The organism is Marinobacter pelagius (genome assembly GCF_003315345.1).
Classification (GTDB): Bacteria; Pseudomonadota; Gammaproteobacteria; order Pseudomonadales; family Oleiphilaceae; genus Marinobacter; species Marinobacter pelagius_A.
The window spans coordinates 1-114,953 of the sequence record NZ_QNRO01000003.1 but is presented as its reverse complement, the minus strand read 5'-3'; the positions used below and the strand labels follow the sequence as shown (position 1 = coordinate 114,953).

The 114,953-nt window shown below is 60.7% G+C and carries 104 protein-coding genes (1 of these 104 running past the window's edge); 38 read left to right on the top strand and 66 right to left on the bottom strand.

Annotated features, from left to right (window positions below; translation table 11 throughout):
• Nucleotides 1–825, bottom strand: partial view of a 4-aminobutyrate--2-oxoglutarate transaminase gene (gabT, locus tag DET50_RS04480; protein WP_113861677.1) — the 5' portion only. The gene continues 447 nt to the left of window position 1, outside the view; 825 of the gene's 1,272 nt are visible here — the first part of the coding sequence; the start codon lies at nt 823–825; the stop codon falls past the left edge of the window.
• A 69-nt stretch (nt 826–894) separates the two neighbouring features.
• Nucleotides 895–2,361 (bottom strand): NAD-dependent succinate-semialdehyde dehydrogenase, encoded by a 1,467-nt coding sequence (locus DET50_RS04475; RefSeq protein ID WP_113861676.1) that lies wholly within the window; start codon nt 2,359–2,361, stop codon nt 895–897.
• Between the two features lie 127 nt (nt 2,362–2,488).
• On the opposite strand from DET50_RS04475, the gene DET50_RS04470 reads away from it, so the two are divergent.
• Nucleotides 2,489–3,922, top strand: coding sequence for an aminotransferase-like domain-containing protein (locus tag DET50_RS04470; RefSeq protein ID WP_113861675.1), 1,434 nt, complete (start codon nt 2,489–2,491; stop codon nt 3,920–3,922).
• 135 nt (nt 3,923–4,057) lie between these two features.
• Nucleotides 4,058–5,584 carry a flavin-containing monooxygenase gene (locus DET50_RS04465; RefSeq protein WP_113861674.1) on the top strand — a complete coding sequence of 509 codons (1,527 nt, stop codon included), beginning with the start codon at nt 4,058–4,060 and terminating at the stop codon, nt 5,582–5,584.
• On the opposite strand, the gene mltF is transcribed toward DET50_RS04465, so the two are convergent.
• The gene (gene mltF, locus DET50_RS04460; RefSeq protein ID WP_220150125.1) at nt 5,585–6,976 is read right to left on the bottom strand and encodes a membrane-bound lytic murein transglycosylase MltF; all 1,392 of its coding nucleotides are present in this window, start codon (nt 6,974–6,976) and stop codon (nt 5,585–5,587) included. It lies immediately after the preceding gene.
• Nucleotides 6,977–7,131: 155 nt separating this feature from the next.
• On the opposite strand from mltF, the gene DET50_RS04455 reads away from it, so the two are divergent.
• Together DET50_RS04455 and DET50_RS04450 are read left to right on the top strand one after the other, a co-directional pair.
• Nucleotides 7,132–7,587 (top strand): DUF302 domain-containing protein, encoded by a 456-nt coding sequence (locus DET50_RS04455; protein WP_113861672.1) that lies wholly within the window; start codon nt 7,132–7,134, stop codon nt 7,585–7,587.
• A gap of 90 nt (nt 7,588–7,677) precedes the next feature.
• Entirely contained in the window at nt 7,678–8,988 is a 1,311-nt protein-coding gene (locus DET50_RS04450; protein ID WP_404932714.1) for a hypothetical protein, read from the top strand.
• Between the two features lie 13 nt (nt 8,989–9,001).
• Here the strand turns inward: DET50_RS04450 and dsbG are convergent, their stop codons facing one another.
• Nucleotides 9,002–9,778 carry a thiol:disulfide interchange protein DsbG gene (dsbG, locus tag DET50_RS04445; RefSeq protein WP_113861670.1) on the bottom strand — a complete coding sequence of 259 codons (777 nt, stop codon included), beginning with the start codon at nt 9,776–9,778 and terminating at the stop codon, nt 9,002–9,004.
• Nucleotides 9,775–10,626: a TlpA disulfide reductase family protein gene (locus DET50_RS04440; RefSeq protein WP_113861669.1), complete on the bottom strand. Its 852-nt coding sequence runs from the start codon at nt 10,624–10,626 to the stop codon at nt 9,775–9,777. Before DET50_RS04440 ends, dsbG begins: the two co-directional genes overlap by 4 nt.
• A gap of 345 nt (nt 10,627–10,971) precedes the next feature.
• Here DET50_RS04440 and DET50_RS04435 point away from each other — a divergent pair, with 345 nt between their 5' ends.
• Both DET50_RS04435 and mrtJ read left to right on the top strand, forming a co-directional pair.
• Nucleotides 10,972–12,285 (top strand): DEAD/DEAH box helicase, encoded by a 1,314-nt coding sequence (locus DET50_RS04435; protein WP_113861794.1) that lies wholly within the window; start codon nt 10,972–10,974, stop codon nt 12,283–12,285.
• Nucleotides 12,286–12,414: 129 nt separating this feature from the next.
• Entirely contained in the window at nt 12,415–12,900 is a 486-nt protein-coding gene (gene mrtJ, locus DET50_RS04430; RefSeq protein ID WP_113861668.1) for a JDVT-CTERM system glutamic-type intramembrane protease MrtJ, read from the top strand.
• Between the two features lie 53 nt (nt 12,901–12,953).
• Here the strand turns inward: mrtJ and DET50_RS04425 are convergent, their stop codons facing one another.
• A complete protein-coding gene (locus tag DET50_RS04425) occupies nt 12,954–15,224 on the bottom strand; it encodes a choice-of-anchor O protein (RefSeq protein ID WP_147252193.1) in 2,271 nt (756 codons plus the stop codon).
• Between the two features lie 449 nt (nt 15,225–15,673).
• Here DET50_RS04425 and DET50_RS04420 point away from each other — a divergent pair, with 449 nt between their 5' ends.
• The gene (locus tag DET50_RS04420; RefSeq protein ID WP_147252192.1) at nt 15,674–17,302 is read left to right on the top strand and encodes a hypothetical protein; all 1,629 of its coding nucleotides are present in this window, start codon (nt 15,674–15,676) and stop codon (nt 17,300–17,302) included.
• A gap of 137 nt (nt 17,303–17,439) precedes the next feature.
• Here the strand turns inward: DET50_RS04420 and DET50_RS04415 are convergent, their stop codons facing one another.
• Together DET50_RS04415 and DET50_RS04410 are read right to left on the bottom strand one after the other, a co-directional pair.
• The gene (locus DET50_RS04415; protein ID WP_113861665.1) at nt 17,440–18,198 is read right to left on the bottom strand and encodes an OmpW/AlkL family protein; all 759 of its coding nucleotides are present in this window, start codon (nt 18,196–18,198) and stop codon (nt 17,440–17,442) included.
• Between the two features lie 157 nt (nt 18,199–18,355).
• Nucleotides 18,356–18,826, bottom strand: a complete 471-nt coding sequence (locus DET50_RS04410; RefSeq protein WP_113861664.1) for a winged helix-turn-helix transcriptional regulator — start codon at nt 18,824–18,826, stop codon at nt 18,356–18,358.
• Nucleotides 18,827–18,916: 90 nt separating this feature from the next.
• Here DET50_RS04410 and DET50_RS04405 point away from each other — a divergent pair, with 90 nt between their 5' ends.
• Both DET50_RS04405 and bamE read left to right on the top strand, forming a co-directional pair.
• The gene (locus DET50_RS04405) at nt 18,917–20,029 is read left to right on the top strand and encodes an NADH:flavin oxidoreductase (protein ID WP_113861663.1); all 1,113 of its coding nucleotides are present in this window, start codon (nt 18,917–18,919) and stop codon (nt 20,027–20,029) included.
• 141 nt (nt 20,030–20,170) lie between these two features.
• Nucleotides 20,171–20,482 (top strand): outer membrane protein assembly factor BamE domain-containing protein, encoded by a 312-nt coding sequence (gene bamE / locus DET50_RS04400; protein WP_113861662.1) that lies wholly within the window; start codon nt 20,171–20,173, stop codon nt 20,480–20,482.
• Nucleotides 20,483–20,512: 30 nt separating this feature from the next.
• Here bamE and pntB read toward each other — a convergent pair whose 3' ends face one another.
• The 3 genes from pntB to DET50_RS04385 all read right to left on the bottom strand — a co-directional run bounded on the left by pntB (nt 20,513) and on the right by DET50_RS04385 (nt 24,229).
• A complete protein-coding gene (pntB, locus tag DET50_RS04395) occupies nt 20,513–21,904 on the bottom strand; it encodes a Re/Si-specific NAD(P)(+) transhydrogenase subunit beta (protein ID WP_113861661.1) in 1,392 nt (463 codons plus the stop codon).
• 12 nt (nt 21,905–21,916) lie between these two features.
• Entirely contained in the window at nt 21,917–23,494 is a 1,578-nt protein-coding gene (locus tag DET50_RS04390; protein WP_113861660.1) for a Re/Si-specific NAD(P)(+) transhydrogenase subunit alpha, read from the bottom strand.
• Between the two features lie 102 nt (nt 23,495–23,596).
• Nucleotides 23,597–24,229, bottom strand: coding sequence for a TetR family transcriptional regulator (locus DET50_RS04385; RefSeq protein ID WP_113861659.1), 633 nt, complete (start codon nt 24,227–24,229; stop codon nt 23,597–23,599).
• A 462-nt stretch (nt 24,230–24,691) separates the two neighbouring features.
• Here DET50_RS04385 and DET50_RS04380 point away from each other — a divergent pair, with 462 nt between their 5' ends.
• The 3 genes from DET50_RS04380 to DET50_RS04370 all read left to right on the top strand — a co-directional run bounded on the left by DET50_RS04380 (nt 24,692) and on the right by DET50_RS04370 (nt 29,103).
• Nucleotides 24,692–26,275, top strand: a complete 1,584-nt coding sequence (locus DET50_RS04380; protein ID WP_113861658.1) for a flavin-containing monooxygenase — start codon at nt 24,692–24,694, stop codon at nt 26,273–26,275.
• A gap of 203 nt (nt 26,276–26,478) precedes the next feature.
• Nucleotides 26,479–28,500 (top strand): T6SS phospholipase effector Tle1-like catalytic domain-containing protein, encoded by a 2,022-nt coding sequence (locus tag DET50_RS04375; protein ID WP_113861657.1) that lies wholly within the window; start codon nt 26,479–26,481, stop codon nt 28,498–28,500.
• A 3-nt stretch (nt 28,501–28,503) separates the two neighbouring features.
• Nucleotides 28,504–29,103, top strand: a complete 600-nt coding sequence (locus tag DET50_RS04370; protein ID WP_113861656.1) for a DUF2931 family protein — start codon at nt 28,504–28,506, stop codon at nt 29,101–29,103.
• Between the two features lie 19 nt (nt 29,104–29,122).
• On the opposite strand, the gene DET50_RS04365 is transcribed toward DET50_RS04370, so the two are convergent.
• The 3 genes from DET50_RS04365 to DET50_RS04355 form a co-directional block, all read right to left on the bottom strand.
• Nucleotides 29,123–29,545: a hypothetical protein gene (locus DET50_RS04365; RefSeq protein WP_113861655.1), complete on the bottom strand. Its 423-nt coding sequence runs from the start codon at nt 29,543–29,545 to the stop codon at nt 29,123–29,125.
• Nucleotides 29,493–30,146: a nucleotidyltransferase domain-containing protein gene (locus DET50_RS04360; RefSeq protein ID WP_113861654.1), complete on the bottom strand. Its 654-nt coding sequence runs from the start codon at nt 30,144–30,146 to the stop codon at nt 29,493–29,495. The genes DET50_RS04365 and DET50_RS04360 overlap by 53 nt, the downstream gene beginning before the upstream one ends.
• 81 nt (nt 30,147–30,227) lie before the next feature.
• A complete protein-coding gene (locus DET50_RS04355) occupies nt 30,228–31,736 on the bottom strand; it encodes an acetyl-CoA hydrolase/transferase family protein (RefSeq protein WP_404932715.1) in 1,509 nt (502 codons plus the stop codon).
• A gap of 180 nt (nt 31,737–31,916) precedes the next feature.
• Between DET50_RS04355 and DET50_RS04350 the strand changes: the two genes are divergently transcribed.
• The 3 genes from DET50_RS04350 (at nt 31,917) to DET50_RS04340 (ending at nt 33,750) form a co-directional block, all read left to right on the top strand.
• Entirely contained in the window at nt 31,917–32,549 is a 633-nt protein-coding gene (locus DET50_RS04350; protein ID WP_113861792.1) for a MarC family protein, read from the top strand.
• Between the two features lie 35 nt (nt 32,550–32,584).
• Complete coding sequence (locus DET50_RS04345) at nt 32,585–33,160, top strand: gamma-glutamylcyclotransferase (protein WP_113861653.1); 576 nt, start codon at nt 32,585–32,587, stop codon at nt 33,158–33,160.
• Nucleotides 33,161–33,312: 152 nt separating this feature from the next.
• Entirely contained in the window at nt 33,313–33,750 is a 438-nt protein-coding gene (locus DET50_RS04340; protein WP_113861652.1) for a hypothetical protein, read from the top strand.
• Here the strand turns inward: DET50_RS04340 and DET50_RS04335 are convergent.
• A complete protein-coding gene (locus DET50_RS04335; protein WP_113861651.1) occupies nt 33,707–34,657 on the bottom strand; it encodes a DMT family transporter in 951 nt (316 codons plus the stop codon). The two genes, DET50_RS04340 and DET50_RS04335, sit on opposite strands and share 44 nt — an antisense overlap.
• Nucleotides 34,658–34,886: 229 nt before the next feature.
• On the opposite strand from DET50_RS04335, the gene DET50_RS04330 reads away from it, so the two are divergent.
• Nucleotides 34,887–35,837 carry a LysR family transcriptional regulator gene (locus DET50_RS04330; RefSeq protein ID WP_113861650.1) on the top strand — a complete coding sequence of 317 codons (951 nt, stop codon included), beginning with the start codon at nt 34,887–34,889 and terminating at the stop codon, nt 35,835–35,837.
• On the opposite strand, the gene lhpI is transcribed toward DET50_RS04330, so the two are convergent.
• The 10 genes from lhpI to DET50_RS04280 all read right to left on the bottom strand — a co-directional run bounded on the left by lhpI (nt 35,834) and on the right by DET50_RS04280 (nt 46,581).
• On the bottom strand, nt 35,834–36,772 hold the full coding sequence (lhpI, locus tag DET50_RS04325) for a bifunctional Delta(1)-pyrroline-2-carboxylate/Delta(1)-piperideine-2-carboxylate reductase (RefSeq protein WP_113861649.1): 939 nt from the start codon (nt 36,770–36,772) through the stop codon (nt 35,834–35,836). The two genes, DET50_RS04330 and lhpI, sit on opposite strands and share 4 nt — an antisense overlap.
• Nucleotides 36,773–36,777: 5 nt before the next feature.
• Complete coding sequence (locus DET50_RS04320) at nt 36,778–37,698, bottom strand: branched-chain amino acid ABC transporter permease (protein ID WP_113861648.1); 921 nt, start codon at nt 37,696–37,698, stop codon at nt 36,778–36,780.
• 5 nt (nt 37,699–37,703) lie between these two features.
• Nucleotides 37,704–38,582, bottom strand: a complete 879-nt coding sequence (locus tag DET50_RS04315; RefSeq protein WP_258546044.1) for a branched-chain amino acid ABC transporter permease — start codon at nt 38,580–38,582, stop codon at nt 37,704–37,706.
• A 56-nt stretch (nt 38,583–38,638) separates the two neighbouring features.
• Complete coding sequence (locus tag DET50_RS04310) at nt 38,639–39,856, bottom strand: ABC transporter substrate-binding protein (RefSeq protein ID WP_113861646.1); 1,218 nt, start codon at nt 39,854–39,856, stop codon at nt 38,639–38,641.
• Nucleotides 39,857–39,920: 64 nt separating this feature from the next.
• Nucleotides 39,921–40,640 (bottom strand): ABC transporter ATP-binding protein, encoded by a 720-nt coding sequence (locus DET50_RS04305; RefSeq protein ID WP_113861645.1) that lies wholly within the window; start codon nt 40,638–40,640, stop codon nt 39,921–39,923.
• Nucleotides 40,630–41,418 carry an ABC transporter ATP-binding protein gene (locus tag DET50_RS04300; RefSeq protein WP_258546043.1) on the bottom strand — a complete coding sequence of 263 codons (789 nt, stop codon included), beginning with the start codon at nt 41,416–41,418 and terminating at the stop codon, nt 40,630–40,632. The genes DET50_RS04305 and DET50_RS04300 overlap by 11 nt, the downstream gene beginning before the upstream one ends.
• 243 nt (nt 41,419–41,661) lie before the next feature.
• A complete protein-coding gene (tsaA, locus tag DET50_RS04295; protein ID WP_113861644.1) occupies nt 41,662–42,153 on the bottom strand; it encodes a tRNA (N6-threonylcarbamoyladenosine(37)-N6)-methyltransferase TrmO in 492 nt (163 codons plus the stop codon).
• Nucleotides 42,154–42,168: 15 nt separating this feature from the next.
• Nucleotides 42,169–44,676 (bottom strand): acyl-CoA dehydrogenase, encoded by a 2,508-nt coding sequence (locus DET50_RS04290; RefSeq protein WP_113861643.1) that lies wholly within the window; start codon nt 44,674–44,676, stop codon nt 42,169–42,171.
• 114 nt (nt 44,677–44,790) lie between these two features.
• Entirely contained in the window at nt 44,791–45,681 is an 891-nt protein-coding gene (locus tag DET50_RS04285; RefSeq protein WP_113861642.1) for a prenyltransferase, read from the bottom strand.
• Between the two features lie 12 nt (nt 45,682–45,693).
• Complete coding sequence (locus tag DET50_RS04280) at nt 45,694–46,581, bottom strand: AEC family transporter (protein WP_113861641.1); 888 nt, start codon at nt 46,579–46,581, stop codon at nt 45,694–45,696.
• A 180-nt stretch (nt 46,582–46,761) separates the two neighbouring features.
• Between DET50_RS04280 and DET50_RS04275 the strand changes: the two genes are divergently transcribed.
• Nucleotides 46,762–47,955, top strand: a complete 1,194-nt coding sequence (locus DET50_RS04275; protein ID WP_113861640.1) for a MalY/PatB family protein — start codon at nt 46,762–46,764, stop codon at nt 47,953–47,955.
• Here DET50_RS04275 and DET50_RS04270 read toward each other — a convergent pair.
• Both DET50_RS04270 and DET50_RS04265 read right to left on the bottom strand, forming a co-directional pair.
• Complete coding sequence (locus DET50_RS04270) at nt 47,952–48,887, bottom strand: DMT family transporter (protein WP_113861639.1); 936 nt, start codon at nt 48,885–48,887, stop codon at nt 47,952–47,954. The two genes, DET50_RS04275 and DET50_RS04270, sit on opposite strands and share 4 nt — an antisense overlap.
• 51 nt (nt 48,888–48,938) lie before the next feature.
• Complete coding sequence (locus DET50_RS04265; RefSeq protein ID WP_113861638.1) at nt 48,939–50,339, bottom strand: succinylglutamate desuccinylase/aspartoacylase domain-containing protein; 1,401 nt, start codon at nt 50,337–50,339, stop codon at nt 48,939–48,941.
• A 191-nt stretch (nt 50,340–50,530) separates the two neighbouring features.
• Here DET50_RS04265 and DET50_RS04260 point away from each other — a divergent pair, with 191 nt between their 5' ends.
• On the top strand, nt 50,531–50,689 hold the full coding sequence (locus tag DET50_RS04260; RefSeq protein WP_091998138.1) for a YqaE/Pmp3 family membrane protein: 159 nt from the start codon (nt 50,531–50,533) through the stop codon (nt 50,687–50,689).
• Between the two features lie 93 nt (nt 50,690–50,782).
• Here the strand turns inward: DET50_RS04260 and DET50_RS04255 are convergent, their stop codons facing one another.
• Nucleotides 50,783–52,420, bottom strand: a complete 1,638-nt coding sequence (locus DET50_RS04255; RefSeq protein ID WP_113861637.1) for an MBL fold metallo-hydrolase — start codon at nt 52,418–52,420, stop codon at nt 50,783–50,785.
• Nucleotides 52,421–52,702: 282 nt separating this feature from the next.
• Between DET50_RS04255 and DET50_RS04250 the strand changes: the two genes are divergently transcribed.
• Nucleotides 52,703–53,149, top strand: coding sequence for a thioesterase family protein (locus tag DET50_RS04250; protein WP_113861636.1), 447 nt, complete (start codon nt 52,703–52,705; stop codon nt 53,147–53,149).
• Nucleotides 53,150–53,171: 22 nt separating this feature from the next.
• Here the strand turns inward: DET50_RS04250 and DET50_RS04245 are convergent, their stop codons facing one another.
• The 4 genes from DET50_RS04245 to DET50_RS04230 all read right to left on the bottom strand — a co-directional run bounded on the left by DET50_RS04245 (nt 53,172) and on the right by DET50_RS04230 (nt 57,735).
• Entirely contained in the window at nt 53,172–54,455 is a 1,284-nt protein-coding gene (locus tag DET50_RS04245; protein ID WP_113861790.1) for an MATE family efflux transporter, read from the bottom strand.
• Nucleotides 54,456–54,602: 147 nt separating this feature from the next.
• Entirely contained in the window at nt 54,603–55,100 is a 498-nt protein-coding gene (tpx, locus tag DET50_RS04240; protein WP_113861635.1) for a thiol peroxidase, read from the bottom strand.
• A 266-nt stretch (nt 55,101–55,366) separates the two neighbouring features.
• Nucleotides 55,367–56,587, bottom strand: a complete 1,221-nt coding sequence (locus DET50_RS04235) for a Bcr/CflA family multidrug efflux MFS transporter (protein ID WP_113861634.1) — start codon at nt 56,585–56,587, stop codon at nt 55,367–55,369.
• A 236-nt stretch (nt 56,588–56,823) separates the two neighbouring features.
• The gene (locus tag DET50_RS04230) at nt 56,824–57,735 is read right to left on the bottom strand and encodes a LysR family transcriptional regulator (protein WP_113861633.1); all 912 of its coding nucleotides are present in this window, start codon (nt 57,733–57,735) and stop codon (nt 56,824–56,826) included.
• Between the two features lie 131 nt (nt 57,736–57,866).
• Between DET50_RS04230 and DET50_RS04225 the strand changes: the two genes are divergently transcribed.
• The gene (locus DET50_RS04225; RefSeq protein WP_113861632.1) at nt 57,867–58,544 is read left to right on the top strand and encodes a haloacid dehalogenase type II; all 678 of its coding nucleotides are present in this window, start codon (nt 57,867–57,869) and stop codon (nt 58,542–58,544) included.
• A gap of 156 nt (nt 58,545–58,700) precedes the next feature.
• On the opposite strand, the gene DET50_RS04220 is transcribed toward DET50_RS04225, so the two are convergent.
• Complete coding sequence (locus DET50_RS04220) at nt 58,701–59,852, bottom strand: alpha/beta fold hydrolase (RefSeq protein WP_113861631.1); 1,152 nt, start codon at nt 59,850–59,852, stop codon at nt 58,701–58,703.
• A 196-nt stretch (nt 59,853–60,048) separates the two neighbouring features.
• On the opposite strand from DET50_RS04220, the gene DET50_RS04215 reads away from it, so the two are divergent.
• Nucleotides 60,049–60,945, top strand: coding sequence for an acyltransferase (locus DET50_RS04215; protein WP_113861630.1), 897 nt, complete (start codon nt 60,049–60,051; stop codon nt 60,943–60,945).
• Between the two features lie 15 nt (nt 60,946–60,960).
• Here the strand turns inward: DET50_RS04215 and DET50_RS04210 are convergent, their stop codons facing one another.
• From DET50_RS04210 to DET50_RS04200, 3 genes are all read right to left on the bottom strand, one after another.
• Entirely contained in the window at nt 60,961–61,164 is a 204-nt protein-coding gene (locus DET50_RS04210; RefSeq protein ID WP_113861629.1) for a hypothetical protein, read from the bottom strand.
• A 61-nt stretch (nt 61,165–61,225) separates the two neighbouring features.
• On the bottom strand, nt 61,226–63,211 hold the full coding sequence (locus DET50_RS04205) for a ribonuclease R family protein (protein ID WP_113861628.1): 1,986 nt from the start codon (nt 63,209–63,211) through the stop codon (nt 61,226–61,228).
• Nucleotides 63,212–63,306: 95 nt separating this feature from the next.
• Nucleotides 63,307–63,981, bottom strand: coding sequence for a Fe2+-dependent dioxygenase (locus tag DET50_RS04200; protein ID WP_113861627.1), 675 nt, complete (start codon nt 63,979–63,981; stop codon nt 63,307–63,309).
• Nucleotides 63,982–64,112: 131 nt separating this feature from the next.
• On the opposite strand from DET50_RS04200, the gene DET50_RS04195 reads away from it, so the two are divergent.
• Nucleotides 64,113–65,126: a hypothetical protein gene (locus DET50_RS04195; RefSeq protein ID WP_113861626.1), complete on the top strand. Its 1,014-nt coding sequence runs from the start codon at nt 64,113–64,115 to the stop codon at nt 65,124–65,126.
• Between the two features lie 29 nt (nt 65,127–65,155).
• Here DET50_RS04195 and DET50_RS04190 read toward each other — a convergent pair whose 3' ends face one another.
• The 9 genes from DET50_RS04190 to folE form a co-directional block, all read right to left on the bottom strand.
• Nucleotides 65,156–66,877: a sensor domain-containing diguanylate cyclase gene (locus DET50_RS04190; RefSeq protein WP_113861625.1), complete on the bottom strand. Its 1,722-nt coding sequence runs from the start codon at nt 66,875–66,877 to the stop codon at nt 65,156–65,158.
• A 123-nt stretch (nt 66,878–67,000) separates the two neighbouring features.
• Complete coding sequence (locus DET50_RS04185) at nt 67,001–67,450, bottom strand: DUF411 domain-containing protein (protein ID WP_113861624.1); 450 nt, start codon at nt 67,448–67,450, stop codon at nt 67,001–67,003.
• 123 nt (nt 67,451–67,573) lie between these two features.
• The gene (locus DET50_RS04180) at nt 67,574–70,180 is read right to left on the bottom strand and encodes a heavy metal translocating P-type ATPase (protein WP_113861623.1); all 2,607 of its coding nucleotides are present in this window, start codon (nt 70,178–70,180) and stop codon (nt 67,574–67,576) included.
• Nucleotides 70,173–70,616 (bottom strand): MerR family transcriptional regulator, encoded by a 444-nt coding sequence (locus tag DET50_RS04175; RefSeq protein WP_113861789.1) that lies wholly within the window; start codon nt 70,614–70,616, stop codon nt 70,173–70,175. Before DET50_RS04175 ends, DET50_RS04180 begins: the two co-directional genes overlap by 8 nt.
• Nucleotides 70,617–70,841: 225 nt before the next feature.
• Nucleotides 70,842–71,156, bottom strand: coding sequence for a hypothetical protein (locus DET50_RS04170; protein ID WP_091998111.1), 315 nt, complete (start codon nt 71,154–71,156; stop codon nt 70,842–70,844).
• Nucleotides 71,157–71,214: 58 nt separating this feature from the next.
• Nucleotides 71,215–73,467 (bottom strand): putative bifunctional diguanylate cyclase/phosphodiesterase, encoded by a 2,253-nt coding sequence (locus DET50_RS04165; RefSeq protein ID WP_113861622.1) that lies wholly within the window; start codon nt 73,465–73,467, stop codon nt 71,215–71,217.
• Nucleotides 73,468–73,476: 9 nt separating this feature from the next.
• Nucleotides 73,477–73,905 carry a CoA-binding protein gene (locus DET50_RS04160; RefSeq protein WP_113861621.1) on the bottom strand — a complete coding sequence of 143 codons (429 nt, stop codon included), beginning with the start codon at nt 73,903–73,905 and terminating at the stop codon, nt 73,477–73,479.
• A gap of 20 nt (nt 73,906–73,925) precedes the next feature.
• On the bottom strand, nt 73,926–74,300 hold the full coding sequence (gene folX, locus DET50_RS04155; protein ID WP_113861620.1) for a dihydroneopterin triphosphate 2'-epimerase: 375 nt from the start codon (nt 74,298–74,300) through the stop codon (nt 73,926–73,928).
• Nucleotides 74,301–74,325: 25 nt separating this feature from the next.
• Nucleotides 74,326–74,895, bottom strand: a complete 570-nt coding sequence (folE, locus tag DET50_RS04150) for a GTP cyclohydrolase I FolE (RefSeq protein WP_113861619.1) — start codon at nt 74,893–74,895, stop codon at nt 74,326–74,328.
• A 196-nt stretch (nt 74,896–75,091) separates the two neighbouring features.
• On the opposite strand from folE, the gene DET50_RS04145 reads away from it, so the two are divergent.
• Nucleotides 75,092–76,012 (top strand): alpha/beta fold hydrolase, encoded by a 921-nt coding sequence (locus DET50_RS04145; protein ID WP_113861618.1) that lies wholly within the window; start codon nt 75,092–75,094, stop codon nt 76,010–76,012.
• Here the strand turns inward: DET50_RS04145 and DET50_RS04140 are convergent.
• A complete protein-coding gene (locus tag DET50_RS04140; RefSeq protein WP_113861617.1) occupies nt 76,009–77,079 on the bottom strand; it encodes a GGDEF domain-containing protein in 1,071 nt (356 codons plus the stop codon). The two genes, DET50_RS04145 and DET50_RS04140, sit on opposite strands and share 4 nt — an antisense overlap.
• A 177-nt stretch (nt 77,080–77,256) precedes the next feature.
• Between DET50_RS04140 and DET50_RS04135 the strand changes: the two genes are divergently transcribed.
• Both DET50_RS04135 and DET50_RS04130 read left to right on the top strand, forming a co-directional pair.
• On the top strand, nt 77,257–78,342 hold the full coding sequence (locus DET50_RS04135; protein ID WP_113861616.1) for a patatin-like phospholipase family protein: 1,086 nt from the start codon (nt 77,257–77,259) through the stop codon (nt 78,340–78,342).
• Between the two features lie 45 nt (nt 78,343–78,387).
• A complete protein-coding gene (locus DET50_RS04130; protein WP_113861615.1) occupies nt 78,388–78,636 on the top strand; it encodes a CDGSH iron-sulfur domain-containing protein in 249 nt (82 codons plus the stop codon).
• Here DET50_RS04130 and DET50_RS04125 read toward each other — a convergent pair.
• From DET50_RS04125 to pilG, 12 genes are all read right to left on the bottom strand, one after another.
• Complete coding sequence (locus DET50_RS04125; RefSeq protein WP_113861614.1) at nt 78,633–79,625, bottom strand: PAS domain-containing protein; 993 nt, start codon at nt 79,623–79,625, stop codon at nt 78,633–78,635. The genes DET50_RS04130 and DET50_RS04125 overlap by 4 nt on opposite strands.
• A gap of 91 nt (nt 79,626–79,716) precedes the next feature.
• Nucleotides 79,717–80,529, bottom strand: a complete 813-nt coding sequence (locus DET50_RS04120) for a metal ABC transporter permease (RefSeq protein WP_113861613.1) — start codon at nt 80,527–80,529, stop codon at nt 79,717–79,719.
• Nucleotides 80,516–81,301 carry a zinc ABC transporter ATP-binding protein ZnuC gene (znuC, locus tag DET50_RS04115; RefSeq protein WP_113861612.1) on the bottom strand — a complete coding sequence of 262 codons (786 nt, stop codon included), beginning with the start codon at nt 81,299–81,301 and terminating at the stop codon, nt 80,516–80,518. The genes DET50_RS04120 and znuC overlap by 14 nt, the downstream gene beginning before the upstream one ends.
• Nucleotides 81,294–81,785, bottom strand: a complete 492-nt coding sequence (locus tag DET50_RS04110; RefSeq protein ID WP_113861611.1) for a Fur family transcriptional regulator — start codon at nt 81,783–81,785, stop codon at nt 81,294–81,296. Before DET50_RS04110 ends, znuC begins: the two co-directional genes overlap by 8 nt.
• Before the next feature lie 73 nt (nt 81,786–81,858).
• Nucleotides 81,859–82,320, bottom strand: coding sequence for a chemotaxis protein CheW (locus DET50_RS04105; protein WP_113861610.1), 462 nt, complete (start codon nt 82,318–82,320; stop codon nt 81,859–81,861).
• A gap of 11 nt (nt 82,321–82,331) precedes the next feature.
• Nucleotides 82,332–83,384, bottom strand: coding sequence for a chemotaxis protein CheB (locus DET50_RS04100; RefSeq protein ID WP_113861609.1), 1,053 nt, complete (start codon nt 83,382–83,384; stop codon nt 82,332–82,334).
• Nucleotides 83,384–90,895, bottom strand: coding sequence for a hybrid sensor histidine kinase/response regulator (locus tag DET50_RS04095; RefSeq protein ID WP_113861608.1), 7,512 nt, complete (start codon nt 90,893–90,895; stop codon nt 83,384–83,386). The genes DET50_RS04100 and DET50_RS04095 overlap by 1 nt, the downstream gene beginning before the upstream one ends.
• A gap of 11 nt (nt 90,896–90,906) precedes the next feature.
• Nucleotides 90,907–91,806, bottom strand: a complete 900-nt coding sequence (locus tag DET50_RS04090) for a CheR family methyltransferase (protein WP_113861607.1) — start codon at nt 91,804–91,806, stop codon at nt 90,907–90,909.
• A gap of 27 nt (nt 91,807–91,833) precedes the next feature.
• Nucleotides 91,834–93,909, bottom strand: a complete 2,076-nt coding sequence (locus DET50_RS04085; protein WP_181799926.1) for a methyl-accepting chemotaxis protein — start codon at nt 93,907–93,909, stop codon at nt 91,834–91,836.
• Nucleotides 93,910–94,001: 92 nt separating this feature from the next.
• Nucleotides 94,002–94,547 carry a chemotaxis protein CheW gene (locus DET50_RS04080; RefSeq protein ID WP_113861605.1) on the bottom strand — a complete coding sequence of 182 codons (546 nt, stop codon included), beginning with the start codon at nt 94,545–94,547 and terminating at the stop codon, nt 94,002–94,004.
• A 22-nt stretch (nt 94,548–94,569) separates the two neighbouring features.
• Entirely contained in the window at nt 94,570–94,932 is a 363-nt protein-coding gene (pilH, locus tag DET50_RS04075; protein WP_011787171.1) for a twitching motility response regulator PilH, read from the bottom strand.
• 32 nt (nt 94,933–94,964) lie between these two features.
• Nucleotides 94,965–95,357 carry a twitching motility response regulator PilG gene (gene pilG, locus DET50_RS04070; RefSeq protein WP_008175635.1) on the bottom strand — a complete coding sequence of 131 codons (393 nt, stop codon included), beginning with the start codon at nt 95,355–95,357 and terminating at the stop codon, nt 94,965–94,967.
• A 296-nt stretch (nt 95,358–95,653) separates the two neighbouring features.
• On the opposite strand from pilG, the gene gshB reads away from it, so the two are divergent.
• From gshB to DET50_RS04030, 8 genes are all read left to right on the top strand, one after another.
• Nucleotides 95,654–96,607 (top strand): glutathione synthase, encoded by a 954-nt coding sequence (gene gshB / locus DET50_RS04065; RefSeq protein ID WP_091998078.1) that lies wholly within the window; start codon nt 95,654–95,656, stop codon nt 96,605–96,607.
• A gap of 52 nt (nt 96,608–96,659) precedes the next feature.
• Complete coding sequence (locus DET50_RS04060; RefSeq protein WP_113861604.1) at nt 96,660–97,520, top strand: energy transducer TonB; 861 nt, start codon at nt 96,660–96,662, stop codon at nt 97,518–97,520.
• Entirely contained in the window at nt 97,517–98,083 is a 567-nt protein-coding gene (locus tag DET50_RS04055) for a YqgE/AlgH family protein (protein ID WP_181799925.1), read from the top strand. Before DET50_RS04060 ends, DET50_RS04055 begins: the two co-directional genes overlap by 4 nt.
• Nucleotides 98,076–98,516: a Holliday junction resolvase RuvX gene (ruvX, locus tag DET50_RS04050; protein WP_113861603.1), complete on the top strand. Its 441-nt coding sequence runs from the start codon at nt 98,076–98,078 to the stop codon at nt 98,514–98,516. Before DET50_RS04055 ends, ruvX begins: the two co-directional genes overlap by 8 nt.
• A 35-nt stretch (nt 98,517–98,551) precedes the next feature.
• Entirely contained in the window at nt 98,552–99,061 is a 510-nt protein-coding gene (gene pyrR, locus DET50_RS04045) for a bifunctional pyr operon transcriptional regulator/uracil phosphoribosyltransferase PyrR (protein ID WP_113861602.1), read from the top strand.
• 39 nt (nt 99,062–99,100) lie between these two features.
• The gene (locus DET50_RS04040; RefSeq protein WP_091998069.1) at nt 99,101–100,111 is read left to right on the top strand and encodes an aspartate carbamoyltransferase catalytic subunit; all 1,011 of its coding nucleotides are present in this window, start codon (nt 99,101–99,103) and stop codon (nt 100,109–100,111) included.
• The gene (locus tag DET50_RS04035; RefSeq protein WP_113861601.1) at nt 100,108–101,415 is read left to right on the top strand and encodes a dihydroorotase; all 1,308 of its coding nucleotides are present in this window, start codon (nt 100,108–100,110) and stop codon (nt 101,413–101,415) included. Before DET50_RS04040 ends, DET50_RS04035 begins: the two co-directional genes overlap by 4 nt.
• 200 nt (nt 101,416–101,615) lie before the next feature.
• Complete coding sequence (locus tag DET50_RS04030; RefSeq protein ID WP_113861600.1) at nt 101,616–102,647, top strand: putative solute-binding protein; 1,032 nt, start codon at nt 101,616–101,618, stop codon at nt 102,645–102,647.
• A 33-nt stretch (nt 102,648–102,680) separates the two neighbouring features.
• On the opposite strand, the gene DET50_RS04025 is transcribed toward DET50_RS04030, so the two are convergent.
• Complete coding sequence (locus DET50_RS04025) at nt 102,681–102,953, bottom strand: HU family DNA-binding protein (protein ID WP_113861599.1); 273 nt, start codon at nt 102,951–102,953, stop codon at nt 102,681–102,683.
• A gap of 234 nt (nt 102,954–103,187) precedes the next feature.
• Between DET50_RS04025 and DET50_RS04020 the strand changes: the two genes are divergently transcribed.
• Nucleotides 103,188–104,252, top strand: a complete 1,065-nt coding sequence (locus DET50_RS04020) for a hypothetical protein (protein WP_113861598.1) — start codon at nt 103,188–103,190, stop codon at nt 104,250–104,252.
• A 27-nt stretch (nt 104,253–104,279) separates the two neighbouring features.
• Entirely contained in the window at nt 104,280–106,343 is a 2,064-nt protein-coding gene (locus tag DET50_RS04015) for a TRAP transporter large permease subunit (RefSeq protein WP_113861597.1), read from the top strand.
• Here the strand turns inward: DET50_RS04015 and DET50_RS04010 are convergent.
• Nucleotides 106,334–107,047 carry a winged helix-turn-helix transcriptional regulator gene (locus DET50_RS04010; RefSeq protein ID WP_113861596.1) on the bottom strand — a complete coding sequence of 238 codons (714 nt, stop codon included), beginning with the start codon at nt 107,045–107,047 and terminating at the stop codon, nt 106,334–106,336. The two genes, DET50_RS04015 and DET50_RS04010, sit on opposite strands and share 10 nt — an antisense overlap.
• 123 nt (nt 107,048–107,170) lie before the next feature.
• On the opposite strand from DET50_RS04010, the gene DET50_RS04005 reads away from it, so the two are divergent.
• Nucleotides 107,171–107,533 carry a group I truncated hemoglobin gene (locus DET50_RS04005; RefSeq protein ID WP_113861595.1) on the top strand — a complete coding sequence of 121 codons (363 nt, stop codon included), beginning with the start codon at nt 107,171–107,173 and terminating at the stop codon, nt 107,531–107,533.
• Between the two features lie 128 nt (nt 107,534–107,661).
• Here DET50_RS04005 and DET50_RS04000 read toward each other — a convergent pair whose 3' ends face one another.
• The 6 genes from DET50_RS04000 to mutM form a co-directional block, all read right to left on the bottom strand.
• Complete coding sequence (locus DET50_RS04000) at nt 107,662–109,197, bottom strand: phosphoenolpyruvate carboxykinase (protein ID WP_113861594.1); 1,536 nt, start codon at nt 109,195–109,197, stop codon at nt 107,662–107,664.
• A gap of 174 nt (nt 109,198–109,371) precedes the next feature.
• Nucleotides 109,372–110,226 carry an Hsp33 family molecular chaperone HslO gene (gene hslO, locus DET50_RS03995; RefSeq protein WP_113861593.1) on the bottom strand — a complete coding sequence of 285 codons (855 nt, stop codon included), beginning with the start codon at nt 110,224–110,226 and terminating at the stop codon, nt 109,372–109,374.
• Nucleotides 110,227–110,294: 68 nt separating this feature from the next.
• Complete coding sequence (gene hslR, locus DET50_RS03990) at nt 110,295–110,702, bottom strand: ribosome-associated heat shock protein Hsp15 (protein ID WP_091998052.1); 408 nt, start codon at nt 110,700–110,702, stop codon at nt 110,295–110,297.
• 41 nt (nt 110,703–110,743) lie between these two features.
• Nucleotides 110,744–111,433, bottom strand: coding sequence for a GMP/IMP nucleotidase (yrfG, locus tag DET50_RS03985; RefSeq protein WP_113861592.1), 690 nt, complete (start codon nt 111,431–111,433; stop codon nt 110,744–110,746).
• 84 nt (nt 111,434–111,517) lie between these two features.
• Entirely contained in the window at nt 111,518–111,850 is a 333-nt protein-coding gene (locus DET50_RS03980) for a hypothetical protein (protein ID WP_113861591.1), read from the bottom strand.
• Between the two features lie 181 nt (nt 111,851–112,031).
• A complete protein-coding gene (gene mutM, locus DET50_RS03975) occupies nt 112,032–112,844 on the bottom strand; it encodes a bifunctional DNA-formamidopyrimidine glycosylase/DNA-(apurinic or apyrimidinic site) lyase (protein WP_113861590.1) in 813 nt (270 codons plus the stop codon).
• Between the two features lie 218 nt (nt 112,845–113,062).
• Between mutM and DET50_RS03970 the strand changes: the two genes are divergently transcribed.
• Both DET50_RS03970 and DET50_RS03965 read left to right on the top strand, forming a co-directional pair.
• Complete coding sequence (locus tag DET50_RS03970) at nt 113,063–114,241, top strand: DesA family fatty acid desaturase (protein WP_113861589.1); 1,179 nt, start codon at nt 113,063–113,065, stop codon at nt 114,239–114,241.
• 125 nt (nt 114,242–114,366) lie between these two features.
• The coding region (locus DET50_RS03965) for a transposase (RefSeq protein WP_147252191.1) at nt 114,367–114,953 on the top strand (587 nt) is incomplete at its 3' end.

The window sequence follows — 114,953 nt, the reverse complement described above, 5'->3', positions numbered from 1 at the left end:
CGGCATACCGTTGGCCAGGCTCTTGGCGGTGGTGAGCAGATCTGCCTCGATACCGCTGTGTTCCAGGGCGAAGAGTTTGCCGGTGCGGGCAAAGCCGGACTGTACTTCATCCACGATCAGCAGGATGCCGTGCTCATCGCACAGTGCTCGCAAAGCCTTCAGATAGGCCGGTGAAGCGATGTAGAAGCCGCCTTCGCCCTGAACCGGTTCGATCACGATGGCCGCGGTGCGGTGGGGTGCGATATCGGTCTTGAACAGGGTTCGCAGGGCTTTCAGCGATGCCTCTTCGCTTATGCCATGCATCGGGTTGGGGTAGGGTGCCCGGAACACATCGCCCGGCATCGGACCGAAATCGTTCTTGTAGGGCAGAACCTTGCCGGTCATGGCCAGGGTCATCATGGTGCGGCCATGGAAGGCGCCATCAAAGGTGACGATGCCAGTGCGCCCGGTGGCAGCCCGGGCAATCTTGACGGCGTTCTCCAGCGCCTCGGCGCCGGTGTTGACCAACATGGCCTTGCGTTTGGGGCCACGCACCGGCGTCAGCTGGCAAAGCTTCTGGCAGAGCTGGACGTAAGGAGCGTAGGAGATAACCGCAGCACTGGTGTGCATGACCTTGTCCAGCTGCGCCCGGACGGCGGCGACAATTTTCGGGTGCCGGTGGCCCAGGTTGAGCACGCCAATGCCGCCGGCGAAGTCGATCCAGCGTTGGCCGTCGGCATCCCAGAGTTCGGCATTCTCGGCCCGATCGGCAAATTCAGTAGTGGGAGTCGCCGCGCCGAACGCGACGTACTCTTCTTTCAGGGCGTTGAGTTCTGCGTTGTTCATGGTGTTATCTCTCGTGAGTGTTGCGTTATGTCATGCAATGCAATGCACAGGAGCCTCCCCGGGCAGCCATTAAAGGCCGCCCAGGCAGACGTACTTGAGCTCGGTGAACTCGTCCAGGCCGTGGTGGGAGCCCTCGCGCCCGAGGCCGGATTCCTTTACCCCGCCAAATGGCGCCAGCTCGGTGGAGATCAGGCCCTCATTGACCCCCACCATGCCGTACTCCAGGCCTTCGAGGGTGTGCCAGATCCGCCGGTAGTCGGTGGCATACAGGTAGGCGGCCAGGCCTGAAGGCGTGTCGTTGGCCATGGCAGTGGCCTCCTCGGCGGTGTGGAACCGGAATACCGGTGCCAGCGGGCCAAACGTCTCTTCGGTGGCGACCGCCATGTCGGGGGTGACATCGGCCAGCACGGTCGGAGTGAAGAAGTTGGGGCCCCGGTCGTGGGGCTGGCCCCCGCCGGCTACCCGGGCGCCCTTGCCGACGGCGTCGTCCACATGGCGCTGGACCTTGTCGATGGCGGACTGGTTGATCAGCGGGCCGATAGCGATGCCGTCTTCCAGACCATTGCCGACTTTCAGTTCGGCAACCCGGGCTGTCAGCTTCTCCACAAAGGCATCGTAGACACCGTCCTGCACCAGAAAGCGGTTGGTGCAGACACAGGTCTGGCCGGCATTGCGGAATTTGGAGGCGATTGCGCCGTCTACGGCGGCGTCGAGATCGGCATCATCGAACACGATAAAGGGGGCGTTGCCACCCAGTTCCATGGCGGTTTTCTTGACCGTTGAGGCACATTGGGCCAACAGTTTTTTGCCCACGGCCGTGGAGCCGGTGAAGGACAGCTTGCGCACCCGCGGATCGGTACTCAGTACTTCGCCCACGGCCACCGGGGCCGACGCCGTGACGACGCTGATCACGCCCTTCGGTACGCCGGCCTCCAGGGCCAGTCGGGCCAGAGCCAGCGCCGTCAGCGGTGTGGCTTCGGCCGGCTTTATGACCACGGTGCAGCCTGCGGCAATGGCGGGCGCGCACTTTCGGGTGATCATGGCCATGGGAAAGTTCCAGGGGGTAATAGCAGCAACCACACCCACCGGCTCGCGCATCACCAGTATGCGCTTGTCCGGGCCCTGCCCGGGCAGGGTTTCCCCGGCCATCCGCTTGGCCTCCTCACCGAAGAACTCGATGAACGATGCACCGTAGCTGACCTCGCCGCGGGCTTCTGCCAGCGGTTTGCCCTGCTCCAGGGTCATCAGGCGGGCCAGCTCATCGGCATGTTCGGTCACGAGTTCGAACCACCGGCGCAGAACGCCGGCACGCTGCTTGGCTGGTACGCGCTTCCAGGCTTGGCCAGCCAGGTCTGCGGCCGCAACCGCAGCGCGGGTATCGTCGGCACTGCATTCGGCGACGCGGGCGAGAAGCTCGCCGGTTGCGGGATTGGTGACCTCAAAGCGTTCATCGCGCTGGCACCATTGCTCGCCGATCAGGGCGGGGACCTCGTCATTGAGCACGCTGGTCAACAGGGGAGTATCTACAGGGGACATGAGCCGATTCCTCTCTAAAATGACTGGAATGCCGAGCACCCTAGCAGGTAGGCTAAGGGCTGCACATGAACCACTTTCGAGTTCAACTGGACCACTTTGAAGTGGCCTATCCTGATACGGGCCCGCCATGACCGAAGACCTAACACCAACCAATCCGCTCGCGAGCCTGACTCGCCGGTACCAGCAACAGCCGAAGAGCCTCAGCAAACAGGTCCGGGTACAGCAGGCGCTGCGCCATCTGATTGAGCAGGACTGGCCGTCGGGCATGAAGCTGCCTTCCCATCGCCGTATCTGCAGTGCGCTGGGCCTCGCCCGTAATACCCTCGCCGGGGCTATTAACACGCTGGCGGAGGAAGGGCTGTTGGTGACCGGTCATGGCCAGGGCACCTGGACCCATCGGCCATCATCCGGATCCGCTCTGCCGGCCCGACCAGCCCTGGACGGCTTGTCGGATCGAGCCCGTGAACTGCTTAGCCAGCCCGGGGCAGCGGAAGTCCAGAGCGGCGCCTTCGTGCCAGGGATACCGGATATAGGGCAGTTCCCGATGCGTAAATGGCGCCAGCTGTATGCCAGTGTCACGGTGCCGCAAAACGCTTTGCTGTTGTCCTACTCAACCGGAGGCTATGGCCCGCTGAAACGGGCAATACGGGATTTTCTCCGGCGCTGGCGGCATTTTGACTGTGATACCGAACAGATCATCATTACCGAGGGTACCCACAATGGTCTGGAACTCTGTGCACTCGCGCTGGCAGATAACGGTGACCGGGTAGTGACGGAGTCGCCCTGTTACTGGGGGGCGCGAAATGTATTCACAGCCTGTGGGCTCAGGCTCGAGATGCTGCCCTGGTATCCCGGTGAGGGGCACCGAGGTGAGGCGCAGCCGTCGCCGAAATTGCTGTATCTCACCGGTTCCCAGCATTACCCGCTCAGTGTGCCGACCTCAAGGGCGGACAAGGAGGCTCTGGCGCAGCGGCTGTCACCGGATTACATCATCGAGGATGACTATGAATTCAACGGCCAGCGCGATACCCGGCTGGTATTCGATCCGCGTTCGCAGAAGCATATCCTCGCAGGCTCGTTCTCCAAGCTCCTGTTTCCCGGCTTACGTCTGGGTTACCTGGTGGTTCCACACCACCTCGCGGCCACGATCAGCCGGCTGCGCAGCGAGGTTTTCCGGGAAGGACGGATGCTGGATCAGGCGGTGCTTGCGACCTTCATCGCCAATGGCGATCTGGACCTGTGGTACCAGCGCATCCAGAAGGAGTATCTGGCCAGGCAACAGGTCATGCACGATCAGCTCCGCCAGGTGCCGGCCATCAAGCAGATGTCAGCCCCCAGCCACGCCATCAGCCTTTGCGCCCGGTTCGCGGACTCGGTAGACGACGTCCTGATCACCAGACAGCTGTTCCGGGAACACTTTATTGTCAAACCACTCAGTGCCGTCTGTGCCGAGGGAGACCGGCGCAGTGGATTGATCATGGGGGTGGGTATGCTGAACCGGGATTCGTTGAGAAAAGAGGCCATCCGGTTCAAGGAAGTGCTCAGGCGACTGACCGTTTGAACATGCACCTCGTGTGGCGTGGGCCAATTTGCGACACAGTGGAACTCGTTACTGTTGAAGCATAACGATCCGGCTCGTGTCTAAACTTCTACAGGAAGCCGGCAAAGCGTCCGCATTACCAGCGAGGCAAGCACAATGAGCCAACATCATTTCGACGTACTGATCATCGGCGCCGGCGTTTCCGGCATTGGCATGGCGTGTCACCTGAAGCGCGAGTGCCCGGGCAAGTCCTTCGCCATCCTGGAACGTCGGCAGTCTCTTGGCGGGACCTGGGATCTGTTCCGCTATCCCGGTATCCGTTCCGATTCCGACATGTTCACCTTCGGCTACAACTTCCGCCCCTGGACCGGTGGCAAGGTGTTGGCGGATGGCGCCTCGATCAAGAATTACGTTCGTGAGACTGCCCGGGAGAATGATGTCGAGCGGCACATCCGCTACGGTCTGGCGGTGAAAACAGCGGACTGGTCGGGTGTGGACAAGTGCTGGAAATTGACCGCCCAGAATGAGGCCACCGGCGAAACCGAACACTACACCGCCAGTTTCCTGGTGGGCTGTACCGGTTACTACAACTATGACCGGGGCTACAAACCGGACTTTCCGGGCGAGAGTGATTTCAAAGGCCAGGTCGTGCATCCGCAGCACTGGCCCGAGAACCTGGACTATGCCGGCAAGAAGGTGGTGGTGATTGGCAGTGGCGCCACCGCCATTACCCTGGTGCCCACCATGGCGGAGAAGGCGGCGCATGTGACCATGCTGCAGCGCTCGCCCACCTATCTGATGCCCCTGCCATCAACCGACAAGATCACCCTGGGTCTGCAGAAGGTGCTGCCGGAGAAAGTGGCTTACCGGCTGACGCGCGCCCGGAATATCTCCATCTCAAGGCTGCTTTACCAACGTTCCCGAAAGAGCCCGAAGGCGATGCGCCGGCTTTTCCTGTCGGTGATCAAGCGGCAGGTCGATGGCCAGGCCGATATGCGCCACTTTACGCCGGACTACAATCCGTGGGATCAGCGCCTGTGTGTGGTCAAGGATGGCGACCTGTTCAAGGCGCTCAAGGCCGGCAAGGCTTCCATTGCCACCGATCACATCGAGCGGTTCACCGAGACCGGCATCCGGCTGAAGTCCGGAGAGGAGCTTGAGGCGGACATCATCATCCCGGCCACCGGCCTGGATATCCAGATGCTGGGCGGGATCAAGCCGAGCGTCGATGGCCGGGAAGTGGTGCTCAAGGACAAGGTGATCTACAAGAACGTGATGGTGGAAGGGGTGCCCAATGCCGCCATGATTTTCGGCTACACCAACATCTCATGGACCCTGAAGGTGGATATCGCTGCGGAGTACCTGTGCCGTCTGATCAACCTGATGGACAAGCGCGGTTATCGCACCGTGGTGGCCCGCGATACCGAGAACAGCCGGGGCGAGGAGACCATCCTGGGTTCCCTGAACTCCGGTTACATCAAGCGCGCCGCGGATCGTCTGCCCCGTCAGGGCACCCAAGGTCCCTGGAAGTCCTCGCAGAACTATCTGGAAGATGTGAGGATCCTGCGCTTTGATCCGATCGAGGACGGCTACCTGGAATTCGATGGCAAACGCTCCCGCGCCGGCGAAGGCCAGGCCCGGGGCTTTCTCCGGCCCCTGCGCTCGGCGCTGTTCGGTTCCTGATCACTCGAACGCCGGGCGAATCACATCCCGGTAGTTCCGGATCCGCTGCACGTAGTGCACGGGCTCGTAACCCCGGGCATAGCCGTAACGGGTGCTGGGGTAATAGCGCTTGTCGGCTTTCAGGGGTAAGACCTGCACCATGTCCTCCCAGGAATCCGGATTCTTGCCCAGCTCCCGGGCCAGCTGGCGTGCGTCCAGCAAATGGCCGCGGCCGATGTTGTAGCTGGCCAGTGCCAGGAAGGTGCGGTCCGGCTCGGGGATTGTTTCCGGCAGCCGGCGGTGCCGGTCGGCCAGGTAGCGGGCTCCACCGTCGATGGCCGCTATGGGGTCGAGGCGGTTGGTCACGCCCAGGGATTCGGCAGTGCGCTGGGTCAGCATCATGATGCCCCTTACCCCGGTTGGTGATTTTGCGGCGGGGTCCCAGTGGGACTCCTGGTAGGCAAGGGCGGCGAGTAGATCTGCAGGCATACCGGTTTTGGCTTCTGCTTCCTCGAACTTGTCGATGAATTTTGGCAACCGTTCGTCGATGCGTCGGTTCAGCGCCCGCAAGTCAACAAAGTCGAACTCGCCGATGTAGGCATAGTAACGGTGCTCCATCTCGCCGATGGCCTCGTCACCCTCCTTGCTGTTCATCCACTCCCGGGCATCCGAGGCCAGCTCGTCGGCTCCGGCCGGCAGGTACCAGCCCAGATTGCGACCTTCGGTGAGGGGCATGGCCACTTCCAGGTGCGGGAAGTGGCGACGCATGACCTGCACGATGTTGGAATCGGCGACAGTGCACTCGATGTCCCGTTCGGCCACCTCGGACAGCAGAATTTCGGTGGTGCGCTCAGCATCTTCGGTGAATTCGATGCCCGGGTACTGTTCATTCAGCCGGCGAAGGGTTTCGGCGTAGCTGGAATCGGCGGTGATCACGATCCCGGTACCGGGAATGGCATCCGGTTTCCGGGGCAGGGGGCGGGCATCCCTGTGGCACACCAGCTGTTCGGTAATTTCGGTATGGGCCGGTCCGCGGGTGAACTGTTCATCCCGTGACGGCAGATGGGTCAGGCCGGCCGCGGCCAGGTGAGTGTTACCGGCGGCGAGCGCATCCAGCACGTCGCTGGTGGAATCGAGCATGGTCCACTCCACCTGCCAGCCGCGGGCAGCGGCGTAGTCACTGATCAATGCATGCTCGGGCCCGATCGGATTCTCGTGGCGGTCCAGATAATAGGTGGTGGAACCGTTCCGGGTGGCAACCTTGAGGATTCCGCTTTCAGAGGGGGGCGCGAGTTCCTCGCTGATGACCTGCTGGTTTTCGGTTTCGTTTTCGAGTCCGGTTTCGCTCCCGAGTTCGGCTTCGCCGCAGCCTGCCAGCAGGATAGGTACGATCAGAAGACTTCTTCTGTACATCCGACCTGACATCATCACAACTCCGTGGCCTGGTGACTGTATAAGCATTATTACGTACTTATCAGAGACATACTCCCAGACTTCCGGATTGGATGCATCAAGATTCGCCCGGTGGTCTAGACTGGAGATTACATTTCCCTGAAGGGGCCACCGTTATGAATTTTCTGATCAAACCTGTTTCGTTCGTACTCATCCTTCTGCTGGGTTCACTGGCCCATGCCGCCGACGGGCTGATTGTGGTGAAGAGCAACCACGGTGTGGCAGAGACTGCGGACCGGCTCGAAGCCGTGTTGCAGGAGAAAGGCATGACAGTCATGAACCGGATCAATCACGCCGCTGGCGCGGAGTCTGCCGGTATCGAGTTGCGCCCCACGGAGCTGGTGATCTTTGGTAACCCGAAAGTCGGGACGCCCCTGATGCAGTGCGCCCAGAGTGTGGCAGTGGACCTTCCCCAGAAGGCCCTGATCTGGGAGGACGAACAGGGCCAGGTGTGGCTCGGATATAACGACCCTGCCTACCTGAAAGCCCGGCACGGTATTGAAGGCTGTGACGAAGTCCTGGGGAAGGTGAACAACGCGTTGGCCAGTTTCGCCGAAGCAGCCACCAAATAGCCTTCGGCCGAGCAGAATCCATCCCCATAAATGCTGATGGCAGAGCCTAGATAGCTTCCTTAATATCGGGGCCTCCCTTATTGAGGAAGCATGCCCTTGCAGTCGATCCGTTCCCTTCTCGCCTACCTCGCCCTGATTGCCGCGGTGCTCTCCCTGTTGCCGGGGATGGCTCTTGTCGGCGCAGTCTCGGTGGGCCTGGCGGTGCTGCTGGGCTGGCAGGACATGCGCCGGGTGCCGAGGGTAGTGTTTTCCGTTGCCGTGCTGGCCCTGGTGTTTGCGCTGGGTCGTGATCCCGCTCTGATTGTGGATGCCGCGAACAATATGACCCGCCTGGCGGGGCTGGTGCTGGCGGTGATGCTGCTGTCCAACGTACTGGGTCGTTCCGGGGACCTGCGACGGATTTCGGCCAGCCTCTTCGGTGGCAAGCCGCTGACCCGTTACCTGAGCCTGGCCTTTGGCACCTCCCTGGTATCCATTCCCCTGAACTTTGGCTCGGTGGCGGTCGTCGGCAGCCTGGTGGGCGAGCGTATCCGCCGCGGGGGTGATTCGGCTGCTACCCGCAACGCCACCCGGGCGGTGCTCCGTGGGTTCGGGGTATCGCCGACTTTCTCACCGCTTTCGATTTCGGTGGTACTCACGCTCACCCTGTTGCCTGGCCTTGGTAGTATCGAGCTGCTCTCGCTCGCCATTCCTTTCTCGTTTGTGCTGATCCTTATGGGACTGATCTGGCGAGACCCGGAAACCGGGCAGGAACAGGTTGCCCGGGAAGACAAGGCCGGGGTGGCAACCTGGCTCCGGTTTGGTGGCCTGGTTCTGGCCATCTGCGTGGGTGTCTTCGTGCTCAGCCACCAGTTCGAGCTGAGCTACGCCTACGCGGTAACCCTCTCCTGCCTCGGCGCTGTGGTGGGAGGGCGCCTGCCGGCCTGGAGCCGCCGCCAGAATCCGCCCATGGCCAACATGGCGAACGTCAGTAACGAGCTGGCTATTGTCGGCGGTTCGGCTTTTATCGGTTCGGTCATTAGTGGCGTGGTTCTGGGCCAGATCAGCGGTAACGCCGACCTGCCGGCCTGGAGCTGGCCGATTCTGGCCGCCTGCGTGCCCTGGGTCTATTTCCTGGCGGGCCTGGGCGGCGTCAATCCGATCGTGGTGGGCACACTGATTGGCGGTGTTCTGGGTACACTCTGGCCGGCAGAGGCCCTGATCGGCTTGGGTATCGGTATGGTGACCGGCTGGGGTATTACCGCGTTCGGGACACCCTTTGCCGCCAATGCCCTGATCATGGAGCGGCTGACCGGGTACCCGGCCGTAGACGCCTCGCTCCGCTGGAGTCTTCCGCTCTCCCTGTCCGGGCTGACGCTTGCCAGCCTGATCGCCGCTATTCTGACCGCCTGGCTGGCCTGATTTCAGACAACACTCAGGGCTTCGGGCCCATCATGCGTTCCAGTGCCTGGGGATTCGGCAGGCCCTGCACCATCACCACTTTGCCGTCTTCGTCTTTGTAGAGAGTGCTGGGCGTGGCGCGTAGGCCCAGCTCCTGCATCAGTCGGTTATTGGCTTTGACGTCCATGTGAGCGGCGCTCACCAGCTTGCGGTCAACCGCGATGCCGCCCTGTTCGTAGCTGGCCTGGTGGTTGTGCAGCGCGGCTTCAGGGTTCTCACTGCCGAGGATCGTGGCAGCTTTGGTCAGGCTGTCCTCTTTCAGAATTCCCACCAGGATATGGCGCAGCTGGACCTCGCCGGCTTCAATCCAGGGCTCGGCACGCTGGCGGAACCGGTAGCAATAGGGGCAGTTGGGGTCGGTGAAGGTGTAAACGATGGTGTCTGCATCGCTGGAGCCGTCCTGTACCCAGTTGCTGTCCTCCAGCTGCGGCCAGGCTTCCGCGAATTTCGGGCCTTCGATCAGCTCCTGGATGCTGGCGGCACTGAGGTTGTTCCCTTCTTCATCCAGCAGGGTGCCGACGATCACGTGGTCGCCATCCGGTGTCAGGTAAAAGGCCAGAGACCGCCCCTGCATTTCGCCGACGTAGCCGGTCAGGCCGCCCGGTGCTTCAAAGCTCTCTACAACCTTCACGCCCTGTTGTTCCAGTGACTGGATAACCGGTGGGTAGTCCTTTGCCTGCACGGTGGCTGTGACAAGGGCTGTGGAGAGCAGGGCGCCCCTGAACAGGCGTTGGAGAGGGTAGGTATTCATCGGGATGCTGATTCCTTGGAGTTGGAGGAATTGAGAAAGCCTGGATCGAAGCGCTCAAGGCCCCGGGCCAGGCTGGCGCGTGACAGTTCGCCCATGTGGGTGTCCACCAGGTTGCCGTCGGCGCTGTAGAACAGGGTCGTGGGCAAGCCCTGGCTGCCCACGACCCGGCCGAAACTGCCCGGGCGGTCACTGAGTACATGGTCGAGGTGGAGGTTCTGTTCGTTCAGGAACCTGCGGATGGTCTCGGGGTGCTCGCCCTGGTTGGCGAACACGAAGTTGATGTCGGGGTAGCGTTGCTGGGCTTCCTCCAGCACCGGCATTTCACGAATGCATGGTGGGCACCAGGTGGCCCAGAGATTCACCACAACGGGCTGGCCCCCGGAAATGTCGGCCAGGCTAACCGGCTGTTCGTTGAGGTCGGTCAGCGCGACTTCGGGTAACCCCCGGGTCTGTTGGTTGATCAGGGTAATCACTCCGGTGGTGAAACCCCAGGTAATCATGCCGGCGGCAACGGCGGTGCCCAGGGCCCGGCGAATGTTTGCGCGCCGCCACATCAGGTACCCGGCAAAGACGAGTGCCACGATCAGGCCGGTCACCGGATCAAAACCGCCATCGCGGATATCGATCATGCCCAGCCAGTCACCCTGGTAATGCTCGAAATAACGGACCAAGAACCCGATCCGGGCACCGATCATGGCAACCAGGAAAATGTCCGCCAGGGAGCCGGATATCGGGGTTTTCTGCTTGCGACCGGTGAGCGCGCCGACAATCAGGGCCACAACAAAGGCCAGAACAATAAGCAGATGCCCGATGGACAGGCTGAGGGGACCAACGCCGACGCTGAGCATGGAATCTCCGGAATTTGGCGGATTTTTAGGATGATACGGCCGCTAATGACCAGAGACCTTCGCCGGAGTTCCATCTTTTCGTGAAAATGAAAGCCTGCTAATGAAACCACTTATAGCTATTTCCCGGACCCTCTGTTAATGTGCCTGCATCCTGCCTCTAGGGATTCCGCAGTATCACGGCCAACGAGCCGCTTTGCGAACCTCCATACGACCTGTCAGAGGACGTCCCGCCGCTAACGGCGTGTGACTGTAGTCGTCATTTTTCCATGAATCATCATGGCTTCTGCCCGCATTCGCCGATGGACGGTGTTCGTGGAGGCAGAATCAATCAAGAGTTTATCCAATATGAGTTTTTCTTCTCTCGGTTTGTCCGAGCAGCTGGTCCGTGCCACTACTGACCAGGGCTATGAAACCCCGTCTCCGATCCAGCAGCAGGCCATTCCGGCGGTGCTATCCGGAAAGGATGTGATGGCTGCCGCCCAGACCGGTACCGGCAAGACCGCCGGTTTTACCCTGCCGCTGTTGCAGCGCCTCGCGGCTAATCCGCGCTCCGGCAAGGGGCCTCGTGCCCTCATTCTGGCGCCGACCCGCGAGCTGGCGGCCCAGGTTCACGATAGTGTGGCGCTGTACAGCAAGTACATGCCCACCAAATCCGCCGTGGTTTTTGGCGGTGTCAAAATCAATCCTCAGATGATGAAGCTGCGCAAGGGCCTGGATGTGCTGGTGGCGACACCGGGACGGCTGATGGATCTGTATCAGCAGAACGCCGTGCGCTTTAACGAGGTGGAAGTCCTCGTGCTGGACGAAGCCGACCGCATGCTCGACATGGGCTTCATCCGCGACATTCGCAAGATTCTTGCCCTGCTGCCGGCCAAGCGACAAAATCTGTTGTTCTCAGCCACCTTCTCCAACGAGATTCGAAGCCTGGCCCAGGGTCTGCTCAACGATCCCGTTCAGGTGGAAGTGGCGGCCCGTAACACCGCAGCAGAGAGCATCAAGCAATCAATCTACCCGGTAGATCAGAGCCAGAAGACCGCCTTGCTGAGCAAGCTGGTGCGCGACAACGCCTGGGAGCAGGTGCTGGTGTTCACCCGCACCAAGCATGGTGCCAACCGCCTGACCAAGAAGCTGGAGCAGGACGGTATCACCGCCGCCGCCATCCATGGCAACAAGTCCCAGGGTGCCCGCACCCGGGCGCTGGCCGAGTTCAAGCAGGGTGACATCCGGGTACTGGTCGCCACTGACATCGCGGCCCGCGGTCTGGACATCAAGCAGCTGCCCCAGGTGGTCAACTTTGAACTGCCGAACGTGCCGGAAGACTATGTCCACCGCATTGGTCGCACCGGCCGCGCTGGCGAGAGTGGCCATGCGTTGTCGCTGGTCAGTGCCGACGAAGGCAAACTGCTGGCGGGCATCGAGAAGCTGATCAAGAAGCAGCTGCCGCGCAAGGAAGTGGAAGGTTTCGAGCCTAGGAATAACCTGCCGCTGAAGCCCAAGGCCAAGGCCGATCCGGCCAGGGCCCGTAGCCGTAACGGGCGTGGCGGTGCCAATGGCAAACCTGCCGGCAATGGCCGCAGCTTCGGCGGTCGTCCTGGTGAGAGCCGGAGCCGCAATGGCGGTGGCCAGCGGGGCCGGTCGGCGCAACGCCAGAGCGCCTGAGTCGCCCGGTAAGTCCTTTCAAAGCGGAGCCATTGGCTCCGCTTTGTTGTTTCCGGCGCCTGACTTCGGTCGGGGTAATGCTCTAGTATCCAGAATTGTTACTCCCGCAAAAGGCGCAAGTGCCCATCCATGACGACCGAGACAAATTTAAGGGAAGATCTGGGGCTGGTACCGCCGCCTCGCCTTTTCACGGACCGGCAGTTCATTCTGGCACTGATGGCAGGGTGTGGTGTGAGCCTCCTGGTGGCGGGCTTGTCTGTCGCCGGCTCTTCCGGTGTCAGCCTGACCCTGCTCCAGGCCTTTTCCCTTGTGCTCTGGTACCCGGTACTGGAGGAGTTGCTGTTCCGGGGTGCACTCCAGGGCTTTCTCAGCACCACCGCGTTCGGTCAACGGGCACTGATGGGCCTGTCACTCGCCAATGTCCTCACGGCCATTCTCTTCACTACCCTGCACCTGGTGTACCGGGCTGACCCGTTGGCCTGGCTGGTATTTTTCCCCGGTCTGGTGTTCGGCTATTTCCGTGACCGGCATGGGTCCATTCTTGGCCCTGTGATCCTGCATTCTGCCTATAACGCCTGCCTGATCCCCGGCTGGATTCTGTTCTCCGGATTCTGAACGAAAAAACCCCGGCACAGGGCCGGGGTTGGTAGGGTTCGGACTCCCAGCTATCAGGCGCGAGCCTTGATCTTCCGGAAAGTCAGGCCACCGATAGCCAGGGCTGTCAGCAGGAACAGGGTCGGGTCGAACGGAGCGCCCGGCTTGTAGCTGCAGCCGAAGAGAGTGCCATCGCTGCTGCTGGATGAAGAGGTGCTGTCGCCATCATCGGTGCCGTCGTCAGTGCCATCATCTGCAACTTCAACGGTTGTGGACTGACGGAACATGGCATGGGTGCCGCCGTCCCGGTTTTCATTCCAGACCACGTACAGGTTGTTGCCGGCCGGCGTCATCTGGATCTGGGACTCGAAGTCTTCCACATCGTCAGCCTCACCAGCAAACCGGACCACATCCGTGTAGGTGGCGCCCTTGTCTTCGGCGAGTGCGGCATACAGATCAAGCTCACTCGGCTCTTCGAGGCTCCATTCGGAGACGTTGGTCTGGGTGCCCCAGGCTACGTAGAAGCGGGTTACGTCACGACACTCCTCCGGATCTGCCGGACAACCTGCAGTGCTTCCAGGGGTACCCACGAGACGGGGCTCACGCACGTTGATGGTGGTGTCGGTGATGTTGCTCAGATTTCTCGGAGCAGACCAGGTTCCGGCTACGCCATCGTAATGGCGGATGTAGAAGTTGTAGTTCTTGGTGTTGGTGTAAAGTAGTTCCGCCAGGACAGGCGTGTACGTGTAACCAACGTAGAGGTCATCACCGCGGAGCAGGCCCCGGTGGGCAATGGCGTTTTCTTCCACTTTCACATAGGTGTCATCGGACAGGGTAGAGGTTGGAATATCCGCATCTGTAGTTGCTTGGGCATCCTCGGTACGACTGCTCATGTTCAGAGCCGGCGCGTTATTAAGCTGAAGCGCCTGCAAATAATCGGACACCGCGCAGTTGGGATCTACTGAGGGAACCATCTCAGCCGGGGAGAAGCCATTGTTACCGTCAACGATGCCTTTGCGGAGCATGATGTCGGATGGGCCACCCTGGGTAAATTCACCTTCCTTCCAGAAAATGCCCATTCGCATATTGGTCTCGGTGCCGGGTGTGCCCTGGACAACAAAACGTACGCGGCGCGCGTTCAGTGTTGGGTCGCTGATGATACAGCCGGCAGTTTCAGGTGGAGCGGTGCCAGGATCGGCCTGATCTGTCCACGCAACAGGGCTGTTCCAGTCGAACGTGTGATAGCGTACAAACTTGCCTTCATCCAGACCGCCGGACCCCTTGGTTTCTTCGTAGGCGACAATGGCCTGTGCCACTTCGCCTTCAAGGTAGCCCGGTTGAAGGGCCAGGTTGGCGCGCGAGGCTCCGGCTATACCGCTTTCGATATTTTCATCTGCAACCGGGGCGGAAGCCTCAAGTGTATCCGGGTCGGTTAGTGCAAAGATTGTGTTGAAGTTGCCGGAAGCCGTCTGACCATTGAAGTTGTCAGTGATCCGAACAGGATCAGACCAGATGGCACCGTCCGGACCGAAGCTATCGGCGCGACTGTACCAGATGTCGGTACCGGAACTGACGTTGGCGCCAGAGGCACCGTCGCCGGGGCCATCAGCCTCACCGAGTTGCAGGCCGCGGGGATCTTCCTGCCAGGTGATTGCCCATTCACCGGTGCTCAAGCCACGGTTAACATCCTGTTTGGCGTCCCGGATACCGCTTGAAAGTTGAACTGGTTCGCTCCAGGTGGCCCCGGCATCCGAACTGGTCACGGCATAGGTACAGGCAAATGGTACTTCGCGGTTGTCGAGCGTCAGGTAGCTGACCGAGCGTTGTTCCGATGGCTCACCTTCAACCAGACTGGGACAGAATTTATCGACCCAGGTGATAACAATTTTGCTGCCAGCGGCGAAGAGGTTAGGCTTCTCGGAATCACCGTAAAACGGCTCCGGATTTCGTGGATCAGAGTCATCAACCACGCTGAAACCATTCAAGTCTGTCGCAATTGAGGATTTACTCGCTGTGTTTGAGATGTTTTTCAGTTCCGACCAGCTGGACTCAAGGGTGCAGTCTGAAGTCGCCTCACAGGTGCGCACAAACAGATCTCGGGCAGGCCGTTCTGCCTGGGCTTTTACGTCATAAACGGTATTGAATGATCCATCTCCGTTCTTGTAGTAATCACCAAAGACCGCCAGCAGTCGCCCATTACCCAGCCTCGAAATCTTCGTTTTATTCGCACCACCGTTGGCACTGAGTTCTACGCTCTCTCCAAAATCGAGACCGGTTGCCGCCCAACTTGCGCCCGGTGCAGCCATCGTTGCCACTAACGCTGTTACCAATATCTTCTGTCTCATCTAAAACCTCGTTACGTCCATTGTTTCAAGGGGCAGGGACAACTGGCTCCTGATCACTTTCTGCACTTTACTTATAGTTCAGGTTTGTCATTTCGGGCTATCAGTGTTTTCGTTCGATTGAACAAAATATGATCAGGGTCAAGGCTGGTACGGCTGTGGTGTATCAGATTTAAGGGATTCAAAATCAGAGGGATAGCAGCATGAATACGAATGTTGCGGCTGTATCGGGATGGATGCGACATATTGTCGCAGTTTTCATTGTTGGGCTGGTGGGCTGCAGCGACGGAGGTGGTGGAAGTTCCGGAGGAACCGACGCAGGGGACGATGACATTTTGCTGCCTTCACTGACAGAGCAGATTGAACACTGGGAGCAGACTGGTGTTTTCATAGCGGCAGCCGACTGCGGCCAGTGTCACACCGCAAGCCAGCCGGGGGAAGCCCCCGCCGTCATGCGATCACCTGATCCCCAGGTTTCGGAAAACCAGCCGTCGCCCGACGGCGAAGACATCAGTCCTTTTTATGACTGGAAAAGCAGTGTCATGGCCAATGCCTTCACGGATCCCTATTTCCGCGCGGTCATGAAGCATGAAACTGAAGTTTTTCCCCACCTGGCGGGGTTCATCGAAGATACCTGTCTGACCTGTCACAGTCCCATGGCGCGAACCCATGCCCACCAGACCGGCGTCAGCCTGGTACAGGATGAGTCCTGTCTTCTGGAGGATGGCTGCTACCGGGCCGATCAGGCGCTCGAAGACCCGAGCGCCCGGGAAGGCATCAGTTGCACCGCTTGCCACCAGATTACCGACTCGGTGCTGGATCAGTATGTGCATTCCGGCAACTACGAGATCGTGGACGACAATCACCCGGATGCCTTCACTATTTATGGTCCGTACCAGAACCCTCGCGGGCAGGCGATGCAGAACCAGGTGGGGTTCACCCCCGAATACGGCATGCAAATGGAGGATTCCCGCCACTGTGCCAGTTGCCACGATCTGTATACCCCAACGCTCGATATGGTGACGGATGAGCCCAATGGTGAGGTGTTCCCGGAGCAGACGCCCTACACGGAATGGACCTTTAGTGACTTGGGTCCGGATGGGGCAAATGTCTCCTGTCAGCAGTGTCATATGGCCCGGGAGGAGATCAGTGACAGTTACCAGACTCGTATTGCAGTCATGGCCAATGGCGAGGTTAATTTGAATTGGCCCGAGCGCAGCCCCTATTTCCCCCACGTTATGGTCGGAGGCAATACCTGGCTACTGGAGACCCTGGAGCTGTTCCGGGAGGAACTGGGTCGCGCCGGCATTAACGAGGAAGGGGAGTTCGCCGCCACTGCTGAACTGACACGGGAGCTCCTGAAAACCTCTGCCGATCTGGTGCCCGCCAATCAGAGTTTCTCCGGCACAGAGCTGGCATTCGATCTCACCATCACCAACAACACCGGCCACAAGCTGCCGACCAGCTTCCCCTCCCGTCGGATGTGGGTTGCGACCCGGGTGACCGACAGTGAGGGCACTGTGGTGTTCGACAGCGGCTTCCCGGATGAAAGTTATCAGCTGCCGCTCGACGCAGCCTTCACCTCGGATGCATGTATGGCCATCAAGAAGCCGGCGGACTTTGATTCCTTGGCCTGCTACCAGCCGCACATTAATCTGGTGACAGCACCGGAAGATGTTCCCATCTACGAGGTGGTGATGGGATCCACGACCAACGCCATTACCCATGTACTGCTCTATGCGTCCGTGTCTCTGAAGGACAACCGGATTCCGCCAAGTGGATTTGATGCCAGTGTTGTACCTCCCGAAATACGTCCTGAGGGCGTGGACGGTGATTCGAATTTCAATCTGAATAACGCCGGGCAGGACACCATTGCCTATCGATTGTCCGTCCCGGAAACGGCAGTACCGCCGTTCAGTGTGGAATCCACCCTCTACTACCACAGCATCCGCCCCACCTTTGTCGATGCGGCCCATGGCGAACATCCATGGATTCGTGAGTTCGAGACCATTGCCAGTATTAACCCGCCGCCTGCGGAAGTACTGGCCTCGGCGAATTTCACGGTTGATGCCGTTGAATAGGGATTGAAGGTTACTGGATTCAAAACCGGCTCAGGGACGAGCTTATTCGGGGCACAAAAAAGCGGGGCAGAGCCCCGCACAGGAGAACGCACCTTCCGGCAACCCACAGACCATGAGGCTGCCGGAGGGCACGGGGATCAGAATTTGTAGGAAACGCCTACCATGTAAACCATCGGATCGATTTCAACGTCGGTGGTGATTTTTCCTACGTTGGTATCGCCGGAATAGGCAGTAATAGTCGCGTCGGTATCGATATCAGCCCACCACAGAGCTGCATTCAGGCCAATGTTCTCGGTCAGCATATAGTCCACGCCCAACTCAAGTGCAATGCCAACGCTGTCGTCCAGTTCAAGCTTGGATCCGTCAACTGTCCCCGGCGCAGTGCCATAGTTCTGATTTGCAACAGTATCGATAACTGTGGTCAGGGTTGAGGTGGTTTTTTCCTCGAAGAAGGTTGTGTAGTTAATACCGATGCCTGCGTATGGTTGTACTTTAGAGCTAGCCGCCATCGGGAAATACTGCAGTGTAATTGTGGGTGGCAGGTGCTTGGTTTCACCCAGCTTGCCAAAGCTTGAAAGGCCACCTTCGCCTTCGATGTCATGCTGGAAAGGGGTCGCGCCCAGAACACCAATACCAATGTTGTTGGTCAGCATGTAAGTTGCGGTAATGCCAAGCTGAGTGTTGGAGTCAACGCCAACACCGGTGCCTTCCAGTACCAGGGTTTTACCTTCGAGGGGGCCGGCGCCGGTAAATACCGGTGTGCTGCTGGAGTCATCAGGTGCGACGTGAACAGCACCGGCGCGGATGAGGAAATCACCGGCTTCATAAGCCTGAGCCATTGGGGCCGCGGCCATAACTGCAGCAGCCAGAATACCAACCTTGAAAGAACGGGACATAAGCCATCTCCTTTATGCAAATCGTCGATGGCTTCAGATTAATGACAGCGGCAAAGTGAAACTTGATTTAGCGCAAGATTCGTCGGCGGTGGGTGGTGCTTTGAGTGGCGGATTGATCCAACTCAAGAAAATGTGCACCTGCGGGCACTGCGGATGGTCAGGCCGAGTTCTTTTTGCCTGCGGGCAGGTTTTCGTCCGGCACAAACACGTCACGGATGCTCAGCGACTGGCCGTCAGCATCCCGAACCTGAACCTCCTGGATAGGCCGGCCGGTGGCGCGGTCCCGTAGATCCAGCGGACCCTGATCCGGTGCCGGATTCCACTTGTCGCCCCACTGGCGCAGGGCGATCACCACCGGAAACAGATCGCGGCCCTTTTCGGTGAGCCGGTATTCGAAGCGGGAACCGTGTTCACCCACGTCCACCTTGCGCAGCACCCCGTTCTCAACCAGGCGGGCGAGGCGGTCACAGAGGATGTTCTTGGCGATACCCAGCTCCTGCTGGAAGTCGACGAAACGGCGGGTGCCATACATCGCATGCAGCACAATTAACAACGACCACCAGTCACCCACTTCATTGAGAGCGCGGGCAACGGAGCACTGGGAATCATCAAAACGTTTTCTGGCCATGTAGAGGAGTGTACCGAATAGGGTTGCATCTTAAAACCAGATTGAATAGGGTTGCTTTACGAAACCAAATTAATGAGGTTGCACATTACCATGAGCATGAACCTGGGTCCTTTGTTTGAACCGTTTGAAATCCACAACCTCAAGCTGCGCAACCGTGTGGCCATGGCCCCGATGACCCGCAATTTCTCGCCCAAGAGCGTGCCGGGTGAAGACGTGGTGGCCTATTACCGCCGCCGTGCCGAGGCCGGCGTTGGCCTGATCATTACCGAAGGCACCACCGTCAACCATCCAGCTGCCAATGGCTACCCCAACGTGCCGGCATTCCATGGCGAGGAAGCGCTGGCGGGCTGGAAACAGGTGGTGGATGCCGTGCATGAAGCTGGCGGTGCTATTTTTCCGCAGCTTTGGCACGTGGGCGCCGTACGCAAAGAAGGCACCGACCCGGATCCCTCGGTTCCGGGATACAGCCCCTCCGGCCTGTTCGCGCCGGGCAAGCCCAACGGCAAGGCCATGAGTAAGGAAGACATCCAGGATGTCATCCAGGCCTTCGGGGATGCCGCCCAGGATGCCAAGGCGCTGGGTTTTGACGGCGTCGAGATCCACGGTGCCCACGGCTACCTGCTGGACCAGTTCCTGTGGGAAGGCACCAATCAGCGCGATGACGAGTACGGTGGCAGTCTGGAGAACCGGTTGCGTTTTGTGGTGGAAATCGTAGAGGAAGTCCGCCACCGGGTTGGTCCGGATTTCCCGATCATGCTGCGTTTCTCCCAGTGGAAGCAGCAGGACTACGAGGCGAAACTGGTTAACAGTTCCGAAGAGCTGGAGCGTTTCCTCAAGCCGCTGGTCGAAGCCGGCGTGGACATCTTCCACGCCTCTACCCGCCGGTTCTGGGAGCCGGAATTTGAAGGTTCCAACCTGAACCTGGCCGGCTGGACCCAGAAGCTGTCCGGCAAGCCCACCATGTCCGTCGGCAGCGTCGGCCTCACCGAAGATTTCATCAGCGGCACTTTCGCCAGCAAGAAAGAAGCGGTGGAAAAGGCGGGCATCGACGAGCTGGTTGAGCGCATGAACAACCACGAGTTCGAGCTGATCGCCGTGGGCCGGGCCCTGCTGCAGGACCCGGAATGGCTGGTCAAGGTGAAGGAGGGCCGCCTCGAGGAAGTGGAATCCTTTGCCAAGAAGTCCCTCGCCAAGCTTTACTGATCGACCCTTCGATCCTACTGTGCCGCAGCGCCGAAAGGCCTGCGGCTTTTTTGTGTTTGCCACCTGAATCTTTCGCACCGGTAATCGCATCCGGCAGCAGAGCAGCTAAGATGAAGGAAACTCACGAAAAAGGAGCCTTCAATGACGCTTTTGCGTTCCTTCAAGTTTGTGCTGATTGCCCTGGTACTTGCCGCTGTGGCCGGTTGTGCCACCGTCGGCCACGATTTCCCGACCCATAACGTTGACCAGATCCGAATCGGCGAGACCACCCGGGCCGATATCCAGGAGTTGTTCGGTGAGCCCTGGCGCACCGGCATCGAGGATGGCAAACGCACCTGGACCTATGGCAAGTACAAGTGGTCGGCCTTCGGTGAGGCGGAAACCACCGACCTGGTGGTGCGGTTCAACCAGGATGGAACCGTGTCGTCCTACGTGTACAACACCACCGAGTAACCTCTCGAGAGTCAAGGCGCGGGGCTATCTTCAGCCCCGCAAGCCTGCGACCAGCTTATCGATGCTGTCTTTGGCATCACCGAACAGCATGCGGGCGTTGTCCTTGAAAAACAGCGGGTTTTCGACACCGGAGTAACCGGTGGCCATGCCCCGCTTCAGGACAACCACCTGCCGTGCCTTCCAGACCTCGAGCACCGGCATGCCGGCAATCGGGCTGCCCGGGTCTTCGGCGGCGGCCGGGTTCACCGTGTCGTTGGCACCGATCACCAGCACCACGTCGGTGTCCGGGAAATCGGCGTTGATCTCGTCCATCTCCAGCACGATGTCGTAGGGCACGTGAGCCTCGGCCAGCAGGACGTTCATGTGCCCGGGCAGGCGGCCGGCTACGGGATGGATGCCAAAGCGCACATTGACGCCCCGGTCCCGCAATATTTTCGTCATTTCACTGACGCCGTTCTGGGCCTGGGCCACCGCCATGCCGTAACCGGGCACGATGATCACCGACTCGGCGTTGCGCAGCTCTTCACAGACTTCATCGGCACTGGATTCGTGCACGGTCTGGTCGGCATCCGCGGCCGCCGAACTGCTGGTGGTCTGGCCGAAGCCACCGAGAATGACACTGATGAACGAGCGGTTCATGGCCTTGCACATGATGTAGCTGAGGATCGCGCCGCTGCTGCCCACCAGGGCGCCGGTGACGATCAGCAGGTCATTGCCCAGCATGAAGCCGATGGACGCAGCCGCCCAGCCGGAGTAACTGTTGAGCATGGACACCACCACCGGCATGTCGGCACCACCGATGGCCATGATCAGGTGAATGCCCAGCACCGAGGCAATGGCGGTCATCAGCACGAGCGCCACGATGCCCAGAGCCATGCTGTTGGTACTCAGGAACCATGCCCCGAGGAAGACGCAGACAATGACTGCCGCCAGATTCATCAGGTGCCGGCCGGGCAGGGTCAGGGCCTTGCTGTCGATGCGACCATCGAGTTTGCCGCAGGCCACCAGAGATCCCGTGAAGGTCACCGCGCCAATGAAGATACCAACGAAGACTTCCACCAGTTTGATGGTGTGCTCGGCTCCGGAGGTGGCAATCAGCGGCTCGATGTAGCCGGAAAAGCCGACAAATACGGCTGCCGCGCCCACAAAGCTGTGAAGCAGGGCCACCAGTTGCGGCATCTGGGTCATTTCCACCTTGTTGGCGATGGCGATGCCAATGCCGGCCCCCAGCAACACTGCAACCACGATCGAGACGATGCCGCCGTCAACGCTGGCCAGGGTTGCCCCCACTGCGATGATAATGCCGGCAACGCCATAGAGATTCCCGCGCCGTGCGGATTCCTGGTGGCTGAGGCCGCCCAGGCTGAGAATGAAACAGATACTTGCGACCACGTAGGCCACGCTCACCAGTCCTGTGCTCATATCGGGCGCCTCCTACTTGCGGAACATTTTGAGCATGCGATGGGTGACCCGGAAGCCGCCCCCCACGTTGATGCTGGCAATCAGCACCGCGACAAAGGCCATGATGCCAACGGCAATATTTTCCGCCTGGGCCAGATGTAGAATGGCGCCGATCACAATGATGCCGCTGATGGCGTTGGTGACGCTCATCAGGGGGGTATGCAGGGACGGGGTTACATTCCAGATCACCTGCCAGCCAATAAAGCAGGCCAGCACGAACACGGTGAAGTGCTGCAGGAAACTCTCTGGTGCGTGGGCGCCCACTCCGTAGAGTGCCAGTGCCGTAACCACCAGAAGAACGCCTTTGCCGATCAGGCTGCGGCGGTCTGCGTCCTTCTTGGCGGCCGCTTTTGCTTCGGCTGAAGGCTCCTCGGTGCCCGGTGCGGGTTTTGGGCTGACCGGCGATTCCGGTTTTGGTGGTGGCCAGGTGATGTCGTCCTCGTGGACCACCGTCAGGCCACGAATGACTTCGTCTTCCATGTTCACCACCGGCTTGCCGTCCTTTTCCGGTGTGAGCTCGGTAAGCAGATGCACCAGGTTCGTGGCATAGAGTTCGCTGGCCACCTTGGCCATACGGCTGGGCAGGTCGGTGTAGCCGATCAGCGTAACGCCGTGGTGATGGGCCACCGTGCCCGGTTCAGTAAGTTCGCAGTTACCGCCCCGCTCGGAGGCCAGGTCGACAATCACACTGCCGGGTTTCATGGATTTCACCATGTCGGCGGTGATCAGTTTCGGCGCCGGCTTGCCGGGAATTAGCGCGGTGGTGATGATGATGTCCACCTCTTTGGCCTGCTCCGCAAACAATTCCATCTCCGCCTTGATGAACTCGTCGCTCATCTGCTTGGCGTAGCCGCCGCTGCCGCTGCCATCCTCGTTCTCGAAGTCCAGCACCAGGAACTCGGCGCCCATGCTTTCGACCTGTTCCTTCACTTCCAGCCGGGTATCAAAGGCCCGCACGATCGCGCCCATGCTGTTAGCAGCGCCGATCGCTGCGAGGCCCGCGACCCCGGCTCCGATTACCATGATCTTCGCCGGGGGTACCTTGCCGGCAGCCGTTACCTGGCCGGTAAAGAAACGCCCGAAGTGATTCGCTGCCTCGATCACCGCCCGATAGCCGGCAATGTTGGCCATGGCGCTGAGGGCGTCCATCTTCTGGGCGCGGCTGATGCGGGGCAGGCTGTCGATGGCGAAAGACGTGATCTTTCTGGCGGCCAGCTTCTCCAGCAGATCCGGATTTTGGGCCGGCCAGATGTAGCTGACCAGAAACGCACCATCTTTCATCAGATCCGCTTCGTGTTTGCCCAGCGCCGGGTTTTCCATCGGTGCCCGGACTTTCAGGATGAAATCGGATTCTTTCCACAGCGAGCTGGTATCCGCTGCAATGGCTGCGCCCACTTTCTCATAGGCTGCATCAGAGTAGTTCGCGGCCTCACCAGCACCGCCTTCGACGATGACGTCGTAACCTAGTCCGATCAGCTTGTGAACAGAGGGTGGCGTAGCGGCCACGCGCCGCTCATCCTGGAAAATTTCTCTGGGGATACCGATTTTCATTATTGGTGTACCTCCGGATTTCCCGTTTAATCAGATGCCTGGATACCTACATACTAGTGCAGGTTCCCAGATCTGCCCGTAAACCGGAGATTTCGAAACGTATCAGGTGTGTGTCAGCGCAAGGCGCTCGACGTCCGGCTGGGTCAGGTGATCCAGCATTGCGCCCCGGAACTGACGGTTGATGAAGCGCTCGGTTTCGGTCTGGATGGCTTCCCGTTGTGCCGGTTTCTCGATGTAATCCATGGCCCGGAAGAGGATGTAGCGGATGGTCATACGGGAAATTTCATGAACGGTCTCCGGCGGCACGCCACTGACCAACCTTCGCTCGATAATGTCTTCCGCCATTTCCCGGGCACTGGCCTCCAGTTGCGATTCCAGGGCCCGGCGCAGCAGCGGCGAAGGGCCGTGAAGTTCCCGGACGGCCACGGTGGTCGCGGCCGGGTTGGCCAGGAAATAGCGATACACGAAGGTGACGGTGTCATGGGACGCCTGTTCGGACGAGTCCGCCATCTGCCGAAGCTGCCGGACACCGGCCTTCATGTCTTCGGCAATATAGCCCAGTACCTGCAGTCCAAATTCATCCAGGTTTTTGAAGTGCCGGTAAAAAGTATTCGGGTTCAGCCCCGCCTCACGGGCGAGTTCCCTCAGCCCCAGAGACGTGAGACTCCTTGTTTCGGTAATCAGCCTGAGTGCTGCCTGGATGAGTTTCAGTTTTCCGCCTGTTATAGCGTTCATGCTTTCCTCTGAGTTGGGAGTAGGGCCGGGTGGTGGCTCTTCTTCCCAGACACGCTACAAGCACGTCCCTGTGGGCTTGTTTCAGGCCATCCATGGCCTTCAACAGTCTGGGAAGAAGAGCCACCACCCGGCCCCGAGCCAGGGAGACGGCATTCTCCTGAAGTCGAAAGGGTGGTTTGGGCAGGGCTTTCCAAAACTGTGCGGAGCCATGGATGGCGGAGCCCAAGCGTCACAGGGACGTGCCGAAGGAGCGTGTTTTGGAAAGCCCTGCCCAAATCAACCTAACCCCCGGAGTCTGAGGTGAGAGAGGACAAGAATCTGTCAACCGAGGCCATTTGCCCAAAAACGGAGCCAACAAAGTATACGGCTGTCTACCTGCTCATGTATACATGTGTCTACCGATCATGATGATCACTCGAACAAAAGCAGACAGGGCCGCACAGGCCAACCAGGAGAGCAGCAATGACAAGAAACACACAGATCGCCATCATCGGCACCGGCTTCTCCGGCCTCGGCATGGCCATCAAACTCAAGGAAGCCGGATTTCAGGACTTTGTCATCCTCGAACAGAGCGACGACATCGGCGGCACCTGGCACGAAAACCACTACCCGGGCTGCGCCTGTGACGTCCAGTCGGCGCTGTACTCCTACTCCTTTGAACAGAACCCCGACTGGAGTCGCATGTTCGCGACCCAGCCGGAGATCAAGGCCTACCTCAAACGCTGCGCCGAAAAATACGGCCTGATGGACCACATCCAGCTGAATAGCCATGTCGCCGGCGCACACTGGAATGAAAAGAGCGGCCATTGGACCATCGAAACCTGCGACAGCCCCAAACTCTGGGCCTACATGCAGGAGAAGGGCCTCAAGCCGGGGGATGAACTGGACAGAAACGACAAGGACCTTCCCTGGTTCAGCAAACTGAACGCCGACATCCTGGTGTCCGGCATGGGTGGTCTCAGCACTCCGTCCTACCCCGACATCAAGGGCATTGATACCTTCACTGGCACCAGCTTCCACTCCCAGGACTGGGATCACGACTACGACCTGCGGGGCAAGCGCGTGGCGGTCATCGGCACTGGTGCTTCCGCGATCCAGTTCGTACCCGAGGTCGCCAAAGAGGCCGCGAAGCTGAATCTGTACCAGCGTACACCGCCCTGGATCATGCCCAAGCCCGACCGGGAAATCCGTCCTCTTGAGAAAATGATGTTCCGGAAGTTTCCGCAGACCCTGAATGCGTTCCGCCAGAGTATCTACTGGATGCTGGAAGGCCGGGTTCTGGGTTTTGTGGGTAACCCCCGAATCCTGAAAATCGGTGAGCTGCAGGCCCGCCGGCATATCCGCAGCCAGATCAAGGACAAGGAACTTCGCAAGAAGGTCACTCCGGATTTCCACTTCGGCTGCAAGCGGGTGCTGATCTCCAACAATTACTACCCGGCCCTGGATAAGGATCATGTGAACGTACTGACCGATGGCATCCGGGAAGTGAAAGGCAACGTCATTGTCGATAACAATGGTGTCGAGCGGTCCGTGGATTGCATCATCTACGGCACCGGCTTCAAGGCCCAGGAGCCGATTCCCCGGGGAATGATCTTCGGTCGTAACGGACAGGAACTTCTCGATGCCTGGCACGAAGGCGCCGAGGCCTACAAGGGTACGACCGTGGCCGGCTTCCCCAACTTCTTCATGCTCATGGGCCCGAACACCGGCCTGGGTCACAGTTCCATGGTGTACATGATCGAATCCCAGGTGCAGTACGTGCTCGATGCCATCAGGAAGATGCAGCACCGCGGCTGGAAGAGCGTGGAGGTAAAGGATGAAGCCTTCAGCAAGTACAATGCCTCGATTCACGCCAAACTCGGCGACTCGGTCTGGCAGACCGGCTGCAAGAGCTGGTATGTGAACGAGAATGGCAAGAACACCACCCTCTGGCCGGGTTTCACCTGGCAGTTCCGCCAGCAGACAAGGCGGTTTGATGCCGAGCAGTATGTTTGCGAGGAAGCTGCTGGAATACAGGTCCACAGCGAGCCGGCGATGGCTGGGTGAGGGGACTGCAGGGTGGTATGGATGCTCTCTACCCAAACTGGGCAAAAATGTGCCCAATTTGGGTAGGTTCGAAGTGAGAGCCTGTCCCTTGTGCTGTCCTCGCAAATTGAGTAGTTTCTGTTGTCCCGGCGAGCCACGGATCCGGCTCGCCATCGACAGGTGCCCGGCAGGGAATCGGGCACTCCGGAACAACAGGGAACGTTATGCACATCAAACCCTTCCATCGCCTACGCCCGGCGGATTTGCCGCTGGTAGAAAGCCCGTTTCTGGCTTCGCAAACCCTTCGGCGGACATTGTCTGACCCGCTTGCTGGCCATTCCTCACTGATACTCGGTGTTATCCCGGGCGTCCTGCCGGGGACCCCGCGCGAGGCCGTTCACCAGTACCTGATCTCCCGCATTGCCACAGGCGAACTCTGCCTGGTCCATACCGGCATCGGTTCGGATCGCCCGATGAGCCCGGTGGTTTCCTGGCGGACGGGTCAAGGAGATGGCAACGCGGGAGCCTGGCAATGCGAGAGCGGTGCGCGCGAAATCATCGGCCTCGAGCATTCCGTGGCGGAGCTGAACCGCAAGGGAGTGACACCCAAGGACCTGTCCCGTACAGAAGGGATCGGCTTCCGGAATTATCAGGGAAGTCCGGCGGAGTCCGAGCTCAATGGAGGCCCGCAGTACAAAAATGCTGATCGCCGGCTCACGCTACCGCTGGGCGCATCGGCCAGTGTCCTGCCGCTTGCGACCGAGTCAGAAACTCCGGCATCCGAAGGTGAAGCGGAAGGCGTCCATCTGGTAGCGGGACTATTCACCGATGGCACGCTGAATAACGTCGACAACATCGAGATATTCAGAGAGCGGCTGATGGCCGAGTGCGTGGCGCCGATCAAGGCTGATCCTTCCCGTCTGGAAGAGTGCCGGAATCGACTCGCGATGCGGATGGGGGAGAGTTATGCCAGTGGGCCGACCAATGTTGTGAAGTTGTTTGATTTGTATGACGAAGAAGGGTTCGAAGATGGGTCACAGAGAACGGTGACCGTTAAGGCCTATGAGCCGGGCGCCGGCACAAAAAGCGGTGAGGAGGATTCATTGATTGGGGCAGCAACAGGCCTCGGTGAAACCGGTGTGATTGAACAGGTCAGGAGACTGTTCAAAGAGGCGGCACGGAGAATATTGGATGCCACGGAGGGGGCAAAGATACAGACGCTGACCGTGGATCTCTTCGGTTTCAGTCGAGGTGCCGCTGCCGCCCGTCACGCGACCAATGAAATCCTGAAAGGGAGGAATGGCGAGATGGGTATGGCCCTGACCGATGAGGGCATCGGCTGGCCAGGTGAAGTAAGGATTCGCTTCCTGGGGCTTTTTGACACAGTTGCAGGCATTTTCAATCCCTCAAGTCTCGATTTATCGGCTGGTAATGACCGGAATAGCCCGGTTGAGCTTTATTTGGACGCAGACAAAATTAGCCACGTTGTGCACTTGGTGGCGGCAGACGAAAAGAGAGCAAACTTCTCACTAAACAGCATCAAAGGAGAAGATGGCAGGCTGCCTGAAAACTTTGCAGAGATTAGCTTACCGGGGGCGCACTCTGACGTAGGAGGTGGGTATCCGGACCTACAAACCGAGGACTTACTGCTTTATCCAACGCTCAGTATTAGGGGCAGTGAAACCCGTTGGCCTCGCAAAACCATGGAGTGGGATAACCTTAAGAGTTTGCAAAGCAGAGTGGAGTTGGAGGGTTGGGTTGGGCCAAACAGCTTTCCATTGTCCGATGGAAGAGAACCATCAATCCGTATAGAACAAAAACGAAATGAACATCCCCTACCAGATGGCCAAGTGGAAATGTCACTGAAGATGACCAGACAAATCAAAGGTGAGTATTCAAGGGTAGGGTTGTACTTGATGCATGAGTTGGCAAGAGCTAAAGGAGTTCCACTTGATCAGATAGATGAAACTGATCCAGCAATGAGGATGCCCGACGAACTGGGGGAAATAGCCGAGAGATTCTCACAACAGATTGATGCTGGAGAAATAGAGTTATCGCTTCATACGGACAAAATCGATTGGCTCAGGCAGAGATACATTCATCATTCTGATCATTACAACCCGCTTGAGTGGTTGATGGCTGGTGAAATAGCTGCTCTGGAAATCCCGGCTCAGGAGTTCATACATCCGCTGAGACCTGCTTTGTCTCGTAAGCGTAAGATTCACCCCAACACAATCTCTGGATAAATCATGAGTATTAAAAAGGTATTAATCATTGCCGTGCTCTTCATGTTGTCGGCTTGTGCGAGTACCGAGAAAGAAACCGATTCCATTGCTTGGCGGTTTCAGCTCGCTACGCCTCAACACTATGATATTTGGGTTGAGCACCTGGAGTTTGAGTTATCTGGAGTCAGGCATTGGTGGCATCCGGCAGGATCGATGGGCTGTTGCTGGAAAGGACCCAACGGCCCCCGTGGGGTTGCCGGAAGGATGGAGCCTTTTCCGAATTTTGTAGCCATACAATGGTTTTCCTTTGCGGAACAGAAGTTTTATCAGAGGTTGATAGAAATTCCCCCAAAGTGGAAAGAAAAGATGCGGGAGGAAGCCCCAATGGTGACGCAGGTCGATGTTCGCATGAGACCAAGGGATACATTGACCTTTGGCCTGGCCCCGGGAGGCGAGATTGTCATCTGGATGATGAACCAGCCCGGAAATGAGATCGAACTCGCCCGCTTACAAGCCAATGAGATCGAAGGTAACCCCTCCCATTATCAGAACCGAACCAGGGATTACTTCGACGAAAATGGCGAGTATCTTGAGAACCACGGAATACCATTGACGGGCTGGTGACCAGGAAACTGAAATTTGATTAAGCGTTGCCTGTTAATGCTTTGACAAGAGCTTCAATTTCCTCCGTAACGCTGATCAGGCTCTGAACCAGAGCCTGATCTACATCTACGACACCCTCATATTCGGCAAGATTTCGTTTGCGGTGTGCGTGGTCCAGTACTCGCCACTTTGCAGACGGCATATCAATCGTGTGCTGGAGGCACTGGAAAACGAGGTAGCGACTGTCTGAGCGATAGCCTGCCTGGCGCAGCGCTGCCAGAGACAGAGCATGCGCGGCGTTGTAGGCAAGATCAAAGCGGCTTTCGAGGCTTAGAGATTCCAATCCTGCGTCCCTGAGCCTGGTGCTTCCGGAGCGAATCAGACCCTGAATTTCTGCTGGGTCTGGTGCTTCAGGATGCAGTTTCCGAACCTTCGCCAGGTTCTCCAGTTGTTCTTGGTTCATTGATGACTCCTTTCAGTACGATGTGCGGTCCATGCAACACTTTGCGGAGAAACGGGTTCTCCTGTTTCCGCCGCTTTTCGAATTCCTGTCGAGTGTAAAGTGTCGGATTCACGGGACGGGAAAGCTCTTGCTCTGCGGATTCCAGTGCGGTGAACACATCCTCGAGAGTAAGAGAATCCGATACCAGCAAAAGATCGATATCGCTGTCGGCATTGTCGGTATGTTTTGCTACCGAACCATAGATCAGTGCCAGTTCCAGCTGACTATCGATAGATTGCAGTGCCTTCTTGATAACTTCGGGCGGTCCAAGGGTTTTCATGACCAGCGAACGCAACTCGCGGAATACCGGAGCGTTCTTGTTGGCATGATACCGCTTTTGTCTGCCCTTGAGTTCCACGCTCACAAGGCCACTTTCAGCAAGGCGGGTGACCTCCCGCTGCACTGCACCTGAGCCCGCGTTGGCCTTCTCGATCAATTCGCCGATAGAGAAATCCTGGTCGGGTTGTGTGAACAGCAGGCTCAGGACCTTTTGCCGCGTTGCCGAAAATAGGGCGTCGGCAATATTGCGGCTTTCGGGATGTGTCATTGTTTTCGGATTCATCGAGGCGACGCCAATAAAATACCCATAATGGGTAAATTTATGCCCATTATGGGTAAAAGTAAAGGCGCGGGCCCCCGCTTGTCACATCTGTCCGGTCTCCTCAAAGCGCTGGTGCCAGCTCAATGCCTCGCCCAGCAGATGCGGGGTATGCATACCCCGGCCGCTGGCGCAGGCGCGCTCGAAGTAGTCCAGCAGTTTTGGCTTGAAGTCCGGGTGGGCGCAGTTTTCGACGATTTTCAGGGCCCGCTGGCGGGGTGCCAGGCCACGGAGGTCGGCCAGACCCTGTTCGGTCACGACGATCTGCACATCGTGTTCGGTGTGGTCCACGTGGGAGACCATGGGCACGATCGTCGAGATGGCGCCGCCCTTGGCGGTGGACGGGGTCATGAACACGGAGATGTAGCCGTTACGGGCGAAGTCACCGGAGCCGCCGATGCCGTTCATGATACGGCTGCCCATTACGTGGGTGGAGTTCACGTTGCCGTAGATGTCCGCCTCGATCATGCCATTCATGGCGATAATGCCCAGCCGTCGGATGACTTCCGGGTGGTTACTGATTTCCTGGGTGCGCAGGATGATGCGTTCCCGGTAGAAATCGATGTTCCGGGCCAGTTCCCGGTTGGCTTCCGGGCTCAGGGAGAAGGCGGTGGCGGAGGCCATGCGCAGCTTGCCGGATTTGAGCATGTCGAGCATGCCGTCCTGCAGTACCTCGGTGTAAGCGGTCAGGTTTTCGAACGGGCCGTCGTTCAGGCCGGCCAATACGGCGTTGGCGATGTTGCCGACTCCGGACTGCAGGGGCAGCAGGTTCTGGGGCAGCCGGTTGTCCTCCACTTCCATCTCGAAGAACTTGAGCAGGTGCTGGGCGATGCGCCGGGAGTTTTCGTCCGGGTCGCTGAACCGGGAGTTGCGGTCCTGGGCATTGGTTTCCACGACGGCGATCACTTTTTCCGGCGGGCACAGCAAGTACTTCTCGCCAATCCGGTCGTCCGGTGCGGTCATCTGGATCGGTTTGCGGCGCGGCGGCAGGGCGGTACCGTAGTAGACATCGTGCATGCCTTCCAGGCCGGAGCTCTGGCCGTGGTTCACTTCCAGGATGACCTTGTCGGCCTGGTCGATCCACGTCTTATTGTTGCCGATGGAGGACGAGGGAATCAGTTTGCCGTCCTCGGTCACGCCCGCCACCTCGATCACTGCCACGTCGAGCTTGCCGAAGAAGCCGGACCAGGCGTGCTGTGCCACGTGGGAGAGGTGGATGTCGATGTATTCCATCCGTCCTTCGTTGATCTTCTGCCGGCACACCGGATCACTCTGGTAGGGCAGGCGCATTTCGATACCGTCCACCTCGGCCAGGGCGCCGTCCAGTTCCGGCGCGGTGGAGGCGCCTGTCCAGACGCTGATGCGGTAGTTCTCGCCGCGGTCACGGTGCTCCCGGATATGCTCGGCCAGGGCCTGGGGAACGGCTTTGGGATAACCCGCACCGGTGAATCCGCTCATGCCGACGTTAACGCCGGAGGGGATAAGGGCGGCCGCTTCCTTGGCACTCATGATCCGTTCACGCAGTTGGGGGCAGAGAATTCGGGGGGCTGTGATCACGATGACTCCGGTTTTCGATTCGCTAATAATGATTCCAAAATTAGCTAGCAATAATACCATAAGTATAGGTACCTATGCTTAAGACTTAAGGCGATACCCGCGGGTACGTTCTGTTGCGTACGGAAGTCATTGAAATCAGGCGCTATGCTTGTCGTTTTTTCCGGCCGGACTTTCCTGATGTTTGAGACGTTTTTCAGCACCTATCTGAGCAGCACCATCCGCTTTCTGTTCCTGTTGGCGCCGTTCTTTGTGGTTACCATGTTCCTGGCGCTGACCCGGGGGCTTCCGGCTGCGGAAAAGTCCTCGATTATCCGCCGGTCCATTGTGTCCGCGTTTATTCTGGGGCTGGTTTTGTTCTTTGCCGGGCCGCTGCTGTTCGATGCCATCGGCATTACCCTGAATTCCTTCCGCATCGGCGCCGGTTGCCTGCTGTTCCTGACCGCGGTCAGCCTGGTCAGCAGCGGTACCCGTAACCACGCGACGGGCCTGCCGGAGGAAGACCGGGACGATGTGGCCGTGGTGCCCCTGGCCATTCCGGTAATGATCGGCCCGGCCACCATTGGTGCGATTATGGTGTATGGTGCCGAGCTGAAGGCGGTGCCCCAGGTGGCAGGTGGATTGCTGGGTCTGGTGTCGGGGCTGCTGATTCTGGGGCTGTTGTTGCATCTCTCCGGCTACCTGGAGAAGGTCCTGGGTAAGACCGGCCTCAACATCATGTCGAAAATCAGTGGTCTGATCCTGTCCGCCATGGCAGCGGAAATCGTCCTGACAGGTATTGCCGGCTTTATCGCCAGCACCCAGACGGCCTAGAATGGCGGACTTCAGCAACATTCCGGCAGTAATCCATGTCTGTTAACACCATCGAGCACAACCGCAAGCGTTTCAATTTCGAGGGCATTGATGCCATCTGGCTGTTCGGCTATGGCTCGCTGATCTACAAGGTGGATTTTCCGTTCCTGGAGAAACGGCCCGCCTCGATTCGGGGCTGGGTTCGGCGGTTCTGGCAGGCTTCCCATGACCACCGGGGCACGCCGGAAGCGCCGGGACGTGTGGTGACCCTGATCGAGCAGCCGGGTGCCGTGTGCAAGGGTATGGCCTACCGGGTGTCGCCCCACGTGTTCGAGTACCTGGATGTGCGGGAGAAGAACGGCTACCTGCGCTTCACTACCACCATGACCTTTGACGATGGCAGTCACGCCGAGGGCCTGGTTTACATCGCCACCGAGGATAACGAAGCGTTCCTGGGGGAGGCGCCGGAGGCGGACATTGCCCGACAGATTGCTTCCGCCACCGGGCCGAGTGGCCCCAATTCCGAGTACCTGCTGCGGCTGGCGGAGTCGTTACGGGCGCTCGGGGATGACTGCCCCCATACCTTCACCATCGAGTCCCACCTGCGTTCTGTCGACAACGCCGACAGTTAAACGTCAAGTTTGCCCTGTTCCATGTAAAGCTTGTGCAAAGCCCCGGCCAGAGCGCTGACATTCCTCTCCCGTTCGATAACCTGCAATCAGGTAACCCGGAAATGGCTCCGGGTTGTAGTCGATCCAGTCTTGAACAGGACGGGAGAACAGCTATGAAACGATTACTGATGAGCAGTCTTGTGGTGATCGCCCTTGGTTTCGCCGGCGCGGCTGCCGCTGACGATTACCGGGGCTTTGGCCATCCGCCGGGTATCCAGAAACAGCTGGACCGGGGCAAGGCGTTACCGCCGGGGCACCAGAAGAAATTCATGAAGGCCCATTATCGCCGGAATCACTACGACCGGCATCACAAGCACCAGGACCGTCGTTACCGGGATCGTGATCATCGGCATCATCACCGTCACCACAGTCGCTATGACCGTCGCGACTACCGGGACAAGCACCGGCACTACCGGGACCGCCACGATCGCTATCGCTACCGCGACGGTTACCGCACCAACCTGCGGTATGACGATCATCTGCCGCCGGAGCACCGGGTTGCCCTGATCATTCGCGATACTCATGCGCTAATTGACGATTCCCGTCGCTGAAGCCGGCCTTCCGGTCTCTGTAGACCGCTTGCCGGGTGTCGGGGTTGAAGCCCCGGGCCGGTGAGCGGCGCCGGTGCCGTAATCCGATCAGGATCAGCGGTACCACGATCATCAGGCTGCCGGCCAGGAACCACAGGTCCGGCACTTCTCCGAACCAGATCCAGCCAATGGCGACGGCCCAGATCAGCCCGGTGTATTCGGCGCTGGTGACCTGGTTGGCGTCCACCTGCCGGTAGGCCAGCAACACGGTGATGTTATAGCCGAGGATGAAAAGGGCGGAACCCAGGGCGCTGATCAGGATGCCAGCGTCCCAGGCGGCCCCTTCCCACCAGGCCAGGGCGCCCGCCGCTGGCAGGATGAGCAGGTAGTTCAGGAACAGTTTGTGGACGGTGGATTGCTGTTTGGGCAACTGGCGGACCATCACCGCATTGATTGCAAGGGCAAACGCGGAACCCAGTGCGGCGATGGCGGCCCAGTTGAATTCCACCGGACGCAGGATGACGACGATGCCGGCGAAGCCGCTGAATACGGCGAATACGCTCAGTGGGGTCAGCTGCTCACGGAAGATGATGACGGACAGCACCATGACCAGGATCGGCGCGGCGTAGAATACGGCGTTGGCGGTGGCCAGTGGCAGGTTGCCCAGGGCGATGACCATGCACAGGATGCCAGCCAGGTGAATGTGGGCACGCACGGTGTGGATGCCGAGGCCTGCGAACAGGTGCCGGCGGTTCAGTTGGCCGAGCAGGGGCAGCAGGAACACCAGGGTCAGGATGCAGCGCAGGAACGCAAACTGGAAGATGGGGGTTCCCGGTTCCAGCAGTTTGATGAATACGTCCGAGGCGATGGCCATGGCGTTTCCGATGACCAGCAGAAGAATGGCGCTGTTTACGGTCTTGCCTGACATACCCTTGACCCCTCTTGAATTCTGGCTCCGTGAATGAGCACGAAGAGGGACCCGCTTCCGAAAACCGCTACGAGTACGTCCATGTACGCTTGCTCTCCGCCATCCATGGCTTCGAGCATTTTCGGAAGCGGGTCCCTCTCCGCACTCCCGTGATTCGCAGTGGGAGTCTATTTCGGTTTTAATATCCGATAAAATGATATTTATTGTAAACGGATTAGAAATTTAGATAATGAAACTGCCACCCCTGAAAGCACTCCCCGTCTTCGAGGCCGTCGCCCGCCTTAACAGCTTCTCCCATGCCGCCGAGGAACTGGCGGTCAGCCAGAGCGCCGTGAGTCATCAGGTCAAGCAGCTGGAAACCTACCTCGGCGAGCAACTGTTCTGGCGTAGCGGTCGGACGCTGACGCTGACCGATGAGGGCCGGCAGTATCTGGATGCGGTCAGTTCCGCGCTGTTGCAGATCGAACGGGCAAGTGAGCAATTGCTGGGGCACGAGGAATCCCGGATTCGGTTGTCGGTGTTCAGTTCGTTTGCGGTACGTTGGTTGGTGCCGCGGTTGCCGGAGTTGCAGCGGTTACATCCGCAGATTGATCTGGCGCTGGAGATGAGCAGTGAAAATCCGCAGTTGTCGGATAGAGTGGCAGACTGCTTTATCACCGTGCACAAGAATTCCGCTGCTTACAGCTATGAGTTGTTGTATGTGGAGCAGTTGTTCCCGGTTTGCAGCCAGGATTACTGGCAGAAGATCCGGCGGGAGCTTGGGCGTGAGGGTGCCGATGCGGACAACGAGGCGTTGACGCCGGATGAGGTGGCGCGGTTTCCGCTGTTGTCGACCCACAGCATTTTCGAGAAACCGGCCGGTGACTGGGAGGTGTGGTACAAGGCGGTGGATCGGGACATTCCGTCAGGCGCGCGCATCCAGCATTTCAGCCACATGCTGCTGGCGCTGGAGGCGGCCAGGTTTCATCAGGGGATCGCGCTGACCAACGATTACATGTTGAGCACCCGTAAGGATTCGGAGGATTTTGTCCGGCTACCCTGTCATCCGGTGATGACCGGGGATGAGTTCTATTTTGCCTGGAAGACCAGCCGGCGGCGGGAGCGGGGTATCCAGGTGTTGCGGCGCTGGCTGGTGAGCCAGGCCATTGAGGGCGGGCTTCGGAGTGAGACGGGACACTAGCCGCGCTCCAGGCTTTCCCAGACCTCAATGGCGGCGGCAAGGTCTTCCAGCGAGGCACCCACCGATTTGAATAACGTGATGGCCTCGTCGTTGGTGCGACCCGGTTTCTCGCCCCGCAGCAGTTCCGCCAGTTCGGCTCGCAAATCGCCCTTGTTGAACGCACCTTCGTCGATGGCCTGGAGGATGTCGCCGGCTTCGCCCATGGCGCCGGCGTAGGTGTCCACAAAGACTTCGCTGCGGGCCAGGCAGTGACTGTCGGTTTCCCGCATGGATGGCCGGAATGCGCCCACCAGATCCAGATGGCTGCCAGGTCGCAGCCATTCACCCCGGACCAGCGGTTCGGTCGACAGCGTTGCGCAGCTGATGATGTCTGCTTCGGGTACTGCGGTTTCCAGATCCGTTACCGCCTGACAGTCGAACCGGCCCCGGAATTGGTCGGCCAGGGCCATGGCCTTGTCGGGGTTTCGGCCCCAGACCCGCACTGTGCGGATGGGCCGGATGGCCGCGTGAGCCTCGATCAGCATTGGCGCCAGTTTGCCGGTGCCGACCACCAGCAGTGATTCGGCATCCTTCCGGGCCAGCTCGCTCGCTGCCAGTGCCGAAGCCGCTGCGGTCCTGCGGCTGGTCAGGGCACTGCCGTCCATACATGCGAGGGGAGTGCCATGCTCCCCTTCACACAGGATATACAGCCCCGAGATGGCGGGCAGCCCTGCGTTGGCATTCTGCGGAAACACGTTGACCATTTTCATGCCGATATATCCGGCCTCTTCCCAGGCCGGCATCAGGAGCATCGTAGCCTCACCGTCCGGACGGTGCATGGCGTGGTGATGTCGTGGCGGTGCTTCCACGCCTTCGCGAAAGGTGGTGGCGAGTCGTTCAATCAGTGCCGACCATACCAGTGCGCCGGCCACCTCCTGTGCAGAAATAACACGCATAGTTCCTAACCCTGTTTACGGCTGGCCAATCGCTGGATTTCGCCGACGATGCCGCGACGGAATACCATGACGCAGACCACGAAAATGGTGCCGAGAATAACCTGCACCCAGGAGCCAAAGGCGGATAGCTCGTGGCTGAGTGCACCCACGGTGATGGCACCAAGCACCGGGCCGAATATCGTGCCCAATCCGCCGACCAGGGTCATCAGGATGACCTCCCCGGAGGTTTGCCAGTGAGCACTGGTGAGTGCTGCAAACTGGAAAATGATAGCTTTGGTGGCGCCGGCCAGCCCGGCGAGGGTGGCAGAGATCACGAACGCCAGAAGTTTGAAGTGATCGACGTCGTACCCCAGGGACAGGGCCCGGGATTCGTTTTCCCGTATCGCCTGCAGCACCTCCCCGAAGGGCGAATTGATGGTGCGATAGATGATGCCGAAGCCAATGAGGAAGATGGCGAATACGAAGTAGTACATGGAAAGGGAGTTGTTCAGGTCAATGAGGCCGAATAGCTGGCCCCGGGGGATCCCCTGCAGGCCGTTTTCGCCACCGGTGAAGGGCATCTGAAGGGCCAGGAAGTAGATGATCTGTGCCAGTGCCAGGGTCACCATGGCGAAGTAGATACCCTGTCGGCGTATGGCCAGGAACCCGAAGATCGTACCGATCACCATGGCAAACGCCGCGCCGGCGAGTATGCCCAGCAGCGGGCCAAACCCCCATTCCTTGGTGACGTAACCGGTAATGTAGGCGGCGCCGCCGAAGAATGCGGCATGCCCGAATGAGAGCAGGCCGGCATACCCCAGCAACAGGTTGAAGGCGCAGGCAAACAGCGCAAAGCACAGCAGGTCCATGACGAATACCGGGTAGGCGTAAAGAGGGGCCGTCAGGCCTGCCACCAGCATGATGATAAAGAGGATGCGGTTGGTCATGGCGCTTATTTCTCCTTACCAAACAGACCGGCGGGACGGAACAGCAGTACCAGCACCATAAGGAAGAAAATCACGGTACTCGCGGCGGGCGGGTAGAACACCTTGGTCAGCCCTTCAACCAGCCCGAGCGCGAGGCCGGACAGGATGGCACCCATGATCGAGCCCATACCGCCAATGACCACCACGGCAAACACTACGATGATGAGGTCAGCGCCCATCAGCGGGCTGACGGAGTAGATGGGTGCCGCCAGCACCCCGGCCAGGCCTGCCAGGCCAGCGCCGAAGGCGAAGGTCAGCGTGACCATGCGAGGGACATTCAGTCCGAAGGCCTGGGTCAGGTCGGGGTTCTCCACGCCGGCCCGTAACCGGGAACCGAGTTTGGTGTGTTCGATGACCCACCAGGTGGCGAAACAGACCACCAGGGAAAACACGATGGCAAACAGGCGGTAGGTGGGGAAGTACATGAACCCGAGGTTTACCACGCCGCTCAGAGACTCCGGCTGGCCCGGGTAGGGCGTGCCGGAAACGTTGAAATAGTTGGCGAACAAACCCTGCAGAATGAGCGTGATGCCAAAGGTGAGCAACAAGCCGTAAATGTGGTCCAGGTCGTAGAGTCGCTTGAGGAACAGACGTTCAATCAGCACCCCGAGAATGCCGACAATGAGGGGCGCCACCAGCAGTGACGCCCAGAATCCTATCTGAAGACTGATTCCGAACCATTGTTCCAGGAGAGAGTAGCCGATGAGCGCAATGAATGCCCCAAGCATGTACATGGCGCCATGAGCGAAGTTGATGATATTCAGCAAACCGAATATCACCGCCAGCCCCAGGCTCAACATGGCGTAAAACACACCCACGTTCAGCCCAAGCAGCGCTTGGGCCATTATGACCTGCATCGACACGTCGGCTATCTCCCCGGAAGCAGTGGTTGATCCTGCAGTTAGTTAACCAGCGGACACTTGGATTCGGACAGCGGAATAAATGCCTGCTCCGCTGGAATCTTCGATACCACCCTCAGCAGGTCCCATTCGCTTTCGGACTCCGAGGGTTTCTTCACTTCTACCAGGTACATGTCGTGCAGCATGGTGCCGTTGGGCAGGATGGAGCCGTTTTTCACGAACATGTCGTTCAGGGTCATCTCGCCCAGCTTGGCGCGAACGGTATCGCTGTCGTCGGTGCCAGTCTCCTTGACCGCTTTCAGATAGTTGGTGACAGCCGAGTAAACGCCGGCGTGCACCATGGTGGGCATAGCACCGTGGCGCTCATGGAATCGTTCAGACCAGGCCCGGGTCTCGTCGTTCTGGTTCCACACAAAGGCGGTGGTGAACTGCAGGCCCTGGGCAATATCCAGGCCCATGCTATGCACGTCGGTGATGAACACGAGCATGCCCGCCAGTTTCTGACCGCCTTGCACAATCCGGAACTGGTTGGCCTGTTTGATGGCATTCACCGTATCCTGCCCGGCGTTGGCCAGGCCAATCACGTCGGCGCCAGAAGACTGCGCCTGCAACAGGTAGGAAGAGAAATCGTTGGTGGACAGCGGTGCGTTGACGTTGCCAACCACTTTGCCCCCGAGGCTTTCCACGACCGCGCCGGTGTTGTCACGCAGGGAATGACCAAAGGCATAGTCAGCAGTGATGAAGAACCAGCTCTCGCCACCGTTCTTGACCATGGCTGTGGCCGTGCCCACAGGCAAGGCGTGGGTATCGTAGACATAGTGGATGCCATAGGGCGTGCACTGATCCTCGGTTAGGGCGGTGGTGCCGGCCCCGGTGTTCATGGTGATGATTTTCTTGTCATTGGCCAGACCCTGAACTGACAGGGCCACCGAGGAATTGTCCAGCGCGGTGATCATGTCGACTTCTTCGGCGTCGATCCACTCCCGGGCGGTACTCGCGCCAATGTCCGGCTTGTTCTGGTGATCCGCGGAGATGACTTCCACGGGCTGGCCGAGGACCGAACCTCCGAAGTCTTCGATGGCCATCTTGGCCGCGACCACGGCCCCGGGGCCTTCCAGGGCTTTGTAAACCCCGGACATGTCACTGAGTACACCAATTTTGAGTTTACCGTCTGAAAGCTCAGCGGCTGCGGTAAGCGGTATCGCCAGCGTGGCCATTGCGACGGCACTTGCCAGACCTTGTTTCCAGTGCTTGAACATAGTGGGATTCCTTTTCTTATTAGATTCAGGGTCGGTGCGCTAGTCGCGCCCCAGGCCCACGGGCTCAGACACTCAGGTGCCTGTTCAACTGCTCTTTTTTGGCCTCAAGGTCAGCGGCGTCAATCTGTTCCACCACCTGACCGTGTTCAATAACATAGTGGCGGTCCGCCAAAGGGGCAGCAAAGCGGAAGTTCTGCTCCACCAGGATGATGGTGAAGCCCTTCTCCCGCAGCTTGCGAATCACCTGATCCAGGGACTTCAGGATTACGGGAGCTAACCCTTCGGTAATCTCGTCCAGCAATAACAGGTTGGCACCCGTGCGCAGGATACGGGCAATGGCCAGCATCTGCTGTTCACCACCAGAGAGCTTGGAGCCCTGGCTTTTACGCCGTTCCTTGAGGTTCGGAAACATGGTGTAGATGTCGTTAACCGACATGCCGCCTTCGGCGACGACAGGGGGTAGTTCCAGGTTTTCATCGACATTGAGGGAGGCGAAAATCCCACGTTCTTCCGGGCAATAGCCCAGCTTTCCTACATGGGCAATCCGGTGCGTGGGCATGTTGATGACTTCGGTACCGTGGATCTTGATGGAACCGGTACGCCGGCCCACCAGCCCGAGAATGGCCTTCAGGGTGGTGGTGCGCCCGGACCCGTTGCGACCCAGCAGCGTGATCACCTCGCCTTCGTGCAGCGTCAGGTTCATACCGTGGAGAATGTGGGACTCACCGTACCACGCGTGCAGGTTCTCGATTCGGAGCAACTCCGGACGTTTTTCAGGCGGCATCGGTGGTCCCCATGTAGGCTTCCATCACGGCGGGGTTCGTGGAGACGGTGTCGTAATTGCCTTCCGCCAGTACTTCGCCCCGGTTAAGCACGGTGATGGTGTCGGCGAGGGTGGCGACTACATTCAGGTTGTGTTCCACCATGACAATGGTCCGGCCTTCGACGACCCGCTTGATCAGATCGGTGACGGTGCCCACATCCTCGGGACTCATGCCTTGGGTCGGTTCATCCAGCAGCATCAGCCGCGGTTTGAGGGCGATGGTAGTGGCGATTTCCAGCGCCCGTTTCTGGCCGTAAGGCAGCTCGACCGCCTTGGTGTCGGCAAAGGGGCCAAGCTCCACCAATTCCAGGGTTGCCTGGGCTTCTTCATTCAGCTGATCCAGCACCCGCCTCGATCGCCAGAACTGGTAGGACACCCCGAGTGTGCGTTGCAGGGCAATTCTTACATTCTCACGGGCAGACAGGTGTGGAAATACTGCCGAGATCTGGAATGAGCGGATCAGGCCTTGCTGTGCAATACCGGCGGGTCTGGAGTGAGTGATGTCTTTGCCGTCGTAGATAATCTGTCCGGCACTGGGTTTGAGAAAATGGGTCAGCAGGTTGAAAAAGGTGGTTTTGCCGGCACCGTTAGGGCCAATCAGGGCATGGATGCTCCCCGTCTCTACCTTCACATTGACGTTGTTGATGGCGGTGAAGCCTTTGAAATCCTTCTTCAGATTCCGGGTTTCAAGAATGATCGGGGGAGACGTTGTGTGCTCGCCCGCAGGCTGGTCGTTCACGGAAATACACCCCTTTCGGTTGAAGTCGGCTACTTGTGCGCTGTAGCTCTGTTATTTCTTGTTATTCAAGTTTGTTCTGAAAAGGTTGCAGATACTGCCAATTGAACTGACCTTCAGTAATAGTAGGCGAGTGTGGAATCTGTCAAGAAAAGACAGGAGTCAGGGAACCCTGGCTAGTGAACTAGAGGTAGCCATGCGATGGCTCCTGACCGCGGCCCATAGGCCGGGCCGCAACATGTCTTGCTATGGGATCTGGTTGTCGCCGGTTTTCGGGGGTGCTTTCGGGCTGAAGGCGCAGCGGTCGGGTTTGATGTCCACCAGGGGGGTGCCATCAAGGCAATCGAGGCCGCGCACGATCAAGGTGCCCTCTTCAATTCCAACCAGTTTGACGATGGACGTGCCGATCGGATTGGGCCGCACCGGCGAGCGCAGCGCAAAGGTTCCGAACGTTTGCCCATCGCTTTTGGGGTTTTGCCGGACCAGGTCGCGGCGGCTTTTGTCCAGCCAATAGAGCACCTCGATGGTGTCATAGTCTTCAAGGCCTTTCAGCCCGTCATGCCAGACAGGATCCAGAACCAGCTGGCATTCCGGGCCGTCCAGGCGCCCCTGGCGCGGGCAATCACGGCGGTCACGCCAGGGGGTCCGGATGGTACCGATGAAGCGCAATGTGGCGTCCGAGGCTGGTCCGAGTTCGACTGCCTGCTCGTTGGGGCGCAATTCTCCAGGGTCGCTCATTGTGTCGCCTGCAATTTATGTTTCTTCTTTTGGTGAGCGTTCGACTACCTTGCGCTTACCCTTGGCGCAGCGGGACAGGGCCTTCAGGCCATCCTCATCAAACGCATCCACCCGGATAACATCGTAAAGGGCTTCCAGAGCCTCCAGCAGCTTGTCACACTCGTCTGCCTTTACCACGCCTTCGGCACAGGCCCAGTTCACCAGCTCCTTGCGCTCGTGGCCCATCAGCAGGGCAATGCCATCCAGTTCGTCCTCATCGCGGTTGCGGATGGCTTCATGCAGGCGACCACGCATGCCGGCGGTTTCGTTCGCCAGTTTGTAGGCGTTGAGTACGCGGCCCAGCGGATCTTCCGGGTCCATATTGGTGTAGGCGCCGCGGCTGATGCGTTGTCGCACCGGAGTATCCTCGACAATGGTGCGGGCGACTTTGGTGCCGAGTCCATCATCCGGGCCATTGAGGCCGGTGGCGCCGAGCGGGAATACCAGCAGGCGTAGCGGCCAGCGCAGGGCCGGCACCGGGAAGTTGATGATGGCTTCGCGCATGGAGCCCTGCAGATCCCGCAGACAGGTTTTCAGGTTCCATTCCACCAGTGGCCGCTGGTCATCCGGGTAGCCTTCCTCGTGCCATTGCTTGATCACCGCAGTGGCGTAGTAGAGGTGTACCAGGCAGTCCGCCATCCGGCCGGACAGGCGCTGACGGGCTTTCAGGCCGCCGCCAACGGTAAGCAGAGTGACGTCGGTCATCAGGGCGAAGGCCGCGGAGAACCGGGCCAGCTGGCGGTAATGGCGTTTGATTTCGCCGTGCCGCGGTACCGATTCGATCACACCCCCGGTCAGTGCCAGCAGGAACGCCCGTAGGGCATTGCGGGTGGTGTGGGCCAGGTGGCGGTAGAAGATGCCGTCGAATTTCTTCGCCGCTTTGTCTTCATCTTCCATGCCCGCCGCCTCGATTTCCTCGACGATAAACGGATGGCAGCGGATTGAGCCCTGGCCGAAGATCATCAGGCTGCGGGTGAGGATGTTGGCGCCTTCCACGGTGATGCCGATGGGCACCGCCTGGTAGGCCCGGGCCAGGAAGTTGCGGGGGCCGGTGATGACGCCGCGGCCGGCGACAACGTCCATGGCGTGGTTGATCACTTCCCGCATCAGGTCGGTGTTACGATATTTCAGCACCGCCGAGGGCACGGAGGGGCGCACGCCCCGGTCCAGCATGCCGGAGGTGAGCAGGCGGGCGGCGTCCATCATATAGGTATAGCCGGCGATGGGTTCCAGGGCTTCCTGCACGCCTTCAAACTGGCTGATGGAGCGGCCGAACTGCTCCCGGGTGTAGGCGTAGGAACCGGTGGCCAGGCTGGCCACCTTGCCGGCACCGGTGCCCAGGGCGGGCAGGGAGATGGAGCGGCCGATGGACAGGCACTCCAGCAGCATGGTCCAGCCCTTGCCGAGCATGTCCTGGCCGCCGATCACCTGTTCCATGGGAATGAAAACGTCGGTGCCCCAGGTGGGCCCGTTCATGAATACGGTGTTCATGGGCAGGTGGCGGGCGCCGGCGTTCACACCGTCAGTGTCCTTGGGTACCAGCACACAGGTGACGCCCACCTCGTCGTCTTCGCCCACCAGGTGCTCGGGGTCGTAGACCTTGATGGCCAGACCAATCAGGGTGGCCACCGGGGCCAGGGTGATGTACCGCTTGTTCCAGGTCACCTTGAGGCCCAGCACTTCCTCGCCGTTCCACTCACCCTTGCAGACGATGCCCTTGTCCGGAATGGCGCCCGCGTCAGAGCCGGCCACCGGGGAGGTCAGGGCAAAGCAGGGAATTTCCTCGCCCTGGGCCAGGCGCGGGAGGTAATGCTGTTTCTGGCCGTCGGTGCCGTAGTGCATCAGCAGCTCACCCGGGCCCAGGGAGTTGGGCACCATGACGGTAACCGCTGCCGAGACGCTGCGGGTGGAGATCTTCATGACAATTTCGGAGTGGGCGGTGTTGGAGAAACCGAGGCCGCCGTCCTCCTTGGGAATGACCAGGCCGAAGAAGCCGTTCTCCCTGATGAACTTCCAGACCTTGTCCGGCAGGTCGTAATGCTCATGGGTGATCTTCCAGTCATCGAGCATGGCGCAGAGCTTTTCCACCGGGCCATCGAGAAAGGCCTGCTCTTCGCTGGTCAAGTGGGCGGGCTTGGCGTCCAGCAGTTTGTTCCAGTTGGGTTTGCCCGAGAAGAGTTCGCCATCCCAGTCCACGGAGCCCGAGCTGAGCGCTTCCTGTTCGGTATCGGACAGTTTGGGCAGCCGGCTGCGAACCCAGCCCAGCAGGGGGCGGCTGATCTTGTCCAGACGCAGGTCGCCGGGAATGACCAGGATCAGTGCGAGCGCGAGGAAAATGCCGCCGAAGATGATGCTGAGAAGGTGCCATTCATCCTGGAACAGGCCGACAACGGTGGCAATGGCCATCACCGCGGCTGCCACGGTGCCTCCGATGCCAAGGTAGATGAGTACCAGGGCACTGATCAGTAACAGCAGAACGCTCATGGGCAGACCTCCATATCATCAATGAAATCAACAAAATCTGACCTTAACCATCGGCCAAAGTCCCTGTACTTGCAAGGATCGGGAGCAAGTCCGGATGGGAAACCCGGTTGGTAGTCAGAGGCTGAGTCCGGCAATCAGTAACGCCAGTGTGGACAGCAGGACGGCCACGTTCGTTCCCAGCACCGCATTCAGCCGCTCCGGGTTGTCGAGCACGAGCGGCAGTTGCCGGGAAATCCACAGGCTGACGGGCAGGGTGAGCAGGGCAAGGGCGCTCCACACCGGTAACCCGCCCAGCAGAACACCCAAGAGGACAGGAACATAACTGCCAAGCAAGAGCACTGCGACCAGTCGTGAAGCCGCCGTTCGGCCCAGGGTAATGACCAGATGACGCCGGCCGACTTTCTGGTCAGCGTCGGCATCCGGAATCTGGTTGATTAGCAACAGCTCGCTCACCAGGCACTGGGCGACCAGGGTCACCAGGAGGGCCGAAGTGTCGATCCTGCCGCCCAGGGCAACGAGGGCGCCCAGGACCATGACCGGCCCGAATCCGAGGCCCGGTGCGAGCAGGCACAGGATGGGCCGGCGGGTAATCCAGCGGGTGTAGGTCAGCACCAGGACGATACCGGCAACGCCCAGTACCAGCATGGGCAACCCCCGTTGCCAGAGAAAGTACAGGCCGATGGCCGTCACCAGGCCCAGGGTTCCGATGGCGGCAGCCAGAACACCCTTTGCCGCCGAGGGCATTTCGGGCAGTGCGCCGCTGCCACCGGAGAAGGGGGTGCGACGGGTGATCATATCCAGGCCGGAAACAAAGTCCTCGTACTCGTTGAACAGGTTGACCGCCGCATGGGCGAGCAGGGCGCCGATGAACACCAGCAGGGTGTCGACCAGGGCCGGTGAGCCGCCCTGTTGCCAGGCGACGGCCACCCCAAGCCCGGCGCAAAGAGGGGCGAGAACCAGGAAGTTGGGGCGAAAGGCGCGAACCACCGCAGCCGCTTCGGACATGCTGTATTTTCCTTATACGTAACCTGCGGCAAACACCAGTCCCAGCACGATCGGCATGACCACCAGGCTGCCGAGATTGCTGAGCAGGACCAGTGACGCCACCGTGTGGGGCTCCTGCTGGTATTGCTCAGCAACCATATAATTGAGCACCGCCGGAGGCAAGGCGGCGAATACCCACAGTGAGGCGGCCTGCAGGCCGGGCAGGTCGAGCACAGCAATCAAAGGCCAGGCCAGCAGCAGGCCACTGGCGGGGCAGGCGATGGCCCCCAGCAGGCCGAGTTTCCAGTCGTTGAAATCGATGTCCAGCATGCGTACCCCCAGGGCAAACAGCATCAGCGGGATACACACCTCACCGAGCATGTTCATGCTCTCCAGCAGGGTGTCGGGCAGGGCAATGCCGCTGAGGTTGACGGCCAGGCCGGCAACACAGGCGAATACGATCGGCAGTTTCAGCCGCTGGATGATCGAGGTGTGGGGGTCGAGCATATAAAGGCCCACGCTGAAATGCAGCAGCATCTCGACGATGAATAGCACGATGGCCGCGGGCAGCGCCGCATCACCGAAGGCCAGCAGCAGCACCGGAATGCCCATGTTGCCGGAGTTGTTGAACATCATCGGCGGCAGGAAGGTTTTCAGGTTCAGCTTGAGCGCCTTCGCCACCGGGTACAGCAGGACGCCGGAGCCGAGCACCACCACGGTCGCGCCGAGGGCCAGCCTGGCATACTCCTGCAGGGGCGCCTGTTGGTCCGCCAGGACTGCGAAAACGAGCAGGGGCACAAAAAGCTCCATGTTCAGCACGTTCAGGCCCTTTATATCGGGACTGCGGTATCGGCCGTACAGGGCGCCACAGCCGGTAATCAGAAACACCGGCAACATCGTGGAAAGAATCTGGCCAAGCATTGGAGGGCTCCGGCAAACAGGAAAAGTCGGATGAATAAACGGTTAGGTTCGCAAGTAACGCGGAACTTGGCAAATGCTATTGTCGGGAATTCGACCAAAGCCCAAGGGTTTGCCTGACGCCCTCGCGGCGGACACAATAGCCGGCATTGTCAGTCCGAATAGCGACCCTGGAGAGCGCCCGTGCCCCGTTTCGATCAGCCCCTGTCCCGAGAGAACACCTTCTCCGTGAAGTTTGATGCCCGGAAGGCGGTCTTTGGCCGCGAGGACGTGGTGCCGGTCTGGGTGGCGGACATGGACTTCGCGGCCCCGGAGGCGGTCACTGAGGCCCTGAAGCGGCGCGCCGAGCATCCGGTCTATGGCTACACCCTGTTCCCGGAGTCCCTGTACCAGTCCATGATCGACTGGTTCCGCCAGCGCCACGGCTGGGAGATCCGCCGGGAGTGGATCCTGATGGCGCCCGGGGTGGTACCGTCGCTGCACGCGGCCTGCCTCGCCTATTCCGGGCCCGGCGAGGGGGTGATCATCCAGCCGCCGGTGTACCCGCCGTTCTTCAGTTCGGTGAAGCTGACCGGGCGGCGCGTCGTCGAAAACCCGCTGATTGCTGACCGAACCGAGGATGGCGAGATCCGCTACACCATGGATCTGGAGCATCTGGAGGCCTGCGCGGCGCGGCCGGAGAACCGGGTCCTGATGTTATGTTCGCCTCATAACCCGGTAGGCCGGGTGTGGTCGGAACAGGAGTTGCGGGCGGTTCTGGATATCGCGCGTCGCCACGATCTGGTGGTGCTCAGCGACGAGATCCACTGTGACCTGGTGTTCCCCGATGCACCTCGCCACGTCATGCTGGCCACCCTGGCCCAACCGGACGACGCCCTGGTCACCGCAGTAGCGCCAAGCAAGAGCTTCAACATGCCCGGGCTAGGGCTCTCGGCCCTGGTGATCCCCGACCAGTCCCGGCGTCAGGCCATCAAGGCCGTGTTTGACCAGATGCACCTGCCGCAGTGCAACCCCTTCAGCGTGGCCGGATTCGAGGCGGGCTACCGGGAAGGCGGCCCCTGGCTCGACCAGTTGATGGAGTACCTGCAGGGGAACCGGGATTATGTGGTCGATGCCATCGACCGCCTGCCCGGCATCACCACCTTCGCGCCCGAAGGTACCTACCTGATGTGGCTGGATTGTCGCGAGTTGGGGCTGGACGATGCCGGCCTGAAACGGTTCTTTGTCCAGGACGCCGGCGTGGGAATGAATCCGGGCATCAGCTTTGGTGGGCCCGGCAGCGGCTTCATGCGCCTGAACATCGGCTGCCCGCGCCAGACTCTTGTGGAGGTGCTGGATCGGATCGGACAGGCACTGGCCGAAACACGACTCTCCTAGTCTTCGGCCTTGTGAATCGCGGGTCGTTTGACCCGTGTTGCCAGCAACAGTCCCACGAGAATCAGGCCACCCCCAACAATATGGAAAAGTCCCAGGGATTCGCCCAGGAACAGACCGGCGAGGACGGACGCATACACCGGGGTCAGATACATGAAAATGGCAGCGCCTCCCGGACCGATGGTATGCACGCCGTGGTTCCAGAACCCGTAGGCCAGAATGCCGGGGAAGATGGCGAAGTACAGCAATGGCAGGGCGGTATCGCGGGATAGCTCGAAGCCGCCGGCGAAGAAAAACAGATCCATCAGATAGAACGGAAAGATGATCAGGGTCCCGAGCAGGATCTGGGTGGTGAGGAAGGTCAGGGCCGGCAGTGGCACCGCCTGGCGGCGCAACAGCACTGAAAACAGACCCCAGCTGAATACCGCCGCGACCATGATCAGATCACCGGGCTGGGCCTGCAGTCCCGTGAGCACCGACAGCTGGCCCCGGGCAATTACCACCAGGATGCCGAGCACTGCCAGGCCGATACCCAGGGCCTGGATCGGGCGGGTGCGGTCCCCCAGCATCAGCCAGGCCAGCAGGGCGACGAAAATGGGGATGGTGGCGTTGATCAGGGCGATGTTGGTGGCGGTGGTGGTGATGGCCGCGTAGTACAGCAACGAGTTGAACGCGGCCACGCTGAAGGTGGCCAGCGCTACCATGGAGCCGAGGTGCTGGCGGATCACCTGCCGGTGGCGCAAGACCCCGGGCAGGCCAAAGGGCAACAGGATCGCCAGGGCAATGATCCAGCGCCAGAACGACATGGACAGGGGCGGTATGTCCTGCACGGTGCCCCGGGCAACCACAGCATTGCCGGCCCAGAACAGGGGCGTCAGCACCAGCCCGGTGTAGGCCAGTGCCCTGGATTTCGAGAAGGACTTTGATACTGCCAAGAGCGGTACTCCCGTCGTTTTTCATCCGCTGGGTGAAAAACGACTAGCATACTACTCTCCCGGCACTTCTGCCTCTGTACCAATGTGGTAGGCGGCAAAGCCGGCCATCACCACCTGGTCCACCGCCATGCCGATAATCCGGCCTTTCGCGGTTGAACGGATCGGATGCTGGGCATTGGTGATCGGATCGGCGACATAGCCGAGGATCTCCCCCTCGCTGACATTGGCGCCCAGTTCCACCTCGCTGAACAGGATGCCGCCGTGATCGGCCCGGATCCAGTCGGAGTCGTAGTAGACCGGCTCCGGATCGCCCCAGACAAACATCCGTGAAATCATGCCCTGTTTTTCCATCAGGCTGGTCAGGCTGTTGACCCCGGCCTCGATCTGATGCTCCTGGATCCGGTGGGATTCGCCGGCCTCCAGGGTGACCGTGGTAATCCCGGCTTCCACCGCCGCGGTCCTGAGCATGCCGGCTGAACCGGAGCTGTGGACCACGGCCATGCGATCGAAGCCGCGGGTGAACCGGGCCACGTCCGGGTTGTTCATGTCCGCCCGCAATTGCGGCAGGTTGGTGCGCTTGAGGGAACCGGTGTGGATGTCCACCAGCATGTCGCAACGACGGATGATGTTCTCGAACAGGGAATGGGCGATCCGGTCTGCCAGGCTTCCGGTCTCGCTGCCGGGAAAGTGCCGGTTCAGGTCACGCCGGTCCGGCAGATAACGACTGGCCTGCTGGAACCCGGGCAGGTTGACGATCGGGATACCCACCACGCGCCCGCTGAGTTTCTCAGGGTTCAGGTCGTACACTGTGCGTCGGATGATCTCGATACCGTTGAGTTCGTCACCATGAACGGCTCCGGTCAGGCACAGGGTAGGGCCGGCATTGACGCCATTGACCACCAGCACCGGCGTGGGCTGGGACAGCCCGGCAATCTGGATCCCCGGCGACCAGGCCAGTCGGGTCGAGGTTCCCGGCATCACTTCGCTGCCCAGCAGGGTGAAACTGCTGGCTTTTTCCGGCACTGGCGCGGGCTCGGGAGCGCCCTGAACAGTTTCCGGAGCCGCCTCCGTGTCACTGTCCGCTCCAACTTCCGGTTTCGGTCTGGTCACCGTGGCTGAGGGGGCAGGCTCTGGCACAACCTCCTTCAGGTCAATGTTCGGAGCCACCCTCTGGGCCGGCTCTTCCTGCCCGGCCTGTTGTTTGGAGTCGGTCTCGGGGGCGGACTCCGGTTCTGTTCGCACTTGCGGTGCGGTCGATTCCAGAGGCTCAGACTGCTCTATGTCCTCGACATCCTCATCCTCGGCAAGTTCAGCCACAAGGATCGCTTTCGGGGCTGTATCGCCGGGGGTGTTGGCAGAGGAGTCTTCCGCCAGTGCAGGCAGCGAGGCAAGGCCAAACGTGGCGGCCAGTGCCAGCAGAAAGCTCGGTGTTCGGGAGGCGTCAAACAGCATGGTTCCTCAACGTTCGTAATTTGGCGCTCAAGGATAGAGTCACGCTGGCCGTGATGGATACAGCTGTGACAAAGGTTTAATGCCGGTTTCATGAAACCTCGCCATGATGCGCTACAGTGCCGGTCAAAGCTGTTTACAGGTGCTATGTTGTAAGCATGTGACAGTTATAACTTTGCCAGGGAGTGAACCCTATGGATCTTTTGCGAATTTTGATAGCAATTTTGTTACCACCCCTGGGTGTGTTCCTGCAGGTAGGTATCGGCAAACATTTCTGGATCAACATCCTGCTGACGCTCCTGGGTTATATTCCGGGCATCGTGCACGCGGTGTGGGTGATTGCCAAGAAGTAGAAAATCCTGAATTTTCAAAACAAAAGCCCGGAAGTTCCGGGCTTTTTGCGTTAGATGGCGGTGAAAGTATTCGGTTGGAGCCGAGTTCTCTGGTCAGGTGTGATCATTACGGAACCACTGCCCGTCCTGTTCCCTGGCCCGGCCATCGGCTTCCAGCTTCAGCAGGTGCGCAAGGGCCGAGCGCGCCGCCAGACCGTGAATTGCCGTTGGCACATCGTCGTAGGCTTTCGCTGTCAGGTCTTTCAGGCCGACCGGCGACAGCTCCTTGAGGGCTTTGGCCACCTTGTGCTCCCGGGACAGACGATGGGTGATCAGGTAGTCGATCACCGCCTCGGGGCGGGCCATGAGGAAGCCGTGGGCCGGCGCGATATAGTTCAGCGGTTCGGTCAGCAACTCGTACAGCGACTCGATGTAGGCCTTCATGTCGCCGTCCGGCGGATTAATGACCACGGTCGAACCCTGCATGATGTGATCCCCGGAGAACAACAGCTCCTGGTCCACCAGCAGGTAACACAGATGATTCGAGGCATGGCCGGGGGTATGGAGTACCTTGAGCAGCCCGGCCTCGGTAACAATCAGATCCCCGTGCTCCGGCTGGTCGTCCGGCGCAAACGACTGGTCCTGGGAGCCACCGGCAGGCGCGGGCCAGCCGAAGACCCGGCAACCGGTCTTCTCTTTCAGCGTGGCAGTGCCCGGCGAGTGGTCAATATGGGTGTGGGTCACCACCACCTGATCGATCACGCCCCCGGTCAGCTCCAGAATCCGCTCGATGTGGGCCGGATCATCCGGCCCCGGGTCCAGGACGGTAAACCGCTCGTGACCCAGCAGGTAGGTGTTGGTACCGGGGCCGGTCATCATGCCCGGATTGGGCGCGGTCAGCCGCAGTACCCCGGCGGCAATCTCCACCGCTTCCCCGGGTATGATCTCCGCATGGGTCGATCCTTCACCCTCCGGATCCAGCTTGGCCGCCTCATCATAAGCCGGAGAGCCGGGCTCCAGGGTGACCGGCTTGCCCTTCCGAATCGCCGGCCAGGGCTGACTGGGATAAGGCTCCGGTGGATTGGCGTGGGCATAGCGCATGACCGCTTCGGTGGTGTCGAAATCGCTCAGCACCCGCAACGTCCGGATCGTCGGCAGCCCCAGCAACCGCTTGCCGCTGCGATGCTCCTCCAGGGCCTGGGCCGGATCGATCCAGACATGGTCAATGGTCTCCACCCCGTCATGGGAAGCGTCCTGCCCCTCCGGCGCTGCCGCCACAAAAAAACGGGTATCAAACCGCCGTGGCGGTCCGGGCGGTGTAATCCAGTGGCTCAGATAAGCCACCCGGTCCAGGGGAATCGTCAGGGCATGTTTCCGGCACAATTCCGCGAGCGAAACCTCACCCTTGAACAGCGGTATCCGCTCCTTCCGGACCGGATGGTCGCCATCGACCAAAGTCCCCTGCTCATCCAGCGCCAGCAGAATCCCCGCCTCCTCGAAACACTCCCGGACGGCGGCCAGCATATAATCCGCACCACCTTCATCCAGGCTCATGATCTGACTGATCTCGGCATCGGCCGGGCCAATGGCATGTTCACGGCCATGGGGTTCCTGAACGTCCACCGCCCCTCCGGGGAAAACAAAGTACCCGGGCATGAACGCGGCTTTCCAGGTCCGTTGCAGGAGCAAGACCTGAAGTCCCTCGGACGTGTCTCGAAGCAGGATCAGTGTGGCGGCAGGGCGTATATCCATAGTGTTCCCGTTAGATGAATTACGTCAGTGCGCGCACAGGGTAGGAGTGGGGATCGGGGTGAGCTTTCCAAAACTGTGCGGAGCCATGGATGGCGGAGCTCAAGCGCCACATGGACGTGCTCGAGCGGGTTTTGGAAAGCTCACCCCGATCCCCACTTCCTCCAAATGCCAATGCGCGGATATAAAGAGCAAGATAACTGAAGATGCCACAGGGTGAACAGTAAAACCCAAGAGCGTATGATTCGCGGCAACAGCAACCCGCATCCAGAAAGGTGACAAACCGTGGCCCGAATCAAACTCTCCTTCCCGGACGACGCCTTCGTCTTCGAAACCAGAATGCCCGTCCGCATCACCGACATCAACGGCGCCAACCACCTCGGCAACGACGCCCTCATCTCCATGCTGTCCGAAGCACGGGCCCAGTTTCTCGTGGAATACGGCGTCGAAGAAAGCGACCGGCAGGACATCGGCATCATCATCACCGACCTGGCCACCATGTACCAATCCGAGTCCTTCTACCCGGACATGCTGCGCTTCGAAGTCGGCCTGATGGACTTCAACAAGTACGGCGGCGACTTCGTTTTCCGGGTCACCAAGGCCGACGGCGGCCAGCCTGTGGCACTCGCCAAGTACGGCTTTGTTTTCTTCGACTACCAGCGCCGGCAGGTGTCCCCGATGCCCGACAGCTTCCGCTCACGCTTCGCCGGCAGTGATTCAGGGGATTCCTGAGGCAGCTAGCGGGTGCCCCCAATCAGGCGGGCGCCTCCTGCTGGCGGAGATGGGTCATACCCTGACGGTACAGGAGATAGGCGGTGGTGCCGGCCAGCAGGTTACCCACCAGCGCTCCTGACATCAGCCCGGTCAGCCCGGAGATCTGCGAGCCCAGCCACAGCATCGGCAGGTACCAGGCAAACAGCCGCAGGGTGGAAATCAGCAGAGCGCGCATGGGCAGCCCGAGGGCATTGTTCACCGAGACCATCAGCATACACACCCCCAGCCCGCTGTAACTCAGCGGCACCCGCAACAGATAATTCACCAGAATATCCTGCACATCCGCGTCACTGGTGAAAAGCGTCGAAACCAGGCCCGACGCGGCCAGCCACACCAGTGCCAGGGCCAGTTGCCAGACCACGATAAACCGGACGGCAATGCGCACCAGGCGGCGGATGGTCTCCACTTCGCCGGACCCCAGCAGGCGCCCGATCATCGGTGGCATGGACATGGTCAGGGCCAGCACCACCACGATCGAAAAGAACTCCAGACGGGTACCCAGCCCCCAGGCGGCCACCGCCGCCGAACCGAAACCGGCTACCAGCGCCGTGGCCAGCATGGCCGACACCGGCGGCATCAGCTGGCTGACCATGGCCGGTGCCATGATACTGCCAAGCTGGCGCAGGGCCTGGGTCAGTTTTAGCTGGAGCAGGTCAAAGCGGAGCCATTGGCGGCGAATCAGAGCCGGGTAGATAACCAGCGCGCCCAGCCCGAAGGCGGTAATGGTGGCCCAGGCCGCACCTGGCAGGCCCCAGCCGAACACAAAGATGTAGAGCGGGTCCAGGGCGATGTTGATCAGGCTGGTGGCAATCATCATGTAGCCAGGCAGCTTGGTATCGCCATTGGAGCGGCAGATCGCGTAACCGAAATACAGCATGGCCCCGGTCCAGGCCGACACCAGCCAGGGCGCCCAGTACTCCCGGATCACCGGGCGCAGAGCCGTTTCGGCCCCCAGCAGGTCCAGAATCACCGACTGCAGCAGCCATACCGACAGGCACAGAATCAGCGCCAGACTGGCACCGATGGTGACAACCAGGCCGCCCAGACGCTGGGCCCGGAGCTCGTCGCCCTGGCCCAGGGTGCGGGAGATAATGGCGGTGGTGGCAATTCCGAGGCCGACATACATGCCGCTGACCAGTTGCTGCATGGGCACCGTAAAACCCAGTGCCGCCAGCGGATCACGCCCGAGCTGGCCCACGAAGGCACTGTCGGCCAGGTGGAAGGTCATCAGGGACAGAACGCCGAAAAGCATGGGCCAGGTCATGTCATAGAGCTGGCGGCCGAGGCTCGTGTTTTCGGATGTCTGGTTCAAAACAGCCTGCGTGGTATCAGGAGTGGGTGAAAAGGCAGGAGAGTATAACGCAGATCGGCTGCCGGAGCCTGAACGCCCCGGCAGCCGATCGGGAGGGTATCAGAGTGCCTTCAGGGCGGCGTCGTAATCCGGCTCGTTCTTGATCTCGTTCACCAGCTCACTGTGCAGCACCTTGTTGTTCTCATCCAGCACCACAACGGCACGGGCGCACAGGCCGGCCAGCGGGCCATCCTGGATGGCGACGCCGTAGTCCTGCTGGAACGCGTAGTTACGGAAGGTGGACAGGGTTTCCACATCCTTCAGGCCTTCGGCGCCGCAGAAGCGTGAGGCGGCGAAGGGCAGGTCGGCGGAGACCACCAAAACCACGGTGTTGTCCAGGCTGCCGGCCTTTTCGTTGAACTTGCGGGTGGAGGCGGCGCAGACACCGGTGTCGATGCTGGGGATGATGTTCAGGATCTTGCGCTTGCTCTGCCAGTTCTCGAGTTTGACTTCCTCGAGGCCGCTGTTGGTCAGAGTGAAGGGGGGAGCGTTGTCGCCCGGTTGGGGGAATTTGCCGCTCAGTTCGATGGGGTTGCCGTCCAGGGTGACTTTGCTCATTTTGGCTCCTTTTTGAGTCCGGTTTGGGGTTGTAGTGATCTACTCCTCCCAGACTAGTTTGGATGACTTTGATTGTCATTATCGGCTTTTGAGATCGGGCTTGGTGCTGGTCCGACTAGGGGGTGGCTTGCCAAAACCCGCTCCTTCGGCACATCCCTGTGGCGCTTGAGCTCCGCCATCCATGGCTCCGCACAGTTTTGGCAAGCCACCCCCTAGCCGGACTCAAACCTCTGAGCTGGATTCGACAGAGCTCGGGACAAATCGGGTTATTGGCTGGACGCGCTTTGCGGCTCGAATCCTCGGGCCGGGTGGCGTTGGACGAGGATCAGGTAGCAGGCCATTGCGATGGCGGCGCAGACGGCGATGATGCTGGCCATGACCAGGGAGGTGCCGTCGTGGAAGTGGCCGACGAGGCCGCCGGCGACGGCGGCGAGGGCCATCTGGATGAAGCCGAACAGGGCGGAGGCGGAGCCGGCCATGGTGGGGAAGTTGGCCATGGCGCCGGCCATGGTCTGGGGGAGGACCATGCCGGTGCCGATCATGAACAGGGCCTGGGGCAGGATGATGGCCCAGACGTTGTAGATTTCCTGGTAGGCCAGGATGGCCATGGTGGCCCCGCCCGCTACGGCGACCATCAGTCCACGGACGAGAATCTGATCGGTATTGAGGTTGCGGCCGAGGCGCACGGCGGTGAGGTTGCCGATGATGAAGCCGGCGACCATGCAGGCGAAGTACATACCGAAGTGCTTCGGATCGACGCCGAGGAAGTCGATCAGCACGAAGGATGAGCCGGACAGGAAGGCAAACAGTCCGGCGAAAATCGCCGCGTTGGTGAGCGAATAGCCCAGGAAGCTGATGTCCGTGCTGATGCGACGATAATTATGGAGCAAGGTGCACGGCTTGAGCGGCTGCCGATATTCCGGGCGCATGGGTTCGGGGATGCCGTAGGCGACGACCACGGCCATGACCAGGGCATAGGCGCCGAGTGCGATGAAAATGGAGGACCAACCCAGACCGGTGACCAGTACACCGCCGATGGTCGGGGCAATCGCCGGTGCCACGGCCATGATGCTGGCCAGGATGGCGAGGATTTTTGCGGCTTCGCGTGGGGTGTAGATGTCCCGGATTGCGGCGCGGCCAAGCACCGGGCCGGCGGAACCGCCCAGGGCCTGGAGGAAGCGGCAAACCTGGAGGGTTTCGATGTTGGTGGCCAGGGCGCAGCCCAGGCTGGCCAGTGCGAACAGGACGAAACCGCCAATCATGATCGGCTTGCGGCCGAATCGGTCCGCCAATGGCCCACAGACCAGCTGGGCGATGGCAAAGCCTGCCATGTAGAGGCTCAGTGTCAGCTGGACCTGGTCGGTGCCGGTACCGAAGTCACTGCCGATTTGCGGCAGCGCAGGCAGGTACATGTCCGTCGCCAGGGGGCCCAGGGCGACAGCGGCTGCCAATAGAATCGTTGTCCAGACACTGGTGAGTGCGAGCATTGTGGTCCTGTTGCGTTATCAAAAAGGTTCGACAGGCCGGGTTGGGATAGCCTTTCCGAAACTGTGCGGAGCCATGGATGGCGGAGCTCAAGCGTCACAGGGACGTGCCGTAAGGAGCGTGTTTCGGAAAGGCTATCCCAACCCGGCCGACCTGCTGTGTGTTGGAAGTCTAGGGTGAAAGGAGGGGAAAGATAACGGAGTAATCATTCATACAATGTATGAACAAAACTAATTGATTAGTCGCCAGGCCTGTTCATGGTGGCTGCGACCGCGTTCACCTGATTTCTCAGCCACTTATGGGCCGGATCGTTCTGGTTTCGGCGATGCCAGAGCATCAGCAGGGTGAAGGGCTTGAAGTCGAAGGGTAGCGGCACCCAGGCAAAATCCCGCATCAGGTGCTTGCTCATGCGCTCCGGTGCCGTTGCCAGCATATCGGTGCCCCGGAGGAACTCGGGAAGCCCGGAGAAGTTGGAGACCGTGACCACATTCCGCCGCGTAAGGCCCCGAGCCGAGATCGAGATATCGAGGCTGGGTTTTTCACCGGTGGCGAACAGCAGGGCGATATGATCGGCCTTGAGGTAGTCCGCCAGATCATCAGGTGGCTCGCGATGTGCGGGGTCGTAGAACACCACCATGCGATCGGCCATCAGTCCACGCTGCATGATATCCGTGGCTTCCGGAGGGTGGGGTGAGATGATCAGGTCGCACACATCCTTGCGCAGCATGTCGGCACTGGGAATCCCCGACGGAATCACCTGAAGGCTGATACCGGGAGCTTCCCGCCGCAGGATTCTGACCAGCCCCGGAAGCAGCAGGTCCCTCTGGTAATCGTTGGCGGCAATGGTGAACGTAAACTCGGCCGTGGCCGGGCTGAACGGCGGGCCGGCGGAGAGTGACTGCAGGTCGTCGAGAATCTGCCGGATGTGCGGGCCCGCCTGCAGGGCATAGCGGGTCGGCACGATACCCCGGCCGGATTTCACGAACAGCGGATCACCCAGTGCCTGCCGGAGTCGCTCCAGCGTATGGCTGACCGCCGACTGGGTCACGCCCAGCCGAACCGCGGCCCGCGACACACTGCCTTCGTCCAGAACGGCGAGGAAGGTACTGAGCGCGCGAAAATCCAGGTTCAATGTATCAATCGGGTTCATGAATGGCAGTGTAACCCGTGCCCGGGTGGTCGGCCATCTCTGAGCCTTGAGTGTTTATTCAAAAATGTGGGTCTTCTGTAGTAGGGTTAGGCGTAAGGGACAAGACAACCACACGAAACGAGGCTCATGTTATGACCATGCATCTGGCGTTCGATGTCTACGGCACCCTGGTGGACCCCATGGGCATGTCCGACCTGCTACGGCAGGACGCCGGCGACCAGGCAGAATCGGTCGCCGCCCTCTGGCGCGAGAAACAGCTGGAATTCTCATTCCGCAAAGGCCTGATGAAAGCCTACGAAGATTTCGGTGTCTGCACCCGCCAGGCCCTGCGCTACGCCATGGCCACCCTAAAGCTGGAACTGTCGCAAGAGCGGGAAGACGAACTGATGACCGCCTACCTGGCCTTACCAGCGTTTGAAGATTCCCTGCCGGCGCTGCAGGCCCTGAAGGGCAAATACCCGCTGTTCGCGTTCTCCAACGGCAGTTACCCGGCACTGGAGAAGGTACTGGGGCACAACAACCTGCTTGATCAGTTTGACGGCCTGGTCTCGGTCGACGATATCAAGAGCTTCAAACCCGACCCGGCAGTATACACCTACGCACGGCGGGCAACGGGTGCCTGGGATCGGCCCCTGTGCCTGGTTTCCAGTAATGCCTGGGATGTGATTGGTGCAAGGGCCGCCGGACTCCAGGCCATTTGGGTGCAACGTGACTCTGACAAGGTCTTTGAGGACTGGGGCATAGAGCCCTCAGCAGTAATCAGTAGCCTTTCGCTGTTACCCGGAATAGTGGCAAACCTCCAAAACTAGCGGAGGCGGGTGTTGGGTAGGGCTGTCCAAAACTGTGCGGAGCCAAGGATGGCGGAGCTCAAGCGTCACATGGACGTGCCGAAGGAGCGTGTTTTGGACAGCCCTACCCAACATCCGCCGGCATCCTCAGAGTCGAACCCTTGAAATCTTGAAATGCTAGTCACACCGCAAAGCAAGCCACTCAGCCATCTCCAACCAGCTCTCCTTGGGCGCTTTGCTCCCAGCCAGAATCCCCATATGCCCCCCAGGCACCACCCGAAACGTCTTGTCCCCGGAACTCACATGATCCATCACCCGCTTGGCCGCCCCCGGCGTCACCATCGTATCCTCACTACCGGCAACCGCCAGTAAGTTGGCACTCACGTTCTCCAGCCGGGCAATATCCTCACCGATCTGGATCTCCCCCTTCGACAACTGATTATCGATCCACACCCGAACCACCGTGTCCTGAATAATCCCGCCGGGATAAGCCACCATCCGATCCAGGAACGCCGAGGTCGTGGCATGACTGGTCACAAACTCCCGGTCTCCCAGCCGCACAATCAGCTCCCAGTAGCCCATCACGCTGCCAATCGGATTGGTCAGCTTGAACCCCAGGGTATTGGCCCAGCCGGGCGTATGGAACCAGTGCGGTTTCAGATTGTGGATCCGAAACCCCGTACGCTTTCGAATCACCTCGGCCGCCTCGGCAATGGCCTGGGACGCCACCCCCATGAAGCCGGAGGCATGGCTGTCGATGGGTGAGCCCAGCACAATGGCATTGCGCACATGCTGGTCCCGGCTCAGGGCAGAGTAGAACAGGGTGAACATGCCGCCCATACTCCAGCCGTGCAGGGACAGCTCCTGCTCACCACTGTGTTCACGGACCCGGTTCAGATAGTCAGGCAGCAGTTCCGCCACATAGGTGTGCAGGTTGTAGTGGCTGTGTTCGCGCTTCGGCACACCCCAGTCGATCAGGTAGACCTCGAAACCCTTGGCACGCAGGAAACGGACCAGGCTACGCTGGGGAAACAGGTCATAGATCAGCATATTGACCGCCAGGGGCGGGATGATGACGATCGGGGTGCGATGGGTGGTTCGCTCCACCGGAATGGTCAGATCGTCCAGTTCGATGAAATCTTCCTGCAGCGGCGGGTAGTAGCGCAGGCTGACCAGACCGTCGGAATGCAGTGTCTCAAAGGGCGTCTGGCCGGCCTGGACCAGGCTGGCGGCGCGGAACACACGGTCGAAGGCATTGCCGGCATAGATGGTGGTCTGGCGGGTCAGGCCGGAGGTTTTGTCGAGCACCGACTTGAACGGATTTGGCATCGGGATTTCCATGGAACAGTTGATCACACCAGTTTAGAGAAAACAGATGGCAAGGCTAACCCCGGAAGAGTGAGGTGCCTATGGCAAAACCGTCCACCCTGCCGGGCAAACCGGTCACATCGGGCCACTGCCCATTATCGTCGGCCCTTGCTATCATGCGGCGCCATCGGACACAAAAACCAGAAGCAGGAAAGCCATGCTCAGTTTCCTCCCGGCCCCGGTCAAGGGCGTACTCAATTCTATCCTCCTCGGCATCAACACACTGTTCTGGTGCATCCTTCTGTACATCCCGGCAATCCTGAAGCTGATCGTTCCGATCAAGGGTTTTCGCGTGCTGTGCACCCGCTGGATCATCGCCATTGCCGAAGCCTGGGTGGCCTGCAACATTGGCTGGATGAAGCTCACCCACGGCACCCGCTGGGACGTGAAAGGTGCCGAGGAGCTGGAACGGCAGAGCTGGTACCTGGTGCTGAGCAACCATCAGAGCTGGGTCGATATCCTGGCCATGCAGCGGGTGTTCAACAAGCGGGCACCGTTCCTGAAATTCTTCCTGAAGCAGCAACTGATCTGGGTGCCGGTGATCGGCCTGGCCTGGTGGGGTCTGGATTTCCCGTTCATGAAGCGCTACACCCGGGAATACCTGATCAAGCATCCGGAAAAGCGGGGTGAGGACCTCAAGGCCACCCGCCACGCCTGCGAGAAGTTCCGCTTCACCCCGGTGAGCGTGATGAACTTTGTCGAGGGCACCCGGTTTACCCAGGCCAAGCACGACAAACAGAAATCACCCTACAAACACCTGCTGACCCCGAAGGCCGGCGGTGTAGCCTTTGTGCTGGACGCCATGGGCGATTCCATCGAGACCCTGGTGGACGTCACCATTGCCTATCCCGATGGCGCGCCCACCTTCTGGGAGTTCCTCTGCGGCGACGTAAAGGCCATCCGGATGGAGATCCATACCAAGACCATCCCGGAATACCTGAAGGGCCGGGATTATTCCGCCGACGCCGAACATCGGCGGAACGTGAAGAACTGGCTGGCGGAATTATGGCAGGCGAAGGACGCGCGGCTGGAGCGGATGCTGGGCGATCAGTAAACGGACGGGGACCATTCAGTCATCGTCCCCGTCCTCCACTTCATCGGGATGCTCACGCTTGTAGCGTTCCCACTCTTCCCAGTCATGGGGCGTGCCGGCGTGGGGTCGGCGCAGATGTTTTGCGTGCTCCATGGCGTTATGCCGCAGGCTGTGGTCCGGCTCCTCATCTTCCTTGTCGAAACCGTATTTCTTGAGAAATTCTTGCGGACTGATGGGCATGGCGCACCTCCCTTAAAAGGCTATGTCCTTTCAATTACGATGCGCCTGCCCGGTCGGTTTTTCAACGCTCCGCGGCGTCAGTACCGTTCTGGATTTCCTCGGCGTCCACCAGTTTGAAGTTGATCTGGCGGCGCTCGTCATCCACACCCGCAAAGGTCACATTTACCCGCTGCTCCAGCTGGAAGATCCGGCCGTTTTTGTTGTGCACCAGGCGCAGAGTCACCGGATCGAAACTGAACTTGCCGTCCAGGTCCCGGCAGCTGACAAAGCCTTCCAGGCCGTTGCAGTCGAGGCGCACAAAGAAGCCAGAGGGAACGGTCCTACTGATGGTGCCGGCCATGGGTTCCTCTTTGAGGGACTTGGCGTAGTCGCTCTTGAGCCAGGCTTCCAGTGAATTGGCGGCCTGGCGCGCCCGGATCTGGCTGGCCTGCAGGGCTTCAAGCTGCTGGGCATTGAGCGGCTTGATGGGCTTCTCCCAAAGGCTCGATTTGATCAGCCGATGCACGTAAAAGTCGGAGAACTTGCGCAGTGGCGAGGTAAAGGTGGTGTAGGCACCCAGACCCATGCCCTGGTGCGGGGCCGCCTCGAAGCCCAGCTCGGCCCGCGCCAGCTGACGGGAGATGATGGCCTTCACCGGCACCTCTGCCTCCAGTTCTTCGGTCTGTTTCATCAGGGCCTTGAAGCCCTCGGCAGAATTGGCATCCAGGTCCGCCAGGTGCGGCGCGTGGCTCTCCAGCAGTTTGCGGATGTTATCGGCCCGGTCATCGCGCAGGCCCGGATGCTGGATGAACAGACCTTCGCCTTGTTGCTGCAGGAAGTCTGCAGCGCAACGGTTGGCCGCCACCATACACTCCTCCACCAGGCGATGGGCCTCGTTCTGGACCGCCGGCTCGATCAGCCGGATCCGCTTGTTCTCGTCCAGGCGCAGGCGGAATTCCGGCCGATCGGCGCTCAGCAGGGCATGTTCGCTGCGCCACTTGCGCAGGGCAGTGGCGGCCTGATGCAGCTGGTCCAGGCTGTTGGCGACGACATCCGGCAGGGCCTTGATTTCGTCGTCCTCACGACCCTCGATCAGGTGAGATACCAGGTCGTAGCTGAGCTTGCCCCGGGAGCGGATCACCGCCTGGTGGAAGCTGTAATCCCCCAGGCTGCCATCGTTGTTGACCTGCAGGTCACACACCAGGGCCAGTCGCTTCACCTCCGGCATCAATGAACACAGCCGGGTGCTGATGGCGTCCGGCAGCATGGGCAGTGGTTCGCCCGGAAAATAGATCGCCGTGGCCCGGTTGAACGCTTCTTCCTCCGCCGGGGTGCCCGGCGGGATGACCGCGGTGGGATCGGCGATGGCGATGGACAGGGTCCAGCCGGTGGCGTTGGGCGTGGCCATCAGGGCGTCGTCCATGTCCTGGGTGCCCGGGCTGTCGATGGTCACGTAGGGCTGGTCGGTGCGATCCTCGCGACCCTCCAGGTGGGACTCCAGACTATCTTCATTCAGGCTGTTCGCCTGTTTCTGGACCGATTCCGGCCAGGTGTCGGCGAGGTCAAAGCTGGCCAGGGTAAAGGAACGTTCGATGCCGGGCTCACCGGCCTTGCCGATGATCCTCAGCACCCGGGCCTGGCCCTTGCCGTCCTTGAACGGGTGGCGGTGGATCTGGCAGTAGATATAGTCGTCCGGCTGGGCGCCCTTGCGCTCCTTGGGCGGAATGAAAATCCAGCGGTTGATGCCAGGGGTATCCGGCGCCACGAAGTGGCCCTTGCCCTTGATCAGGTAACGGCCGACAAAGGTGGTGAGGTGGGTTTCCAGCACCTCGTCCACCACGCCCTGGGTCTTGCCCTTTTCCACCTCGTGCTCGGTGACGTTGACGCGGTCGCCGGGCAGCACTTTCTGCATCTCCTCGGGGGGGAGAAACACATCGCGGCCTTCATCGAGGGCAACAAAGCCGAAGCGCCCGTTGGTGGCCTTAACGGTGCCGGGGAAGACCACCTTGTTTTCCTTGATATCGGTTTTGAGCTGGCGCAATTGACTGAGAGCGTCGGCGTTGAGCATGTAAGAGGAACCTGGCTGCAAAAAATTGGATGTTGGGGCGGAGTATAACGGTTATGAAAGCGGCCGTCAGATACGGTGTGGTAACCCGCTCGCTCCTAGATTTCCGCCCAGAACCGCTGCAGGTTCGCCAGGGATTTGGTCAGCAGATCAAATTCCGCCGTTTTGCCTTCACGCTCAAAGATCTGGCGGCGGGCGGTGTCGAGATCGAAGAGCACTTCACGTTGCGCAGGATCACGGATAGTGCTCTGGATCCAGCCGATGGCCACCCGTCGCTGGCCCCTTGTCACCGGCTCAACCCGGTGCAGTGTGGAGGAAGGATAGATCACGGCAGAGCCCGCCGGCAGTTTGTAGGATTGCTCGCCGGCGGTGGTGTCCGTTACCAGTTCGCCCCCGTCGTAACTGTCCGGGTCATCGAGAAACAGGGTAAAGGAAATGTCGGTGCGGATCCGGTTATCACCCCGGCCCATGACCGGATCATCAACATGGTTGCCGTAGGTCATCCCGTCCCGGTAGCGGCTGAACAGGATGGGCGTCATCCTCCGGGGGCGAACGGCCATCTGGAACACGGGATGACCCGTCAGGGCCGCCTCGACTTCGGCCCGTAATTCTCTCCCCTGCGCGCTGCCTGATGCCATCTGTTCGTTATTCTTGACGAGCCTCGCATGCCAGCCGGCGGTTTTACGGCCATCCTCGAACTGGCCGTCGTCCAGTGCTGTCCGGATTCGGGAAACCTGCTCTGGTGTCAGGATGTTGCCTATGCACAGAATCATGGTAACTCCATTATGTAATGGGAATAATTTGCAATTAGATCACGGTTTGAAGCATCATGCCGCAACTGGTATCAGTCATCAATGTCGTTATCGATTCGATAGCGGGCGGACGGTTAAAAGGAGCATTCTGCATGAAAGACCAGAAACTGAAACTCTGGATGGGCGTGGGTGTGGCGACCCTGTTGGCCAGCTCGGGTGCCTGGGCTGATGAAGGCGGTGAATCCGGCCACGAGGAAATGGTTAAAGCCGGCGACCATGGCGGTGAAGGCGGCGAAAACCACGGCGGTGAAGGTGGTGAAAACCATGGCGGTGAAGGTGGTGAAAACCATGGCGGTGAAGGTGGTGAAAACCATGGCGGCGAAGGTGGTGAAGGAGGTGAACACCACGGCGGCGAAATGGGTAAGGCCTTCAGTTACTTTGCCGCTGGTGGCGAAGGCGGAGAAGGTGGCGAAGGTGGCGAAGGTGGCGAAGGTGGCGAAGGTGGATCTTCTTCCGCTCCGGCACTTTCCGATGGTGCCCAGATCGCGATGATCCATATGATGCAGGGGCACCTGATGGCTGCGCGGGAGCTGATCAAGGCTGGCGAGGTTGCCGAGGGCCGTCCGCACCTGACCCATCCCTGGATTGAGGTCTACCCCATGGCCGAGCGCGACCTCAAGGCCCACGATCAGGGTGAGCTGGGCAAGCATCTGAAAACCCTGGCGGAGCAGGCCGGAGGGGTTGAGAAGTGGTCGGATGTCAGTGCCGACTTCAACGCGGTCTGGAAGTCGCTGGACGGCGCCGTTTCAGCCATTTCCGGTGATCAGCCGGAGTCTCCGGCCACGGTCGCGAAAGTCATGCTGTCCCTGACCAAGCAGGCCGTGCTTGAGTACGATGAAGCGCTCGAAGAGGGCCGTTTCGTCGCGGTACACGAGTATCAGGATGGTCGTGGCTTTGTGCTGGCCGCCAGGGAGTACCTGGAAGGCAACAAGGCGGGTCTGATGAAGCAGAACAAGGAAGCCTGGCGCGACGCCAACAAGGTGCTCGATGAGCTGCAGAAGGCCTGGCCGACAGCAGTGCCGCCTGGCGAACCGGTTGTAAAACCGGCGGATCTCTATGCCGCCCAGGCCAAGCTGGAGTTGGCCCTGGCGCCCTACCTGTACTGAGCAAAACCCGCCGGGGCTCCGGCCCCGGTTCACGCGCCCGGCGAAACGGTGGTTTCGTCGGAGCGGGTGATACAGACTCTGTTGCGGCCCTGTTCCTTGGCCGTATACAGGGCGCGGTCTGCCTGCCGGAGGATGGTGTCGCTGTTTTCACCGGGTTGGCAAAGATAGCCGCCAATGCTCACCGTGACGGGCATCCCCGTTTTCAGACTCTCCTGCTCGACCGCCAACCGGATACGGCTGCTGATCTGCTCCAGCACCACCGGATCGCAGGGCGACAGTAAAACCACGAACTCATCACCACCCCAACGGCCGGGGTGATCATAAGGTCGCACGTTGGCCTTGAGCCAGAGCGCAACGCGGCACAGAATTTCATCCCCCGCCTGATGCCCGCTTTTGTCATTGATTGCCTTGAAGTGATCGATATCGAGCCAGATAAGGCCAAAACTCTGGTTATCCCTGCGGGCCCGTTCAATTTCCGCATCGAGATCCTCGTCTAGTCCCCGACGGTTCTTCAGCCCGGTCAGGGCGTCAATTCTGGCCAGTCGGTGAAGCTCCTCGGTACGATGGGCCACCTGGTGTTCAAGATCACGGGTATTGAGCTGAACCCGGTTGGCCATGGTTTCAAAGTGGTCCACCAGACGACCGATCTCGTTGTCCGGCTTGGGCAGGTAGGGCAGATTGAAGTTACCCTCCCGCAGGCGCTTGACCGCACCTTCCAGAGCCACCACCGGGCGGAGAATGCGGGACTGGATGATCAGGTGGAACAGCACCAGTGAGATCAGCAGACTGACGAGGAAGACCGCAACCAGGGGCCAGAGGTAACTGGGAGGCACCAGTGTGTTCAGATCCAGCAGGGTGATTTCGAACCAGCCAATGGTGGGCAGATAGGCAACCCCGGCCAGATGCTTGCGGCCGTCCACGGTCACGAATCCGCTCTCGACCGCACCGGCACGGCCTTCCCGTTGCTTGAGCATCTGCAGCATACCGAGGATCTGCTGCTTGTCCTGGGAATCGTCGAACAGCAGGTCGACGGTGTTCTTCTGGCCTTCGGGCTTGATGATGCTGGCGAAATCGATGTAGTTCCGGTCCCGGTAGAGCTGGATGGCACCGGTATAGTCGACAAACAGCGTGGTGATGCCGTCCTGTCCGATATCCACGATATCCTGCAGGAAATCGTCCAGGTTCAGGCCGGTGCCCACCATCCCGACGATTTCACCCTGCTCATTGCGCATCAGCACGTCGATCCAGAGCTTGGTCACGCCCAGTTCCACATCCGGATTGACGTTCAGGTGGAAATCCCGCCCTTCGTCAATGAGCTGGAAGAACCACGCATCGTCGGGCTTGTTGGCGTCCAGGGTGTAGCGGTACTGGTCGCCGGCATACTCGTTCGCGGCGTTGTTGTAGTAGTAATGGCCGTTATGGCGAAGCGCGACGAAATAGCTGTTGTCCCGGAAATTGGAGCGGAAGCTTTCCATCTGCCGGATGGCTTGCGTTTTCAGGTCGGGATCGTCGGGGTTCTGTGCCCACTGGATCAGGGTTGACGAACTGGCCATCTGCCTGGCGAGACCGATCTCACGCTCCAGGGATTGCAGCAGGCGAGCACTGTCATAACGGACCTGGATCTCCGCGACTTGCCGGCCCCAGCGTTCGATAATGTCCTCGGAGAGCTCGCGATAAGCTAACCAGGAGGCGGTCGCCGCCACGATGATCAAGGTTGCAGCGAGGCCGAGAATGCGGGTTTTGAGACTCAAGGGGTGTCCTTGCCAATGTTCCGTTTGAGACCTGCTTCTCATAATAGAACACTGGCGAAAGACAGTGTAGGAAAAATAGACAGAAGTCGGAGCCTGCCATGTGCGACAGGCATCCGTCAGCCGTTAATTGTACTCGGAGAAAACCCGGGTCTGGCCGGCGTCATTGAACATGATCACCTTGTAATGATCCTTGCGGTCGCCCATCTCCATGCCGGGGGAGCCGGCGGGCATACCGGGCACGCTGATCCCCGTGGCTTTGGGTGCTTCCGAGATCAGACGCTGGATATCGCTGGCCGGCACATGACCCTCGATCACGTAGTCGCCGACGAAAGCGGTATGGCAGCTTGCCAGGGCCGGCGTCAGCCCGGCCTTGATCTTGATCGGGTTCAGGTCGTTGGTTTCAGTTACCTTCACGTCAAACCCGTTTTCCTCCAGGTGATCGACCCAGTCCGTGCAGCAGCCGCAGGTGGGGGACTTGTACACATGAATGCTCTGGGCGGCGCCGCCGGCAAGGGCGGTGGTGCTGAAACCGAGGGCAGCGGCCAGTCCGAAGGCCAGGGTGTGTTTCTTCATGGTGTTCACCTCAATGATGTTGATGTTCGTCGGAAGCTGTGCTGCCGGAATCGCTCAGCCAGAACCACCAGACAATGGCGGCCATGAGTACAATCCCTCCAGCGTTGACCAGAAAAGTGTCCATCAGTTCTGCTCCTTGTGTTCATTACGCTCCGGATTGTGACTGGTTCGGAACAATCTCAGGCGGTTGGCGTTGGAGACCACAGTGACCGAAGACAGGGACATGGCAGCGCCGGCCAGGATCGGATTCATCAGGATGCCCCACAAAGGATAGAGCAGGCCCGCGGCCACCGGTATACCCAGGGAGTTGTATATGAAGGCCCCGAACAGGTTCTGGTGAATGTTCTTAACCGTGGCCCGGGAAATCTCGATGGCATCGGGTACCCCGTGCAGGGACCCGCGCATCAGGGTGATGGCGGCACTCTCGATGGCCACATCCGTGCCGGTGCCGATGGCGAAGCCGACATCGGCCGCCGCCAGCGCGGGCGCATCGTTGATGCCGTCACCAACCATGGCCACGGTGTAGCCCTTGCCACGCATCTCACTGACCACCTCGGCCTTGTCCTCGGGCAACACTTCCGCCCGGTAATCGTCAATGCCCGCCTTGCTGGCGATGGCCCGTGCCGTTGCCTCCACGTCGCCGGTAACCATCATCACCTTGATGCCGGCGTCGTGCAGCCGCTTGATGGCGGCTTTTGAATCGGGTTTGATGGCATCGGCCACCCCGATCACCCCCAGAACCTCGTCGCCCAAGGTCAGGTACAGCGGGGTGCCGGCCTCGTCCGTGATGGTATCGGCGGCGTCAGAGAGACTGTTCAGGGTCAGGCCATCGTCTTCCAGCCAACGGCGATTGCCGAGGCGTACGGTCTGCCCGTCCAGCTCACCCCGGACGCCTTTGCCATTGATGGCCTCGAAGCCGGACACCTTTTCCGGCTCGATGGCTTCATCCCGAGCCTTTGCCAGAATTGCCTCTGCCAGCGGATGCTCCGAATGCTGCTCCAGGCCGGCGGCCAGGGCCAGTAGCCGGGACTCGTCACCGTTGGCGGAATACACACGGGTAACCGCCGGGTGTCCTTCGGTGATGGTGCCGGTCTTGTCGAGAATCACCAGGTCCAGCTTGCCGGCGGTCTGCAGGGCATCCCCTTGGCGGATCAGGGCGCCATACTCGGCCGCCTTGCCAACCCCGACCATCACCGACATCGGCGTGGCCAGACCCAGTGCGCACGGGCAGGCAATAATCAGCACCGTGGTGGCGGCCACCATCATGTGCACGACCGCCGGCTCCGGCCCGAGGTTGTACCAGACCAGCGCCGAAAAGACGGCGATGATCATCACCGTGGGCACAAACACCGACGAGATCTTGTCTGCCAGGCGACCGATGGCCGGCTTGGAACCCTGGGCCTTTTTCACCAGCCGGATGATCTGCGCCAGGGCCGTCTCGCTCCCGACCCGGGTGGCCTCATAGATGATTGAACCGTGGGTATTGAGGGTGCCGGCGGAAACCTCGTCGCCCTCGGCCTTGCTGACCGGCATGGGCTCACCGGTCAGCATGCTCTCGTCCACGCGGCTGCTGCCCTCGCGGATGACGCCATCCACCGGAATCTTCTCGCCCGGACGCACCCGGACCCGGTCGCCTTGGCGCACCTCTTCCACCGGAATGTCCTGTTCCTGGCCATCCCGGATTACCCGGGCGGTCTTGGCCCGCAGATCCAGCAGCCGCCGCACCGCCTCCGACGTCTTGCCCTTGGCCCGCAGCTCCAGTGCCTGGCCCAGATTGATCAGGCCGATGATCATCGCCGAGGCCTCGAAATACACATGCCGGGCCATCTCCGGCAACAACTCCGGCACACTGGCGACAACAATGGAATACAGCCAGGCGGTACCAGTACCAACGGCAATCAGCGTATCCATATTGGCGTTATGATGCCGGAACGCCTTCCAGGCCCCGGTGTAGAAATGCCCGCCGGTGGCGGCCATCACGATCAACGTCAGAACCCCGAGTCCCAGCCAGGTGGTCTGGTTGGCCTCGGTCACCATCATCGATCCGAAGCCCATGCCCCAGATCATCAGACCCAGACCCAGGGACAGGCTCACCGCCATCTTGATCAGCAGTGAGCGGTATTGCCTGCGGTCCTCCGCCTGCTTGCGCTCATCGGCCGCGTCGGCGTTCTCGATCACGCTGGCACCATAGCCAGCACTCTCGATGGCCTTGACCAGTGCCTGCGGATCCGCGTCCCCGGTCGCCGTCGCGGTGTTGTCCGCCAGGTTCATATGGGCATGGGTAACGCCGGATACCGACATCATCGCCTTCTCGATGGTATTCACGCAGGAGGCGCAGGTAGCACCGGAGACCGAAAGGCTGACCTGGTCACCCCCGGCCGGCGCCTCTGGGGCAACCTCATCCGGCTTTTCCGCCTGGTGCCCGGAATGATCCTGGTGAGTATGCCCGTCAGAAGCCTCAGCCTTCGCCTTGCCGGCACAACAACTGGCCGGTTGCTCATTGGCCTCTTTAACCGGCTCGGCCGGATAGCCCGCGTCCGTCACCCGGCGCGCCGCCTCCTCAAGGTCGACACCCTCGGGCAAGGCGACCGTCTGCTCCTCCAGGTTCACCTCCACCAGCTCGGTATCACCGGTCAGAGGTTCAAGCGCGTTGCGGATCTTTTTGGCACAGCCCTGACAGGACGCCCCTGAAATGGACAGTGCCCGTTGCAGTTCGGTTGTCTCAGTCATCTGAAAACGCCTCCGTTTCTTTGGCGAGGGCCGGCTCGTCCCAATGCTCGATCAGCCGACAGATCGTATGACCGTCCGGCGTGCCATCCGGCATCTCACGCCAGATACCGAGCGCACTCTTCATCCGCTCCCGCAGCTGCTGCAACTCGGCAATCTCACGCTCCACCTCGGCCAGCCGCTTCTCGAACACCTCCCGCACCATCGGGCACGGCGAATGGTGGTCATCGGCCTGATCCAGAATTGACCGGATCTCCGGCAGCGAAAAACCCAGCTGCCGCGCCTTGCGGGCAAACCGCAGCCGGCGCAGGTCATCGGCGTCGTACTGCTGGTAATTGTTGTCCGGGTTCCGGGTCGGATTGAGCAGCCCCTCCCGGGTATAGAACCGGACGGTGTCGGGATTTACACCGGCGGCCTGGGCGATTTCTTTTACTTTCATGATCATTTCCACCCTGAGTTGGCGGAGTGTCCGGTCGGGTGGTCGGTATGAAACTGTGCGGAGCCATGGATGGCGGAGCTCAAGCGTCACAGGGACGTGCTTGAGCGTGTTTCATACCGACCACCCGACCGGACACGGCATGCACCAGTAACAAATTAATCAATAAGAGTAGCCTAAAACCTGTGAGCAACTCACAGGTCAAAGGTTTTTTTGAGGAAGGAGGGGTCAGCGCCCCTTGGCGCGCAGGAAGGTACCGCAGGTCTTGCACTGGTCCGGCGCCATCAGCTTGGCCTGCCAGCCGATCTTGTGGCCACAGGCCGGACACCGCAGCCGCAGCTGCAGCACAATGATGGGTGCGATCAGGGCCGCAATCAGAACCCCCAGGGAACCCCAGTTCTCGCCACTGGACAGCCCCAGCTGGCTACTGAACACCAGCACCACCGTCAGCGCCACGAACGCAAAAATGAAGTAATTGCGGTTCCAGCGCTCCCACCGCCGGATCTGCGCATCCTGTTCGGGAGTCAGATACTTCGCTGCCATAAAACATACGCCATAGAATTGTTCCAGACATCATGGGGATAACGATCGGCCATTACAATCAGGTGCTCTCCGCGGTGCCGAGATTCAGAAGCCCCGCTTCAAGGGCCTTTTCCAGTTCCACGGCAGGAATCGGCCGGCTGATCAGGTAACCCTGGACCAGGTTGCAACCATGTTGCCTGAGGAAGTCCAGCTGCTCCTCGGTTTCCACGCCTTCGGCAATCACCCGGATACCCAGGTTGTGGGCCAGATTGATCACCGCCCGGGTGATCACCGAGTCGTCATGGCGCTCGGTCACCGAGGTAATGAACGACCGGTCGATTTTCAGCAAGTCCACCGGGAAGTCCCGCAGATAGCCCAGGGAAGAGTAGCCCACGCCGAAATCATCGATGGCCAGATTGACACCGAGCTCGTGGAGCCGCCCCAGCTGATTTCGGTTGTGTTCAATGTTCTGGATGAAGATCTCTTCGGTCAGCTCCACTTCCAGATGATTGGCCGGCACGTGCTCCGCTTCCAGGGTCTCCCGGATGTCATCCACCAGATGCTCATCGTCCAGTTCCCGCCCGGACAGGTTGATGGCGATGCGCAAATCCTCGCAGGACGTGCCTTTCCAGGCGGCCAGCTGGCGACAGGCGGCGGCCACCACCCAGCGGCCGATATCCGTGATCCGGCCGCTTTCCTCGGCCAGGGGAATGAACTCCACCGGCGACAACAGGCCGCGTCGCGGGTGTTGCCAGCGGATCAGCGCCTCGACGCTGTGAATCTCCCCGGTCTCCAGGTCGACCTGGGGCTGGAAGTGCAGCACGAACTCGTTGTTGGCCAGTGCCTTGTCGATATCCTTGTCCAGCTCCAGGCGGGTGACTTCCCGTTCCTGCATGCCTTCGGTGTAGAACTGGTAGGAGTTGCGCCCCTGTTCCTTGGCCCGGTACAGGGCGACATCGGCATTGCGCAGCAGGGTATCGGCATCCTGGCCGCTCTGGGGGTAGATCGCCACACCCATGGTGGCGGTAATCCGGTGGCCCTCGCCGTGAACTTCGAAGGGCGTCTCGAAGCAATGCTTGATATGGCCGAGCAGATGGATGACGTCATCGATTGTCTCCACCTGCTGCTGGCAGAACATGAATTCGTCGCCACCGGAATAGGCTACCAGGATCCGCTCATCGCTCAGCTGGTTCAGGCGTTCGGCAACCCGGACCAGAAGTTCGTCACCGAACTGGTGACCCAGGGAATCGTTGAGCATCTGGAACCGGTCCAGGTCCAGCATGATCAGGGCGACCTGCCGGTTCTGGCGCCCGGCAATGCCGAGCGTGTGGGCCAGGTCCTCCATGAAGAACCGGCGGTTGGCCAGTCCGGTGAGGGTGTCGGTGGATTCCAGGCGTGCCAGATCCTGCTGGATCTCCTTGCGCTGGTCGATTTCCTGCTCCAGTTCCCGGCGGGTTTTCAGAAGAGCCCGGTTGCGTTTGAGAATCAGCTGGGCCAGCAGGGTGGTCACACTGGTCAGCAGGCCCATGAACAGGACGGCGGTGAACGTCAGCCAGGGCCAGTCACTGCGCTGGCTGGCCACCCAGGTAGCGGTGGGCCGGATGGTCAGGGTCCAGTCCAGGGTTGGCAGGTCGACCGCTTCGGTCTGGGCAAAGTGTTCGCTTGTGTCAGCCAGGGAGTTGAGCTGATAGCTGAGTTCGCCGTTATCCCGGATGTCCACCTGGAATGACTGCAGTACACGGCTGGTCAGCAACTGCTGGACCAGGGTCTCGATCTGGAACACCCCGGCAATGAAACCATTGTTGTTGGCTCCGGTGCCTACCGGTACGTAGATCACCATGCCCTTGCCACCCTGTTTCAGGTCGATGATCCCGGAAATGTCGTACTGGCCGGTGGTACGTGCGGTCTCCAGAGCCTGGCGACGGCGGTCGGAGAAGGCGACGTTGTAGCCTACGACATTGTGATTACCGGAAACCGGCTCCAGCCAGCGGATGACAAATTCCCGATCGATCCATTCGATAGCCTGGTAGACGCCAAAATCGTTAAGGTAATGGCTGGCATCGGCGCGCCAGGCGGCCTCGGTGGTTTCCGGTTCCACATGCAGCCGGGCGGCCATCCGGTTGATGGCCTGGGCGTGGATCGTGAATTCCCGCTCAAGGTGTTCGACCATGGCGACCGCCTCGTTGGCCAGGTTGGCCCGGATCTGATGATCGTCCTGGTGAATCATGCCATAGCGCAACCCGGCCGCCAGGGCCAGGAATACCAGCAGGATTAGAGCCGGGAAAACAGGGCTCAGCAGGGCGCGGGCAAGGAGGTTGTTGGTGGGGCCCATGGCCGACCCTCAGTGTTTTTTGGTGATGCCCAGGCGCGGAATATCCTGTTTCGGACAGCGGTCCATCACCACCGTGAGGCCGGCATCTTCGGCCCGGGCAGCGCCCGCCGGGTTGATGACGCCGAGCTGCATCCACACCACCGGGATCTTCAGCTCGATGGCCTGGTCGATGACCGCATCCGTACGCTCGGGGGCCAGGAACAGGTCGGCCATATCCACCGTTTGCGGTACGGACTTCAGATCCGGATGCACGGTTTCTCCCAGCAGGGTCTGGCCCGCCAGCCTGGGGTTGACCGGGATTACCCGGTAGCCCTGCCCCTGGAGAAATTCCATGACCTCATGGGAAGGCCGGTTGGTTTTTTCGCTGGCGCCCACCAGGGCAATGGTGTGCACGTTTTCCAGGATGGAACGGATCTCTTCCGGGGAGTTGCTGGGCATGAAAGCCTCTCTGCTACGGATTAACGGTGCGCCTCAAGGCACACGGACACGGATTCGGCATAGCGTAACGCGTGGGGCTTGTCGATTTCCACCTGCGCCCATTGCACCGCTCCGTGCTCCATGACAATGCTCAGTACTTCGTGAGTCAGACGCTCCAGCAGCGCAAACCGGTTGCCATCGACATGAGCGATGATCTGCTTGGTGATGGTGCGATAGTTCAGGGCCGCCTCGATCGCGTTCTGGTGGATGGCATCACCGGCGTCGTAGGTCAGTTCAACGTTGATCACCACATCCTGCTGGTTGTTGATCTCTTCTTCTTTGATGCCGATGTAGGCGCGCAGCAACAGGTTCTTGATGCGCACTCGTGCCTGCTTCTTCCCGATAACGTCTGTCATACCATCTCCGTTGCCCGCCTGGGCCTCAGCGGTTGTTGCCGATCAGGTTGAGGAATTCTGTACGGGTTGCCTGGGATTTGCGGAACTGGCCCAGCATCATCGAGGTTTTCATGCGGGAGTTCTGTTTCTCTACACCGCGCATCATCATGCACATATGCTGTGCCTCGATCACCACGGCAACGCCCTTGGCGTTGGTGACACTTTCGATGGCCTCGGCGATCTGCCGGGTCAGGTTTTCCTGGATCTGCAGGCGACGGGCGTACATGTCCACGATGCGGGCGAACTTCGACAGGCCCAGAACCTTGCCCTGGGGCAGGTAGGCGATGTGGCATTTGCCGATGAATGGCAGCATGTGGTGTTCGCACATGCTGTACAGTTCGATGTCCTGGACCACTACCATTTCGTCCATGGCGGATTCGAACACGGCATTGTTGACCAGGTCGCCGAGATCCTGCTGGTAGCCTCGGGTCAGGAACTGCATGGCCTTGGCCGCGCGCATGGGGGTGTCCTGCAGACCTTCGCGGTTGGAGTCTTCGCCCAGTCCGTCAATAATGGCCCGGTAGTGGCCCGCGAGGTCGTCAAGGAGTTTGGTCATAATCGTTTCCGGTTGGCTGTCACTTTCAAGGGCCAAAGCTTAAGGCAATTCGCCCCTCATCTCTACGCTTTACGCAGCCGGCGGGGGAAAAGACCACATTGCCGGAAAGTCATGCCGGCAGGCGCGCCTGGCTATGGCGGGCTCCCGTTCTTTGCTTTAAAGTTTCAGGCATTCAGTCACACGTCGGGGATGACCCATGGATCACGTGATAGCCGGAGCCGGGGCGGGTGCCCAGGCGCGAGAGGCGGGAAGCCTCGAGGGATGGCAGCAGGGAGGCAAGTGGTTCAGCTACGGCGGCCACGCCATTTTCAGCCGGATGGCCGGTCAGGGCGAACCACTGGTGCTCCTGCACGGGTTTCCCACCGCCAGCTGGGACTGGAGCCGGATCTGGCCGATGCTGGTTCAGCAACATTCGGTACTGGCCCTGGACATGCTGGGTTTCGGCTTTTCCGACAAACCGATCGGTTACCATTACAGCATCGAGGATCAGGCGGATCTGGTGCAGGGCTGGCTTGAGGGGCTGGGACTGGGCAAGGTGCACCTGTTTGCCCACGATTACGGTTGCAGCGTAGTTCAGGAGCTGCTGGCCCGGGACCAGGAAGACCGATTGCATTTCCGGATCGGCTCGGTCTGTTTCCTCAATGGCGCACTTTTCCCCGAAGTTCATAACCCCTTGCTGATCCAGCGGGTATTACGCAGTCCCTTGGGCGGTCTCATCAGCCGTGGCCTGACCCGCCGCACCTTCGAATACAACTTCCGGCGCCTGTTTGGCACCCAGAATCCGCCGGACCGCCAGGACCTGGAGGATTTCTGGCACCTGCTGACCTACAACAACGGCCGGGGCATTCTGCACCATCTGATCCAGTTCATGGAGGAACGGCGCTGTCACCGGAACCGCTGGGTGGGCGCACTCCAGTCGGCCTGTCAGCCCATGCGGCTGATTTCCGGTACCGCCGACCCGGTCTCCGGTGTCGCCATGGCCCGGCGCTACCGGGAGCTGATCCGGGACGCGGATGTGGTCAGCCTGCGTAATGTCGGCCACTACCCCCACTTCGAAAGCCCCTGGGACGTGTTCACCGGTTACCGGGATTTTCGCAAGCAGCTGGCCGGTGGCTAACTGATCATTGGATCCGGGATCCCGCCGTCAGGTTCGGGGGCACTGGTGGTTTCCGGTCGGCCGGCATTGATCACCTGGTTGCGGCCGCGGGATTTGGCTTCATAAAGGGACTGGTCGGCCCGGTTCAGCCACACCGACCAGGTTTCGCCCCGGCTGACTTCTGCCACGCTGGCACTGGCGCTCAGGTTGATATTGTCCAGAAAGGGTTTGCCGCTGATGCCGGCCAGCAACTGGTGGGCCAGGGTGTTGGCATCCCGCTCACCGGTCTCCGGCAGCACGATCATGAATTCCTCACCGCCGATCCGGAACAGTCTGTCGTTCTCCCGTAATCGTTTGCGTAACCGCAGTGCCATCTCCTTGAGAACCTTGTCGCCCGCGAGGTGCCCCCATTCGTCGTTGATGCTCTTGAAAAAGTCCAGGTCCAGCAGGATCAGGCTGGAAACCCGGTCATAGCGCTCCCGCATCTGTATCTGGCTGTTCAGGACATCGGAGAGCTGTGAACGGTTCAGGCAACCGGTGAGGGGGTCGGTGGTGGCCAGGCGGGTCAGTTCCTGCTGGAGCTTGCCCACCAGCCACGCAAAGATCATGGCAAACAGACAGGTCAGCCCGAGGGAGAAGGTGATCCGCCAGAAATCCGCCTCCGGAAACTTCACGAACGACACCACCGCCATGATAGCGACAAAGATGGCGTTGCTGACTATTGCTTCCCGCAATGGCAGCAGGAAAAACAGGGCAGTGGCTGCCGGGTAAGCCCAGTACAGACCGGCATGGCCGTTAATGCTGGTGGAATAGGCGGCACAGACCACGGCCAGCAGGGGAAAAAGCCGACCCTTGAGGAAATAGGTACCCCGCAGGCGCAGGAAGGCGATCACAAGGAGGGCATTGCTGCAGAACAGGAGCAGCAGCCCGGATAGCAAAAAATGGCCCTGCTTCCACTGCACCAGTACCAGCGGCGCCACGGCGACGAATGCCCAGAAGTGAAGGTGGTACACCAGCTGGCGCTTGAACCCGAGAACCGCAAGGGTTGGGGTCGGTGCCAGCGAACTTTCGGGCGGCGTGGTATTCAAAACTTTCTCCTGACGATGATTCTGGCTTACGTTCCGTGAAAGCATTCAGGTCGCTCTTGCAACCTTTGCCTATTAATGAAGCAGAAAGCGCGGTTTATGGCCACCATTAGTTTTGTTCAGTTGGCTGGCAATTGATGCTTTCGATACACTCCCCGGCACTGAAACAGGGAGCCTGCCATGACCGCCATCCACACCCGACCTCCGGCCCTGACTGTCCGGGCCGGTCGACGAGCCTTGCAACGGCTCAGAGACAAACCGCTGACTCCGGACGACGTCCATGTCATTCCCGGTGCCGCCGGTGGCCCGAAAGCGCTCGGCATCAGCGGTCTGGACAAGGCGATTTTCGGGGACTGGCTGCCCGGAGTACCGCAGGAGCGGGCCCTGATTGGTTCTTCCATCGGCAGCTGGCGCTTTGCCGCGGTGGCGTCCTCGAATGACCCCAAGGCACAGCTGGCACGCCTGGCGGACCTGTATACCTCCCAGCGTTTTGCCAGGGGCGTGAGTGCCGCGGAGGTGACCCGCAAGAGCATCCAGTTCCTGGAGGAACTGCTCGGTGGCCGGGAGGAGTACATCCTGAACCACCCCTGGTATCGGCTGAACATTGTCGTGGTGCGCAGTCTCGGCCTGCTGGAGCACGACACCCGGGGCCGGCTGGGACTGGGCCTGATGAATGCGATCAGTGCCAATATGGTTAGTCGCCGGCATCTGGGCCGCTTTATGGAGCGGGGTATCATTCACGATGCCCGCCTGAAAATGCCGGTGTCCAAACTGGTGGACTTCCCCAGCCACGAGGTGGCCCTGACCAGTGACAACCTGCTGCCGGCCCTGCTCGCCTCGGCCTCCATCCCGCTGGTGATGTCCGGAGTGCGCAACATTCCCGGTGCACCGGACGGTGTCTACCGCGATGGTGGCTTGCTGGATTATCACCTGGATCTGCCTTACCAGCAGCCGGGTGTGATCCTGTACCCGCACTTTACCGACAAGGTGGTGCCCGGCTGGTTCGACAAGTCGCTGCCGTGGCGCCGGGGCGATGCCACCCGTTTGCAGGATGTGCTACTGGTGGCGCCCTCCGCCGAGTACCTGCAGACCCTCCCGGACCGCAAGCTTCCGGACCGCAAGGATTTCGAGAAATACGTGGGTGACGATGCCGGCCGGGAGCGTTCCTGGCGCCAGGCGATTGCCGAGAGCGACCGGCTCGGGGATGAATTCCTGGAATTGCTGGAAACCGGCCGCCTGGCGGAGGTGATCAAGCCACTGTACTAGTGTTGGCTATACTGAACCGACACAGTCAGCAAAAGGGGAGAAAACATGGCCGATGAACAGCCGAAGATTGCGAAGAAAAGCCCCTACGCCGTGCAGGTCGAGGGTGGCAGGAACTATGTTTGGTGCGCCTGCGGGCACAGTGACAACCAGCCCTTTTGCGACGGCTCCCACAAGGGCACCGGCTTCAGCCCGGTGAAGTACACCGCCGAGAAAACCGAGTGGGTCTGGTTCTGTGGCTGCAAACGCACGGGCTCACCACCCATGTGTGACGGTACCCATAAGACTCTCGACTAGCCACCAGCCGGGCACGCGCTCAGGCGGTATCCCAGCAGCCCGTGTACCGGGTCCTTGAGTGCTTTGATGCGCACGGATACCGGCAAGGGGGCTTCCCGGTTCCTGACCCGAAGATCCAGATCGATTCGCTGCGCCTGGTTGTCGTGGCGGGCCGCCTCGAGGGTGCGCTGGAAGTTGTCCCGGAAAGGGGGCGTGATCAGATCGGGAAACGGCTGGCCCGCCAGGTCCGCGGGCGCCTGGGCCAGCAAGGCGGCGCTCTGGGCCGAGATGAAACCGATAATGCCGTGTTCGTCGAGCTCGGCAATCAGTGCCCCGGATAAGGTGATCAGGTCCCGGCTGCGTTCCTCACTGTCGTTGAGTGCCTGGCGCAGGATGGTCTTTTCCACCTGCAGGTTGTTGATCTGCTGGTCCGCTCCCTGCTCCCTCCCTTCCAGTTCCAGGATCCGCTGTTGCTGGCCATGCAGGCGCCGGCACAACAGGAGTGCCAACCCGGCGGCGGCCAGGGTCAGTGCCAGGCCGACCATCCAGGTGCGGGTCCGGGCCTGGCTCGCCGCCTTCCCCAGCAGCGCCGACGTGGGCACCGTGGTCAGCATCCAGTGATGATTGCCGGGCTGGAGCTCGGTGCGCAGGGCAAGTGTGGGATCCAGGTGACCGTCGGCCTGCAGTTGCAGGATGGGAATTTTGCTGTGTCGTTGCAGGGTGTCGATGCGCAACCCCAGCTGGTCCGGCAGGGTGTCGCCGAGAATCACGGGGAGCCAGCTGGCGGGTGGGGTGTCGCTGTCCAGGTAGGTCGGCGCATTGGCCAGCAACTGATTGACAATGGCCTGGTGCTGGGCACGGTAACGAGCGTCGGCCAGCTCCCGGGCCTGGTCCGCTTTCAGGTTCGCGGTCAGGGTGGTGGTGACCAGTCCGGTGACCAGGATAACGAGGGGAATCCAGAGCGCGGGCCAGAACAACGGCCCGTCGCCGGGGGCAGAGCGGCTCTCCATGCGTCAGTCTCCCCGGGAGCAGCCGGTGGCTCCCGATCCAAAGCGGCGTCGATGGTTACACCATAGACCAGCCCAAGAGGCATGGGAAGAATCAGGCCGCGGTTCTGGCTGTGGTGCTGTAGGTCACCAGAAACGCCAGGAAAGCGGTCACCACTACCGAAGGGCCGGCCGGCGTGTCCAGGTACCAGGACAGCGCCAGACCGCCACCGACGGCCAAAAAGCCGAACACTACAGCCAACCCCACCATGTGTTCCGGTGTCCGGGCCAGCCGCCGCGCCGAGGCGGCCGGGATGATCAGTAGCGCGGTAATCAGCAGGACGCCGACGATTTTCATGGCCACCGCAATGACCAGGGAAAACATCAGCATCAACACCAGCCGCAGCCGCTCCACCGGGAACCCCTCCACCCGGGCCAGCTCCTCATGAATGGTGCTCATCAGCAGGCCTTGCCACAGAGTCACCAGCAGTACGAGAATCACCGCCGCCCCGCCATAGATCCACAACAGGTCATCCCGGCTCATGGCCAGCAGGTCGCCGAACAGCAGCCCGGTGAGATCCACCCGCACATCTGGCATGAAGCTCAGGGTGACCAGGCCGATGGCCAGGGCACTGTGGGCGAGAATCCCGAGCAGGGTGTCCGTGGCCAGGGTCCGGGTTTTCGAGAATGCCACCAGAACCAGGGCAATGACCACGCAGGTGATGATGACACCAACATTCAGCGGCACGCTGATCAGGAAACTCAGGGCAATGCCCAGCAGCGCGGAGTGAGCCAGGGTGTCGCCGAAATAGGCCATGCGCCGCCACACCACGAAGCAGCCGAGTGGGCCGGCGATCAGGGCGACGCCCAGGCCACCGATCAGGGCACGCCAGAAGAAGTCGTTCAGGAGGCTGTCAATGATGGGCATGGTCGCAGCTGCCTCCGTGGCTATCGACTGGGGATGAGTGGCCAACGACGTCCCCGTGCAGGTTGTGGCGGTGGTTGTGGTGGTGATGGTAAACCGCCACAGATTCGGCCACCGACTGGCCGAAGGTTTCGATGAAGGCCGGGTCGTGGGAAATGTCGGCGGGAAAACCGCTGCAGCAGACGTGCTGGTTCAGGCAGATAACCTTGTCGGTGGCGGCCATGACCAGGTGCAGATCATGGGAGATCATGATGACGCCGCACCTGAGTTCGTCCCGCAGTTCCCGGATCAGCTCGTAAAGTGCCGCCTGGCCGTTGATATCCACACCCTGGGCCGGTTCGTCCAGGACCAGCAGGTCCGGTTTCCGGGCCAGAGCCCTGGCCAGCAGCAATCGTTGCTTCTCGCCCCCGGACAGGTGATGGACCGAGGCATTGACCAGATGCTCGATGCCGGTCCGCGCCAGGGCTTTCCGGCATTCGGCTCGGTTACGGCCACTCAGGGCCATGAAGCGCTTGACGCTCAGGGGCAGGGTGCCTTCCATCTGCAGGTTCTGGGGCACATAGCCGATCACCAGGTCGGGAGCCCGTTGCACCTTGCCCCCGGTGATCGGCTGCAGGCCCAGCAGGGCCTTGATCAGCGTGGTCTTGCCGGCGCCGTTGGGGCCGATGATGGTGATGATATCGCCGCGATGGATGCTCAGGTTCACCTGATCCACCGCGGGACGGTCATCGAAACGGACCGTGAGGTTGTCCAGGGTCACCAGGGGATCAGTCATGACCGGTCTCCGACTGGCACCTCGGACACAGGCCGGCGATCTCCAGGGTCACATCTTCGGCCTTGAAGCTCTCGGCTTTGGCCGCGTCCTCGATGGCACCGGAGACGCCGGGTGCTGTCAGTTCCAGGACATTGCCGCAGCTGCGGCAGATCAGGAACATGCCGGTATGGTTCTCCCCGGCGTGGGCACAGCCGATGAAGGCGTTGAGCGAGGCAATCCGGTGCACCAGACCATGTTGCTGGAGGAAGTCCAGGGCCCGGTACACCGTCGGTGGTGCCGCATTCTGGCCCTCGGCGGTCAGTTCGGCCAGCACATCATAAGCCCCGAGGGGCTTGTGGGATTGCCAGATCAGCTCCAGGACCCGCTCCCGGGTGGGCGTCAGGCGCGCATTCTGGGCCCGGCAGATCGCGCGGGCATCAGCCAGGGCCTGGGTGACACAGGCCTGATGGTTGTGGGGACGATAGGGAAGTGCTTGGCTTGCCATGACAGGAACCCTGGAAAATTTGTAATATTATAACATTTCCAGAATTCCCTGCCATGATCCGGCGAGGCGAGGGTTAGCGGCGTGCGGAACGGGCCAGGGATTCCAGGTATTCCAGGTTGGGAATCCAGGCTTCCTCGCCCTCGACTTCGACCTTCATCAGATCCGCCGCGCCGATGTCGCCTTCGAGCCGGTTCACTTCCGCCTCGGTCAGTCGTGCCTGGCTTGGAATCCCCTGGGTGACCAGCGCCATGAACGGAACTTCACTGTGATGCTCGCCAATGGTGTTCAGCACTACGATCCGGCCGCGGTTATCGCCCGGTACCATCAGACTGCCGCCGTTGGCGGCATCGTAGGAAATCACCGGCAAATCCAGGCCTCGCCAGTCCAGGTAGCCCACCAGCCAGTCCGGGGTATTGGAGCCGGGCTCTTCGCTGGCGTAGTCGACAACCTCGGCGATGGAAACGTTGGGCAGTAACAATTGCCGACCGGTCATCGGAATCATGACACAGGGGAGGGCTTGACGGTTTTCGGGCATCGCTTCTGTCCTCAGGCGGAATCGCGTTTCTGCCGGCCTTTGAGCAGGCAGGATTTTTCAATGGTTTTGATCAGCTCCCGGGCCAGTTGCTCGGGAGTGCCGGCAAAGCTGGCGCACCCGGTGGCCGCCACGGAATCCGGCATGGAACTGTTGCCGCAACTGCTGCTTTCCTGGACCCAGATCCGGCTACCAAAGGCTTTGAGAATGGGCGCTGCCAGCGCGCCATCGTTGCCCATGCCGGAAAAGAGGATAGCATGGCAGCGGGCCCGGTAGTGGTCGGCGACATTGAGCAGTACCTGGTCAATGGAGGGGCCGTACGGCCCGGGCCAGGGCTTGTTCACTTCCGTCAGGGCGCCGGTACTGTCCAGCCGCCACTCGTGTTCCACCGGCATCAGCACCACATCTCCGTTGCGGACCCGGTAGCCTTCCTGTGCCGCCTTGAGCCGGTAATGGGCATCGCGGCCCAGGACCCGGGTCAGCACCCCGGTGAAATTGTCGTCGATGTGCTGGGCGTAGATAAACCCCACAGGCAGCCCCTGGGGCAGGTGATCGAGAAAGGTTTTCACTGCGGCCGGGCCGCCCAGGGAGGCACCCAGAATCCAGACTTCCTCGGCAACGGAGTCCGGTGCCGCGGGTTTGATCCAGTGGGGCAGTACGGGCTTGCTCTTTGGTGCCGCCGGCTCTTCCTCGAGCTTTTCGAGCGTCGTCTCCGAGTCCAGCTCCTCGAGATGCCCCAGTTGCTTTTCCAGTTTGCCCAGTAGCCGTCGTTCCCAGCGGAAATAGTCGGTGCTGCCCGGCTTGGGGGCCTGGTCAAGGCCAAACAGGACCGGCGCCTCGGTATTGTCCAGCAACAGATCGAACAGCGCGGGGTGGTCGGCTTCGTCTTCCAGGGTTATGAGCCACAGATCCGCCTCGGGAAACTGTGGCTGGTATTCCAGCCGCTGGGGATCGCCACAGAAGGAGACCTCGAGTCCGAACTTGGCCGTTGCGGCCTGCAAGCGGTGTCGCTGCAGAACCACATCGGACACGATCCCGACCCGGGGCCGGCCTCCCTGGCCGGCCATTACTCGGTTCCGGTCAGCCGCTTGATGGTCTCAAGCAGCTCGGTTTCCTGGAACGGTTTGCCGAGGTACTCGTTCACACCGATGGCCAGGGCGCGCTCGCGGTGCTTCTCGCCGGTCCGGGAGGTAATCATGCAGATCGGCGTCTCCCGCAGGTTGTCGTCGTGGCGGATGAAGCTGGCCACTTCGAAGCCGTCCATTCTCGGCATCTCGATATCGAGCAGGATGATGTCGGGCTTGTGATCCTGCAGCTGGGCAACCGCATCCAGGCCGTCTTTGGCGGTGAGTACTTCCATGCCGTTGCGCTCCAGCAGGCGGGAAGTAACTTTCCGTACGGTTACCGAGTCGTCCACCACCATGACGGTGGTGATCTGCTCTTCGTACCGGGCGGCTTCGCGCGCCTTCTCCAGGTTCGCCAGACGCTGGCGGTCGGACAGGATATCCGAACGCAGCATGGCCGGTAGGTCGAGAATCACCACCACGTTACCATCACCGAGGATGGTGGCACCGGAGACCCCGCGAACGGAGCTGAACTGGGGCCCGAGGGATTTGACCACGATTTCCCGGCTGCCCATCAGGCTGTCCACCTGCAGGGCCATGGGTTGCTCGGCACCCCGTACCAGGATTACCGGCAGCGGCAGTGCCTGGCCCTGGAGCTTGGGCTGATGGTCACTGTTGAGCAGGCTGCCCAGATACTGCAGGCGGTACTGCTGGCCGGCATACTCGTACATCGGAGCATCCGGCTTGTAGTATTCCTCGAGCTCGTAGGTGCTGACCCGCACGATACCCTCGATGGTGTTCAGCGGGATGGCGTAGAAATCCTCGCCGGTGGTAACCATCAGCGCACGGTTTACCGATACGGTGAACGGCAGGCGCACGGTGAAGGTGGTGCCACGGCCTACCGCCGAGTCGATATCGAGGCTGCCACCGAGTTGCTTGATCTCGCTGGCCACCACGTCCATTCCGACACCCCGGCCGGAGATCTGGGTGACCTGCTCCGCGGTGGAGAAGCCCGGCTGCAGGATGAACTGCAGGACTTCCCGTTCTGACAGGTCTTCATCGGCCCGCAGCAACCCCTGGCGGATGGCCTTGTCGCGGATGACGTGGGAGGGAATGCCCTTGCCGTCGTCAATCATGCGCAGCACCACGTCGCCGCCTTCCCGGGTCAGGGACAGGGTCACTTCACCGGTTTCGGGCTTGCCGGCGTTCTTGCGGTCTTTCGGCGCTTCGATGCCGTGGTCCAGGGCATTCCGCAACATGTGCTCCAGGGGCGCAACCATGCGTTCCAGGATGTTGCGGTCCATCTCCCCTTCCGCATTGCGGACGTCAAAGTCCACCTTCTTGCCCAGTTCGCCGCTGATCTGACGGACGATCCGGCGCAGGCGGGGCACCATGGAGGCAAACGGAATCATTCGGGTCTTCATCAGACCTTCCTGCAGTTCCGTGTTGATCCGGGACTGCTGGACCAGCAGGGTCTCGGTATCGCGGACCCGGTCGGCCATGGTTTCCCGGAGGTCTGCCAGGTCCGAGGAGGATTCGGTCAGGGCCCGTGACAGCTGCTGGATGGCGGAGTAACGGTCCATCTCCAGGGGGTCGAAGTCGTCGCCATAGTCCGGGCCGTGCTCCTGTTCGGCACGGAACAGGATCTGGGCTTCGGTCTCGATCTCCATCCGGCGCAGCTGCTCCCGCAGACGCTCGATGGTCGCAGCCATTTCATCCAGGGTGTGGCCGAAGTCGCTGGTCTGCTGCTCCAGTCGGCCACGGGTGATACTGGTTTCACCGGCCAGGTTGACCAGCTCGTCGAGCAGCGGTGCCGAAACCCGGATGGTTTCCTGGACTCTTTGCACTTCCGGAGCTTTTTTCCGGGGCAGGGCCGGCGTTTTCGCCGGTGCCTTTTCCGGTTTCGGTGCCGGGGCTGGCGCCGTCTCGGCCTTGGGCTCGGGTGTGGTGGCCGGGGTTGGTTCCGGCTCTGGCTCCGCCCGGGCAGGGCCTGTTTCGGCCGCGATCTCCGGTTCGGCTGCTCCACCCTCGAAGCGGCGGCGGACCTCGCTCACCAGAGCGATGATGGCGTCGTGATCATCGGTGATGGTCTGCCATTGGGCTTCATCAGGCGCGTTGCCGCCCAGATCGATCAACCGGGTCTCGAAGGCATGGGCCTTGTCACCCAGTTCGGTCAGTTGCGCCAGGCGCGCGCCACCCTTGAGGGTATGCAGGGCCCGCTGGGCTTCCTGGTTGAAATCGTGATTGCCTGGATCTTTTCGCCAGTTCTCGAGTACCTGCTCGAGCTGGTCCATGATCTCGCCGGCCTCCTCCAGGAAGATCTCCAGGACTTCGGGATCGACCGTGTCGGCGCTGGCGGTTGCTGGTGCCTCGGGGCCGGACTCGGCCACTGACACGTCCTGTCCGACCTCACGGAACGCCTCCACCAGACCATGGCCGGTTTCCGGCTTATCGCCTTCTTCCAGCGCGGTCAGCATGGCTTTCAGGGTGGCATTGGCCCTTTCACTCAATTCCAGCAGCGCGTGCTGGTTGTTGGCGCCACCAATCAGGGGGTCCAGTGCCTCGGCCCAGGCTTCGGCCAACTCGGCAATGGGATCGACATCGGAGAGCCGGGCACCGCCCTTGAGGGTATGAAGCTCCTGCTGGAGCTGGGTCACCCCGGACAGTTCCTCGGGCTCGTCCTTCCACTGGGCCAGGCATTCATCGATGGCCTCGTGAATTTCCAGACCCTCGTCCAGGAAGATGCCGATCAGGTCGTTGTCGGAAGCTGGCTCCAGGTGTTCCTCGAGACCGGACTCGGTACCAGGTTCGGGTTGCCCCCCTGCCATTTCCGGCGCCGGAGCGGTCGGGGTCTCGCCCCGGATGACCGATTCCACCTGGGCCACCAGGTCGGTGGCTGGCGGGCAGGGCTTCTGGGTCGCGACCTGCTCAACCATTTGGGCCAGACGGTCGTGACAGGCAAACAGAAGGTCCGTCATGTCCTCGGACGCAGCCAGCTGGCCTTCGGCCACTTTCTCGAACAGGTCCTCGAGCACGTGGGTGAGATCGCCAATGGCATTGACGCCGGCCATGCGCGCGCCCCCTTTCAAGGTATGCACATCGCGCTGCAGTTCGGCGGCTACCGAGGTGTCGGACGGGTTCTCGCTCCAGGTGTGCAGGGCACTGCCCGTGGAGTTGATCAGGTCATAGGCTTCTTCGAGGAAGATGCCCACCAGCTCCGGATCCAGGTGGGAAAGGTCAGTCGGACCTTCTTCCTGCGTCTCGCTGGCCGTTTCGTCCGCCGGGGTTGTGGACTCCGGGGTCTGTTGCTCCGCTGCGGGCTCGGCAACATCCGTGACCGGCCGTGAACCGGCCGCGCTGCCCATGTAAGCCTGGATCTCGGCGACCAGATCCGGTGCCGGCCGCGGAGTTTCACCGTTTTCCAGGGCCTCCACCATGCCGGCAAGGCGGTCATGGCTGCGGAACAACAGGTCGGACAGCTGTTCGTTGACCGACAGCCGTTGCTCGGTCAGGCCCTCGAAAAGGGTTTCCAGTTCATGGGACAGGTCGCCTACGGCGGGGATGTCGGCCAGACGGGCGCCGCCCTTGAGGGTGTGTAGATCGCGCTGCAGCAACCTGAGGATATCGAGATTGCCGGTGTTTTCGCTCCAGCTCTGCAGGGCCTCGGCGGTGCTGTCGATCAGGTCCCGGGCTTCTTCCAGGAAGATCTCGGCCAGTTCCTGATCGAGGCCGTCATCTGACTGATCGGTCTCCGGAAGCGGCGGCTGCTCGGCTTCAGCCTGCGGCTGCGTTTCTGCTTCGGGTTCGTCGAGACTGTCGGTGTCGAAACTCAGATCAATTTCTTCAAGTTCGTCGTTGAACTGCTGCTCGAAGGCGTCCGGTGTCACGGATGCTTCCTTGCCGGTTGTATCGGACGGCTCACTCCGGCCTTCGGCCAGTGTCTCGATACGTGCCAGCAGCTCGGGATCGGAACTGGTGGCAAGGCCGGCCGCAACCTGATCCATCATGTTGATCAGTTGTTCATGACCGGCACGGACGGTGGTGAAGAAGTGCTCATCCGGCGCCTGATGGTCGTCGGCTACCGATTCGTAGGCGTTCTTCAGGGCGCCGGCAAGGGCCGAGACGTCGGTGAGACCGGCTTCAGCCGCGCCCTCGGTCAGCTGGTCCAGCTCGTTCCGGAGCTGCGCCAGCGGACCGGTTTCCGTCGGATCGGCTGCCCACCGGTCAAGGATCTGTTCGGCGTCCAGGACAATGTCCAGGCCTTCGTTCAGGAACAGGCGAACCAGCTGGGATTCGGCCTGTCGGGTCGGCGCTCTGGTGTCGTCATCGGCAGCTGCCCGCAGGGTGGAGCGGCTGAGGTTCTCGAGCCTTTCGAGGAATTCGTCGGTGCCCGCCAGCGGTGCTTGCGGGTTCTGTCGAATCTGGGCCAGGCCACGGGTCAGGAAGTCGCAGGCCTGCTCGATGAGGGCGACGACTTCCCGATCAGCCCGCTTGTTCTGGGCGCGGGCTTCTTTCACAAACCGCTCGAGGGGAGTGATCACCTCGGCGATCGGTGTGATTCCGGCGGTATGGGCACTGCCCTTGAGGGTGTGCAGGGCCCGGGACAGGTCGTCGGTGTAGGGGACGGTGGTCTTGTCGCCGGCGGCGGCCAGGTAGTCCTTCAGGGTCTGCAGATGGGTCTCGGTTTCGCTCTCGAAAATGTCGAGCAGCACCGGATCCACGCCGTTGTCGTCGGCCTCATCGGGTTCTGCCGTAGTCTCCGGAGCTGCCTCGGACTCCTCTGCGCCGGCTGGCATGGCGCCGGTGTCAGGGATCTCGCCATTGGCCAGGGTGTTGGCCCGGGCTTCGAGGGCCGATGTGTCCATGGAAGGCGCACGACGTTTCTCGAAGTCTTCCACCAGTGGCGGCAGCGCCTCGGTGACATCCTGCAACAGCGCCGCAATGTCATCGTTCATGAGGATCGAGCCGTCGATGGCACGATTGAGCATGTTCTCCACAGACCAGGCCAGTTCACCCACCACATTGGCACCGACCATACGGCCGCTGCCCTTGAGGGTGTGGAAGGCCCGGCGGACTTCGGTGAGCGCACTGCGGTCATCGTGCTGACGCAGCAGCATCGGCAGGTACTCACGGATGGTATCCAGAACTTCACCGGCCTCTTCGACGAAAATCTCGAGGATTTCGTCATCGATAAGATCGTCCTCGTCGCTTCCGGCGGGCGCTTCCGGTGCAATAGCAGGCTCGGGTTGTGCCGTTGTGTCTTCAGCGGTCGGGGCCTCGGCTACCGGAGTGGCTTCCGGTGCCTGTTCGGCGTCGGTTCGACGGGTATCGGCCATGGCTTCGGCGCGCTGGATCAGGCCGTCAACTTCTCCGTCCGCCTGGCCATCCCGGAATTCCTGGATCAGTGTCGGAATCCGTGCGTTGACCTCGTCCACCAGGGTGAACAGATCGTCGGTCGGTTTGATGGTCTGGTCGATGACCCGGTTGAGCACGTTTTCCACGGACCAGGCGAGCTCGCCGATGCTGGTGGCACCGACCATGCGACCACTGCCCTTGAGGGTGTGGAACGCCCGACGGACTTCGGTCAGGGCTTCACGGTCGTCGTGGTTCTGGCGCAGACGCGGATAAAAATCGTGGATGGTCTCCAGGACCTCCTGGGCTTCCTCAACGAAGATCTCCAGGATCTCGTCGTCCAGCAGGTCCTCGTCGGATTCCTTGGCGTCCTCGGGTGTGGCGGCGGTTTCTTCGGCAGGGGGCTCAACTTCTGCCGGCACTTCAGGCTCGGCTGCCGGTGCGTTCCAGGTGGGCTCGGCTCCCACCGGGAAACCGAGGGAAGCCAGGCTGTCTTCGGCGACCTGCAGCACAGCGTCGTTTTCGCTGATACCCTCGGCCAGCCGCTCCAGGTAGTACTCGATACTGGTGACAGCGTCGGCCAGGGTGTCCAGTTGTTTCCAGTCCGGCACCTGTTTGCCGCCGAGCAGCACGTCGGTGATGTAACGCTCGGCGGATTCGAGCATGTCCGCCACACGGTCGAGGGGGATCAGGGCAAGACCGCCACGGATGCTGTGCAGCAATTCCGGAACGTGTTCGATCTCGCGGGTATCCCACTGGGATGCGATGAAGTTGACGATGGCGGATTTGACCTGCTCGAGGGTGTTGCGGGATTCCCTCAGCAGGGCAGAACTGGCTTCGCCCAGTTCCCGTGAGCCCAGGTTGATCGCGTCGCCGGGGCGTGCGTCGTCCTGTGTCTCGACCTGGCGGTCGGTGTCCAGGCCGGCCAGGCTGGCTTCGACGTACAGCAGGGCGCCGGCAATGTCCATCAGGGTGCCGTCGTCCACCAGTTCGGTCTGGTCGCTGAGCTTTTCCACCAGCTCGATCTGTTCGGTCACGACCTTGCGGGGAATGCCCAGACCAAGTACGGCGAGGGTATTGGCCACCTGGCGCAGTCCGGGCAACAGATCGTCCAGCTCGCTGTTCTGACGCAACTCGGAGCGCACGAACAGGTCCAGCTGGTCCTTGAGCTTGGCCAATTCTTCGTTCAGGGCGCTGACCACGGAGTGGATGGCCTCACGGCCGGGCCCCGATACCCGGGTACGGGCGGCATCGACGTCATCGTCCGATGGCAGTGCCATGTTGAGCTTGTAGTCGTTACGCAGGGCCTGGACCTGCGGGGTATCGAGGTCCCGGGCACGGGCTACGTAGTAGAGCAGGTGCTTGAACAGCGCTTCCGGGGCCGGTTGCTGGAGGATATTGGCCTGACCGTCGGTGAGCAGACGGATTTCGGCATCCAGCTCCCGCAGCAGGGATTTGACCGCCGCGTTGACCGGGTTGGCGTGGGCCTGAAGGGTCTCCACGAAGGCGCTGGCGGCTTTCCAAAGCTCACCGCGCGGTGTGTTCTGGCACAGGCGGGCGAGCCGCTGAATGACCTTCTGGAGGTAGCTGAACTGGGCGTCGAGATCCTCCTCGCGGACCACACCGGCCAGGGCGAACTGGTACATTTGCCGGAGCTTGCGGATATGACCGAGAACCTTCGGGTCCTGCAGTCGCCGGGAGGCGGTGATGCTGACACTCATCTGCGCCCGGCTGAGATCCGGCTTGAACAGCGAGGTATCGGAGAGCAGGGCTTCGCCGCGGGCGGCCCGCAGGTCATTGAGCATGGGCAGCAGCACCATCGGGAAATCATCTTCGCTGCTGGTCAGATGCTCCAGGTACTGGGGCAGCTGCAGGATCGCCTGCATCAGGATATCAACGGCCTCGTCCACATTGCTGACGGACTCGTTGAGAATCGCCTGGGTGAGCTTTTCCATTTCCTCGGTGAGCAGTGCCGCACCGTAGAGTTCCACCATCTGCAGGGTGCCATGCACCTGATGGAGATAATTCAGGCAGAAGCGCAGGCGCGCGGTGTCGTCACGGTTCTCGACATACGCTTCCAGTGCATGCTGGCCTTGGGTCAGCGTGTCCTGTATTTCTCCCCGAACCCAGTCGAGGGCGATGCTGTCATGGTGATTGCCCATAACCACTCCGGTTATTCTTCGTCGGCCTGGCGTTTGATCCACGCCAGAACATGTTCCGAGGGTACCCGCTGCAGGCCGGGTGGTTGCCAGTCGGTCAACTCACCCTGGCCCAGCACCAGTAATCCCCCCGGTGCCAGTCTTTCTGCTAACCGCTTCACGATCTCCCGACGGCGCCAGCGGCGGAAATAGATCAGCAGATTCTGGCAGAAGATGATGTTCATTCCGTGCATGGGTGCGGTGTCCAGATCCAGAACATTGAGCCTGGTGAAACACACCCGATCGCGGATGCTCTTTACGATTTCGACAGTATTTCGCTCGGCGGGGCGGAAATACCGGTCCTTCAGGACTTCGTCCATACCCAGCAGTTTCCGGGCGCTGAACTGCCCCTTGCCGGCCTTGTCGATGGCGGGCTTGCTGATATCGGACCCGGTAACCCCGAACAATGGCTGCATTGCCAGCTGGTTCATGCACTCGTTGAGCACCATCGCCAGCGTGTAGGGCTCTTCACCGGTGGAACAGCCGACGCTCCAGGCTTCCAGGGCACGCTTCCTCAGCTGCTCACGCGGCCGCGTCAGGACATAGTCGGACACCAGCCGGAAGGCATCGGGATCCCGGAAGAACCGGGTCTCCTGAACGGTCAGCCGGTCCACCAAGGTTGCCCATTCCACCACCGCGTCCGGGCCGGATACGATTTTCTCGTAGTAGGCCTGGTAGCTGCTGCAGCCGATCTCCCGCATCCTGATCCCGATGTTGGTTTCCAGGAACGACCGTCGATCGGCCGACAGGGTTATCCCGGTGCGATGCTCCAGCAGGGTCTGCCACTGGTGGAACTGCGCCGCATCCATATCCGGAAGGCGGCGCATGGACCAGATACCTTCGGCGGGTGACAGGTTGTCGTGCGTTTGCGCCATAAACTGTCAGTTGCCCCGGGCCGTTCTTCAGCCCACCACCGGAACGTCGCTGTCTTCCTCTTGCTCTTCGTCGGCCACGTCCTCTTCCGGCAGGGTGAAGCCGGCAACAGAGGACCGCAGTTCAGACGCCATCTCGGCCAGGTTACCGATAGACTTCGCGGTCGCGTTGGTACCGGACGAGGTCTGGGAGGTGATTTCCTGGATAACGTTCATGGTGTTGGAAATGTGGGCCGCAGAGGACGACTGCTGGCGTGCGGCGTTGGAGATGTTCTGGATCAACTCCGCCAGAGACATGGATACGTTCTCGATTTCCTCGAGTGCAATACCCGCGTCCTGGGCCAGACGGGCACCACGGACCACCTCGGCGGTGGTGTGTTCCATGGAGATTACCGCCTCGTTGGTATCGGACTGGATCGTCTTAACCAGGGCTTCAATCTGCTTGGTTGCCGCAGAGGAGCGTTCCGCGAGGCGCTGAACCTCGTCCGCAACCACCGCGAAGCCTCGACCCGCGTCACCGGCCATGGAGGCCTGGATCGCAGCGTTCAGGGACAGGATGTTGGTCTGGTCGGCGATGTCGTTGATCAGGGATACGATGTCACCGATTTCCTGGGAAGATTCACCCAGACGCTTGATCCGCTTGGAGGTTTCCTGGATCTGCTCCCGGATGTTGTCCATGCCGCGGATGGTGTTCTGTACCACTTCCGCGCCTTTCTTCGCGATCGCAACCGACCGCTCCGCAACCGCGGAGGATTCGGCGGCGTTAGAGGATACCTGGTCGATGGACACGGCCATCTCGTTAACCGCAGCAGAAGCTCCGGCAATTTCCTGGGCCTGGTGCTCGGAAGCGTCGGCCAGGTGCATCGCGGTGGACTGGGTTTCCTGGGCGGCGCCCGCTACCCGTACCGCAGTACCACGAATCGCCTGTACCAGTCCGCGCATCTGGTCGATCGCGTAGTTGATGGAGTCGGCGATGGCACCGGTGAAGTCCTCGGTTACCGTGGCCTCGGTGGTCAGGTCACCATCCGCCAGGTCAGCGAGTTCGTCCAGCAGTCGCAGGATCGCGTTCTGGTTCTGTTCATTCTGCTCCTGGGTCGCGGCCAGGCGGGCCTGGGCTTCGCGGTACAGGGCAAGACCGATGAAGACAACGATGGCAACCATCGCGGCCAGGATGATGAAGGCCAGGGTCGGGCTGACCAGTCGAGACGCCGGCTGGTTGCGGAAGTTCTCCGCGAGCACAGAAAGCTCGGAGAGCAGGATCTCGGAATTCTGGAAGATGTCGCTGGCAGCGGTGCGCACCTTGAAGAGGTCGGGAGAGGCTTCAAGGATGGCGTCTACGTTCTGGGAGACGAATTCGAACAGCTCGGCTACCGCTTCCAGGCCGTAGATGGCGTCTTCATCGGTTACCCGGGAGATACCCATGGCTTCGTTGCCGTTGAGCTGGCCGTCGAGAACCCGGCCGAACAGGCTGGCGTCGCGGCCGAAGCGGTCGGCGGCAATAACCGCGTCTTCGTCACCGGACAGTACGTTGTTAACAGAACGGACGATACGCTCGGCCAGCAGTGACTGGCGCTGGGCCAGGGCGATCTGTTCGGCCGGTGCGTCGTTGTCCAGCAGGATCTGTACGATGTCGTCGTACTCCACCTGCAGCTGGGGGATGGTTTCGTTCAGGGTCTGGGCAACCTCGTGCAGGCCCAGTACCGCATCCTGGGTGGAGAGGATGCTGTCGGCGTTTTCCCGGACGATGTTCCAGTTCTGCTGTACACCGCTTTGCAGTGCCAGCTCACTGGGCGGCAGGCCGGTTTCCGGGTTGCCTTCGGTGACGAAGGTCCAGAGCTGCTGGAAGTCATCGCGGGAGCGGCGCAACTGGTTGAACGCCTCGGCGGTACCGCCGGCGGCCTCGGTCGCGTTCTTCGCAATGGCCTGCGAGAGTACCCGCAGTTCCGCAGTGTGGGCAATGTATCGCTGGTCGTTCTGGCTGTCACGGTTGATGATGAACAGCACGGCAACGAGCAGGACGGTAAGTGCGATCAGTGCGGCGATCAGGCCGGCAACCAGCTTGTTGCCTCCCTGTCCCATCCCCAATCTTCCGGCTCTGTTTTTCATGTTCTGGCTCCCGGCCTCTTCAAAATGTTGGCAAGTCTGTTTTAGCGGATTTCAGGCGGTCAGGGTGATGTTCCTGCCAGTGTCACCACCCTTTACCACTGCGCGACGTCCAGGAAGTGCTCATCGGCCACCAGGTCGGCAGCGGAGAACACTCTCCAGACTTCCTCGTTGCGTTCGTAGCCGCCTGTAACAAACGGACGAACGCTTTCGGGGACCCCTTGCGGCGCCTCCCGGAAACTGTCGGTTGCGAAATACTGCATCCCCAGGACGCTGTCCACCACCAGCCCGCTGAACACATCCCCCTGCTCAACGACCAGAACCCGCCGGTCACGCTGACTGCGCGAGGAGCGGGGTATGTCGAAGAAGCTGGCGAGATCGACCAGGGGGAGCAGGCGGCCGCGCACGTTGGCGGCGCCCAGCAAGAATGGCCGCACACCCGGAATATGGGTGAAACGGGGAACGTGGAGAATTTCTGTCACTTCACCCATGGGGGCCACATAGTGCTCACCCGATAACACGAAGCCGATGCCGTTCCACAGCTCAACGGCTTCCTGTTGCTCCGGCAGGCCGGCGGCCATGGACCGGCTGCGCTGGGCGATATCCGTCAGAACGGCAAAAGGGGCGGCCTGGGCGGACATGCGTACTCCAAGGTTGTGAGGGTCAGGCGATCAGGCTGTTGATGGTCTTGATCAGGTCGTCTTCGTTTACCGGTTTTACCAGGTAACCCTTGGCGCCCTGGCGGGTGCCCCAGACGCGGTCGGTTTCCTGGTCCTTGGTGGTGACGATGACAACCGGAATGGAGGCAGTCTCGGGCGCACGGGTCAGCTGGCGGGTCGCCTGGAAGCCGTTCAGGCCGGGCATGACTACGTCCATCAGTACCAGATCCGGCGTTTCAGCGCGGGCCTTGGCAACACCATCCGCGCCGTTGTCGGCGGTCAGGACTTCGTGCTTGTGCTTTTCCAGGATGGTGGAAATCTTCTTCACCTCGGTGGGGGAGTCATCAACAATCAGAATGCGGGCCATGGTTTCCTCGATGGTTCTTGATTTCAGCAGGTTTACTGTTCCGCCTGCGGTACGTACTGGCGGATGGTGTTTAGCAGCTCGTCCTTGCTGAACGGTTTGGTCAGATATTGGTCAGAGCCTACGATGCGACCTTTCGCTTTATCGAACAGTCCGTCCTTGCTGGAGAGCATGATAACCGGCGTCTTTTTGAAAGAGGAATTGTTCTTGATCAGTGCGCAGGTCTGGTAGCCATCCAGGCGCGGCATCATGATGTCCACGAAAATGATGTCCGGCTGGGAATCGGCAATCTTGGCCAGAGCGTCAAAGCCGTCAGTCGCGGTGATGACCTCACAGCCGACCTTCTTGAGGAGGGTTTCTGCGGTGCGACGAATCGTTTTGCTGTCGTCGATCACCATAATCTTCAGATTCTCGAAGTTGTCATCCATTGTCCAACTGCCTTGCGCTCAGCGACTATCTTTATTTTGGAACGGGGGTTTTAACACAAACCTCAAGGTTCTTCTATAAACCCCGCTCAGTTATAGAATATCGATGGCCATATAAAAAGTATTAGTTTGTGACTAAATGTACTTCTGCCCGCACAGTCACGTATCCCCTGAGGATATCTCCGGATGCATTCGTGGCTCGGGTACAATACCATCTGACGTTTCAGGATAGCATTTAACGCCCGGTTCACTCTGCTGACCGGTTCGTGTTTTTACTTCCCAGGAGCTGAAGAGACACTATGACAGTCCGACTCGGGATCGTGATGGATCCCATCGAAAACATCACGTTCAAGAAAGACAGTTCGCTCGCCATGTTGCTGGCCGCGCAGAAGCGGGGCTGGGAGATCGAATACATGGAGTTGCCGGACATGTACCTCGACGGTGGCCGGGCGATGGCCCACACCCGGGATCTGACTGTCCATATGGACCCAGAGAACTGGTTCAGCTTCGGCGGCAGCCAGGACCGGGCCCTGGGCGATCTGGACGTGATCCTGATGCGCAAGGATCCGCCCGTGGACCGGGAGTTCCTGATGGCTACCTACATCCTGGAGGCGGCGGAACTGCAGGGTGCACTGGTGGTGAACCCCGCCGCTACGCTGCGGGACTGTAACGAGAAGCTGTTCGCCACCCAGTTCGAGGATCTGACGCCGCCATTGCTGGTGAGCCGTTCGGCGCATCGGTTCCGGGAGTTCTATGCCGAACACGGTGATATCATCATGAAGCCGGTGGACGGCATGGGCGGCCACTCGATTTTCCGGGTGCGGGAAAACGATTTCAACCTGGGCGTGATCATCGAAACCCTGACCAACTATGGTACCCACCAGGCCATGGCCCAGAAATTCATTCCCGAGATTGTCGATGGCGACAAACGGATCCTGCTCATCGAGGGCGAGCCTGTGCCCTATGCCCTTGCGCGGATTCCGTCCCAGGGCGAGAATCGCGGCAACCTCGCGGCCGGCGGCCGGGGTGAGGGCCGGGAGTTGACCGACCGTGACCGGGAAATCTGTGCCCGCGTCGCCCCTGCGATCAAGGAGAAGGGCCTGATGTTTGTCGGCCTGGACGTGATCGGCGACTATCTGACTGAAATCAATGTAACCAGCCCCACCTGCATCCGCGAACTGGATGCAGCCTATGGCATCGATATCGGCGGCATGCTGATGGATGCCATTGAAAAGCGCCTGAAGCAGGCGTAACCGACAGAATGGGGCGAGCAGTGCAGGACCAACGACAGGATCAGGAACAGGAATGGCAGTTCAGGTAAGCGATTTTGACCGGTTTTCCTTCACCCTGTTCATGGCGTTGGCCGTGCACGCGATTATCGTGCTGGGCATCACCTTCGCGCCGGAGCCTCCGCGCTCGTCGGCCCAGACCATGGAAATCACCCTGTCCCAGTTTGACGACGAGAAGGCCCCGGAGAAGGCCGATTTTCTGGCCCAGACCAATCAGCAGGGCAGTGGCACCGAAGACGAACCCCGGGAAATGACCACGCCCCAGCCGGCGGAGGTCAGCCAGCCGGAACCGGCACAGGTACAGCCCGAGCCGCCCTCCCGGCCGGAACCGGTGAAGCAGCAGGAACAAACGGTGGTGCAGACCACAGCGCCCTCCAGTCGCAAGGTGGCCGAGCCGGAAGAGAAAGCCGAGCCGGAACCGCAACCGGTGGAGAAAAAGAAAAGCCTGATGGAGCGCAGCCTGGAAATCGCCAGCCTGGAAGCGCGGTTTGATGCCCAGCAACAGGCCTATGCCCGCAAGCCCCGGGTGATGCGGGTCACGTCTGCCTCGACCCTGCAGTCCACCAACGCCTGGTACGTCCAGAACTGGATCAGCAAGGTTACCCGAGTCGGGAACATCAATTACCCGACCGAGGCCCGCAGAGCGGGTATCTACGGCACGCTCCGGATGCTGGTATCGCTCAAGAAAGATGGCACAATCAAGGAAGTGGCTATCCTGCAGTCCTCGGGCAGCCGGGTGCTGGACGACGCCGCCATCCGCATCGTGCGCATGGCATCCCCGTTCGCCCCGTTCCCGGAAGATATGCGCGACGAAGTGGATGAGCTCGAAATCATACGAACCTGGTCTTTCCAACGGCGGGGGCTGACATCCGGATGACCGCAACCAGGAAATCTCCCAACAGTCTGCAGCACCACTTTCTGGTGGCTTCGCCCTGGCTGGCCGATCCCCGTTTCCACGGTGGTGTGATCTACATCTGTGAACATTCCGACGAAGGGGCGCTCGGACTGATGATCAACCAGCCGCTGGATATCCACCTTGGTGAGATTCTGGAACAGCTGGACATGCATGGCTCCGAGCTGGACCTCCCGGTGTACAGTGGTGGACCGGTTCAGCCCGAGCGTGGCTTCGTGCTCCACAGCCCCGCTACCACCTGGCAGAACACCGTCCAGGTGGCCGAAGACGTTCTGCTGACCACCTCCCGGGACATCCTGGCCGGCATCGGCCGTGGCGATGGTCCGGAAGAGTTCCTGGTAGCGCTGGGTTACTCCGGCTGGGGCGACGGTCAGCTGGAGGAAGAGCTGGGCAGTAACTCCTGGCTGACCTGTCCGGCCAGTACCGATATCCTGTTTCGGACTCCGGCCCAGGACCGCTACCAGGCGGTACTCAAGCTGATCGGTATCGACCTGAACCAGCTGACCGAGTTTGGCGGCCATGCCTGAGGCGGGCAATCGCCGGGTGATGGCGTTCGATTTTGGCACCCGCCGGATCGGCGTGGCCACCGGGCAGGAGTTGCTGGGTACCGGTGAGCCGCTGGCGATGATTCCTGCCCGGGACGGCATCCCGGACTGGTCGGTGGTGGAAAAACTGCTGGAGGAGTGGCGGCCGGACCTGGTGCTGGTGGGCCTGCCCCTGAACATGGACGACACCGAGAACGAGATGTGCGCCCGGGCCCGCAAGTTCGGCAACCGTATCCATGGCCGATTCCATTACCCGGTGGAGATGGTGGACGAACGGCTCACCAGTTTCGAGGCCAAGGGTGACGTCATGGCCCGCGGTGGCAGCCGGGATTTCGGCCGCCATGGTGTCGATGACCGCGCCGCGGTACTGATTCTGGAAACCTGGTTCCGGGAACAGGATAATAGCGCCGGCTGACATTTCCGGCTGACCTGAAATACAGTGAGGACCTGATGACCGCACAGCTTGATATCAACCAGCTGCTGGATGAGCTGGAAACGGGATTGCGCCGGATCCTGGAGGAGCGCAATGTGACCGAGCCGGCGGTGATCGGTATCCGTACCGGCGGCGTCTGGCTGGCGGATGTGCTCAGCAAGCGCCTGGGCATCGATCAGGCTTTCGGGGAGCTCGATATCTCGTTTTACCGGGACGACTTCAGCCGCATCGGCCTGAATCCGAGGGTGAAGCCCTCCAGTCTGCCGTTCGATACCGAGGGCCGGGACATCATCCTCATTGATGACGTCATCATGAGTGGCCGGACCATCCGTGCCGCCATGAACGAAATTTTCGACTACGGTCGTCCAGCCAGTATCATACTGGCCACCCTGATTGATCTCGGCGCCCGGGAACTGCCGATCCAGCCGGATGTGGCCGGCCGGGTGCTGTCCCTGAATGCCCATCAGCGGGTCAAGCTCCGGGGCCCCGATCCCCTGCGCATCGAACTACAGGAAACCGGGCAGTAACCAGCGATTCCATACGGCAACACAGCAAACAGGCGACCCATGACCGCACACGACCCTTCCCCGCACCACTTGCAGCTGACCCGGGATGGTCAGTTGCGGCATTTCCTCACCCTCGACGGCCTGGACCGTGATTTGCTCACCGACATCCTGGATACCGCCGACTCGTTCATCGAGGTGGGGGAGCGGACCATCAAGAAAGTGCCGCTGTTGCGGGGGCGAACGGTGGTCAACCTGTTCTTCGAGTCCAGTACCCGTACCCGAAGCACCTTCGAGCTTGCCGCCAAGCGCCTGTCGGCGGACGTGCTGAACCTGGATATCAGCACTTCGGCCACCTCCAAGGGCGAATCCCTGTCCGACACCCTGCTCAACCTCGAGGCCATGGCCAGCGACATGTTTGTGGTGCGCCACTCCCAGAGCGGGGCACCGCATTTCATTGCCGAGAGTGTGACCCCCGGGGTTGCCATCATCAATGCCGGCGACGGCCGCCATGCCCACCCGACCCAGGCGATGCTGGACATGCTCACCATTCGCCAGCACAAGCAGCGGTTTGACGGCCTGAAGGTCGCCATTGTCGGCGATGTCCTGCATTCCCGTGTTGCCCGCTCCCAGATCCGGGCACTGAATGTGCTCGGAGCGGAAGAGGTTCGGGTGATCGCCCCGGGAACCTTGTTGCCCAAAGATGTGGAGAGTTTGGGCTGTACAGTGGAATACGATATGGAGAAAGGCATGAAGGACCTGGATGTGGTCATCATGCTGCGCCTCCAGAAGGAACGTATGGAAGGGGCTCTGCTGCCCAGTGAGCGGGAGTTCTACCGGTTGTACGGCCTGAATCGCGAGAAGCTGGCGCTGGCTCATCCGGAGTGCATCGTGATGCACCCCGGGCCGATCAACCGGGGCGTGGAAATCGAATCGGCGGTTGCCGATGGTCCCCAGTCGGTGATTCTCAACCAGGTCACCAACGGCATCGCCATCCGGATGGCGGTGATGTCCATGGCCATGGGGGGGCAGGTGGCAGAACGACAGCAGAAGGCAGAGAGGGCAAAGGCATGAGTCAAACCAGCAACCAATCCTCGCCGCAGCTGCTGATTACCGGAGGCCGACTGATTGATGGCGAGGGCCGGGAGGTCGAGAACGATGCCCTGCTGATCCGGGATGGCCGGATTGCCGCCACCGGCAGCCAGGCCCGCAGTACCGATGTGGATGACACTATCAACGCGGAGGGCTGGGTGATCGCCCCGGGTTTTGTCGATCTTTGCTGCAACCTTCGTGAACCGGGCAATGGCCAGAAGGGCAACATTGCCTCGGAAACGCGGGCGGCAGCCCATGGCGGGTTCACCACGGTTTGCGCCTCGCCGGAAACCTCGCCGGTCAATGATTCCGGGGCGGTGACGCACCTGATCCGGGATGTGGCCGCCAGTCGCTCCCCGATCCGGGTATTGCCCATCGGCGCCATCACCCGCGGGCTGGAAGGCGACCTGCTCAGCGACATGGCGGGTCTCAGGAACGCCGGCTGTGTCGCGGTGGGTAATGGTTCCCGCGGGGTGCGGAACGCCCGCATCCTGCGCCGCTGTATGGCCTATGCCCAGACCTTCGGCCTGACGGTGATGTTCAGCCCGGAAAACCAGGCCCTGGCGGCAGACGGCTATGCCCATGACGGTCTGGTGACCTCCCGCCTGGGGTTGCTGGGGATTCCCGAAGTGGCGGAGACGGCCGCGGTCATGGAAATGCTGCTACTGGCGGAGGAGACGGGTGTACGGCTGCATTTGAGCCAGCTCTCCTGTGCCCGCAGTGTCGAAATGCTGGCGGAAGCGCAGCAGCGGGGAATCAAGGTCACGGCCGACGTCGCCATGCACCAGCTGGTGTTTACCGAGGATGCCCTGGCCGGCTTTGACAGCCGCTTCCATGTGCGCCCGCCGCTGCGCTCCGAAAGTGACCGGAGAGCGCTGGTTGCCGGTGTCAGGGACGGCGTCATTGCTGCGATTGTCAGCCAGCACCAGCCCCATGATACGGCGGCCAAACAGGCTCCGCTCGCCGCCACCGAGCCGGGTCTGTCCACCATCGAAAGCGTGCTTTCGCTCGGACTGGAGCTGGTTGAACGGGATGAGCTGGCGTTGACCGACCTGGTGCGGGCTCTGACTACCGGGCCGGCATCCGTCATCGGTCGGACCGCGGGGCTCGGCGAGGGAGATATGGCCGATCTTTGCCTGTTTGACCCCACTGCGACCTGGACCGCCGACGACAGCACCCTGGTTTCAGCCGGACGCCATGCACCGGTCATCGGCCGAGAGCTGCCGGGCGTGGTCCGGCTGACCCTGGTCGAGGGTCAGAAGGCCTGGGACGCGCTCCAGGTCTGAGCCCGGAAATGCGGCAGAGGTCCGGTGACCTCTGTCGATACCATCACAGAATCTCCCCCTCTTGCTGAAAAGACCTTGATGGCAGGCACCTGTGCCAACGTATTCTTGTAGCGGTCGACCTAAGGTCGCTCAAGGACTACGTGGCAACGCCGGCACCCGGACGTTCCGGCGCCCGACAATAATAAATCAGGAGTCATCCCGTGAAATCAGCACACTTCCCGCATCGGGTGGCGGTGGCCGCCACCCTGTGCGCATCCCTGTTGTTCCCCTCTCTTGGGCAGGCCCAGGAACAGGCACCCAAGGAGATCCTCGAACGCAGCTTCTGTGTCTTTGATCCGGTGGGGGCCAATGGCCCGCTGTTCGCCATCACCAAGACCTTCCAGCCGGTGGCCCTGAAGCGGGGTATCAAGCTCGACCTGCGGGCCTATACCGATGAAAAGGTGGCGGCCGAGGACTTCAAGGCCGGCCAGTGTGATGCCGTTCTGCTGACCGGCACCCGAGCCCGCGAGTTCAACAAGTTTACCGGCAGCCTCGAGGCCATGGGCGCGGTACCGGGCGAAGAGGAGATGCGCCTGCTGTACAACACCCTGAGCCAACCCAAGGCCCGGCCGTTACTGGTGAACGGACCCTACGAGGTCGCTGGCGTGTTCCCGGCCGGCGCGATCTACCTGCATACGCGGGATCGCAATATCGACTCGGTGGAGAAGCTGCAGGGCAAGCGCATCGCGACCCTGGATTATGACGAGGCATCGGTGCGTATGGTGCGCCACGTCGGCGCCTCGGTGGTGGGTTCCAACTCCGCTAATTTCGCCGGCAAGTTCAACAACGGCAGCGTCGATCTCGCCTATGCTCCGGCGGTGGCCTACCAGCCCCTGGAGCTGTACAAGGGCGTGAATCCGGACGGTGCTGTGGTCCGCTATGCGCTCGCCTACATGAACTTCCAGGTGATCATTCACCGGGATCGCTTCCCGGATGACGCCGGGCAGATGGTCCGAGACCAGGCTATCCAGCGGCTGGACGAAGCCTACGGGATCATTGCAGAGGCTGAAGCCGGCATTCCCGAAGATGTCTGGATGAGCCTGCCGCAGGAAGATACTGCCGAGTACGACAAGATGCTGAGAAAGGTACGTCTGTCTCTGCTGGAGGATGGTGTTTACGACAAGCGTGCCATCAAGCTGATGAAGGCGATTCGGTGCCGGGTGGATGGTGCCCGTGCGGAGTGCGCCTCCTGAGAGCAAGGGCCCGCGGCGCGGGCCCGATGCTCCTTACTGAACCGCATCCTTCAGGGCTTTACCCGCCTTGAACCCGACCGTCTTGCTGGCCGGAATCCGGATGGACGCCCCGGTCTGGGGGTTGCGGCCACTGCGGGCCTCACGGCTGCGGATATTGAAGGTTCCGAAGCCGATCAGGCTGACATCCTCGCCACGGGCGGCAGCGGCGGATACCTGGTCGGTGAAAGCGGCAATGACTTCGCCGGCTTTTTCCCGGGTCATACCGGTGCGGTCCGCAATGGCGGCAGCGAGTTCAGGTTTACGCATGGGAGAGTCCTCTTATTGTCGTTGTCGACAGAAATCTATAGTGGCTCGGCGCAGATTGTGCAAACCGGGCTGTTACCAAAGCATCGGCTGAAGGCGTCATTTGCGGCCTCCGTCTCATAAAAACCGACCCTGACAAGCCATAATGCCCGCCGGTTACAGTTCGTAACATTTGGGCCGGCTGCCGGTGTCGAGTCCGCGCGATCAGAACAAGAATGTAAAAAAGGTACAGAAGTCATGACCGACCTCCGCAAATCCCCCCGATCTCCGAGCACCCTGCGGGTCCGCTTCCGTGGCCTGCTCTCTGCGCTTGCCGTCACGACCCTGGTCACTGGCTGCGGTGCGATTGACCACATGATGTACAAGACCACCGGTGACGTCATGCAGGGATTCTCCCGCAATCACACGGTTCCGTACCTGATGAAGTCACAGGATCTGGCCATGGGATGTGCCATGAGCGAGGCAACGGCACCGCTGCTGATGTCCTTCGGCCGGGTCACGGATGAACCGGACCAGCTGGCGGTCATGCTGTACCTTTCCTCGGGTGGTTGTGCCGAGGAGCAGGCCAGGGAGTACGAGCTGGATGCCCTGGCGGCCCTGCACGGAATGGAGGCGGAGGAAGCGGAAGATGCCATGATTCGCCAGAAACGGGCCTATGCTCTCGCCTCCCGTCGCTACTTCCGGGCCTGGCAGCACCATGAAACCCATTACGGCGAAGTCGGGACCGGTGAGTGCCCGGAATTCGAGGATGACATGGACGAGTTCATGTACTTCGCCGGCCTGCTGTCGGGCCTGCAGGCACTGAATGCCCAGATCCAGTCCACCTCGTCGATCGGTGTGCCGGCCAATATCGGTTCTGTCGTGGCACGGGGCACCAGTTGTCTGGCTAACGACAAGTGGTGGGGAGCACCCATGGCTTTGCGCGCTACTGTCTGGGCGATGATTCCCGGAGCCCAGCCCGAGGGTGAGGATGCCTTTGAGCGGCTGGAGATCGCCGACGATCAGGGTGAGGCCGCAGGCGTCCGCCTGCCGCATGTGTTCCATGCCATCGCCGCCCTGAACAAGGGTGATGAGCCACTGCTTCGGGAAGTTATTCGAGAGCATGCCGAATCCCTTGAGCAGGATCCGGCGAACGAGGACTGGCGCTTCGTCGACGCCATGGCCACCAACATGATCGTGGCCATTTCCGACCGGATGTGGGTGGAGAATACCGGTCACCGTACGCCACTTGGCCAGCTCGGCACCTTCTGGGACGACCGGAAAGAGTCGGTCGAAACCATGGATCTGGATGATCTGCTGTAAAAAAACGGTTGCCGGGGATAGTTAGTTATGACCAAGGCTGGTTTTCGTCGTACCGGACTGGAGTGGTTTTCGTCGCTGCCGGCCTGCTTGCTGCTGTTGGCGGTGGTGTTGTTCTCCACCAGCAGTGATATCCACAACCGGATGCTGCAGACCGGTGAGCAGCTGTGGAGTGGTTATTACAAACTCCGGATGGATCCGGTGGCACCGGAGTGCGATCCGAACCGGGATATCGAAGCCGCCGTTGCCGCCGAGATGGCGCAGGAGCCGGAGAGCGACGACCCGATGGCTGCGTTGCTCGGCGCCGAGGAAAAGGATCCGGACGAGGTACGCCTGGCGATCGAACGATCAGTCGCGGACTGCAAGGCGGCTTACCAGAATTATCAGAACCTGAAGAACAACCTTACGCCGGGGGTCAAGGTCTACCGGGCGGTGGAGCTGTTTGTCGCGGACGTCATCGCCCTTGGCCTGGAGTCGCAGCGCTACATCCTGGTCATTCTGGTCATGCTGTGTGCTGTGACCGCTACCCTGACCCGTCATCACATTGCCATGCGGGCGATGGAAACCCGGCTGGATTACACGGTTTCCCACGCCCTGCAAACCATTGCCAATGCCATGTTGCTGGGATCCAGCGTGATCTTCCGCCAGGCCAGCCTGGGGTCGGACACCCTGGTTTCCGGTGAGGAATTGCTGCTACACAACCTCTGGATCGCCGGCTTTGCCTGTCTGACCCTGGCCAGCCTCTATCGGTTGTTGCGGGTGCCCCGGGATCTTCAGGAAGGCGGCAACCTGAACAAGGCATTCCTGGCGGTGCCGCTCTATACCGTCATGTGCCTGATCTCGGGCACCTATTTCGCCCTGATTGGCCACGCCTCGGGCATTGGTATCTACCTGGGCAAGATGATGGAGCTGGCGGACATGTTCCTGAATGTCGGGCTGTATGTCTGGGTGGGTATGATGCTCAAGCAGACCCGTCTGGCGACCCTGGTGTTCAACGTGTTCCGGCCCTGGCGCATGCCGCCGGAACTGCTGGCGGTGGTGGCCGTGCTGGTGGCTGCGGTGCCCACCGCCTACACCGGTGCCTCCGGGATCTTTGTCATCGCTGCCGGGGCGGTGATTTACAGTGAGCTTCGTGCCGCCGGGGCCCGGCGCCAGCTGGCGCTGGCCGCCACCGCGATGTCCGGGTCCCTCGGGGTGGTGCTGAGGCCATGCCTCCTGGTTGTGGTGATCGCCTACCTGAACCGGGAAGTGACCACCGATGAACTGTTCGGCTGGGGTATCTGGGTTTTCATGCTGACGGCCGCAATGTTTACCCTGGTGGCACTGTCGGTAAACCGCCAGAGCCGGTTTGATCTGGCACCGTCCTCACAGGCGTTACCGGAGATGCTCCAGGCGCTGAAACCCCTGATCCCCTATGTGCTGGTGATTGCGGTGGTGGTCCTGTTTTACCGCTATGCCCTGGATGTGGGGATGGATGAGTTCTCGGCGCCCCGGTTGCTGCCGGTAATCATGCTGGCCATCCTGCTGTATGAGCATATCAGCCTGAAGAACCGCAGAGGCAGGGCGTCCGGGGAGATCAACCACCAGGGCCTGGAGCGCAGCGTCCGGGGCGCGACCAACGATACCACGGCGGAAATTGGCGCGCTGCTGCTGCTACTGGGGCTCTCAGTCAGCATCGGCGGTGTGATCGAACGCTCCCATATCATGCAGAGCTTTCCCCAGGCCTTCGACAGTGCCTGGTCCGCGATGCTGCTGATGGTGGTGATTCTGGTCATCCTCGGGATGATCATGGATGCGTTCGGGGCGGTCATCCTGGTAACCGCCACCGTGGCCAGTATTGCCTACGCCAGCGGTATTCACCCCGTCCACTTCTGGATGGTCACCCTGGTGGCCTTCGAGCTGGGTTATCTGAGTCCGCCGGTGGCGCTTAACCATCTGCTCACAAGGCAGGTGGTGGGCGAGGCCGAGGTCACGGCAGCGCAACAGGAAACCGGTACCTTCTATCAGCGCCACGAGCGGATCATCCTGCCCCTGATTGCCATGGGGATCTCGCTGTTGCTGGTGGCCTTTGGCCCGTTGATCTTCTACGCCTGATTGGCAGATTTCCAGATCACCTCGGGGGGTGGCCTGGTTCCGAGTTTTGACAGGGGGCTGGCGGTGAGCCAGTCCTGAAGCCTGCCGGCGAGCTCGGGGTTCCCCAGAACCCTGATTTCCCCCGACCCTATCGCCTCGTTGAGCGTCTGCTCGCAAATCCAGACCCGGGTCATCGCCCTGAGGGAGCTGCGCACAAACAGGTCGACCTCGTGGCCGGGATCGTGCAGGCAGAGGTCAATTTCACCTTCACGCGCCACCAGCCACCAGTGCCGGGCACCTTTCGGGGCGTCCGGGTACTCAAACTCCACCACCACCTGCCGATTACCAAAAACGTCAGGATTAATGCTCCGGCGCATGTCCCACATGAGCAGGCCTGCATCCAGATCCCCCTCGCTAAGGTCAGATCTGGCCCACCGGTGCCCCCAGGCACCCAGCAGCTCCACCACCGGCCGAAGCTCGCGGCCCGCCTCGGTGAGTTCGTAAACGGAGTGGCCCTGTTCGCTGCCGGTTCTGATCACACCTGCACGCTCAAGGGTCTTCAATCGGCGGGACAACATGGTGGGTGAGATCAACGGCAAGCCCCGCTGGAGCTCAGAAAAACGGGTACTGCCGGCGATCAGCTCTCGGATGACGAGGAGCGTCCATCGTTCGCACAGAAGCTGGGTAGATTGAGCAAGGGGACAGAATTGGCCATAGCTCAGCATCGCAGATCCTCCCCGCTTGGCTGAGTAAGACGACAGGAGCCGCTACAGATTGTGTAGTAGTTCGATCTACTGCAAATGCTAGTCTTTGATTGTTCGAAGCGCAAAACGCGCAGGGAGGGCATCATGAGTGAATCATTGTTCAACCGACTCGGCGGCGTGGAAGGCATCACGCAGATTGCGAATGATGTGGTTGATAACCATGCTGCAAACAAGCTTATCGGCGTCCGGTTTGCCGGCGCTGATCTGCCAAAACTCAAACATGCGGCGGCCACTTTCTTCGTGACCGCGACGGGAGGCCCATCCGATGCCTATCAGGGTAAGGATATGATGTCGGCTCACCGTGGTATGAACATCTCTCCGGCCGAGTTCATGGCCGTTCTGGACGACGCGCTGCTGGCGCTGGATAGGAATGGTATTGGTCAGAGGGAGCAGGAGGAAGTGCTGTACGCCCTGTATGGGCTGAGGTCCCAGGTAGTAGCGGTCTGAACGAATCCGGGGCGTGAACATGGGGTCAGATGAAAGCCTTCATCTGACCCCTTTTTATACCGCGAATCCGGATCATGAACCCGGGGTCAGAAGAACGCTTTCTTCTGACCCCATTTTCACTATGAAACTCAGCTCAGCTTCGGTCCGGCCTCAACGATGGAGTCGGCCACGTCGAACTTCTTGAAGTTCTCAACGAACTGGGCAATCAGTTCCTGGGCCTTGCCGTCGTAATAGTCCGGGCTGACCCAGGTATTGCGCGGGTTCAGCAGTTCGGTATCGACACCCGGCACGTGCTTGGGAACGTCCAGGTTCAGGGCGTCCAGGTGCTCGGTTTCCACGTCGTCCAGGTCGCCGTTCTGGATTGCGGCGATGATGGCGCGGGTGGTCGGGATGCTGAAACGGCTGCCTTCGCCGTAGGGGCCGCCGGTCCAGCCAGTGTTAACCAGGAATACCTTGCTGCCGAACTCGTCCATGCGCTTCATCAGCAGCTCGGCGTAGACGCCGGCCGGACGCGGGAAGAACGGTGCGCCGAAGCAGGTGGAGAAGGTGGACTTGAGCTTTGAAGAGGAGCCCATCTCGGTGGAACCCACCAGGGCGGTGTAGCCGCTCAGGAAGTGGTAGGCCGCCGCTTCACGGTTCAGGATGGACACGGGCGGCAGCACGCCGGTCATGTCGCAGGTCAGGAACACGATGTGGGACGGCTCGCCGGCCCGGTTCTCGATCACGCGCTTCTCCACGTGCTCCAGCGGGTAGGCACAACGGGAGTTTTCGGTGAGGGAAACGTCGGTGTAATCCGGTACGCGGGTTTCCTCGTCGATCATCACGTTTTCAACGATGGCGCCGAAACGGATAGCGTCCCAGATGATCGGTTCGTTCTTCTGGCTCAGATCGATGCACTTGGCGTAGCAGCCGCCTTCGATGTTGAAAACGGTACCCGTGCCCCAGCCGTGCTCGTCGTCACCGATCAGGTAGCGGTGCGGATCGGCGGACAGAGTGGTCTTGCCGGTGCCGGACAGACCGAAGAACAGGCAGGTTTCGCCAGTCTCGCTGACGTTGGCGGAGCAGTGCATCGGCAGCACGTCTTTCTCGGGCAGCAGGAAGTTCTGCACGGAGAACATCGCCTTCTTCATCTCGCCGGCGTAGTGCATGCCCGCCAGAAGCACCTTACGCTTGGCAAAGTTGATGATCACGCAGCCATCGGAATTGGTGCCGTCACGCTCGGGTACACACTCGAAGTTGGCGGCGTTGAGGATCTGCCATTCCTGCTTGTCGGCCTGGTTGTAGCTGTCCGGGCGGATGAACAGGTTCTGGCCGAACAGGTTCTGCCAGGCGGTCTCGGTGACCATCTTCACAGGCAGGTAATGCTCGGGATCGGAGCCGACGTGCACGTGGGCTACGAACTGGTCCTTTTCCGCGATGTAGGCTTCAACGCGATCCCACACGGCGTCGAACTTGTCAGCGTCGAACGGACGGTTGATCGGCCCCCACTGGATGTCGTCGGCGGTGCTGGGCTCCTCGACGATGAAGCGGTCCATAGGAGACCGGCCCGTACGATCACCGGTTTTCACCACCAGTGAACCGTTACAAGCCAGCTGGCCTTCGTTACGTGCCAATGCCAGCTCGACCAGTCGTGCTGTACTCAGATCAGTATAAGTGTTGCTCACTTCGACCTCGCCCTCGGGATGTCTTCGTGATTGCCCAGGCCGTCCCCCCAAAATTGACGGAAATCTGAGCAATCGGGTCAATTCAGGCGCGCTATTATGCCAGAGACGCCGGTAAAAAACGACTGCCCTGGAAGCCGCGCCAGCTGGGGCTTCCGGGCAAATATAAGTCCGCGTTCAGTGTAACGTATGGCCGGTGAAAAGGTGATCAATGTCATTTCTATCGAAGCGATAGTGAGAATGACAGAACTGGCAATCCATTTCGATGGAGCCCTGCTCATCCAGGATGCTGTAGCACTCTTCCTTGCCGATAGCCTCCAGGGCGCCAAGGGTCCGCTCCCGGGAACAGCTGCACCGGAAAGCCACCGGTTCCGGGTCAAACAGGCGCACCGTCTCCTCATGGAACAGCCGGTACAGCAGGGTCTCGCTGTCCAGTTCAAGCAGCTCGTCGGCCTCGACCGTGCGGGCCAGGTGATTGACCCGTTCCCACAGCTCGTCGTCCTCCTCGGTATGGCCCGGCAGACGCTGAAGCATCAGGCCGGCGGCACCGTTCTCGTCGGCGAACAGGAACAGGCTGGTGGCAAGCTGTTCGGAGCGCTCGAAGTACTCTTCCAGGCAGCCCGCCAGGCTGTTTTCCTCACGGGGCACGACGCCCTGGTAGCGCTGGCCCTGGGCCGGGGTGATGGTGATGGCCATGCGACCCTGGCCCAGCAGGGCTTCGAAATCCTCTTCGCTGATGGAATGCTCGTCAAACCGGGCCAGCCCGCGGATATGGCGGTCGTGGCTGCACTCGGCCATGAGCGTGCTGATCGGGCCGTCGCCCTGGGCCTGCAGTGACAGGGTACCTTCGAACTTCAGGGAAGAACTCATCAGCACACTGGCGACCAGTGATTCGCCCAGCAGCTCGCGCACGGAATCCGGGTAGGGCGCCTGGCTGCCGATTTCCCGAAAACTCTCGCCCAGCTGGACCCAGGCACCCCGCACCTGGCTGTGCTCGAAGATAAAGCGTTGGAACTGGTCACGGGATGCCATGGTCTGTCTCCTGGAAATTGAATACTGGAATCGGGGTAAAGGGTTGGTCGGTCCCGCCGGAGCGGGACTCAGATACCGTGCTGTTCGCGGAAGCGCCGGATATCCCGGCGGTCCTTCTTGTTGGGCCGGCGCGCGGGAGGTAGCTGGGCCGCCTGCATGGTTTTACGCTGCCAGGCGAGATCCTCGCGACGTTTCACGCTGTCTTCGGTCTCGTGATAGAGCTTCTGGGCCTCGGGCGCACCCCGGCGGCGGTCACTGATGTCGTCAATGATCACCACCTTTTCCTGCCAGCCCAGGCGCAGGGTCACCTTGGCGCCGGTTTCCACGATCTTGCCGGGCTTGCTGCGCTGGTTGTTGTAGTGAACCTTGCCGCCCTCGATGGCTTCCTTGGCCAGGGAACGCGTTTTGTAGAAGCGCGCAGCCCAGAGCCATTTGTCGAGTCGTACCTTCTGGTCGTCAGCGTTGGTCGCCGTCATGTCTCCTCACCTGATGAGCGTACGGTCGAATTATAACCGGCTCACCGGTTCGATGGCAGGGGTTGGCGTTGCCGAAGTGCGGGCAGGACTTCGTTGAAATGATGGATGCTGGGGATCTCCGGGTGCCGTTCCCGCGCCGGCTGCCGGCTGTCCGGCGCCAGGATGGCCAGGCATTGGCCGATGCCCGCAGTCCGGGCACTTTCAAGCACGGGAAAGCTGTCGTCCACCATCAGGGTGCTCGGGGCGGTGTAAGGAGTTACTGACTTCAGGTCCTGCCAGAACAGGGGATCCTCTTTGGGCTTGCCCAGGTCGTGGCTGGAAACGATGCTGTCGACATAGCGATCAAGCCCGGTGCGCTCCAGCTTCAGGGCCAGCGGATCGGGGTGGCAGTTGGTCACGATCACCGAACGCAACCCGGCGGCCTTGAGGGCTTCGAGAAAATCCGTGACGTGGGGACGGTAACCGATGCGGTCGCCCACTTCGGCCTTGAGCCCGGTAATATCAACGGACAGTTTCTCGCTCCAGTAATCGGTGCAGTACCAGTTCAGGGAGCCCCGCTCGGCCATGATCATGGGGATCAGGGTGTCTTTGGCCTGCTGCGGGTGCAGGTCGAACTGCTCGGCATAGCGCCGGGGCAGGTGCTCGAGCCAGAAGTGATTGTCGAAGTGCAGGTCGAGCAGGGTTCCGTCCATATCGAGGAACACCGTCTCAACGGAAGACCAATCCACCATAAACAAAACAGCCTGAAGAGATTTTCTTCAGGCTGCCGGAGAATCCCGGCCAAGACAAGCCGGAAAAGTACGGATTTGCGGGGATCAGTTGCCGGACTGTTCCACCGTTTCCGGCTTCTTGCCGGTGCGGGTGCAGCCGAGGCAGCGTACGAAGGTGGCCTTGGCCGGGCCTACCACCAGGACTTCGCCGGCTTCACCGGCGTTGCCGCCGAGCGCGGAGAACGGCAGGGATACCAGGTAAACCGCACTGCCAATAATGGTGGTGGCCAGCAGGGCAGGGCGGACAAAGAGCGCGTCTCCGGTCATGGCCAGCGCGGACGGAGTCTCATCGACGGCCTGGGCATGGCCAACAGATGAGAAAGCCATCAGGCAGGCTGCCAGGGTGGCCATGAGTGTGCGGGAAATCTTGCGGGTCATTGTACTGTCTCCTGAACTTTGTCGGCCCTGTTGATGCTCGGGTTTGGCAATATCGGCATGAGGGTCGGACATTCAAAGGACGACCCTATTGTAGACCGTGAGCATTAATCCTCTGTTAACTATGAATCATATTTGCGCATTTTCAAACGATTTTTCGTTGCAAAATGTGCGCTTTGCGACACTAGCGCTGGCATTTCGGGCAATAGACGGTGGAGCGGTTGTTCATCCGGATTTCCTTCAGGGTAGCGGCGCATTCCTTGCACGCCTCACCGCCCCGGCCATAGACCAGCAGGGACTGGGCAAAATATCCGGGCTTGCCATCACTGTTCACAAAGTCCCGCAGGGTGGTGCCGCCCATCAGGATCGCGGCGCTCAGGGTCTTCCGGATCGCTTCGGCGAGCCGGTGATAGCGTTCCAGGCTGATCCGGCCGGCCTTGCGTTTGGGGTGAATGCCGGCCTTGAACAGAGCCTCGTTGGCGTAGATGTTGCCCACACCCACCACCACGTGATTGTCCATGATGAACGATTTCACCGGTGTCTGTTTGCCCCTGGACAGCCGGAACAGCAGCGGGCCGTTGAATTCCGGTGACAGCGGCTCCGGGCCCAGATTCGCGATCAGCGGGTGACTGGCGGCGGTTTCGGTCCAGAGCCAGCAGCCGAAGCGGCGGGGATCGTTGAAGCGCACGATCACGCCGGAGGCAAGCGTCAGGTCAATGTGGTCATGGCTCTGGGGCGGGGCGTTGTCGGTGATAACCCTCAGGCTGCCGGACATGCCCAGATGCACAATTACCGTGCCGCCATCGAGGTTAATAAAAAGGTACTTGGCGCGCCGGTCCACGTTGCGGATGACCTGGCCTCTCAGCCGCTCGGGCAGATCCTCCGGAACCGGCCAGCGCAGCCGGCCATTGCGCACCACAACATCGGTGATGGTCTGGCCTTCGCAGTGGGGCGCAATGCCCTGGCGGGTGGTTTCAACTTCGGGTAATTCGGGCACGCGGGCGATCTCCGGTGGTCTGCAGCGGGCAGTGTTACCAAACAGGGCAGACAAGTGTAATCAGTAACAAATTTTCGGCCAAATTCGGTTGTTGCAGCGAACACCTGTACGCTAAAGTTGAGGTGTTGGTTTGTTTCCCCTTCGAGTGTTTGCGCAATACCCCGATGTATCGCTCGCCGAACGGCTGCAAGCCGCCGATCTGATTTTGAGGAAATACTATGTGGTTCAACGGTCTCCTTGACCTCTCGGTGCCGCAACTGATCCTGGTTGCCCTGGCCCTGACGCATGTCACCATCGTAAGCGTGACGCTTTATCTGCACCGCCATTCCGCCCATAACTCGCTGGATCTGCATCCTGCGCTGGCGCATTTTTTCCGGTTCTGGCTGTGGCTGACCACCGCCCAGAACACCAAGGAGTGGACGGCGATCCATCGCAAGCACCACGCCAAGTGTGAAACCGAGGAAGACCCCCACAGCCCGGTGGTTCTGGGCATCCGGAAAGTGCTCCTCGAAGGCGCCGAACTCTACGCCGAGGCGGCTACCCCGGAAACCCTGCAACGCTATGGCCAGCGCACCCCGGAAGACTGGGTCGAGCGCAAACTCTATACCCCGCACAAGCATCTCGGCATTGTCATCATGGCAGCGCTCAACCTGATGCTGTTCGGCGTGCACGGTATCTGGATCTGGGCCCTGCAAATGCTCTGGATTCCGGTCTGGGCGGCTGGTGTGGTCAATGGCATCGGCCATTACCTGGGCTACCGCAACTTCGAGTGCGCTGATAATGCCCGCAACATCTCCCCGATCGGCATCCTGATCGGCGGCGAGGAGCTGCACAACAACCACCACACCTACCCGAATTCTTCCAAACTGTCCCGGCGCTGGTACGAGGTGGACATTGGCTGGGGCTACATCCGCCTGTTCCAGCTGTTCGGTCTGGCCAAACCCAAGGGTTACCGCCCCATCGCCCATTACGTACCGGGCAAGCAGGACGTGGATGTGGAAACCGTGATGGCTATTGCCAACAACCGCTTCGACATCATGCGTCAGTACCGCAAGCGGGTGATGGAGCCGGTGCTGCGCCAGCAGAAAGCGCTGATGGATGACGAAATCCGCCCGCGCTACCGCAAGCTCAAGCGCCTGCTGTCACGGGAAGTCACGCTGATCCACCCGCGGGAGAAAGAGCACCTGGAAACCGTGCTGGAGCGGCACGAGATCCTCAGGCAGATCTACGAAAAGAGCCACGAACTCCAGGCCCTGTGGCGCCAGCGCGGGCTCAAGCCCCAGGAAAAACTGCAGGCGCTGATGGACTGGTGCAAAGAGGCGGAAGCCAGCGGCATCCGCTACCTCGAAGAGTTCGCCGCGCACCTGCGGGCCTACTCGCTGCGGCCGGCGGCCTGAGCGGGCACCCATGAAAAAGGGGTCGGAAGAAAACTTTCTTCCGACCCCCCAGATTGCTGACAAACCCTCGCCATCGCGGCGGGGGTTTGTTGTAATTGGGGTATCGACTTTTCAGAGGCTGCCCCATGCTCAAAGAGCCGTCCCCGCAACAACATGAACTCGAGATGGTCAGTCTCGAATCGCTGGTTCCCGATAATCACCTTCTCCGCAAAATTGATCAGTACATCGATTTCGAATTTATCCGTGACCGGGTGCGTCATTTGTACTGCTCGAACAATGGCCGGCCGGCACTGGATCCGGTGGTGCTATTCAAAATGCTGTTTCTGGGCTATCTGTTCGGCATTCGCAGTGAACGGCAGTTGGTGCGGGAGATACAGGTCAACGTGGCGTATCGCTGGTTCTTGCGCTTCAACCTGACTGACAAGATTCCAGACGCTTCCACCCTGAGCCAAAACCGCCGGCGGCGGTTCCAGGATAGCAGCATCTATCAGGAGATCTTTGATGAGATCGTGCTTCAGGCGATGGGCTATGATCTGGTTGGTGGCGAAGTGCTTTATACCGACAGCACGCACCTCAAGGCCAATGCCAACAAGAACAAGTATGACCTGAAGCAGGCGGAGGAGAAGGTGGCCGCCTACCTCGACAGTCTGGAAGACGCCATCGAAGGCGATCGTAAAGCCCAGGGTAAAAAGCCCTTGAAAACGAAGCTGTC

Bases quoted from the DNA above. Each gene is read 5' to 3' on its own strand.
- DET50_RS04475 (WP_113861676.1), bottom strand. From the start codon at position 2,361: ATGTCCCCTGTAGATACTCCCCTGTTGACCAGCGTGCTCAATGACGAG.
- DET50_RS04470 (WP_113861675.1), top strand. From the start codon at position 2,489: ATGACCGAAGACCTAACACCAACCAATCCGCTCGCGAGCCTGACTCGC.
- DET50_RS04465 (WP_113861674.1), top strand. From the start codon at position 4,058: ATGAGCCAACATCATTTCGACGTACTGATCATCGGCGCCGGCGTTTCC.
- mltF (WP_220150125.1), bottom strand. From the start codon at position 6,976: ATGTACAGAAGAAGTCTTCTGATCGTACCTATCCTGCTGGCAGGCTGC.
- DET50_RS04455 (WP_113861672.1), top strand. From the start codon at position 7,132: ATGAATTTTCTGATCAAACCTGTTTCGTTCGTACTCATCCTTCTGCTG.
- DET50_RS04450 (WP_404932714.1), top strand. From the start codon at position 7,678: ATGCCCTTGCAGTCGATCCGTTCCCTTCTCGCCTACCTCGCCCTGATT.
- dsbG (WP_113861670.1), bottom strand. From the start codon at position 9,778: ATGAATACCTACCCTCTCCAACGCCTGTTCAGGGGCGCCCTGCTCTCC.
- DET50_RS04440 (WP_113861669.1), bottom strand. From the start codon at position 10,626: ATGCTCAGCGTCGGCGTTGGTCCCCTCAGCCTGTCCATCGGGCATCTG.
- DET50_RS04435 (WP_113861794.1), top strand. From the start codon at position 10,972: ATGAGTTTTTCTTCTCTCGGTTTGTCCGAGCAGCTGGTCCGTGCCACT.
- mrtJ (WP_113861668.1), top strand. From the start codon at position 12,415: ATGACGACCGAGACAAATTTAAGGGAAGATCTGGGGCTGGTACCGCCG.
- DET50_RS04425 (WP_147252193.1), bottom strand. From the start codon at position 15,224: ATGAGACAGAAGATATTGGTAACAGCGTTAGTGGCAACGATGGCTGCA.
- DET50_RS04420 (WP_147252192.1), top strand. From the start codon at position 15,674: ATGCGATCACCTGATCCCCAGGTTTCGGAAAACCAGCCGTCGCCCGAC.
- DET50_RS04415 (WP_113861665.1), bottom strand. From the start codon at position 18,198: ATGTCCCGTTCTTTCAAGGTTGGTATTCTGGCTGCTGCAGTTATGGCC.
- DET50_RS04410 (WP_113861664.1), bottom strand. From the start codon at position 18,826: ATGGCCAGAAAACGTTTTGATGATTCCCAGTGCTCCGTTGCCCGCGCT.
- DET50_RS04405 (WP_113861663.1), top strand. From the start codon at position 18,917: ATGAGCATGAACCTGGGTCCTTTGTTTGAACCGTTTGAAATCCACAAC.
- bamE (WP_113861662.1), top strand. From the start codon at position 20,171: ATGACGCTTTTGCGTTCCTTCAAGTTTGTGCTGATTGCCCTGGTACTT.
- pntB (WP_113861661.1), bottom strand. From the start codon at position 21,904: ATGAGCACAGGACTGGTGAGCGTGGCCTACGTGGTCGCAAGTATCTGT.
- DET50_RS04390 (WP_113861660.1), bottom strand. From the start codon at position 23,494: ATGAAAATCGGTATCCCCAGAGAAATTTTCCAGGATGAGCGGCGCGTG.
- DET50_RS04385 (WP_113861659.1), bottom strand. From the start codon at position 24,229: ATGAACGCTATAACAGGCGGAAAACTGAAACTCATCCAGGCAGCACTC.
- DET50_RS04380 (WP_113861658.1), top strand. From the start codon at position 24,692: ATGACAAGAAACACACAGATCGCCATCATCGGCACCGGCTTCTCCGGC.
- DET50_RS04375 (WP_113861657.1), top strand. From the start codon at position 26,479: ATGCACATCAAACCCTTCCATCGCCTACGCCCGGCGGATTTGCCGCTG.
- DET50_RS04370 (WP_113861656.1), top strand. From the start codon at position 28,504: ATGAGTATTAAAAAGGTATTAATCATTGCCGTGCTCTTCATGTTGTCG.
- DET50_RS04365 (WP_113861655.1), bottom strand. From the start codon at position 29,545: ATGAACCAAGAACAACTGGAGAACCTGGCGAAGGTTCGGAAACTGCAT.
- DET50_RS04360 (WP_113861654.1), bottom strand. From the start codon at position 30,146: ATGAATCCGAAAACAATGACACATCCCGAAAGCCGCAATATTGCCGAC.
- DET50_RS04350 (WP_113861792.1), top strand. From the start codon at position 31,917: ATGTTTGAGACGTTTTTCAGCACCTATCTGAGCAGCACCATCCGCTTT.
- DET50_RS04345 (WP_113861653.1), top strand. From the start codon at position 32,585: ATGTCTGTTAACACCATCGAGCACAACCGCAAGCGTTTCAATTTCGAG.
- DET50_RS04340 (WP_113861652.1), top strand. From the start codon at position 33,313: ATGAAACGATTACTGATGAGCAGTCTTGTGGTGATCGCCCTTGGTTTC.
- DET50_RS04335 (WP_113861651.1), bottom strand. From the start codon at position 34,657: ATGTCAGGCAAGACCGTAAACAGCGCCATTCTTCTGCTGGTCATCGGA.
- DET50_RS04330 (WP_113861650.1), top strand. From the start codon at position 34,887: ATGAAACTGCCACCCCTGAAAGCACTCCCCGTCTTCGAGGCCGTCGCC.
- lhpI (WP_113861649.1), bottom strand. From the start codon at position 36,772: ATGCGTGTTATTTCTGCACAGGAGGTGGCCGGCGCACTGGTATGGTCG.
- DET50_RS04320 (WP_113861648.1), bottom strand. From the start codon at position 37,698: ATGACCAACCGCATCCTCTTTATCATCATGCTGGTGGCAGGCCTGACG.
- DET50_RS04315 (WP_258546044.1), bottom strand. From the start codon at position 38,582: ATGGCCCAAGCGCTGCTTGGGCTGAACGTGGGTGTGTTTTACGCCATG.
- DET50_RS04310 (WP_113861646.1), bottom strand. From the start codon at position 39,856: ATGTTCAAGCACTGGAAACAAGGTCTGGCAAGTGCCGTCGCAATGGCC.
- DET50_RS04305 (WP_113861645.1), bottom strand. From the start codon at position 40,640: ATGCCGCCTGAAAAACGTCCGGAGTTGCTCCGAATCGAGAACCTGCAC.
- tsaA (WP_113861644.1), bottom strand. From the start codon at position 42,153: ATGAGCGACCCTGGAGAATTGCGCCCCAACGAGCAGGCAGTCGAACTC.
- DET50_RS04290 (WP_113861643.1), bottom strand. From the start codon at position 44,676: ATGAGCGTTCTGCTGTTACTGATCAGTGCCCTGGTACTCATCTACCTT.
- DET50_RS04285 (WP_113861642.1), bottom strand. From the start codon at position 45,681: ATGTCCGAAGCGGCTGCGGTGGTTCGCGCCTTTCGCCCCAACTTCCTG.
- DET50_RS04280 (WP_113861641.1), bottom strand. From the start codon at position 46,581: ATGCTTGGCCAGATTCTTTCCACGATGTTGCCGGTGTTTCTGATTACC.
- DET50_RS04265 (WP_113861638.1), bottom strand. From the start codon at position 50,339: ATGCTGTTTGACGCCTCCCGAACACCGAGCTTTCTGCTGGCACTGGCC.
- DET50_RS04260 (WP_091998138.1), top strand. From the start codon at position 50,531: ATGGATCTTTTGCGAATTTTGATAGCAATTTTGTTACCACCCCTGGGT.
- DET50_RS04255 (WP_113861637.1), bottom strand. From the start codon at position 52,420: ATGGATATACGCCCTGCCGCCACACTGATCCTGCTTCGAGACACGTCC.
- DET50_RS04245 (WP_113861790.1), bottom strand. From the start codon at position 54,455: ATGACCTGGCCCATGCTTTTCGGCGTTCTGTCCCTGATGACCTTCCAC.
- tpx (WP_113861635.1), bottom strand. From the start codon at position 55,100: ATGAGCAAAGTCACCCTGGACGGCAACCCCATCGAACTGAGCGGCAAA.
- DET50_RS04235 (WP_113861634.1), bottom strand. From the start codon at position 56,587: ATGCTCGCACTCACCAGTGTCTGGACAACGATTCTATTGGCAGCCGCT.
- DET50_RS04230 (WP_113861633.1), bottom strand. From the start codon at position 57,735: ATGAACCCGATTGATACATTGAACCTGGATTTTCGCGCGCTCAGTACC.
- DET50_RS04225 (WP_113861632.1), top strand. From the start codon at position 57,867: ATGACCATGCATCTGGCGTTCGATGTCTACGGCACCCTGGTGGACCCC.
- DET50_RS04220 (WP_113861631.1), bottom strand. From the start codon at position 59,852: ATGCCAAATCCGTTCAAGTCGGTGCTCGACAAAACCTCCGGCCTGACC.
- DET50_RS04215 (WP_113861630.1), top strand. From the start codon at position 60,049: ATGCTCAGTTTCCTCCCGGCCCCGGTCAAGGGCGTACTCAATTCTATC.
- DET50_RS04210 (WP_113861629.1), bottom strand. From the start codon at position 61,164: ATGCCCATCAGTCCGCAAGAATTTCTCAAGAAATACGGTTTCGACAAG.
- DET50_RS04205 (WP_113861628.1), bottom strand. From the start codon at position 63,211: ATGCTCAACGCCGACGCTCTCAGTCAATTGCGCCAGCTCAAAACCGAT.
- DET50_RS04200 (WP_113861627.1), bottom strand. From the start codon at position 63,981: ATGATTCTGTGCATAGGCAACATCCTGACACCAGAGCAGGTTTCCCGA.
- DET50_RS04195 (WP_113861626.1), top strand. From the start codon at position 64,113: ATGAAAGACCAGAAACTGAAACTCTGGATGGGCGTGGGTGTGGCGACC.
- DET50_RS04185 (WP_113861624.1), bottom strand. From the start codon at position 67,450: ATGAAGAAACACACCCTGGCCTTCGGACTGGCCGCTGCCCTCGGTTTC.
- DET50_RS04180 (WP_113861623.1), bottom strand. From the start codon at position 70,180: ATGACTGAGACAACCGAACTGCAACGGGCACTGTCCATTTCAGGGGCG.
- DET50_RS04175 (WP_113861789.1), bottom strand. From the start codon at position 70,616: ATGAAAGTAAAAGAAATCGCCCAGGCCGCCGGTGTAAATCCCGACACC.
- DET50_RS04170 (WP_091998111.1), bottom strand. From the start codon at position 71,156: ATGGCAGCGAAGTATCTGACTCCCGAACAGGATGCGCAGATCCGGCGG.
- DET50_RS04165 (WP_113861622.1), bottom strand. From the start codon at position 73,467: ATGGGCCCCACCAACAACCTCCTTGCCCGCGCCCTGCTGAGCCCTGTT.
- DET50_RS04160 (WP_113861621.1), bottom strand. From the start codon at position 73,905: ATGCCCAGCAACTCCCCGGAAGAGATCCGTTCCATCCTGGAAAACGTG.
- folX (WP_113861620.1), bottom strand. From the start codon at position 74,300: ATGACAGACGTTATCGGGAAGAAGCAGGCACGAGTGCGCATCAAGAAC.
- folE (WP_113861619.1), bottom strand. From the start codon at position 74,895: ATGACCAAACTCCTTGACGACCTCGCGGGCCACTACCGGGCCATTATT.
- DET50_RS04145 (WP_113861618.1), top strand. From the start codon at position 75,092: ATGGATCACGTGATAGCCGGAGCCGGGGCGGGTGCCCAGGCGCGAGAG.
- DET50_RS04135 (WP_113861616.1), top strand. From the start codon at position 77,257: ATGACCGCCATCCACACCCGACCTCCGGCCCTGACTGTCCGGGCCGGT.
- DET50_RS04130 (WP_113861615.1), top strand. From the start codon at position 78,388: ATGGCCGATGAACAGCCGAAGATTGCGAAGAAAAGCCCCTACGCCGTG.
- DET50_RS04125 (WP_113861614.1), bottom strand. From the start codon at position 79,625: ATGGAGAGCCGCTCTGCCCCCGGCGACGGGCCGTTGTTCTGGCCCGCG.
- DET50_RS04120 (WP_113861613.1), bottom strand. From the start codon at position 80,529: ATGCCCATCATTGACAGCCTCCTGAACGACTTCTTCTGGCGTGCCCTG.
- znuC (WP_113861612.1), bottom strand. From the start codon at position 81,301: ATGACTGATCCCCTGGTGACCCTGGACAACCTCACGGTCCGTTTCGAT.
- DET50_RS04110 (WP_113861611.1), bottom strand. From the start codon at position 81,785: ATGGCAAGCCAAGCACTTCCCTATCGTCCCCACAACCATCAGGCCTGT.
- DET50_RS04105 (WP_113861610.1), bottom strand. From the start codon at position 82,320: ATGCCCGAAAACCGTCAAGCCCTCCCCTGTGTCATGATTCCGATGACC.
- DET50_RS04100 (WP_113861609.1), bottom strand. From the start codon at position 83,384: ATGGCCGGCCAGGGAGGCCGGCCCCGGGTCGGGATCGTGTCCGATGTG.
- DET50_RS04095 (WP_113861608.1), bottom strand. From the start codon at position 90,895: ATGGGCAATCACCATGACAGCATCGCCCTCGACTGGGTTCGGGGAGAA.
- DET50_RS04090 (WP_113861607.1), bottom strand. From the start codon at position 91,806: ATGGCGCAAACGCACGACAACCTGTCACCCGCCGAAGGTATCTGGTCC.
- DET50_RS04085 (WP_181799926.1), bottom strand. From the start codon at position 93,909: ATGAAAAACAGAGCCGGAAGATTGGGGATGGGACAGGGAGGCAACAAG.
- DET50_RS04080 (WP_113861605.1), bottom strand. From the start codon at position 94,547: ATGTCCGCCCAGGCCGCCCCTTTTGCCGTTCTGACGGATATCGCCCAG.
- pilH (WP_011787171.1), bottom strand. From the start codon at position 94,932: ATGGCCCGCATTCTGATTGTTGATGACTCCCCCACCGAGGTGAAGAAG.
- pilG (WP_008175635.1), bottom strand. From the start codon at position 95,357: ATGGATGACAACTTCGAGAATCTGAAGATTATGGTGATCGACGACAGC.
- gshB (WP_091998078.1), top strand. From the start codon at position 95,654: ATGACAGTCCGACTCGGGATCGTGATGGATCCCATCGAAAACATCACG.
- DET50_RS04060 (WP_113861604.1), top strand. From the start codon at position 96,660: ATGGCAGTTCAGGTAAGCGATTTTGACCGGTTTTCCTTCACCCTGTTC.
- DET50_RS04055 (WP_181799925.1), top strand. From the start codon at position 97,517: ATGACCGCAACCAGGAAATCTCCCAACAGTCTGCAGCACCACTTTCTG.
- ruvX (WP_113861603.1), top strand. From the start codon at position 98,076: ATGCCTGAGGCGGGCAATCGCCGGGTGATGGCGTTCGATTTTGGCACC.
- pyrR (WP_113861602.1), top strand. From the start codon at position 98,552: ATGACCGCACAGCTTGATATCAACCAGCTGCTGGATGAGCTGGAAACG.
- DET50_RS04040 (WP_091998069.1), top strand. From the start codon at position 99,101: ATGACCGCACACGACCCTTCCCCGCACCACTTGCAGCTGACCCGGGAT.
- DET50_RS04035 (WP_113861601.1), top strand. From the start codon at position 100,108: ATGAGTCAAACCAGCAACCAATCCTCGCCGCAGCTGCTGATTACCGGA.
- DET50_RS04025 (WP_113861599.1), bottom strand. From the start codon at position 102,953: ATGCGTAAACCTGAACTCGCTGCCGCCATTGCGGACCGCACCGGTATG.
- DET50_RS04020 (WP_113861598.1), top strand. From the start codon at position 103,188: ATGACCGACCTCCGCAAATCCCCCCGATCTCCGAGCACCCTGCGGGTC.
- DET50_RS04015 (WP_113861597.1), top strand. From the start codon at position 104,280: ATGACCAAGGCTGGTTTTCGTCGTACCGGACTGGAGTGGTTTTCGTCG.
- DET50_RS04010 (WP_113861596.1), bottom strand. From the start codon at position 107,047: ATGCTGAGCTATGGCCAATTCTGTCCCCTTGCTCAATCTACCCAGCTT.
- DET50_RS04005 (WP_113861595.1), top strand. From the start codon at position 107,171: ATGAGTGAATCATTGTTCAACCGACTCGGCGGCGTGGAAGGCATCACG.
- hslO (WP_113861593.1), bottom strand. From the start codon at position 110,226: ATGGCATCCCGTGACCAGTTCCAACGCTTTATCTTCGAGCACAGCCAG.
- hslR (WP_091998052.1), bottom strand. From the start codon at position 110,702: ATGACGGCGACCAACGCTGACGACCAGAAGGTACGACTCGACAAATGG.
- yrfG (WP_113861592.1), bottom strand. From the start codon at position 111,433: ATGGTGGATTGGTCTTCCGTTGAGACGGTGTTCCTCGATATGGACGGA.
- DET50_RS03980 (WP_113861591.1), bottom strand. From the start codon at position 111,850: ATGACCCGCAAGATTTCCCGCACACTCATGGCCACCCTGGCAGCCTGC.
- DET50_RS03970 (WP_113861589.1), top strand. From the start codon at position 113,063: ATGTGGTTCAACGGTCTCCTTGACCTCTCGGTGCCGCAACTGATCCTG.